Source organism: Clostridium ganghwense, assembly GCF_026735165.1.
Classification (GTDB): domain Bacteria; phylum Bacillota; class Clostridia; order Clostridiales; family Clostridiaceae; genus Clostridium_H; species Clostridium_H ganghwense.
Genome location: NZ_JAPQES010000001.1, coordinates 922740 through 1038082, shown reverse-complemented (window position 1 = coordinate 1038082; position 115343 = coordinate 922740). Strand labels below are relative to the sequence as shown.

The 115343-nt window shown below is 28.8% G+C and carries 110 protein-coding genes (2 of these 110 cut by a window edge); 95 read left to right on the top strand and 15 right to left on the bottom strand.

Going from position 1 to position 115343, the window contains the following annotated elements; genetic code table 11:
* The 25 genes from OXH55_RS04755 to OXH55_RS04640 all read left to right on the top strand — a co-directional run.
* On the top strand, window positions 1–33 hold the end of the coding sequence (locus tag OXH55_RS04755; RefSeq protein WP_268048364.1) for an MATE family efflux transporter. 1317 nt of this gene lie to the left of the window's left edge; only the last 33 of its 1350 coding nucleotides appear in the window; its start codon lies off the left edge, out of view; it ends in the stop codon at window positions 31–33.
* Window positions 30–686, top strand: a complete 657-nt coding sequence (locus OXH55_RS04750) for a pentapeptide repeat-containing protein (protein ID WP_268048362.1) — start codon at window positions 30–32, stop codon at window positions 684–686. The genes OXH55_RS04755 and OXH55_RS04750 overlap by 4 nt, the downstream gene beginning before the upstream one ends.
* A gap of 307 nt (window positions 687–993) precedes the next feature.
* Complete coding sequence (locus tag OXH55_RS04745) at window positions 994–1650, top strand: response regulator transcription factor (protein WP_268049023.1); 657 nt, start codon at window positions 994–996, stop codon at window positions 1648–1650.
* A complete protein-coding gene (locus tag OXH55_RS04740) occupies window positions 1651–3060 on the top strand; it encodes a sensor histidine kinase (RefSeq protein ID WP_268048360.1) in 1410 nt (469 codons plus the stop codon). It abuts the gene before it with no gap.
* 121 nt (window positions 3061–3181) lie between these two features.
* On the top strand, window positions 3182–3802 hold the full coding sequence (locus OXH55_RS04735; RefSeq protein WP_268048358.1) for a hypothetical protein: 621 nt from the start codon (window positions 3182–3184) through the stop codon (window positions 3800–3802).
* Window positions 3803–4092: 290 nt separating this feature from the next.
* A complete protein-coding gene (locus OXH55_RS04730) occupies window positions 4093–4713 on the top strand; it encodes a hypothetical protein (RefSeq protein WP_268048356.1) in 621 nt (206 codons plus the stop codon).
* 283 nt (window positions 4714–4996) lie between these two features.
* A complete protein-coding gene (locus tag OXH55_RS04725; RefSeq protein WP_268048354.1) occupies window positions 4997–6874 on the top strand; it encodes a serine/threonine-protein kinase in 1878 nt (625 codons plus the stop codon).
* A 151-nt stretch (window positions 6875–7025) separates the two neighbouring features.
* Window positions 7026–7637 carry a DUF4352 domain-containing protein gene (locus OXH55_RS04720; RefSeq protein WP_268048352.1) on the top strand — a complete coding sequence of 204 codons (612 nt, stop codon included), beginning with the start codon at window positions 7026–7028 and terminating at the stop codon, window positions 7635–7637.
* Between the two features lie 220 nt (window positions 7638–7857).
* Entirely contained in the window at window positions 7858–8550 is a 693-nt protein-coding gene (locus OXH55_RS04715) for a DUF7847 domain-containing protein (RefSeq protein ID WP_268048350.1), read from the top strand.
* Between the two features lie 347 nt (window positions 8551–8897).
* A complete protein-coding gene (locus OXH55_RS04710) occupies window positions 8898–9206 on the top strand; it encodes an STAS domain-containing protein (RefSeq protein WP_268048347.1) in 309 nt (102 codons plus the stop codon).
* 18 nt (window positions 9207–9224) lie between these two features.
* Window positions 9225–11801: a chemotaxis protein CheA gene (locus tag OXH55_RS04705; RefSeq protein ID WP_268048346.1), complete on the top strand. Its 2577-nt coding sequence runs from the start codon at window positions 9225–9227 to the stop codon at window positions 11799–11801.
* On the top strand, window positions 11798–12247 hold the full coding sequence (locus OXH55_RS04700) for a chemotaxis protein CheW (protein ID WP_268048344.1): 450 nt from the start codon (window positions 11798–11800) through the stop codon (window positions 12245–12247). The genes OXH55_RS04705 and OXH55_RS04700 overlap by 4 nt, the downstream gene beginning before the upstream one ends.
* Window positions 12244–14250 carry a methyl-accepting chemotaxis protein gene (locus OXH55_RS04695; RefSeq protein ID WP_268048343.1) on the top strand — a complete coding sequence of 669 codons (2007 nt, stop codon included), beginning with the start codon at window positions 12244–12246 and terminating at the stop codon, window positions 14248–14250. Before OXH55_RS04700 ends, OXH55_RS04695 begins: the two co-directional genes overlap by 4 nt.
* A gap of 14 nt (window positions 14251–14264) precedes the next feature.
* Window positions 14265–15344: a chemotaxis-specific protein-glutamate methyltransferase CheB gene (gene cheB / locus OXH55_RS04690; RefSeq protein ID WP_268048341.1), complete on the top strand. Its 1080-nt coding sequence runs from the start codon at window positions 14265–14267 to the stop codon at window positions 15342–15344.
* A 3-nt stretch (window positions 15345–15347) separates the two neighbouring features.
* Complete coding sequence (locus OXH55_RS04685) at window positions 15348–16205, top strand: CheR family methyltransferase (RefSeq protein WP_268048339.1); 858 nt, start codon at window positions 15348–15350, stop codon at window positions 16203–16205.
* A 4-nt stretch (window positions 16206–16209) separates the two neighbouring features.
* Window positions 16210–16584 carry a response regulator gene (locus tag OXH55_RS04680; RefSeq protein WP_268048337.1) on the top strand — a complete coding sequence of 125 codons (375 nt, stop codon included), beginning with the start codon at window positions 16210–16212 and terminating at the stop codon, window positions 16582–16584.
* Between the two features lie 2 nt (window positions 16585–16586).
* Window positions 16587–17054, top strand: coding sequence for a chemotaxis protein CheX (locus OXH55_RS04675; protein WP_268048335.1), 468 nt, complete (start codon window positions 16587–16589; stop codon window positions 17052–17054).
* Window positions 17055–17071: 17 nt separating this feature from the next.
* Complete coding sequence (locus OXH55_RS04670; protein WP_268048333.1) at window positions 17072–18829, top strand: diguanylate cyclase; 1758 nt, start codon at window positions 17072–17074, stop codon at window positions 18827–18829.
* A gap of 214 nt (window positions 18830–19043) precedes the next feature.
* Complete coding sequence (locus tag OXH55_RS04665; RefSeq protein WP_336296758.1) at window positions 19044–19424, top strand: ECF transporter S component; 381 nt, start codon at window positions 19044–19046, stop codon at window positions 19422–19424.
* A gap of 6 nt (window positions 19425–19430) precedes the next feature.
* A complete protein-coding gene (locus OXH55_RS20095; RefSeq protein ID WP_336296757.1) occupies window positions 19431–19598 on the top strand; it encodes a hypothetical protein in 168 nt (55 codons plus the stop codon).
* A 280-nt stretch (window positions 19599–19878) separates the two neighbouring features.
* On the top strand, window positions 19879–20979 hold the full coding sequence (locus OXH55_RS04660; protein WP_268048331.1) for a sensor domain-containing diguanylate cyclase: 1101 nt from the start codon (window positions 19879–19881) through the stop codon (window positions 20977–20979).
* Window positions 20980–21227: 248 nt separating this feature from the next.
* Window positions 21228–21779, top strand: a complete 552-nt coding sequence (locus OXH55_RS04655; protein WP_268048329.1) for an RNA polymerase sigma factor — start codon at window positions 21228–21230, stop codon at window positions 21777–21779.
* A complete protein-coding gene (locus OXH55_RS04650; RefSeq protein WP_268048327.1) occupies window positions 21776–22240 on the top strand; it encodes a hypothetical protein in 465 nt (154 codons plus the stop codon). Before OXH55_RS04655 ends, OXH55_RS04650 begins: the two co-directional genes overlap by 4 nt.
* Window positions 22241–22244: 4 nt before the next feature.
* Window positions 22245–23018, top strand: coding sequence for a hypothetical protein (locus OXH55_RS04645; protein ID WP_268048325.1), 774 nt, complete (start codon window positions 22245–22247; stop codon window positions 23016–23018).
* 14 nt (window positions 23019–23032) lie between these two features.
* Entirely contained in the window at window positions 23033–24136 is a 1104-nt protein-coding gene (locus OXH55_RS04640) for a DUF4097 family beta strand repeat-containing protein (protein WP_268048323.1), read from the top strand.
* A 60-nt stretch (window positions 24137–24196) separates the two neighbouring features.
* On the opposite strand, the gene OXH55_RS04635 is transcribed toward OXH55_RS04640, so the two are convergent.
* From OXH55_RS04635 to OXH55_RS04625, 3 genes are all read right to left on the bottom strand, one after another.
* A complete protein-coding gene (locus tag OXH55_RS04635; protein WP_268048321.1) occupies window positions 24197–24949 on the bottom strand; it encodes a polysaccharide deacetylase family protein in 753 nt (250 codons plus the stop codon).
* A gap of 107 nt (window positions 24950–25056) precedes the next feature.
* A complete protein-coding gene (locus OXH55_RS04630) occupies window positions 25057–25341 on the bottom strand; it encodes a PolC-type DNA polymerase III N-terminal domain-containing protein (RefSeq protein WP_268048319.1) in 285 nt (94 codons plus the stop codon).
* 126 nt (window positions 25342–25467) lie between these two features.
* Complete coding sequence (locus OXH55_RS04625) at window positions 25468–25626, bottom strand: YfgJ family double zinc ribbon protein (RefSeq protein WP_268048317.1); 159 nt, start codon at window positions 25624–25626, stop codon at window positions 25468–25470.
* Between the two features lie 407 nt (window positions 25627–26033).
* Between OXH55_RS04625 and OXH55_RS04620 the strand changes: the two genes are divergently transcribed.
* The 9 genes from OXH55_RS04620 to OXH55_RS04580 all read left to right on the top strand — a co-directional run bounded on the left by OXH55_RS04620 (window position 26034) and on the right by OXH55_RS04580 (window position 34703).
* Window positions 26034–26882 carry a 3-hydroxybutyryl-CoA dehydrogenase gene (locus tag OXH55_RS04620; RefSeq protein ID WP_268049022.1) on the top strand — a complete coding sequence of 283 codons (849 nt, stop codon included), beginning with the start codon at window positions 26034–26036 and terminating at the stop codon, window positions 26880–26882.
* A 227-nt stretch (window positions 26883–27109) separates the two neighbouring features.
* Window positions 27110–27889 carry a hypothetical protein gene (locus tag OXH55_RS04615; protein WP_268048315.1) on the top strand — a complete coding sequence of 260 codons (780 nt, stop codon included), beginning with the start codon at window positions 27110–27112 and terminating at the stop codon, window positions 27887–27889.
* Between the two features lie 174 nt (window positions 27890–28063).
* Window positions 28064–28207: an LDCC motif putative metal-binding protein gene (locus tag OXH55_RS04610; protein WP_268048313.1), complete on the top strand. Its 144-nt coding sequence runs from the start codon at window positions 28064–28066 to the stop codon at window positions 28205–28207.
* A 41-nt stretch (window positions 28208–28248) separates the two neighbouring features.
* A complete protein-coding gene (locus tag OXH55_RS04605) occupies window positions 28249–29328 on the top strand; it encodes a C40 family peptidase (protein ID WP_268048311.1) in 1080 nt (359 codons plus the stop codon).
* A gap of 178 nt (window positions 29329–29506) precedes the next feature.
* Window positions 29507–29785 (top strand): metal-sensing transcriptional repressor, encoded by a 279-nt coding sequence (locus OXH55_RS04600; protein WP_268049021.1) that lies wholly within the window; start codon window positions 29507–29509, stop codon window positions 29783–29785.
* A gap of 12 nt (window positions 29786–29797) precedes the next feature.
* Window positions 29798–32242 carry a heavy metal translocating P-type ATPase gene (locus tag OXH55_RS04595; protein ID WP_268048309.1) on the top strand — a complete coding sequence of 815 codons (2445 nt, stop codon included), beginning with the start codon at window positions 29798–29800 and terminating at the stop codon, window positions 32240–32242.
* 24 nt (window positions 32243–32266) lie between these two features.
* Entirely contained in the window at window positions 32267–32521 is a 255-nt protein-coding gene (locus tag OXH55_RS04590) for a heavy-metal-associated domain-containing protein (RefSeq protein ID WP_268048307.1), read from the top strand.
* Window positions 32522–32623: 102 nt separating this feature from the next.
* Window positions 32624–33316, top strand: coding sequence for a response regulator transcription factor (locus OXH55_RS04585; protein ID WP_268048305.1), 693 nt, complete (start codon window positions 32624–32626; stop codon window positions 33314–33316).
* 1 nt (window position 33317) lies between these two features.
* Window positions 33318–34703 (top strand): sensor histidine kinase, encoded by a 1386-nt coding sequence (locus OXH55_RS04580; protein ID WP_268048303.1) that lies wholly within the window; start codon window positions 33318–33320, stop codon window positions 34701–34703.
* Window positions 34704–34769: 66 nt separating this feature from the next.
* Here the strand turns inward: OXH55_RS04580 and OXH55_RS04575 are convergent, their stop codons facing one another.
* Window positions 34770–37538, bottom strand: coding sequence for a calcium-translocating P-type ATPase, PMCA-type (locus tag OXH55_RS04575; RefSeq protein ID WP_268048301.1), 2769 nt, complete (start codon window positions 37536–37538; stop codon window positions 34770–34772).
* A 338-nt stretch (window positions 37539–37876) separates the two neighbouring features.
* Here OXH55_RS04575 and OXH55_RS04570 point away from each other — a divergent pair, with 338 nt between their 5' ends.
* Complete coding sequence (locus OXH55_RS04570) at window positions 37877–39340, top strand: methyl-accepting chemotaxis protein (RefSeq protein ID WP_268048299.1); 1464 nt, start codon at window positions 37877–37879, stop codon at window positions 39338–39340.
* Window positions 39341–39456: 116 nt separating this feature from the next.
* Window positions 39457–41109, top strand: a complete 1653-nt coding sequence (gene hcp, locus OXH55_RS04565; protein WP_268048298.1) for a hydroxylamine reductase — start codon at window positions 39457–39459, stop codon at window positions 41107–41109.
* Between the two features lies 1 nt (window position 41110).
* On the opposite strand, the gene OXH55_RS04560 is transcribed toward hcp, so the two are convergent.
* Entirely contained in the window at window positions 41111–41788 is a 678-nt protein-coding gene (locus OXH55_RS04560) for a Crp/Fnr family transcriptional regulator (RefSeq protein ID WP_268048297.1), read from the bottom strand.
* A gap of 159 nt (window positions 41789–41947) precedes the next feature.
* Between OXH55_RS04560 and OXH55_RS04555 the strand changes: the two genes are divergently transcribed.
* Both OXH55_RS04555 and OXH55_RS04550 read left to right on the top strand, forming a co-directional pair.
* The gene (locus OXH55_RS04555) at window positions 41948–42697 is read left to right on the top strand and encodes an ATP-binding protein (RefSeq protein WP_268048296.1); all 750 of its coding nucleotides are present in this window, start codon (window positions 41948–41950) and stop codon (window positions 42695–42697) included.
* Window positions 42698–42969: 272 nt separating this feature from the next.
* Window positions 42970–44352 carry a radical SAM protein gene (locus OXH55_RS04550; RefSeq protein ID WP_268048295.1) on the top strand — a complete coding sequence of 461 codons (1383 nt, stop codon included), beginning with the start codon at window positions 42970–42972 and terminating at the stop codon, window positions 44350–44352.
* A gap of 74 nt (window positions 44353–44426) precedes the next feature.
* On the opposite strand, the gene OXH55_RS04545 is transcribed toward OXH55_RS04550, so the two are convergent.
* Window positions 44427–45536, bottom strand: a complete 1110-nt coding sequence (locus OXH55_RS04545; protein WP_268048294.1) for a glycosyltransferase family 4 protein — start codon at window positions 45534–45536, stop codon at window positions 44427–44429.
* A gap of 154 nt (window positions 45537–45690) precedes the next feature.
* On the opposite strand from OXH55_RS04545, the gene OXH55_RS04540 reads away from it, so the two are divergent.
* The 13 genes from OXH55_RS04540 to OXH55_RS04480 all read left to right on the top strand — a co-directional run bounded on the left by OXH55_RS04540 (window position 45691) and on the right by OXH55_RS04480 (window position 59134).
* Window positions 45691–46692: a CotS family spore coat protein gene (locus OXH55_RS04540; protein WP_268048292.1), complete on the top strand. Its 1002-nt coding sequence runs from the start codon at window positions 45691–45693 to the stop codon at window positions 46690–46692.
* A 1-nt stretch (window position 46693) separates the two neighbouring features.
* A complete protein-coding gene (locus tag OXH55_RS04535; RefSeq protein WP_268048290.1) occupies window positions 46694–46897 on the top strand; it encodes a hypothetical protein in 204 nt (67 codons plus the stop codon).
* Window positions 46898–46908: 11 nt separating this feature from the next.
* Window positions 46909–47667, top strand: a complete 759-nt coding sequence (locus tag OXH55_RS04530; protein ID WP_268048289.1) for a spore coat protein — start codon at window positions 46909–46911, stop codon at window positions 47665–47667.
* 13 nt (window positions 47668–47680) lie between these two features.
* Window positions 47681–48709, top strand: coding sequence for a CotS family spore coat protein (locus OXH55_RS04525; RefSeq protein ID WP_268048287.1), 1029 nt, complete (start codon window positions 47681–47683; stop codon window positions 48707–48709).
* A gap of 188 nt (window positions 48710–48897) precedes the next feature.
* Complete coding sequence (locus tag OXH55_RS04520) at window positions 48898–49878, top strand: type I phosphomannose isomerase catalytic subunit (RefSeq protein ID WP_268048285.1); 981 nt, start codon at window positions 48898–48900, stop codon at window positions 49876–49878.
* A gap of 213 nt (window positions 49879–50091) precedes the next feature.
* Window positions 50092–52131, top strand: coding sequence for a BglG family transcription antiterminator (locus OXH55_RS04515; protein WP_268048283.1), 2040 nt, complete (start codon window positions 50092–50094; stop codon window positions 52129–52131).
* Window positions 52124–52561 carry a PTS sugar transporter subunit IIA gene (locus OXH55_RS04510; RefSeq protein ID WP_268048281.1) on the top strand — a complete coding sequence of 146 codons (438 nt, stop codon included), beginning with the start codon at window positions 52124–52126 and terminating at the stop codon, window positions 52559–52561. The genes OXH55_RS04515 and OXH55_RS04510 overlap by 8 nt, the downstream gene beginning before the upstream one ends.
* Before the next feature lie 95 nt (window positions 52562–52656).
* Window positions 52657–53757: a PTS fructose transporter subunit EIIC gene (locus tag OXH55_RS04505; RefSeq protein WP_268048280.1), complete on the top strand. Its 1101-nt coding sequence runs from the start codon at window positions 52657–52659 to the stop codon at window positions 53755–53757.
* A 53-nt stretch (window positions 53758–53810) separates the two neighbouring features.
* The gene (locus tag OXH55_RS04500) at window positions 53811–54131 is read left to right on the top strand and encodes a PTS fructose-like transporter subunit IIB (protein WP_268048278.1); all 321 of its coding nucleotides are present in this window, start codon (window positions 53811–53813) and stop codon (window positions 54129–54131) included.
* A gap of 115 nt (window positions 54132–54246) precedes the next feature.
* Window positions 54247–55185, top strand: coding sequence for a 1-phosphofructokinase (gene pfkB, locus OXH55_RS04495; protein ID WP_268048276.1), 939 nt, complete (start codon window positions 54247–54249; stop codon window positions 55183–55185).
* Window positions 55186–55490: 305 nt separating this feature from the next.
* The gene (locus tag OXH55_RS04490; protein ID WP_268048274.1) at window positions 55491–56579 is read left to right on the top strand and encodes a GerAB/ArcD/ProY family transporter; all 1089 of its coding nucleotides are present in this window, start codon (window positions 55491–55493) and stop codon (window positions 56577–56579) included.
* Window positions 56560–57705 (top strand): Ger(x)C family spore germination protein, encoded by a 1146-nt coding sequence (locus tag OXH55_RS04485; RefSeq protein ID WP_268048272.1) that lies wholly within the window; start codon window positions 56560–56562, stop codon window positions 57703–57705. Before OXH55_RS04490 ends, OXH55_RS04485 begins: the two co-directional genes overlap by 20 nt.
* A complete protein-coding gene (locus tag OXH55_RS04480; protein WP_268048271.1) occupies window positions 57698–59134 on the top strand; it encodes a spore germination protein in 1437 nt (478 codons plus the stop codon). Before OXH55_RS04485 ends, OXH55_RS04480 begins: the two co-directional genes overlap by 8 nt.
* A gap of 47 nt (window positions 59135–59181) precedes the next feature.
* Here the strand turns inward: OXH55_RS04480 and fsa are convergent, their stop codons facing one another.
* From fsa to OXH55_RS04455, 5 genes are read right to left on the bottom strand one after another with little or no spacing between them, the layout of a single operon-like run.
* The gene (gene fsa, locus OXH55_RS04475; protein ID WP_268048270.1) at window positions 59182–59862 is read right to left on the bottom strand and encodes a fructose-6-phosphate aldolase; all 681 of its coding nucleotides are present in this window, start codon (window positions 59860–59862) and stop codon (window positions 59182–59184) included.
* Between the two features lie 45 nt (window positions 59863–59907).
* Complete coding sequence (locus tag OXH55_RS04470) at window positions 59908–60777, bottom strand: SDR family oxidoreductase (protein ID WP_268048269.1); 870 nt, start codon at window positions 60775–60777, stop codon at window positions 59908–59910.
* Between the two features lie 20 nt (window positions 60778–60797).
* Entirely contained in the window at window positions 60798–61820 is a 1023-nt protein-coding gene (locus OXH55_RS04465) for a Gfo/Idh/MocA family protein (RefSeq protein WP_268048268.1), read from the bottom strand.
* Between the two features lie 23 nt (window positions 61821–61843).
* On the bottom strand, window positions 61844–62668 hold the full coding sequence (locus OXH55_RS04460; RefSeq protein ID WP_268048267.1) for a [formate-C-acetyltransferase]-activating enzyme: 825 nt from the start codon (window positions 62666–62668) through the stop codon (window positions 61844–61846).
* Window positions 62669–62679: 11 nt separating this feature from the next.
* Window positions 62680–64980 carry a formate C-acetyltransferase gene (locus OXH55_RS04455; protein WP_268048266.1) on the bottom strand — a complete coding sequence of 767 codons (2301 nt, stop codon included), beginning with the start codon at window positions 64978–64980 and terminating at the stop codon, window positions 62680–62682.
* 221 nt (window positions 64981–65201) lie between these two features.
* On the opposite strand from OXH55_RS04455, the gene OXH55_RS04450 reads away from it, so the two are divergent.
* The 8 genes from OXH55_RS04450 (at window position 65202) to mnmA (ending at window position 73138) form a co-directional block, all read left to right on the top strand.
* Entirely contained in the window at window positions 65202–66110 is a 909-nt protein-coding gene (locus tag OXH55_RS04450) for a Cof-type HAD-IIB family hydrolase (RefSeq protein ID WP_268048265.1), read from the top strand.
* Between the two features lie 85 nt (window positions 66111–66195).
* Entirely contained in the window at window positions 66196–66954 is a 759-nt protein-coding gene (locus OXH55_RS04445) for a DeoR/GlpR family DNA-binding transcription regulator (protein ID WP_268048263.1), read from the top strand.
* A 78-nt stretch (window positions 66955–67032) separates the two neighbouring features.
* The gene (locus OXH55_RS04440; protein WP_268048261.1) at window positions 67033–67470 is read left to right on the top strand and encodes an RrF2 family transcriptional regulator; all 438 of its coding nucleotides are present in this window, start codon (window positions 67033–67035) and stop codon (window positions 67468–67470) included.
* A gap of 78 nt (window positions 67471–67548) precedes the next feature.
* Window positions 67549–68478: a cysteine synthase A gene (gene cysK / locus OXH55_RS04435; protein WP_268048259.1), complete on the top strand. Its 930-nt coding sequence runs from the start codon at window positions 67549–67551 to the stop codon at window positions 68476–68478.
* A 61-nt stretch (window positions 68479–68539) separates the two neighbouring features.
* Entirely contained in the window at window positions 68540–69664 is a 1125-nt protein-coding gene (locus tag OXH55_RS04430) for a cysteine desulfurase family protein (protein ID WP_268049020.1), read from the top strand.
* On the top strand, window positions 69661–70806 hold the full coding sequence (gene thiI, locus OXH55_RS04425) for a tRNA uracil 4-sulfurtransferase ThiI (protein ID WP_268048257.1): 1146 nt from the start codon (window positions 69661–69663) through the stop codon (window positions 70804–70806). Before OXH55_RS04430 ends, thiI begins: the two co-directional genes overlap by 4 nt.
* Before the next feature lie 70 nt (window positions 70807–70876).
* Window positions 70877–72025 (top strand): cysteine desulfurase NifS, encoded by a 1149-nt coding sequence (gene nifS, locus OXH55_RS04420; RefSeq protein ID WP_268048255.1) that lies wholly within the window; start codon window positions 70877–70879, stop codon window positions 72023–72025.
* 30 nt (window positions 72026–72055) lie between these two features.
* Window positions 72056–73138, top strand: coding sequence for a tRNA 2-thiouridine(34) synthase MnmA (gene mnmA / locus OXH55_RS04415; RefSeq protein ID WP_268048253.1), 1083 nt, complete (start codon window positions 72056–72058; stop codon window positions 73136–73138).
* Window positions 73139–73211: 73 nt separating this feature from the next.
* On the opposite strand, the gene OXH55_RS04410 is transcribed toward mnmA, so the two are convergent.
* Window positions 73212–74339: a glycosyltransferase family 4 protein gene (locus OXH55_RS04410; RefSeq protein WP_268048251.1), complete on the bottom strand. Its 1128-nt coding sequence runs from the start codon at window positions 74337–74339 to the stop codon at window positions 73212–73214.
* A 145-nt stretch (window positions 74340–74484) separates the two neighbouring features.
* On the opposite strand from OXH55_RS04410, the gene OXH55_RS04405 reads away from it, so the two are divergent.
* The 10 genes from OXH55_RS04405 (at window position 74485) to OXH55_RS04360 (ending at window position 84849) form a co-directional block, all read left to right on the top strand.
* Window positions 74485–75489 carry a CotS family spore coat protein gene (locus OXH55_RS04405; protein WP_268048250.1) on the top strand — a complete coding sequence of 335 codons (1005 nt, stop codon included), beginning with the start codon at window positions 74485–74487 and terminating at the stop codon, window positions 75487–75489.
* 175 nt (window positions 75490–75664) lie between these two features.
* On the top strand, window positions 75665–76564 hold the full coding sequence (locus tag OXH55_RS04400; RefSeq protein ID WP_268048248.1) for a DUF975 family protein: 900 nt from the start codon (window positions 75665–75667) through the stop codon (window positions 76562–76564).
* A 115-nt stretch (window positions 76565–76679) separates the two neighbouring features.
* Entirely contained in the window at window positions 76680–77570 is an 891-nt protein-coding gene (yabG, locus tag OXH55_RS04395; RefSeq protein WP_268048246.1) for a sporulation peptidase YabG, read from the top strand.
* Between the two features lie 307 nt (window positions 77571–77877).
* Complete coding sequence (locus tag OXH55_RS04390) at window positions 77878–78114, top strand: Veg family protein (RefSeq protein ID WP_268049019.1); 237 nt, start codon at window positions 77878–77880, stop codon at window positions 78112–78114.
* Between the two features lie 132 nt (window positions 78115–78246).
* Window positions 78247–79809, top strand: coding sequence for a DUF3794 and LysM peptidoglycan-binding domain-containing protein (locus OXH55_RS04385; protein WP_268048244.1), 1563 nt, complete (start codon window positions 78247–78249; stop codon window positions 79807–79809).
* An 86-nt stretch (window positions 79810–79895) separates the two neighbouring features.
* Window positions 79896–80738: a 4-(cytidine 5'-diphospho)-2-C-methyl-D-erythritol kinase gene (gene ispE / locus OXH55_RS04380; RefSeq protein ID WP_268048242.1), complete on the top strand. Its 843-nt coding sequence runs from the start codon at window positions 79896–79898 to the stop codon at window positions 80736–80738.
* A 131-nt stretch (window positions 80739–80869) separates the two neighbouring features.
* Complete coding sequence (locus OXH55_RS04375) at window positions 80870–81061, top strand: CLC_0170 family protein (protein ID WP_268048241.1); 192 nt, start codon at window positions 80870–80872, stop codon at window positions 81059–81061.
* A gap of 34 nt (window positions 81062–81095) precedes the next feature.
* Window positions 81096–82556: a spore germination protein gene (locus OXH55_RS04370; RefSeq protein ID WP_268048239.1), complete on the top strand. Its 1461-nt coding sequence runs from the start codon at window positions 81096–81098 to the stop codon at window positions 82554–82556.
* Between the two features lie 24 nt (window positions 82557–82580).
* Entirely contained in the window at window positions 82581–83681 is a 1101-nt protein-coding gene (locus OXH55_RS04365; RefSeq protein WP_268048237.1) for a GerAB/ArcD/ProY family transporter, read from the top strand.
* The gene (locus OXH55_RS04360) at window positions 83671–84849 is read left to right on the top strand and encodes a Ger(x)C family spore germination protein (protein ID WP_268048235.1); all 1179 of its coding nucleotides are present in this window, start codon (window positions 83671–83673) and stop codon (window positions 84847–84849) included. Before OXH55_RS04365 ends, OXH55_RS04360 begins: the two co-directional genes overlap by 11 nt.
* Window positions 84850–84905: 56 nt before the next feature.
* Here the strand turns inward: OXH55_RS04360 and OXH55_RS04355 are convergent, their stop codons facing one another.
* The gene (locus OXH55_RS04355) at window positions 84906–86087 is read right to left on the bottom strand and encodes a dicarboxylate/amino acid:cation symporter (RefSeq protein ID WP_268048233.1); all 1182 of its coding nucleotides are present in this window, start codon (window positions 86085–86087) and stop codon (window positions 84906–84908) included.
* Between the two features lie 627 nt (window positions 86088–86714).
* On the opposite strand from OXH55_RS04355, the gene ilvA (OXH55_RS04350) reads away from it, so the two are divergent.
* Complete coding sequence (gene ilvA / locus OXH55_RS04350; RefSeq protein ID WP_268048231.1) at window positions 86715–87932, top strand: threonine ammonia-lyase; 1218 nt, start codon at window positions 86715–86717, stop codon at window positions 87930–87932.
* A 693-nt stretch (window positions 87933–88625) separates the two neighbouring features.
* On the opposite strand, the gene sstT is transcribed toward ilvA (OXH55_RS04350), so the two are convergent.
* Entirely contained in the window at window positions 88626–89858 is a 1233-nt protein-coding gene (gene sstT, locus OXH55_RS04345) for a serine/threonine transporter SstT (protein WP_268048229.1), read from the bottom strand.
* 831 nt (window positions 89859–90689) lie between these two features.
* Between sstT and ilvA (OXH55_RS04340) the strand changes: the two genes are divergently transcribed.
* The 11 genes from ilvA (OXH55_RS04340) (at window position 90690) to rho (ending at window position 103182) form a co-directional block, all read left to right on the top strand.
* Window positions 90690–91907, top strand: coding sequence for a threonine ammonia-lyase (gene ilvA / locus OXH55_RS04340; RefSeq protein WP_268048227.1), 1218 nt, complete (start codon window positions 90690–90692; stop codon window positions 91905–91907).
* A gap of 76 nt (window positions 91908–91983) precedes the next feature.
* Window positions 91984–92643: a stage II sporulation protein R gene (gene spoIIR / locus OXH55_RS04335; RefSeq protein WP_268048225.1), complete on the top strand. Its 660-nt coding sequence runs from the start codon at window positions 91984–91986 to the stop codon at window positions 92641–92643.
* Between the two features lie 89 nt (window positions 92644–92732).
* Window positions 92733–94100 (top strand): germination protein YpeB, encoded by a 1368-nt coding sequence (gene ypeB, locus OXH55_RS04330; RefSeq protein ID WP_268048223.1) that lies wholly within the window; start codon window positions 92733–92735, stop codon window positions 94098–94100.
* 296 nt (window positions 94101–94396) lie between these two features.
* Window positions 94397–96037 (top strand): SulP family inorganic anion transporter, encoded by a 1641-nt coding sequence (locus OXH55_RS04325; RefSeq protein ID WP_268048221.1) that lies wholly within the window; start codon window positions 94397–94399, stop codon window positions 96035–96037.
* Between the two features lie 235 nt (window positions 96038–96272).
* Complete coding sequence (locus tag OXH55_RS04320; RefSeq protein ID WP_268048219.1) at window positions 96273–97304, top strand: D-alanine--D-alanine ligase family protein; 1032 nt, start codon at window positions 96273–96275, stop codon at window positions 97302–97304.
* Window positions 97305–97336: 32 nt separating this feature from the next.
* Window positions 97337–98320, top strand: a complete 984-nt coding sequence (locus OXH55_RS04315) for a tRNA 4-thiouridine(8) synthase ThiI (RefSeq protein WP_268048217.1) — start codon at window positions 97337–97339, stop codon at window positions 98318–98320.
* A 17-nt stretch (window positions 98321–98337) separates the two neighbouring features.
* On the top strand, window positions 98338–98760 hold the full coding sequence (locus tag OXH55_RS04310; RefSeq protein ID WP_268048215.1) for a YwiB family protein: 423 nt from the start codon (window positions 98338–98340) through the stop codon (window positions 98758–98760).
* 52 nt (window positions 98761–98812) lie between these two features.
* Window positions 98813–99106: a ribose-5-phosphate isomerase gene (locus OXH55_RS04305; RefSeq protein ID WP_268048214.1), complete on the top strand. Its 294-nt coding sequence runs from the start codon at window positions 98813–98815 to the stop codon at window positions 99104–99106.
* 174 nt (window positions 99107–99280) lie between these two features.
* Window positions 99281–100891, top strand: a complete 1611-nt coding sequence (locus OXH55_RS04300; RefSeq protein WP_268048212.1) for a CTP synthase — start codon at window positions 99281–99283, stop codon at window positions 100889–100891.
* A 320-nt stretch (window positions 100892–101211) separates the two neighbouring features.
* Window positions 101212–101550: a hypothetical protein gene (locus OXH55_RS04295; protein WP_268049018.1), complete on the top strand. Its 339-nt coding sequence runs from the start codon at window positions 101212–101214 to the stop codon at window positions 101548–101550.
* A gap of 213 nt (window positions 101551–101763) precedes the next feature.
* Window positions 101764–103182 carry a transcription termination factor Rho gene (rho, locus tag OXH55_RS04290; RefSeq protein ID WP_418921821.1) on the top strand — a complete coding sequence of 473 codons (1419 nt, stop codon included), beginning with the start codon at window positions 101764–101766 and terminating at the stop codon, window positions 103180–103182.
* A gap of 30 nt (window positions 103183–103212) precedes the next feature.
* On the opposite strand, the gene rpmE is transcribed toward rho, so the two are convergent.
* On the bottom strand, window positions 103213–103419 hold the full coding sequence (gene rpmE / locus OXH55_RS04285) for a 50S ribosomal protein L31 (protein ID WP_268048209.1): 207 nt from the start codon (window positions 103417–103419) through the stop codon (window positions 103213–103215).
* 277 nt (window positions 103420–103696) lie between these two features.
* On the opposite strand from rpmE, the gene OXH55_RS04280 reads away from it, so the two are divergent.
* The 14 genes from OXH55_RS04280 to OXH55_RS04215 all read left to right on the top strand — a co-directional run.
* Entirely contained in the window at window positions 103697–104305 is a 609-nt protein-coding gene (locus OXH55_RS04280; protein ID WP_268048207.1) for a thymidine kinase, read from the top strand.
* Window positions 104306–104417: 112 nt separating this feature from the next.
* The gene (locus OXH55_RS04275) at window positions 104418–105479 is read left to right on the top strand and encodes a DUF1385 domain-containing protein (protein WP_268048205.1); all 1062 of its coding nucleotides are present in this window, start codon (window positions 104418–104420) and stop codon (window positions 105477–105479) included.
* A 103-nt stretch (window positions 105480–105582) separates the two neighbouring features.
* Window positions 105583–106437: a peptide chain release factor N(5)-glutamine methyltransferase gene (prmC, locus tag OXH55_RS04270; RefSeq protein ID WP_268048203.1), complete on the top strand. Its 855-nt coding sequence runs from the start codon at window positions 105583–105585 to the stop codon at window positions 106435–106437.
* 86 nt (window positions 106438–106523) lie between these two features.
* Window positions 106524–107600, top strand: a complete 1077-nt coding sequence (prfA, locus tag OXH55_RS04265) for a peptide chain release factor 1 (protein ID WP_268048202.1) — start codon at window positions 106524–106526, stop codon at window positions 107598–107600.
* Between the two features lie 33 nt (window positions 107601–107633).
* A complete protein-coding gene (locus OXH55_RS04260) occupies window positions 107634–108206 on the top strand; it encodes a hypothetical protein (protein WP_268048201.1) in 573 nt (190 codons plus the stop codon).
* A gap of 114 nt (window positions 108207–108320) precedes the next feature.
* Window positions 108321–108989, top strand: coding sequence for a ZIP family metal transporter (locus OXH55_RS04255; RefSeq protein WP_418921827.1), 669 nt, complete (start codon window positions 108321–108323; stop codon window positions 108987–108989).
* 48 nt (window positions 108990–109037) lie between these two features.
* Window positions 109038–110087 (top strand): L-threonylcarbamoyladenylate synthase, encoded by a 1050-nt coding sequence (locus OXH55_RS04250; RefSeq protein ID WP_268048199.1) that lies wholly within the window; start codon window positions 109038–109040, stop codon window positions 110085–110087.
* Between the two features lie 47 nt (window positions 110088–110134).
* Window positions 110135–110587 (top strand): low molecular weight protein arginine phosphatase, encoded by a 453-nt coding sequence (locus OXH55_RS04245; protein ID WP_268048198.1) that lies wholly within the window; start codon window positions 110135–110137, stop codon window positions 110585–110587.
* Window positions 110588–110640: 53 nt separating this feature from the next.
* Window positions 110641–111090, top strand: a complete 450-nt coding sequence (gene rpiB / locus OXH55_RS04240; RefSeq protein ID WP_268048197.1) for a ribose 5-phosphate isomerase B — start codon at window positions 110641–110643, stop codon at window positions 111088–111090.
* A gap of 42 nt (window positions 111091–111132) precedes the next feature.
* Complete coding sequence (gene upp, locus OXH55_RS04235) at window positions 111133–111762, top strand: uracil phosphoribosyltransferase (protein ID WP_268048196.1); 630 nt, start codon at window positions 111133–111135, stop codon at window positions 111760–111762.
* Between the two features lie 377 nt (window positions 111763–112139).
* Complete coding sequence (locus OXH55_RS04230; RefSeq protein WP_268048195.1) at window positions 112140–112628, top strand: deoxycytidylate deaminase; 489 nt, start codon at window positions 112140–112142, stop codon at window positions 112626–112628.
* A gap of 30 nt (window positions 112629–112658) precedes the next feature.
* Entirely contained in the window at window positions 112659–113687 is a 1029-nt protein-coding gene (locus tag OXH55_RS04225) for an MraY family glycosyltransferase (RefSeq protein WP_268048194.1), read from the top strand.
* A 21-nt stretch (window positions 113688–113708) separates the two neighbouring features.
* A complete protein-coding gene (gene wecB, locus OXH55_RS04220) occupies window positions 113709–114827 on the top strand; it encodes a non-hydrolyzing UDP-N-acetylglucosamine 2-epimerase (protein WP_268048193.1) in 1119 nt (372 codons plus the stop codon).
* Between the two features lie 136 nt (window positions 114828–114963).
* On the top strand, window positions 114964–115343 hold the 5' end (the start) of the coding sequence (locus OXH55_RS04215) for an acetyl-CoA C-acetyltransferase (RefSeq protein WP_268048192.1). It continues 796 nt past the right edge of the window; 380 of the gene's 1176 nt are visible here — the first part of the coding sequence; it begins with the start codon at window positions 114964–114966; its stop codon lies beyond the right edge, outside the window.

Genomic DNA, 115343 nt, shown 5'->3' with positions numbered 1-115343 from the left:
GAAATTAAAAATTTGGAGGTTAATATTCAATGAAGGATATAAAATCAAACTATAAAATCTTAACACCTAGAATACCAAAGAAATTAGAGGAGTTTCAATCTTTAAATAATGATATCCAAAATTATGATTCTTTATGTACAAGAGTTATTTGCGATTGCTCTATTGAAAATCAAACCGCAGAACATGTGAATTTTGAGGAGATAATATTTAGAAATGTTACTTTCAAAAATGTATCCTTTAGATTTCTTGATTTAACAGATGTTAGGTTTGAAAACTGTGATTTATCTAATATAGACTTTTACGGAGCTATTATACATAGAGTAGAGATGATAAACTGCAAGATTCTAGGAGCTAATTTAAGTGAATCCACATTACAAAATGTAATATTTGAGAATTGTAATGGTCGTTATGCATCTTTTACATTTTCACAGTGTAAACAGGTGAATTTTAAAGATTGTTTACTAAATAACGCTATTTTTCAGGAAGTTAAATTTGATAAGGTCAGCTTTGGAAATTCTAATTTGCAGCAGGCTGAAATGGCAGGAACAAAACTAAAGGGGATTGATTTAAGTAATTGTGAAATAGAAGGAATAGAAGTACGAAAAGAGGATATATATGGTGCTATTGTGACTCCTGTACAAGCAGTTTCACTCTCAAAACTTCTAGGGCTTATCATTAAAATATAACTGAAAATTAATAATTTACAACTTTTTTACAACTTTAATATGAATATTATAAATTTAGAATATATACTGAAAGATAGGAATTTATTTTAAAGCAATATATACCACTATTTCATCAAAATGATGATGTAGTGGTTCTTTCATTATAAGCAAAATGATATCGAAGAAGATTATATAAGTAAAGTATAAGTTTTGTGTGGATATAACGATTATTAAAAGTAAAGAGTTTATTATATTGAGGAACTTCAATATAAATTGAGATAAAAAAAGTAAAGTTAAAAAATGAATAATACAAAGGGAGTGTGTAACTATTTTGAGTAAAATATTAATAGTAGAAGATGATGTATCTATTTCAGATTTAATAAAATTGAATTTGAAAATGGTTAATTATGAAATTGAACAAGCTTATAATGGGAAGAGGGCTTTAGAACTAATTGAACAAGAAAATTTTGATTTGATTCTTTTAGATGTTATGCTTCCGGAATTAGATGGATTTGGTGTAATGGAGAGAATAAAACACAAAGATATACCAGTAATTTTTTTAACAGCTAAAGACTCCATTTCAAATAAAGTAAAGGGTCTTAAGATGGGAGCGGATGATTATATAGTAAAACCTTTTGAATCGATAGAACTTTTGGCAAGAGTTGAGGTTGTTTTAAGACGTTATGGTAAAAAAAATGATGTTTTAAATTTTAAGAATTTAGAGATAAACTTACAAGAAAGAATTGTAAAAAAGAATGAAGAAATTATAGAATTGACTTTGAAAGAATTTGAATTATTAAGACTTTTAATTGAAAACAAAGGTATAGCTTTATCTAGAGAAAAGATTTTGGAGAAGGTTTGGGGATATGATTATTTGGGAGAAACTAGAACGGTAGATATGCATATTCAAAAACTTAGAAAAAAATTAAATCTAGATGAAAAAATAAAAACAGTATATAAAATAGGTTATAGATTGGAGGATTAAATGAAGTTTTGGCAGAAAATATTCATATATTCAATATTACTATTTTTAGTAATATTTAATTTAGGAGCTTGTTTTTTGATAGAACATACTCATAATTTAAGTTTGAAAAGAGAGATAGATAGAGGATTAAATGAACATTCTAGAATATATACAGCAATGAATTTTAACATAAAAATCATTGGCAATTATCATAAGAAGTCATTTGATTCTGATAGGGAAATTATTAAGACGTATTTAGAAAATTTTAAGAGTAATGATATGTATTTAGAGGTTTTAGATGAAAAGAATAATATAATTTTTAGTAATTTAGATTTTAAGATTTTAGAAGAAAGAGAGGAACTTAAAAAAGCTGTTGTAGATAAAAGAAGGTACATTATAAGGGAGGTAGGAAATAAAACATTTTTATTTATAACCAATTTATTAGATGTAGATGGTGAATATTTAAAATTTTCATGTATAAAGGATATAACATATATTTATCAAGATAGAAAAGAACAGTATAATTTTTTTATTAAATTATGTATTATAGTTTCTATTATTCTAGCTATTGGTATGTATATTTTAAGTAAATATATAACAAACCCTATAAATAAGCTGATAAATACTACTAAAATAATATCAAATGGTAACTATTCAGAAAGAGTAGAAATTGAGTCTAAAGATGAAATAGGTATTTTAGCAGAAAATTTTAATCAAATGACACTATCTATTGAAGAAAAAATAAATGAGTTAGAGAAAAAAACAGAGGAAAAACAAAGATTTATAGATAATTTAACCCATGAATTAAAAACGCCACTAACTTCAATAATAGGGTATGCAGATTTTTTACGTTCTACGGCTTATAATGAAGAGACTTTTTTTCAAGGATTAAATTATATATTTAAAGAGGGAAAAAGATTAGAAAAATTGTCGTGGAAAATGATGGATTTAATTCTATTGAAAAAAGAAAATTTTAAAATGAAAAATGAAAGTATAAAGGATATATTGGCTGAGATAAAAGAAACTTTAAAACCTAAATTACAAAATAAAAATATAGACTTAATAATTTCTGATAAAAAAGATTATGAAATTTTAGTAGAAAGAGATCTAATAAAAAATTTAATTACTAATTTTATAGATAATGCTATGAAAGCCTCCAAAGAAGGTTCAAATATATATTTAAATGTATATAAAAATGATGAATTAAAAACAGTACTTGAACTTAGAGATGAAGGTATAGGAATTGCAGAGAAAGATTTACCTAAAGTTTTTGAAGCTTTCTATATGGTAGATAAGTCAAGAACGAGAGCTAATAATGGGGCTGGACTTGGACTTGCTATTTGTGCTGAAATAGCAAAAATTCATGAAGCTAAACTAGAAATAGAAAGTGAAATAAATAAAGGAACATCAATAAAAATAATATTCAACTAGACTTTACAACTTTTTTACAACTCGTAGATAGTTATTATAAGTATTGATTATATAATTTAATTGTGACGAGGGAATGAGAAACAAATTAAATTAAGGTTGCAATTAGAGGAGGAAAAATATTATGAAATCAAAAAGAATAGCAGCATTAGCTTTACTTGCTACATTAACAATAGGAGGAGCTAAAGCTTTTGCACAAGCATCAAATAACACAATACAAAAAAATAAGCTAATGACTGAGAAAGTAGCTGTACAATTAAATGAGAAAAGCGTAAATACATCTGAAGAAAAAGCTGTTAATGCATTTGAAAAATATCTTGATGTTAAAGTAGAAAGTAAAGATTTAAAAGCTGAGTTAATAGAACAAGGTGGAGAAAAATATTTCTTAGTAAGAAATAAAAATCTTAATAGAGATAAAATAAGATATACAGCTTTAATAGATACTAAAACAGATAAAATACTTAACCTTGAATGTTATGATAAGACAGCAAAAGGAGATAATAAAGAATTTAATCTTGAAGAAGCTAAAGGAAAAGCAATTGATTTTATCAAGAAGAATAATTTATTAGATGTTAATAAAGCACAATTTGACGAAGTTAGCAGTAAAGAAGTTTCAAAGGAAGCAAATGCTTACTTCATGTATTTTAAATATGATAATAATAAAAAATTATTAGTTACATTAGATAAAGCTAGCGATAAAGTTCAATCATTTATATTCTTAGATGAAATAAATTCAGTAGGCTAAAAAATGTTAAATAATAAAAAATTTCTAGCGAAAAATATTTTCGCTAGAAATTTTTTTTGTTAATAAGAGTGTTAGCAGCAGAGAGTATATTTTATAGCTAATATATATGAGTAGACTTATATATATTAGCTGGGGGGATATAGCTAGTATTAATAAATAAAAAATGGTTAACTTTACAACTTTTTTACAACTCGTAGATAGTTATTATAAGTATTGATTATATAATTTAATTGTAACGAGTGAATGTGAAACAAATTAAATTAAAGTTACAATTAAAGGAGGAAAATATTATGAAATCAAAAAGAATAGCAGCATTAGCTTTACTTGCTACATTAACAATAGGAGGAGCTAAAGCATTTGCACAAGCATCAAATTCCACAATACCAAAAGATAAGTTAATGACTGAGAAAGTAGCTGCACAAAGAGTAAAAACATCTGAAGAAAAAGCTGTAGAAAAAGCTGTTAATGCATTTGAAAAATATCTTGATATTAAAGTAGAAAGTAAAGCTTTAAAAGCTGAGTTAATAGAACAAGGTGGACAGAAATCTTTATTAGTAAGAAATAAAAATCTTAATAAAGATAAAATAAGATATACTGCTTTAATAGATACTAAAACAGATAAAATACTTAACCTTGAATGTTATGATAAGACAGCAAAAGGAGATAATAAAGAATTTAATCTTGAAGAAGCTAAAGGAAGAGCAATTGATTTTATCAAGAAGAACAATTTATTAGATGTTAATAAAGCACAATTTGACGAAGCTAGCAGTAAAGAAGTTTCAAAGGAAGCAAATGCTTACTTCATGTATTTTAAATATGATAATAATAAAAAATTATTAGTTAGCATAGATAAAGCTAGTGATAAAGTTCAATCATTTATATTTTTAGATGAAATAAATTCAGTAGGCTAAAATAAAGAGAGTATATAAAACCTCATTTTACAATTTGTGAAATGAGGTTTACTTGATGTTTTTGAAAATATTTAAATAATTAAAAAGGCAAGTCTTAAATGGGGACTTGCTTTTTTAAGTACTTATAAACTTTGTTTTTAACATAATGTAAAATTTGATATAATCTTAATATAAGTTAAAACTAGAAAGACATTAGTAAATGATGGGAATTTTCAGCTGTGTTTGATTAAATAGAGGAAAATAACAGAAAGTATTATAGAAAACTTATATTAGGAGGAAATTCATGAGTGACAAAAGAAGAGGGCCGAATACTAGGTCAATTAAGGAACAATCGTTAAAAAAGTACAAAAGTAAAGATGAAGTTACAAAGAAGTGGGTTGTATTAAATAAAAAGTTAAATCCAAATAAAACTCATATGTACTATAATGGATTGATAATTGAAGCAGTAGGTGTTATTGAGTATGTTATAGAAAATACTCTAAAAGAAGATTTTATATTAAATAATTTTATTGGAAATGTCACTAAATTAATGGAAAAAGGTTTTCCAATTTCAGATAATGATATTTATAAATTAAAGAGAATTAAATGGTACAGAAATATAGGTGCGCACAATACAGGAACTTCTGTACAAGAAATTATAAATTACGAGGTTGCTAAAGATACTTTCTTAGCTTTAGGTACACTTTTAAATAAGCTTGATATGCTTGAAACGGATAATATTAATCCTCAAGGTGAAAAATTATGTGCAAATGTTGAAGAAGTTATTGGAGAAACATGTTTGCTTCAAGAGGTACTTGGAGAAGGGGGAAGCGGTAAAGTATTTAAGGCATATCATCAAAGACTTGACTTAACTGTAGCAGTAAAGGAAATAGATCATGATATTGTAGATATGATAAATGTAGCAAATGAGAAAAATATGCTGTTATCTTTAAGACACATTGGTATTCCAAGAATATATGATATTATTCAAGATAATCAAACTTATTATTTAGTTATGGATTATATACAAGGACAAACATTGAAAAACAATGTAGAGACTATGGGGAGTTTACCACTATCAGCAATTGCAAGGGTAGGAACACAACTTTGTGACATAATGAATTATTTACATAATTTTAAAGGTGGAATCATATTTAAAGATTTAAAGCCAAGTAATATTATGATAGATAAGGATAATAATATTCATCTTATAGATTTTGGTATTTCTGAAAGAGTAGAAAATAAAGATGGAAAACAAGGGATTTATTCAGGAACAAGATGTTATGCTTCACCGGAACAATTAAGAGGTGAGGTATGTGACATAAGAAGTGATATTTATTCTTTAGGAGCAACTCTATATTTTATAACAGAAGGAGAAAGTCCAGTTGAAGGTAGTGAACAAAGATTTAAAAGAACTACACCAGCAAAATTAATAAATATCATTGAAAAGGCAATGGCTGAGAATAAGGAAAACAGATATAAGTCGGTGGAAGAATTTAAAAGAGATTTAGAAGAATATCAAAGAAATCTAACTCATACTACAGAAACTATAGATAAAAATGTTATTAAGCCAAAAGCTAATAAAAATAAACTCATATTAACTATTGCAGCAGCTTCTGTAATTATATTATCGGTGTTTGGAGTTATTATGACATCTAACTCACGTGGAAGTAAAGATACTGCTAGTAGTGGCAATAAAACTCAACAGGTAGTTACTGCAAGTGATGCTGATGAAAAGAACAACAATAAAAGTAAGTCTGCAGATGCAGAAAAAACATCTACTGATGAAAACAAAGTAAATGATAAAAAGGAAGTAACAGAGGAAGTGAAGGAAACAACAGCAGAAGCATTTAATGGTAAAGCAAGTCTAAAAATTAAGTCTTATGAAGTAGATAGAAATAGACTTGTTGTAAAAGCTGTAGTTGAAAATAATTATGATAAAGAATTTAATTTTTCTCCATATGATATATATATGACAGGGGATAATGGTTCTAAATTCAGTTCAGATATTCATGCTGTTTTGGCTAAAGGAATAGATTATAAATTTGTTCCAGGAGAAAAAAAGGAAGTTGAATTTATATTTAAAGATTATAAGCAATCTGATCAATTAACATTAAAAGTTAGTAAGATATTTTGTTTTGGAAATTTTGACGAGGAAAGTTTCACTGTGAAGCTTAAATAAGGTTAATAATTATAGAGATTATAAAAAGTCTCCACTTTAGTTAAAGTGGAGACTTTTTATTTAGCTAATTTTACTACATTTTAGGTGAAAATTTTTGTCTTAATCCCTGTTTATAATTTAATTATAGAAAACATTGAGAGGGGATATTAAGATGAAAAAAGGAATGTTAAATAAAATATTATCTAATATAAATGAAAATATAGTTGCAATAACTTTAGCTGGAGTTTTAACCTTTGGAATATTTATAGCTGGAGAAATGTCAAAAAAATTAACTAAAAAAAGTAGCGAAAACAAAGCAATAGCTGTAGTTTCAACTAGTAATAGAGGTATTGATCTTGAGGAGGATACTAAGATAGAAAATGATAGTGAAAAAGATAATATACAACAAATCACATTACAAAGTAATACTCTACAAAATACCGCTACTGCATTTGAAGGTAAGTTAAAACTTACAAAGCTAAATATAAAAAGTAGTGGTGACAAGCTTATAGTTAAAACACTAATAGAAAATAATTTTGATAAGGAAATTACTATATCACCTTATGATATCTATGTCAGAGGGGAAAATGGAAGAGTATTTAAATTAGACGTATTCGATTATCTAGAAAAGGGAAAAGATTTTGAATTTGTTCCAGGGGAGAAAGTAGAAGCGGAACTTGTGTTTAATAACTATAAAGATAGCAGCACTTTAAATTTAAATGTAACCAATATATTTTGTTATGGACATTTCAATGAAGAAACATTAAGTTTGAAACTTAAATAGATAAGCAAAGCTTTAATGATCAGTTCCAACACGAGACTTTTGATACTATGAACAGTATGAATGATAACTTTGGCAATTTCGGAGGCTTCTAGGGTTAACCTAGAAGTTTTTCTTTTATATACAAGGGAAAGTAGAGATAATAATTGAAATTTTACAAAATGTAGTATAATATGGATATAGTTTACATTAAATTGATTTATATAAAACAGGGGGAGCAATTATGAAAAACATGATAGGAGAAAAAGAATTATCGATGGGAGAAATATTTGCTTATGCATTTAATATCTATAAAGCAAAAATCAAAATGATTTTGTTTATTATATTAATTATAAGTATTCCAAGTAACTTAATTATAGATTTATTATCACCTTATAGTAATAAATTAGGTTCAGAATTATTGAAAATAATTGGGGTTTATATTGACGTTTTTATAGAAGTTGGAGCTATTTATATAACTTATAAATATGTAAATGATGAATATGTGGAGTGTAATCAATTATGTAAAGCAATATTTTCAAGATGGAAAGGTATTATTTGGACAACAATAGTTGCTGGAATTATACTTTTAGGTTTTAGTTTATTACTAGTAATACCAGGAGTTATTTTTTGGATATATTATTCTTTTATTTTTCAAGCTGTAGTTATAAAAAATCTTAGTGGAACTGATGCGTTAAGTTATAGTAAAAACCTTGTAAAAGGTTATTGGTGGAATTTATTTATTATACAGATTTTGAGAATTATTACGGCAGTTATAGTTATTTTACCAATTAATTTCATATCAAAGAATGTTATATATGGTGTAATTTCTAATACGAGTGTACATTTTGTAATGATTTTCTTTGATGTAGCTATAACAATATGTTTTTTTAGCTTGGATTCTATGAAAAATAAGAGAGATGGTACTTATATTTAATTATAAGTAATCCTATTAATGCTAAAAATATACTAAAAACAATTAATTTTTTTCGTCTAGTTTGTGCTTTATGTCTGTATAGTCTTTTTTTATTTTTTCTCATCCATATCACCTCATACCCAATATTTCATATTGATTAAATACACCTCATATTATACACATTAATTTGTATTTATTCAAAAAAATTCTAAAATATTTTAGTAACAAATACCGTCTATAATAATATGACAAAATTTATAGTTTTCTGTAGAAATAGTATGGTATAGTAAGGATATATGAATAGTAAAACATACAGGAATTATTATATTATTTCATAATAATTATAAATAACTAAAGAGGTGTTAAGTTTGAAAGTAGTATTGGGTGAAAATACTATAAATATTAATGTGATGGGGGAATTAACTTCAAAGCAAATAAGAACTTCTATTGAATCAATAATAGAGGAGATATACAATAAAAATGAACAATATTCAAAATTAGTATTGAATTTAGATTCAATTAAAAAAATAGATGTTGAAGGTGTTTTATTCATCGAATCCCTACACAAAACAGCAATAGAAAAACACAAAGATTTTAAAATAATTGGAGTAAATAATGATATGGAAAATTTCTTTGAAATAATTAAACTAGATAATTTACTGGAACACTTCCAATAAAAAAGGTGGGAAATCCAAATGATGAATGAAGAATTTATAAATGATTTTATAGAAGAAGCTGCATTACATACCTCAAATGTTGAAAAATGGTTGTTACTATTGAATAGTGAAAGAGAAAATATTGATTATATCAACAAGATATTTAGAGCAGTTCATAGTATAAAAGGTACAGCAGGTTTTTTCAAATTAAATAAAATTGTAGAGTTAGCTCATTCTATGGAAAATTTATTTGGAAAAATAAGAAATAATAAATATAAATTAAAAGATACAGATATGGATGTAGTTCTTTGTGCGAACGATTGTTTGAAGACATTGAGTGAAAATGTATATGATAATGAAAATATTCATATAGACGAGCATATTAATCAAATAAATAATATTTTACAATCTGATATTAAAGAATCTTCTTTTGAAAAAGTAGATTATGAAGTCATAGAGAAAGCTAAAAAGAGAGGTCATATACTTTATGAAATAAGTATAAATTTAAGAGGCGATTTAAAAGAAAATAACATAGAAATTATGAAATTGATTCAATCTGTTAAATCTATAGGTGAAATAATTGATTCTAATATGGATACTAATAAAGTTAGAAATTTAGAACATTTTAATGAATCAGAAGCTACCTTGTATTTGATAATATCCTCTGTATTAGAAAAAAATTTAGTTGCACTAGCATTGGATTTAGATGAAACTAAAATACATGAATGCATATATGAAGAAGTTGTAGATAAAAAAGAAGATAGCAATAAAAATACTATAGTTATGGAAGAAATTAGTTGTGAAGAAGAAATGTCAGATAAATTAAAGATTGAGCAAAATGAAAAAAAGGTTATAAGACAAGAAAATAGTTTTAATAAGGAAGAAACTATTAGAGTTAAATTAGGGCTTTTAAATGAGCTTTTAAATTTAACAGGGGAATTGGTGTTGGGAAGAAATCAACTTATAAGAACTATGGAAAGTCATAAAAAGGATATTCAAGGCATTGATAATATTCTTCAAAATATAGATTATGTAACATCTAAGTTGCAAGGGAAAATAATGCAAACAAGAATGCAGCCTATGGCTAATGTTTTTGATAAATTTCCACGAATAATTAGAGATTTATCAAAAAGTTTGAATAAGGATATTAAATTAGAATTAGAAGGTGAAGAAGTTGAACTGGACAAGTCTATTATAGAAGCCTTGGCAGATCCATTAGTTCATTTAGTAAGAAATGCTGCAGATCATGGATTAGAAAGTAGTAAAGAAAGACAACAAAAAGGAAAAACTAGTACTGGCACAATAAAATTAAAGGCTTACTATAGAGCAGGATATGTAATAATAGATGTAATAGATGATGGCAAAGGAATAGATATAGAAGAAATAAAAAAGAAGGTTTTAGAAAAAGAATTAGTTTCTTCAAATGAACTTTCCAAGATGACAGAAAAAGAAATTATAGAACTTATTCTAACTCCAGGATTTTCTACAAATGATAGTGTAACGGCTATTTCAGGGCGTGGAGTAGGAATGGATGTAGTTAAAACTAATATAAAAAAATTAGGTGGAAATATTGAAATATATACAAAACAAGGAAAAGAAACTACAGTCAGACTTATAATTCCACTAACTCTTGCTATAATTTCAGCTCTTATAGTAGAGAGTAAAAATCAAAAATTTGTTCTTCCACAAATTAATCTTAAAGAAATAGTTAGAATTACTCCTAAAGATATAGATAAAAAAATAGAATATGTAAATGATACGAAGATTTTGAGGCTAAGAGATAAGTTTTTACCGATTATAAATTTAGCAGAAATATTAGAAGATAAAGATGAAAATCATTGTGAAGTTTATAGTAATAAAATAATAAGAGTATTAGTTTTAAAATTTGGATTTAAAGAGTTTGGGTTAATTGTAGATGAAATTCATGATGATGAAGAGATATTAGTAAAATCATTACCTAGATATTTGAAAGATTTAAAGTGTTATGCTGGTGTTACGATTTTAGGAGATGGAAAAGTAGCTATGATTTTAGATGTGAATGGTATTGTAGAAAAAGCTAAGTTGAAATTAAAAGATGAAAGTGAATTGATAAAGCTAAAAAGAAAGGAAGAAAAAGATAAAGACATAAAAGAACAAAGTAATTTAATGTTATTTAAGTGTTCACAACATGAAACCTTTGGAGTAGATTTATCTTTTATTCAAAGGGTAGAAGAAATCAAATTAAATGATATTGAATTAATAGGGGATAATGAATATGTAAAAATTAGAGGTAATTCTCTTAGAATTATAAGACCATCAAAGTATATACCTGTGAGTAGGCAACAAGAAAATAATAAAAAATATTATGTTATAATACTAAAGCATGTAAAGTATCCAGTAGGTATACTTATAGATAAAATATATGATACAGTAGAAACTTATATAAATTTAAATACTGATGATTTTGATTACAAAGGGATATTAGGAAGTACTATAATAGAAGATAAAATTATTCTAATATTAAATGTATATGAATTATTAGAATTAGCTGTACCAGAAAAATATACGACACAAACAGTTAAAGAAAGTTTAGAAGAAGATATTAAAAATTTATGTAATAAAGAGGGAGAAAAATGAAAAAAGTATTAACTTTTTATTTAGGACAAACTCTTTTTGGAATAGAACTTGATTTGGTTAAGGAAATTACAAGAAATATAGAGTATACATCTGTATTTGGTGCTAAAAATTATATTAAAGGATTGATGAATCTAAGAGGCAATATTATTACTATTTTTGATTTAAGTGCAATAGTAGGTGAAGAGTGTAATAAAGAAAATATAAGAACTAAATGTGTTGTGTTAAAATCAAATTTTGAAGATTCAGACAATATAGGGTTTTTAGTAGATAAAACTGGAGAAGTTATAGATGTAAAAGAAGAAGATTTTTGTGAATTACCACAAAATACAGGAGAATCTAAGGGGAAATATATATCTAGTGTAATAAATTTAGAAAAAGAATTTTTAAGAATGTTGAATTTAAGAAGAATATATAATATTGAAACCTTGGAGGGGATGAATAAATGAAAAAGTTTAAAGATTTAAAAATAGGACAGAAGCTAGGTATAGCTTTTACTATTACAATTTTAATTACATTTGTAATAGGATTCATAGGAATAAAAAATTTATCTGACTTATCTAAAATAAATAATGAAAATTATAACGATAATACCATAGCATTAAAGAAAACAGGAGAAATAGCAGAACAATTTCAAGGTATAAGGGTTTATTTAAGAGACATTATTTTAGGAAAAGATATGAACAATAGAAATACATATGTAAATGAGGTAACAAAAGGATTTGAAGTTATTGAGGATAATTTAAATCATATAAAATTTTCAGGAGAAAATTCTAAACAAATTGAAGAAACAAAAAAAGCAATTAAAATTTATAAGTCATATACTGAGCAACTAATAAAACTAGTTTATGATGGTAAAAATCAAGAAGCTCTTGAACTATTAATGAATACTCCAGAGTATGATCAAGCTTATAATGATATGAGAAGTTTTATAAATAAGACAATAGAAATTAAAACAAATGACTCTAAAAATAGTAATATATTAATCTCAAATAAAGAAAATAATACTATAAAGATTATTATTTTTTTAGTAGGTTTTGGAATTGTAGTAATGGCTTTAGTAGGAAAATATACTACAAGTTCAATTACTAAAGCAGTAATGCATATGGAATTGTTAATGAAAAAAGCTGAAGAAGGAGACTTAACTATTCAAGCAGAAATATTTTCACAGGATGAAATTGGAACATTATCTATGGCATTTAATAGTTTTGTAAATAAATTGAAACATTTCACACAAAATGTACAAGAAAAATCTTATAAATTAAATCAAAGTTCAAAAATACTTTTAACTACTGCTGAGGATTTATCGGAAAAGAGTAGAGAGACTAACGATAAGACTGTAAGTGTTATGGCTTCAATAGAAGAAATAGCTGCAAGTATAGACGGCAGTGCAAAGGCTTCTACTGAGACTAGCAATAATATAGAGATGATTGCTTCAGCTACTGAAGAATTTTCTTCTAATATTAGAAGTATAGCGTCTTCTTCAACACAAACTTCTTCAGAAATAGACAAGGTAGAAGATTTAGTGGAAGGTATGTCTGAGAGTACTAAAGGAGTTTTAGATTTATCAGAGGATATTTATAAATTTGTAGGCAGCATAGCAACGTCTACTAAAGAAATTAATATATCTATTAATGAAATAAGCAAAAATGGAGAAAGAGCTTTAAATATAACAGAAGATGCTCAAGGAAAAATTAAAGAAACAACTGAAAGTATAATTAAGCTAAATAATTTATCTAAAAGTATAGGAAAGATTATTGATATAATTAATGATATAGCAGATCAAACAAATATGTTAGCACTAAATGCGGCTATTGAGGCAGCAGGAGCGGGAGAAGCAGGAAAAGGATTTGCAGTAGTAGCTAATGAAGTTAAAGAATTAGCCAAACAAACTACTAGGGCTACTGAAGAAATAAGTGATCAAATAAAAGAAATACAATTAGATACAAATAATGCTGTAAAATCAATGGAAATTATAAATGATGTTATGGATGAAATAGTTACATCAACCAATATAGTATCTTCAGCAGTAACTGAACAATCTTCTAATACACAATTAATATCGAATTCTGCTTCTGAAGCTTCAGAAAAAATAGGGATGATTAATAATGAAATTAAGAATGTGAATGAAAAAGCAGAAAAAATATTAGTGAGTATATCAGAGGCTGGTAAAGGAGTTTCGGAAGTAGCACGATCTGTTTCTGAAATTTCAATAAGTTCAAATGAAATTGTAAAAAATACGGAAGAAGTATCTTTAAAAACTGCGGAAGTGGCAAGAAGTGCTAGAGAGATAACAATAGGAGCTAATGAAATTTCTATGAATATAGAAAAAATTAGTGCAGATACAAGACAAAATTTAGAAATTGCTACGGGTTCTAGTGAATTATCTAAAGAGCTTGATAAGATGGGAAAAGAATTAGAAGATTTAGTAAGTGTATATAAAATAAAATAGATGGAAGTGGTTACTTGAACAAGCTTAATGTATTAGTTGTAGATGACTCTATTTTACACAGGGACTTAATGAGAAATATTGTTAATGATACTGGAATAGCAAAAGTTGAATATACAGCATCAAATGGAATGATAGCTTTAGAAAGAATGAAATATTCTAAATTTGATGTAATTCTTTTGGACATAGTAATGCCAGAGTTAGATGGAGTAGAGACTCTTAAAATAATAAGAAAAAGATATCCACACATAAAGGTTATTATGATAAGCGAAGAAAATAATGATACTACAAAATTAACAATTGAAGCATTAAGTAATGGAGCTATAGAGTTTATAAAAAAGCCAACAATACAAAATAATAATAATATTGAGAAGACTACTAATAATTTAAAAATACTTTTAAATCAAATTTTTATTGAAAAAAATACGAAAAATACATTATCTGCTTTATATGAGAAAGATAAATATAAAAATACCTCTGTAGAACAAGTAACAAAATATAAACTTAAAAATTTTAATAATCCCGATATAATACTTATAGTGGCGTCTACTGGAGGACCTATGGCATTAGAAAAAGTGCTTAAAAAGTTAGATTCTAATATAAACAAGCCTATTTTGATAGTGCAGCATATGCCCTCTAATTTTACTAAATCTTTGGCAAAAGCATTAAATAAGGTTTGTAGTCTAGGTGTTAGTGAAGTAAGAAAAGAAGAAACAATAAAACCAGGAAAAGTATTGATTGCTCAAGGTGGATTGCATATGATAGTGGAAAGTAGAAGTGAGGAAAAGGTAGTAAAAACAGAAAAGTCGTCCTATATTAACGGAGTTAGACCTTCGGCAGATGTACTTTTTAAGTCTATTGCAAGAGAATATAGTAGAAAAAAAGTTTTAGCTATCATATTGACGGGAATGGGATTTGACGGTAGAGAAGGAATTAAAGCATTAAAAGAGCAGTGTGATTGTTGGTGTATAACACAAAGTGAAGATAGTTGTGTAGTTTATGGCATGCCTAAATGTGTAGATGAGAAAGGACTTTCAGATGAATCCTTGGACATAATCCACATAGGGAATAGAATAAATAAATTAACACAAGTTTAGGATGTGATAAAAGTGATTGTAAATTTATCATCAGAAGAGTTTTCTCTTATGAAGAGATATATTGAAGAAAAGTGCGGAATTTTGCTTTCAGAAGATAAAGCGTACTTGATTGAAAGTAGACTTTCAAAATTGCTTGTAGATTTTCGATGCAATACTTTTGAAGAATTTTATAAATTAATTTACAATAGCAAGGATGATAGTATTACTGAAAGAATGATTGATGCAATAACTACAAATGAAACACTATGGTTTAGAGATAGGAAGCCTTGGAAGATATTAGAAAATGTTTTAATGCCTCAATATATAGATATGTTGAGAAAAAATAAAAAAAATAAAATTAGAATATGGAGCGCAGGATGCTCTACAGGACAAGAGCCTTACACAGTGGCTATGATAATAGATAATTATTTAAGTAAGAATAATATTTCAGATGTAAGTATATCTCAGTTTGAAATAGTGGCAACGGATATTTCCAGCTCTATAATAGAGATTGCTAAATCGGCCAGATACGATGCTATATCTATCATGAGAGGTTTACCTGAATTTTACAAAAATAAATACTTTGAAAAAGAAGGTCGAATTTATATATTAAAAGATAATATAAAGAAAATGGTTAAGTTTTATAGATTCAATTTGCAAAAAAGTTTTGCTTTTTTTGGTAATTTTGATTTGATATATTGTAGATATGTTACAATATATTTTTCAGATACTTTAAAAAATGATATTCTAAGAAGAATGGCATTATCGCTGAAAGAGAATGGAAATTTCTTTTTAGGGAGTTCAGAAATATATTTTAATTATAATGATTATTATGATAAAAAGGAGTATATGGGGAGTGTATATTACGAGGTGAAGAGGTGAATATATGAAAATTTTATCTGTAGATGATTCAGCTATAATAAGAAAAATAATAAGAATGGCTGTAGAAGTAATAGAGTATGAATTTATGGAGGCTGCAGATGGAGAAGAAGCCTTAAAAGTTATAGAACAAGAATATAAAGAGATTGCTTTAATTTTATTGGATTGGAATATGCCTGGTATAGATGGATTTGAATTATTAAAGAAACTTAAAGAAGAAGATAGATTTAAACATATTCCCGTTATGATGGTAACTACAGAAAGTGAAAAGCTGAATATAATAAAAGCTATACAGGCTGGAGCGATACATTATGTCATTAAACCCTTTACCATGGAGGAAGTTACTAAAAAAATGTTAGAAGCATTGGGAAGGGGAGAGTAACTTTGGATAAAGAAAGGATTCAGTTAGAACAAAGTCTCAATATTGCAATTAAAGATGTCATTCAAACTATGACAGGATTGTATATTGAAGAAAATACATATAAAGAAAATAGTACGGTTAAAGGTGAAATATCTGGAGTTATGATTATTACAGGAGAAAAAAATGCTCTCATGTCTTTAACCATGTCAAAAGAAGTAGCTAGTTTAATTATAGGTTATATGACAGGAAATTTACCAAGTGATTTGAGTGATGAGGAAGTGTATGATGGAGCAGCGGAACTTATAAATATGATAGCAGGTAGAACTAAGGCGTTGCTAACAGGAAAAAAATATTATTTTAATCTTACTCCTCCTTTTGCAATAGTGGGAGACAAACATTTTATTCTACATAAAAATAAGATTTTAAAGATTATGAAAAGCTATTCTATAGAAGGTAAAGAACTTTTACTTCAGGTATATTATATAGACTAATTTGGGGGATGGAGTAAATGAAAGTAACAAAAGTATTAATTGTAGAAGATTCAAAAGTAACAGCAAAAACAATTAAAAAGAGTTTAATCGATCTTAAATATGAAGTAGTAGATATATGTGCTGCAGGTGAAGAAGCTATTAGATCTGCTCTTATTTATAATCCAGATATAATTCTTATGGATATACAATTAGAGGGAGAAATGAACGGCCTTGAGACAGCCACAAAAATAACAAATATATTGAATATACCTGTGATATACCTTACAGCTTTATCCGACAAGCAGATGTTAGAACAAGCAAAATTAAGTGAAGGTTATTCTTTTTTAGTAAAGCCTTTTGAAGAAGCTGAACTTTATTTTAATATTGAAATGACATTGTATAAGCATGAAATGAAGAATAAATTACAGGAAGAGAGAAAGTGGTTAAATACAATTCTTCAAAGTATAGAAGATGGTGTTATTGCTACAGATAAAGATGGTAATATTAAATTTATGAATGAAAGTGCTATGGCTCTTACTGGATATAGTGGTGGAGAGCTCAATGTTAAACTTAAAGATATTATTAGTTTGCTGGATTGTAAAACTAAAGAAAAGATAGATGTAATGAATTTACATGTAAAGGAAGAAAAAATATTATTAGGAGCTAATAATAAGGAGTATATTACGATTTGTCAATTGACAGAGATACCTAAAACAAATAAAGAGAAAATGGGATATGTTCTTACTTTTTCTGATGTATCAGAAGAAACAAAATTAAGAAATGATATAAATTATTTAACTTTCCATGATCAATTAACAGGAGTTTATAATAGAACGTATTTTGAAAAAGAATTTAGTAAATTTGATGTGCAAGAATATATGCCGGTTAGCATAATAATTACAGATTTAAATGGATTAAAATTAACTAATGATGTGTTTGGACATAAAGCAGGGGATGATTTAATAAAAAATGCAGCAAAAGCAATAACGGAAAGCTGTAGAGAAGGTGACTTAGTAGCACGATTAGGTGGAGATGAATTTATAATAGCTCTTCCGAATACGGATAGAGGGACGGCAGAAGAAGTAGCAAAAAAAATACACAAGCTTTGTAATATACAAGAAACAGTATTGGATAAGGTTAGTATGGCTATAGGAATAGCTACAAAAGAAAAAATGCGACAGGATATGTCTAGTGTTGTCAGTGAAGCAGATGATGATATGTATTCTAAGAAATTTATAGAGAGCAAAAGAATACGAGAAGAAATATTGGAATACTTAAAAAATAAATTAAGACAAAATCCTCATAACAAAGAACAAAAGCTTATTGAAATGGGACGAATATTAATTGAAATGGGCAAAAAAATGAATTTTTCACAAAAGCAACTAGAAGAGTTAATGTTATATAAAGAAGCTGGCGATATAGGGATGCTGACTATACCAGAGGAGATACTGCATAAAGGTTCTAAGCTAGATAGAAAAGAATGGGACATAGTTAAAAAACATCCAGAAATAGGGTACAGGATATCCATGGCTATTAAGAAATTTATTCCTATAGCAGAATATATTTTATATCACCATGAAAGATGGGATGGAAAAGGATATCCGCATAAACTAAAAGGAGAAGAAATACCTTTAATTTCTAGAATGATAGCTATTGTAGAGGCTTATGATTCTATGACTACAGATAGAGAGTATAGAAAAGCTATGAACAAAGAGGAAGCAATTTTAGAAATAACCAGATGTGCAGGAACTCAATTTGACCCTAAATTAATTGAGGTATTTAAAGAGGTAATTTAATAATTTATATAAGAAAAAACTTCTTAAGGATTAAACTTAAGAAGTTTTTTCTTATATAAAAAATAAGAATATATGCTTTGAAACTGAGATGTATCGATACAGTTGACCATTTGTCATTATTATGAAAAAATTCAATTATACCCATGGTAGGAAAAATATACAAAAACAAGTATCACAAAGTTAATTATTTGAATTATATAAGGGAGGAATTAAAATGAACAATAGTTATTCAAAAGATATAAATGTTAATAGTAAAGCAAAGAATATAGTGTTATTAGGATTATTAACTAGTTTAGTATTTGTAGCTACAATGTTTATGAGTTTTCGTCTTCCTATTTCAGTAAATGGAGGCTTAATACATTTAGGAAGTGCTATGGTGGTAATTATCACAATTATTTTTGGCGGAAAACGAGGAGCTATATCTGCAGCATTTGGTATGAGTTTATTTGATTTGTTAATAGGAGGGGCACAATGGGCTCCATTTACCTTTGTAATCAAAGGATTAATGGCATATATTATAGGAAATATAGCGTATGCTAAAGGAAGAAATGGTGATAATTTTCTATGGAATAGTATCGGTATTGTAATTGGATGAATTTGGATGATTGCTGGATATTATGTAGCTGAGGTAATTATTTATGGAAATTGGCTTGCACCAGTGACATCTATACCAGGAATGGCTATACAAATTGTTGCAGCAATGGTTTTTGGATTACCTCCAGCTGCTGCTTTGAAAAAAATTGGAATTCAAAAAAACAATATCTTTTAATTATAAATTATTAGGATATGGATTTATATTAGCAGCAATAGTATTAGCTTTAGCTTAGGAAAACTTTGTAAAATGGACTGTCTCAAAATGATTTTTAAAAATCATTTTGAGACAGTCCATTTTATTGTTTTGTGGAAAATTATCCGTAAATGTTATAAATTTTGAAAAATTCAATAAAAATAAAAAATGTCGATAATTGATACATAAACTAGTTTGAGTTAAAATAAAAGTATATATTTTAAAAGTATAATATAGTAAATACTCACTTGGAGGGGTAGCTATGGCAAAAAAAGGCGATGAATCATTTGAAAATTTAAATAACATTAATAATGTTGAAATAAAACTTAAGCTTGAAAATAAAATTTTAAAAAAAGAAAAATCAATTATAACAAAAGAACTTGAAGAAAGTAGAGGTATGAATTGGATTCTGAGCCAAGTTATCAAAGTCTCTGGTACTCTTGAGTTGTTTGAAAATTTAATGAAAAATATTACTGATATAATTATGGGGGTTATGGGAACAGACACATGTACTATATGGATAAAGAATGATAATGATTATACAACTTATTCAAGAAGTATTTATAATGGTAATAAATATGAAGTTAAAGAAAATGAAAAATTACCTGATTTTTTACTGAAAATTAAAGAAACAGGGGCCTTTAATGTTAGTAATAGAAAAATAGATTTTTTTAAGGGAACAAATGTAGAATCTATACTTATAGCTCCGTTAGAAGATTTTAGACTTAACAATAGATTAGGGGTTATTGTTGTAGAACATAGGAACAAAGATTTTTTTACTAAAAATATTATAGATTTTTTTAATATACTAGCTATTCAAGTAAGTATTGTTGCAGTTAATTCAAAGCTTTTTGAAAAAATTAATGAAGTAAGTAATAGAGATATTTTGACAAACTGTTATAATAGAAAGTATTTAGAAAAACTTATGTTAAATATGAATACTAATCAAGAGAATTATACCCTTGCAGTATTTGATTTAGATAATTTTAAAAAAGTAAATGATATGTGTGGACATGAAAAAGGCGATGAAGTTTTAGTCGAAGTTAGCAATTTAGCTATGGAGATTATAAAAAAACATAAGGGAGATGTTATAAGATTTGGAGGAGATGAATTCATAATAATATTATTTAAGCCTTTAAGTGAAGCTGTAGAAATATTAGATCACTTCAGAGAAAAAGTAACTCAACTTAAAGTTATTAAACAAATAGGAATTAACGTTACTATAACAATAGGAGTTGCCTCTTATCCTGAAACGGTATTACAGATGAAAGATGTATTTACTGTTGCCGATAAGATATTAGTCGAAGGTAAAACTAAGGGGTTAAAAAATAGAATTCATGTAGGAGAAAGTAAAAATATATAGTAAGAGACTGCTGTTTAGTTATAGTGATTAATTAAGAATAAGGTTCTCCATTTTGGTGGGGAACCTTTATTTAATCTATAGTAAATTAGACTTTCTTAGTGAAGTCAAACGTCTTTATAGCAATATATACCTTTGTTCTTTATTTAAGAATTTAAAGTAAATTTATAAGTATAAAAAATTTTTTTTATTTTTTTGAAGGGTTTTAAAAAAATAGTACGTCTATATTAGTGTGAAGAAAGGAGGGAGCTATGAAAGAAAATGATTTAATAATAAAAAAAGCGGCAAATGGAGATGATGAAGCTTTCAGAATAATAGTTGAACAATATAAAAATTTAGTATATGCCGTTTGTAAAAACATAGTAAAAGACCCCCATGAGGCGGAAAATTTGACTCAAGAGACTTTTTTGCAAGTGTATAAATCCCTCCATAAATATGAATATAAAGGATTTAAGAATTGGATAGGTAGAATTGCAGTTAACAAGTCTATTGATTATAAAAGAAGGCTTGCAAGTAAACAAGAAAATGAGATAAAGTATATTGATGAAATGGAATGTTTGCCTGATAATAAAGCCTTAATTCAAGATAGACTAATTCAAGAAGAGCGGAAAAGAGAAGTTATATGTTATTGCAATGAGTTACCACTTAAGTACAAGAGCGTAATAAAAAAATTTTATATTCAAAATAAGAGCTATAAAGAAATAGCAGCAGAAGAAAACATAAGTATAAAAACTGTTGAAACAAGACTTTATAGGGCAAAAAACCTTTTAAGAAAGAAGATTGAGGAGGTGGAAGAGACATGAAGCACCATGGGGAAGAAAAATGGGAATTATATTTGAAAGATAGCTTAGATGAAGAAGTAAAAATAGATATGGAAGAACATTTATTAAATAGTGACGAATGTCTTGAAAGCTACTTATCGGTTGTTGAAGCTTCTATTGAAAATGAGCAAGATAATGAACTATCACCAGATTTTGTGGATAATGTTATGAATATTATAGAAGATAATAAAAAGAATTCAAAGAAAAATAAAAAGACAAATAAAAAGACAAATATACTCATTTATTATACTTCAGTTGCAAGTATAACAATATTCTTTTTATTAACTGGAGTTTTTGATGGAATGTATAAAGGTGTTAGTAAGGGGATTACTGTCACAGGTGCTTATAAAGAAGAAACAAAAATTATACAATATGGTTGGAGTAATAAATTAGTGGATAAAACTTCAATATTTTTAGATAGTTTGATAAATAAGGAGGAGTGATTGAATGTATAAGAAAAGTAAATTTTTAACCTTTTTGCTATCCTTTTTTCCAGGGTTAGGACATATTTATTTGGGATTAAGCAAAAGAGGAGCATATTTTATTTCAGCAGTAGTTGGAGATATACTTTTAAGTATATTTATAACAGGGATTGATATAGTTAATGAACCGATTACATTAATATTTATTCCTATAATATGGTTAGCAGCAGTGGTGGATAGTATGGTACTTGCTGATAAAATTAATCATGGAATGTTGTATGAAAGTGGTCCAAATGAAAGTGCTGTTACTTTGAAAAAGGGAGAAGGATTAGGAGTTGATAACAAAAGGCTAATTACATTAATGCTTTCAATGATACCAGGAGCAGGTCATATGTATATTGGTCTTATGAAGATGGGGGTACAGATAATGGGGTTATTCTTCTTAGCGTTTTACTTAACAGATTTACTAAGAATTTCACTATTTATGCTATTTGTACCTGTAATATGGTTTTATAGCATTTTTGATGTTATGCATAAAACTTCTTCTAGTGAAAATCTAGAAGATGGAGATTTGATTATTGTAGATAAATTTAAAGATATGAGTATAAACAAAAATAGTGGAAGACTTTTAGGAATTGTACTAATAGTAATAGGTATTGCTATTATATTCCAAAATGTAGCTATGCCAATGATTGTAGAGGCTTTTGGATATAAAATTAGAGAATATTTCAATGTTGGTATAGTGTCACTATTATTTATATTAGGTGGAATAAAGTTGATGGTTGGAAGCAAAGAGTAAATAGGGGGATAATAATGAGAAAGTGGAGAGTTGGAACAATATCTATGGGTATTATGCTTATAGGCACAGGGATAATACTTCTTTTAAGTCAAATTACAGGGATAAATGGTGCAGAAAAAATTATAAAATGGTGGCCTATAATTTTAATAATTTTAGGTTTAGAGACTTTAGCTTATATTTATTTCTCGAAAGAGGAAAATCCTAAGGTTAAGATGGATGTTCTAAGTATTATTTCTATAATATTTATTCTTTTAGTATGTAGTGGTATATATGCAGTAAACAATCTTATGAATGGTGAATTATCTGATGTCTTTTTAAGTGAAATTGGACATTGTAAATATTCATCTGTTTTTAATAAAAAGTATAAGATAAACGCTAGTAACGTAAAGAACATAAATATTGATGTGTTTGGTGACTTGAAGGTAGAAAAATATGAAGGAAACAATATTGAAATAGAATCAATCATAACAATGGATAATAATGACGAGAAATACGCAAAAGAAATTTCTGATAAAATTATTGAAATAGATGAAGGAGAAACGCTTAGAATAAGTTCTAAGAAAGAGCAATATTTAAGAAGTAATCGTAGAATCAGAAATGTTAGAATAAGTTATTATATTAAAGTTCCCAAGAAATTAAATTATGATATAAACAATAAATCAGGAATGGTTGAGCTTAAAGAGTTAATTGGAGATATAGAAATAGATTCAAATAATAGTGATATAGAGATTAAAAAAGTTAGTGGAAATATTAGTATAGATAATAAGTTTGGAAAGATTGATATTAAAGATGTAAAAGGCTTAGTTAGTATAGAGAATTCAAAAGGAAATATTTCTTATGAAAGTAAGGAAATAAATAATAGTAATATTGAAATTGAAAATGAAGCTGGAGATGTAAATATTAAGCTTCCTGAAAAGCAGCAAGGAGCGTATAAATTCAATACTAAATATGGAAATATTGATGTAGATGGATTCAAACTTAAGATCAATAAAGAAGAAAATGATAAACAAACTAATGAAAAAAATCGTGAACAAAATGTGGATGAGATAGTTGGAAAAGATAGCCCAATTATTAGAGTTGAGGTGAATAACGGAGACATAAGACTTAGAGGTAGATAACAGCTTAATATAGTTTGATTTAAATAAAGCAGAAGTTTTATAAGAACTTCTGCTTTTATATTACTTCTTGAATCTATAATAATATTCATTAGTATCTTCTAAAATTGGTTTAAATTCATAACCTAAATTTTTATAATAGTCTATTATAAGCGGTAATGCTTTAACTGTATTTTTATTATTAGAATTACAGTGCATAAGCAGTATTATTCTTGAGTAGTTTTCGTTATATTTTTTTGCATTATTAACTAATTTATTTATAGAAAGATTTGGTTTTATTCCATCCTCTAAGTTTACATTCCAATCATATACTTTTAAATTATTTTTATGTAGATTTTCAAGCATATTTTGGTTTAAATGTCCTGAACTGCCTCCAGGAAATCTGATAATATTAGAAGTATATCCTGTAATCTCTTTAATTTTATTTTGAGTTCTTAGCATTTCATTTATAAAATTATCTTCGGATAAATAGATTTTTTTGAAATTATGAGTGTAAGTATGAAGCCCTATACCATGACCTTCTTTATAAATTCTATTTAAAATTTCTTCACGACCATCGATTTCTTTTCCAACTATAAAAAAAGTAGCTTTCACATTATACTCTTTTAAAACATCTAGCAGTTGGGTGGTAACAACAGGGATAGGACCATCATCAAAAGTTAAATAAACTGTTTTTTTATCAGCAATATTAGAAACACAAGGTAAGGTCATATCATTTTTGTAAAATGTTTTTTTTGCTAGATATATTGATGTAACTAATAAAAAAGAAACTGTTATACAAAAGATTATTTTAACTTTTCTTAATTTATCAAACATAAATATTCATCTACCTTCTAAATATATTTTTAGTTATTTACTAAGTTTTATAAAATAGTAGTTAAATGTAGTATTCCCCAATTGCTCAATTCTATTGTTCGAATAAATTAATTATAGTATTGGTACTCTGATAAAGTTTTGAAAAATGCTTCAGCTATAAGTTTTTCAAACTGATTTATAAGGTTTATATTAGTTATGTTTTCACTTTTTAAATCAACTTTTAATTCATTATGTTTAGAGTCAAAATATACCCTGTCAATTGTTATAGATTTATTTTCAATTAATTCAGTTAAAGAATCATCAAGTTCATCACTAATATCAGTAAATAGGTTTAGTTTAAATATATCATTTTCTAAATTTTCAATATCAGGTATTAATTCTATTGTAGACATGACAACACCTCCCTGTATATGAGTATTGACATAAAAGAGAAATATATTCAGATGATAGAAAAGCCTACAGGTGGGAATTCTGTAGACCTTTGATTATTTGTTTTGTGTAATTTAAATAGTTAGGGCTTATTTTTGTGCTGATATATCTTCTTTAGGTTGTTCTTTTAAAATTCTTTTACTTGATTTTAATTCTTTGCATTTTGGACAAAAGTAGTTTATAGCTGCACAAGCATTAAATTTTTCTAATTTTGATCCACAGTCAGGGCAATAATAAGTTTTATTCATAGAAAAACCTCCTCATTTGTTTTAATATAATTATACCAAAACAATATAATAGAATCTAAATTCATTTAAAATTGAGAAAGAATTAGTAGCATATATTGAAACATAATTTTCATAAATTAACATTGTCTAAAATTTATCATGAATGATATAAAAATAACAAAAAATATATATATAAAATTGAAAAAATTTCATATAAGTATTTGAAATTAAAATGAAACAGTGATATAATTATAGAAAAAGAAGTAATGATTTGTAATATATTCCTACTACAATTAAAATTAAATGGGTTATATAGGCTTAATTACAATAAAGTTACTTATATAAATATTCAATTCTTGTGCGCAATGCAATTTTTTTTCAGGGGATAGTTAAAAAATTAACGAAATATTAATCAAAAGGAGGAATTAATTATGAAAATATGTGTACTTGGAGCAGGTACAATGGGAGCTGGAATAGCTCAAGCTTTCGCTGTAAAAGGACATGAGGTAGTATTAAGGGATATAAAAGATGAGTTTGTTGAAAGAGGACTTGCTGGAATAAATAAAAATCTTTCTAAATTAGTATCAAAAGGAAGAATGGAAGAAAATGATAAAGAAGAAATATTATCAAGACTAACAGGAACAGTTGACCTAAATATGGCAGCTGATTGCGATTTAGTCGTTGAAGCAGCAATAGAAAATATGGAAATAAAGAAGCAGATTTTTGGTGACTTGGACAAGATGTGTAAACCAGAAACAATACTTGCTTCAAATACATCATCACTTTCAATTACAGAAATTGCTGCTTCAACAAATAGACCAGATAAGGTTATAGGAATGCATTTCTTTAATCCAGCACCTATTATGAAACTTGTAGAGATCATAAAAGGAATGGCAACTTCAGAAGAAACTTTTGCTGCTGTAAAAGAATTATCAGAAGCAATTGGAAAACAACCAGTAGAAGTTAAAGAAGCACCTGGATTTGTTGTAAATAAAATTTTAATTCCTATGATAAATGAAGCAGTAGGTATATTAGCAGAAAATATAGCTTCTGCAGAAGATATAGATAAGGCTATGATGTTAGGAGCTAATCACCCAATGGGACCTCTAGCTTTAGGAGATCTTATAGGATTAGATGTATGTCTTGCTATAATGGATGTATTATTCCATGAAACTGAGGATCCAAAATATAGAGCTCATCCATTACTAAGAAAATATGTAAGAGCTGGATGGCTAGGAAGAAAGACTAAAAAAGGATTCCATGACTATTCAAAATAATGTATATAATTATGGGGATAATTATATAGAGCTAGAAAATTAAATAAGGTTTATAATTATGGGGATAATTATATAGATGGAAAAAGTCTACAGGATTTAAATTCTGTAGGCTTTTAATTTTTTTAGAAAAAATTTAGGCGTTTTTACTTACTAGGAAATTATAAAATTTTAAATTTAAGGATAATAATAAATTTATAATAAAATTTTATAGTATAGGAGAAAAGAAAATGAAAAAATATAAAGATCAGATATCATTAGCAATAATTCTATTAATTTCCTCAATTTTACTTTATACCATAAATTACATGATGTTTCATGACATTCATCATATTCTTGTGTTTTTAACAGAAGATTTAGCATTCATACCTATAGAAATACTTATTGTAACACTAATTATAGATAAATTTATAGAACGCAGAGAAAAAAGAAAGCTTTTTCAAAAGCTTAATATGCTAATAGGAGTTTTTTTTAATGAAGTTGGAGAAGAAATGTTAAGATTATTTATAAATGCAGATCCTAATGTTGATAAAATTAGAAATAAACTTATTGTAACAAATGGATGGAAAGATGAAGATTATAAAAAAATCAAAGAGATAACTAAGTCATATGAGTACAAAATTATTTCTAAGAAAATTTATTTAGATAATATAGAAGCTTTGTTGTGTAATAATAAAGAATTTTTTATAAAACTTTTGGAAAATCCTATTTTATTAGAGCATGAAACTTTTACAGAACTATTGCAAGCATTATTCCATTTATATGGAGAAGTAATAACCAGAAGACGTACTCCACATTTGATTGAACAAGACATTCAGCATATAGGTGGTGACGTAGAAAGAGCTTATGCACTATTAGCATATGAATGGGTTATATATATGCAATATCTACAGAATGAATATCCATATTTATTCTATACTGCAATGATACATAATCCTTACGATAATAGAGATAGCGAAGAAATTGAAAAAACTATTATGAAACTTAAAAAGAAAAATATAAAAAAGTAAATCTAAATCCTATACCATGGTTAAAAGGTATAGGATTTTTCATATAAAGAAATTAGAGTTTAATTTTTTATAATTATCAAGATAAAGGAAATTTTAGTCAATATAAAAAACTACATAAAATCTCCATAAAAAATAAATATAATATAGTTAAAATAAGACAAAGGGGATGGAAATATGAAAAAATGGTTTAAGAATTTTATAAAGAAGATAGCGGAAGAAAACAATAAAAGTTTAGGAAATCAAAAATTAGATTGTTGTGGTTTAAATAGACCTAATAATATGAAAAATAATATAAAAAAAGTAAATAATACAAGATAAAATTATTTTTTTGAATACATACTAAAGAGGAGTAGTGAATGATGCATAAGAAGTTGACTTCGTTGTTAGTAATAGTATTAACAACTACAATGAATGCCACTATAGTTCAAGCTGCCCCAATATCTAATAATGCTAATCAGCAGGTGAAGCTACAGCAATATAAAGCTAATTTAGAAAAGGCAGAAAAGAAAGTAGAAGAATTGGAACAGAATATAGAGCATTTTGATTATGAAATAGAAAGTAAAATGATTGAATTAAATAATACTAAAAGTAAAATTGAAGAAGCAAAAAATCATATAAAGGTAGCAGAAAAAGATATTGAAAAAATAGATAAGGATATTGAAGAAGAAAAAAAGTTATATAACGATAGGATAAGGAATATGTATATGCAGGGTATGGGGGGGTACCTTGAGGTTATTTTAGGAGCTAAAGATTTAAGTGATTTATTTTTTAGACTTGAAGCATTAAAGAAGATTTGGGAACTTGATAGGAAAATATTAAATAGTTTAAATGAAAAGCAAGACAAGATTAAAAATAAAAAAGAACAACTTTTATTGGAAAATGATAAATTATTATCTTTGCAAGCGAAGCAAGAAAAAGAGATGGAAGATTTTAAGCAAAATAAAATTCAACAAGAGAAGTTAATTGCAGAAGCTGAGAAATTGACCAAATTATATGCTGATAAAGTGAAGAAAGAAGAGAAAAAAGTAAGCCAAAATACAACTAAGTATATCCCATCTAGAGGGTCATCAGCGTCTGTATCACAGGATGCTATGATTGCTTATGCAAAGAAATTTTTAGGTACACCTTATAAATGGGGAGCTAATGGACCTAATTATTTTGACTGTTCCGGATACACGAAATATATATTTGCTAAATTTGGGATTAATATTCCTAGAGTATCTAGAGATCAGGCAAAAGGAGGAAGATATGTACCAAAGAATCAACTTCAGCCAGGAGATTTAGTTTTTTATGCTTATAATAAGGGGAAAGGTGCTATACATCATGTAGGTATGTATATAGGTAATGGAAAGTATATTCATGCACCTAGAACAGGGGATGTAGTAAAAATATCTTCTGTGAATAGAAGTGATTATGCAACAGCAAGAAGATATAAGTAATAAAATGACTAATAGCACTAAAGCGCTATATTTGATGATATAGCGTTTTAGTGCTGAAAAATTAATTAGAATAATTTAAAAAGTTATTGAAAATAATTATTAATAAGTATATAATATATCCATAAGACACCCCCACGGGGTAGGGGAGGTATGGCGAATGAGTAATACGCATAATAAAATGAATGAGGAAAAGAAAAAAGCAGTACAGTCTTTAAAAACAGCAAAAGGACAAATAGAGGGAATAATAAAAATGATAGAAGATGGAAGGTATTGCATCGATATATCAAACCAAATTATTGCAGCACAATCACTTCTAAAAAAAGCTAATATGTTAATTTTAAAACAGCATTTGAATCACTGTGTAAAAGATGCTTTTGCAAAGGAAAACAATGAAAGAGATGCTGAAGATAAAATAGAAGAAATAATACAAATACTTTCAAAACTTACAGGGAAATAGGGTGGTATTATTATGAATAAAACATTAAAAATAGAAGGCATGACTTGTGCGGCATGCTCAAGAGCAGTAGAGAGAGTTTCTAAAAAGGTGGATGGAGTATCAGAAGCTAATGTGAATTTAGCTACAGAGAAACTTAATATAACTTTTGATGAATCAAAAGCTACTGTTGAAGATATCAAAAAAGCTATTGAAAAAGCTGGATATACTGCAAAAACAGAAGAAGTAAGTAAAACATTGAAAATAGAAGGCATGACTTGTGCAGCATGTTCAAGAGCAGTAGAGAGAGTTTCTAAAAAGGTAGATGGAGTACTAGAAGCTAATGTAAATTTAGCTTCAGAAAAATTAAATATAACTTATGAGTCTTCTAAGGTGAGGATTTCAGACATAAAGAAAGCTATAGAAAAAGCAGGTTATAAAGCTTTGGATGATGAAGTTACTGTAGATAAGGATAAAGAGAAAAAAGAACAGCATACAAAGGAAATGTGGAAAAGATTTATTGTATCAGCTATATTTACTGTTCCATTATTAATAATTACTATGGGACATATGGTTGGATTAAATTTACCAGAGATAATTAATCCTAAGGTAAATCCATTAAATTTTGCATTGATTCAATTAATTCTTGTTACACCTGTTATGCTGGTAGGTAATAAGTTTTTTACAGTAGGATTTAAAACTTTAATTAAAAGAAATCCTAATATGGATTCACTAATTGCTATAGGTTCTTCAGCATCATTTTTATATGGAATTTTTGCTATATATCAGATTTCTATAGGAAATGTTCATTATACAATGGATTTGTATTTTGAATCTGCAGCAACTATTTTGACATTAATAACTCTTGGAAAATATTTAGAAACAGTGACTAAAGGGAAAACTTCAGAAGCAATTAAAAAGCTTATGGGTTTAGCACCTAAAACTGCAACGATAATTAGAAATGGAAAAGAAGAGGTAATCTCTATAGATGAGGTTGAAGTAGGAGATATTGTTTTGGTTAAACCAGGTGAAAAAATTCCTGTAGACGGTGAAGTTATAGAAGGTATTACTTCTGTTGATGAATCAATGCTTACAGGAGAGAGCATACCTGTTGAGAAAGTAGAAGGCGATAATGTTATTGGTGCAAGTATAAATAAAAATGGTTCAATAAAATACAGAACTACGAAAGTTGGGAAAGATACAGCTTTAGCACAGATTATTAAATTAGTTGAAGAAGCTCAAGGTTCTAAGGCGCCAATTGCAAAAATGGCAGATATAATTTCGGGATATTTTGTACCAATAGTAATAACACTATCAATAGTATCAGCGTTGGCTTGGCGTATATCAGGTGAAAGCTGGGTATTTTCACTTACAATATTCATTTCTGTATTGGTAATAGCATGCCCATGCGCTTTAGGACTTGCTACTCCAACAGCTATTATGGTTGGTACTGGAAAGGGTGCGGAATATGGAGTGTTGATAAAAAGTGGAGCAGCCCTTGAAACGGCTCATAAAATTGAAACAATAGTCTTTGACAAAACAGGTACTATAACAGAAGGAAAGCCAAAGGTTACAGATATTGTTACTGCACAAGAAATTAATGAAGAAGAGTTATTACTGATTGCCGCAAGTGCTGAAAAAACATCTGAACATCCTCTTGGTGAAGCTATAGTAAAGGAAGCCGAAGATAAAAAGTTAGAATTAAAGAAGGTAGATTTCTTTAAGGCTATACCTGGTCATGGTATAGAAGTGGAAATAGATAATAAAAAAGTATTATTAGGAAATAAAAAATTAATGGAGGAAAGTAATATTTCATTAGAAAGCTTAGAGGAAAAATCAATTAAATTAGCTAATGAAGGAAAAACTCCAATGTATATATCTTCAGATAGAAAGATAATGGGAATAATAGCAGTAGCAGATACTGTTAAAGAAAGCAGTCAAAAAGCAATAGAAAAATTACATGATATGGGCATAGAAGTAGCTATGATAACTGGAGATAATGAGAAAACAGCAGAGGCTATTGCAAAACAAGTAGGTATAGATACTGTAATAGCTGATGTACTACCAGAAGATAAAGCATCAGAAGTTAAAAAACTTCAGGAGAAAGGCAAAAAAGTTGCTATGGTAGGTGATGGAATTAATGATGCACCAGCCTTAGTACAAGCGGATGTTGGAATGGCTATAGGTTCAGGAACAGATGTTGCCATTGAATCAGCAGATATAGTTCTTATTAGAAATGATCTTATGGATGTAGCTACAGCAATTCAATTGAGTAAAAAGACTATAAAGAATATTAAGGAAAATCTATTTTGGGCTTTTGGATATAATACTATAGGAATACCAGTAGCTATGGGAATATTGCATATTTTTGGTGGTCCACTTTTGAATCCAATGATTGCGGCTGCTGCAATGAGTTTCAGTTCAGTTTCAGTACTTCTTAATGCTTTAAGATTAAAAGGATTTAAACCTTATAATATATAAATAAATTTTAAAGGAGAGATTAAAATGAAAAAGAAATTATTAATTGAAGGAATGAGTTGTGGACACTGTGTTATGCATGTGAAAAATGCTTTAATGGAATTAGATGGAGTAGCTAATGTAGATGTTGATTTAGATGCAAAATCAGCTTTAGTAGAATTAAATAGTGAAGTAGAAGATAGTGCATTAAAAGAAGCTGTTGAAGATGCAGGATATGATGTAGTAAAAGTAGAAAATTCAGAAAATGGTGGTTGTTGCTGTGGAGGCGGCTGCTGTTGTTAAATAGTCTAGCTTAATGATTAAAAACTGGAAAATAAGAAATCATAATAGAAATCCTCTATGATGCAATAGTGCCATAGAGGATTTATTTTAAGGAGTGAGAATATGACAAATGAAAAAAATATTCTTGTTGTTGATGATGAAGAGAAAATTGTTGAAGTAGTAAAGTCATATTTGGAAAAAGAAGGATATAAGGTTTTTGAAGCTTATAATGGTAAGAATGCTATAAAAATCTTTGAAGAAAATGATATATCTTTAATAATCTTGGATTTGATGCTTCCAGATTTAACTGGAGAAGAAATATGTAAAACTTTAAGGAAAAAATCTAGAGTACCTATTATAATGTTAACGGCCAAAGTTAAAGAGGAAAATATTTTAGATGGATTTTATATTGGAGCAGATGATTATGTTACAAAGCCTTTTAGTCCTAAGCAGCTTATAGCAAGAGTTATGGCTTTATTAAGAAGAACAGATAATGAAGTGATATCAAATATAATGTCTTTTAATAATGATGACTTAGTTATTGATGATTTAAAATACGAAGTAAAGAAAAATTCACAAATAGTAAATTTAACTGCAACAGAATATAAGATACTTTTAACTATGGCAAAATATCCTCAAAAAGCATTTACAAGGGAAGAATTAGTTTGTATGGTTTTAGGAGAAGACTATGATGGGTTTGATAGGGTAATAGATACACATATTAAAAACCTTAGACAAAAGATAGAAGATAATACTAGAGAGCCCAAGTATATACTTACTATTCATGGTATAGGATATAAATTTGGTGGTGAGTAAAATGGAAAAAAGTTTAAGAAGAAAATTAACATTTTCTCATATGTTTGTGGCTATAGTTTGTGTGCTTTTGATAAGTATTGTAGCTAATAATTTTTTGGAAAGACAGTTTCAGAACTATATAATTCAAACAATAGAACGTAAGAGCAATGATATAGTTTCAGCTATAAGGCAACAGTATAATTTAGATGATGAATGGAATTCTATCAGGATTGAGAGTATAGGAGTAGATGCTCTAGAAAATGGTTTTATTATAAGTGTAGAGAATTTAGAGGGAAAAATAATATGGGATGCCAATATATATAACAATGGAAAATGTGAATCCATAATAGAGCATATGGCTCAAAATATGAGACAAAAATACTCAAATTGGCAAGGTGAATACAAAGAAAATCAATATGATATATTAAGTAATTCTCAAAAAGTAGGTAATGTGAAAATTGGTTACTACGGACCTTTCTATTATAATGACAATGATATGTTATTTTTAGATACTTTGAATAAAATTATTATTACTGTAGGTGTAGTTTCGTTGCTTATTGCGGTGATTTTAGGAGTCATAATAGCTTCAGGAGTAAGTAGACCTATTTCAAGAGTGATTGATACTGCAGAAAATATTTCTAACGGAAAGTATGATGAAAGAATTAAAGGAAAATCGGATATTAAAGAAATAAATAAACTTACTACATCAATAAATCATCTAGCAAAAACTTTACAAGAACATGAAATGCTGCAAAAAAGGCTTACAGCAGATGTATCGCATGAGTTAAGAACTCCCTTAACTACGCTCCAAAGTCATATGGAAGCTATTTTAGATGGAGTATGGGAGCCTACTATGGATAGGATTAAAAGCTGTCATGAAGAAATAATAAGAATAAATCGTTTAGTTAGTGATTTAGAAAAATTGTCTATATATGAAGATGAAAATTTTGTTTTACACAAATCTCAATTTGATATAAGTGAAGTTATAAAAAATATTATATTAAATTTTCAAAGCCAGTCTTTGGATAAAAATATAGAAATAGAGGCTAAGTGTGAAAAACAAATGATTTTTGCAGACAAAGATAAGATTAGCCAAGTATGTATAAATCTTATATCTAATGCTTTGAAATATACTCTACAAGGAGGAAAAATTGAAGTAAGGTTAGATAAAAAGAAAGAGTTTATAGAACTTAGTGTAAAGGACAATGGAATCGGCATAGCTGAAAGCGATATTCCATATATATTTGAAAGATTTTATAGAGCGGATAAATCAAGAAATAGGCTTACAGGGGGAGCGGGAATTGGGCTAACTATAACTAAAAGGATAGTTGAAGCTCATAAAGGAAAGATTAATGTTGAAAGTAAAGTAGGAAAAGGAACAGTGTTTAAGGTGATTTTATCAATATAGTCACATTTTTAATGAAAAAGAAGAGCGTAAGGCTCTTCTTCTTTTTTTACATTTTATATAGCAGATTTATGCTGCAATTTTTTTGTGTGAAGATACATTTTCATCCTTCTTAAACATTCTTACTACAAATTTTACTACTTCATTTACTACTATTACTAAAGATGAAGCAGCAATTACTTTAAGCCACATTATAGGACTTAGAGATACTGCATTGAAGAATCCTGAGAATACTTCTGTTATAAATATTTGAACAGCAGCAGTAATTCCTATTATCTTTAAAGCTATAGTATTATCTTTGAAGTGAGGGAAAATACTATCTGTACCAAATTCTCTACAGTTGAAAGCATTGAATAATGCATTAAATGCAAACAATGCAAATAATACTGTTTCCATTTCGTTTGCACCTTTAAACCCTTCTGGTGGAACTTTTGCTCCAAGTGGATTTAAGGTCATTTGTATCATAATTACCGCTGTTATATATACTGCATTTAATATCATAGATTTAAGCATTGTTTGGGTTATTATACTTGAATTTCTATTAGTTGGTTTTCTATTTAAGACTGCATTACGAACTGGTTCAAGACCAAGAGATAATGCTGGAGGTCCATCCATTATAATATTTACCCATAATAGCTGAATAGTAGTAAAAGGCATTTCAAAGTCGAATATTACTGATAAAATAGCTGTTAAGAAAGCTACAATATTAACGGTAATTTGGAATTGAATAAATCTTTGGAAGTTTTCATAAATTCCACGTCCCCATTTGATACCTTTAACTATAGTACCAAAACTGTCATCAGTTAATATTATATCTGCTGCATTTTTACTAACTTCTGTTCCTGCAATACCCATTGCAATACCTACATCTGCTTTAGTTAGTGCTGGAGCATCATTTATTCCATCACCAGTAACTGCAATTACTTCACCATTTGTTTGTAAAGCTTGTACGATTCTCATTTTTGTATCAGGCTTTGAACGTGCAACTATGGCAATAGTTTTTATTTCTTTTTGCAATTCTTCATCTGATAAAGTATCTATATAAGTAGCTTCAACAGCTCTAAATCCATTTTGAAATAGACCAAGATCTTCACCAATTGCAATAGCAGTGTTTATATTATCACCAGTAAGCATTTTTGTAGCAACTCCAGCAGTACGTGCAACTTCTACTGCTTCTTTAACTTCTGGTCTTAATGGGTCTTTTATTCCAACAAATCCAGTGAACACTAAGTCGTCTTCGATAATGCCAGCTTCTGTTGACATGGCAACTTCTTCACTAACGCTTCTGTATGAGAAACCAAGTACACGCATGGATTTCTTTTGAAGTCCTTCAATTTCTATAAGTATTTCTTGTCTTCTTTCTTCAGTTAATTTAACTGTAGTATTATTTATATGTTCATATCTACATAAATCTAAAATAACTTCAGGTGCACCTTTTGTTAGAACTGTACAGCCGTCATTTTCATTAATAACGGTACTCATTCTTTTACGTTTTGAAGTAAAAGGAATTTGATGTACTATATTTGCTTGTTCTCTTTCTTTTACATAGTCATATGAATCGTTATATAGAAGAAGAGCACCTTCTGTAGCACTACCTAAATATTTTATTTCTCCTTCAGCTTTTTCTAAATCAGCAGTAGAGTTGATTAAACAGTTATCAATAAAATAGTTGCTTCTATCACTTAATTCTTCTCTTTTTCTGAACTTACCATTTATATAAACTTTTTCAACAGACATTCTGTTTTGAGTTAGTGTACCTGTTTTATCTGAACAAATGACACTTACAGATCCGATAGTTTCACAAGCTTCTTTTTTAGTAACAAGAGCATTTATCTTAGCCATCTTTTGCATTGTTATTGCAAGGGTCATGTTTATCATAGTAGGAAGTCCTTCAGGTACTGCTGCAACTATTAAAGCAACGCATACTACAAAGGCAGTTTTAACTGGTTCAATAGAATTTAAGAATGGCATAATACCAGAAGTATCAACAGCTAAAGTATGAGCTAAAATCATTTTTACAAGCATAACTATAAAAAGAATAGCTGCAATAGCACTAGATACCTTTGAAATTTTCCCACCTAAGTCTCCAAGTTTTACTTGAAGTGGAGTTTCAACATCGCTTTCTTCAAGATTACTAGCGATTTTACCCATTTCAGAGTTGTCACCAGTAGCTATAACTACAAGTTTTCCTCTACCATATGCAACAAGAGTACCACCAAACACCATATTTATTTGTTTAGCTGGAATCGGATCTTGTACAATAACATTGCCCTTAGATTCGATTTTTTCCATTTCGATGATTGCATCTGCATTCTTACTAACGTCTTCAGATTCTCCTGTTAGCATATCTTCTCTAAGTTTTAAATCAATACTTTCGATTAGTCTTCCATCTGCAGGAATCATATCTCCCATTTCAACAAATACAACATCTCCAGGTACTAAGTCATTTTTACTTATTTGCATAACTTTGCCATTACGGAGAACTTTAACTTCAATATTTTCTGTCATTTTTGAAAGGGCTTCTGCAGCTTTTTGTGATTTACCTTCTGTGATAATTCCTATAGTTATACCTATTGCTACAGCACAAACAATTCCTATGGCATCATGGAATTCTCCAATTAATGCACTAATTAATGCTGCAGCCAAGAGAATTATCATCATAGGTTCTGTTAAAGCATCTTTGATGTCATCCCATATAGAACCTTTTTCTACTTTTGTAAACTCATTAGGACCGTATTTTTCTAGTCTGTTTTTTGCTTCTGAGGTTGATAATCCTGTACTCGAGTTTACCTGTAATTCTTCAAGTACTTTAGAACTTTTTTCATTAAAGTATTTCATACCATCCACCTTTTTTCTAGATTTTTAAGTTTTGTGAAATTTTATTTATGTAAGAATAAAATCACTTAGATTATATCATATCATAAATATGAGATGAAAAGTATATTAAGCTATCCAGTTGATTAAATATTATTAAAAAATTAACAAACTGTATTATTAACATTAGGTTATAATTATATATATTAATATTAGAATATATGGATAAATGGATATAAATGATGTATTTTTTAGTAGATATTAGTATATTATGTTAAAAATTATTGACAAATACTATTATTTAATATAAATTATTAGATGACAATTGTACTTAAAATGCCAAACTATATAGGAGTGATAAGATGTTTAAAAAGAATAAAATAAAAGCAGAATTAAACAAAATTTTTGAGAGTTTTAATAACAAGGATATTGATGCATTAAATCATGTACAGAATTCTGAGTGTGGTATATTGATTAATAGCACAGCTTTTATGGCTAAGACAATACTAAAAATTTCTCCAGTAGTAAATAAAATGATAAAGAATACTTTACATATTATAACAAAAATCAGTAATTTTAATGTTAGATTAGCTCATTATTCGGAGCAATTAAGACAAACATCAGAAACATTAAAAGGATCTAGTGAAAATTTGTTAGCCGCTATGGAAGAAACTAGTGCAAGTATGGAAGAAGCTTCAAAGACTATTGCTATAAATACATCTTCTATAGATATGATAGCCTCTAATACAGAGGCAGTTTCTAAGAATTTTGATACAAATGATAAAATTCTATTGAAGATGAATTCTATAAATGATGAGATTTCAACAAACTCAAAGATTATGGCAGAAAATATAACGAATCTTTCATCGATTATAGAAAATATACAGGAAATTGTTGAAGGAATTGGTAAAACTGCTTCAGATACTAATTTACTTGCCCTAAATGCTAGTATTGAAGCTGCTAGAGCAGGTGAACATGGTAAAGGATTCGCAGTTGTTGCAAATGAAATAAAAAAGCTATCTGAAAATACAACAAAGCAGTTAGATTTTATACAAAATTTTATGACTAAAATAGAAGAAGCCTCTGCAAAAAGTAATAGTAGTATTAATAATACATTAGATTCTATTGAAAATATGAATAAATTCTCTGAGGAAATGGCAGAGCATTTTGAAGAAAGTAAGGAATCTGTAAAAAGTGTAATTGAAGGAATTCAAACTATATCCTCAAATATGGAAGAGCTTAATGCAGTTAGTGAAGAGATAAGCGCTTCAACAGTTGAAATAAGTAAAGATACAGAAAGAATTACTTATATATCCGAAGATATTTATAAAAATGCAGAAGAAATTGGTACAATGGGCATAGAAATGGGTGGATTCCAAAATGATATATCAAATTTAGCTAAATTAACTGGAGAATTAAATAAAGAAAAATACTTTAAGTTATCAAATAAAGACTTAATACAAGTTATGGATAAAGTAATTATAGCGCATAAGAATTGGGTAAAAACTTTAGAAGAAATGGCTGAAAATATGCTAGCAAAACCACTACAATTAAATCCACATCAATGTAATTTTGGACTTTTTTATTATTCTGTTGAGCCAGCAAATGAAGAAGTACTTCATGTATGGAATATGGTAGAAGAGATTCATGATAAATTACATAATAAAGGACACGAAGTTATAACGGATATTAAAGAAAATAATAAACAATCAGCATTGCAACACTATAAAGAAGCAAAAGATTTATCAAAAGACGTTATAGAGAAATTTAGCAAAATAAAAAATATTGCGGAAAAACTTGAAAAGGAAAATAAATCAGTTTTTTAAAATAAAAGAAGGATTTGTAACGAATGTTACAGATTCTTTTTTTATTGTTATCTATAATTAAATCATAAGATATAACTTGAAAAAATTACTATAAAAATAAATGGAGGTATTTAATTATGAGTATGTTCTGTTATCAATGTCAAGAAGCAGCTGGGTGCAAAGGCTGTACTAATAGAGGAGTTTGTGGTAAAACAGATGATGTAGCAAATTTACAGGATTTATTAATATACACTATTAAGGGTATTTCTTTATATGCAATAAATTATGAACATATAGATGATATTACAGAAAGAGTAAATAAATTTATAATAGATGGACTTTTTTCAACTATAACTAATGCTAATTTTGATAAAGTTATTTTTGTAGAAAAAATCAAAAAAGGTTTAGCGATAAGAGAAGAAGTAAAAGAAGCTTTATTAAAAGAAGGAAAAAATATAGAAAACATAAAACATGATTCTGCATTGTGGATGGAAAGTACTTTAGAAGAATTTGAGGAAAAAGCTAAGAGTGTAGGTATACTTTCAACAGAAAACGAGGACGTGAGATCTTTAAGAGAGCTTCTAATTTACGGAGTTAAAGGGATGGCAGCTTATGCAGAACATGCATATAACTTAGGATATACAAATAATGAAATTGTTACTTTTATGAAAAAAGCTTTAGCATCAACAACAGACGATACATTAACTGTGGATGAAATGGTAGGTATTGTATTGGAATGTGGAAAATATGGTGTAGATGTTATGGCGCTGTTGGATAAAGCTAATACAGAAACTTATGGAAATCCAGAAATAACAAAAGTTAATATTGGAGTTGGCAGCAATCCAGGAATTTTAATAAGTGGTCATGACTTAAAGGACATGGAAGAACTTCTTAAACAAACAGAGGGGACTGGGGTAGATGTATATACTCATAGTGAAATGCTTCCAGCAAACTATTATCCGGCTTTTAAGAAATATGAACATTTTGTAGGAAACTATGGAAACGCATGGTGGAAACAAAATGAGGAATTTGAAAGTTTCAATGGACCTATTTTAATGACAACAAACTGTATAGTTCCACCAAAGGAGTCATATAAAGATAGAATATACACTACAGGTTCAGCAGGATTTGAAGGAGTAAAACATATATCAGATAGAGTAGATGGAAAAGCTAAGAACTTCTCTGAAATAATAGAACATGCAAAGAAGTGTAAATCTCCTGTAGAGATAGAAAAAGGAGAAATAGTAGGAGGATTTGCTCACAATCAAGTATTAGCTCTAGCAGATAAAGTAGTAGACGCGGTAAAATCAGGAGCAATAAAGAGATTTTTTGTAATGGCAGGTTGTGATGGAAGAATGAAGAGTAGAAATTACTACACAGACTTTGCAAAAGCATTACCAAAAGATACTGTAATACTTACAGCAGGCTGTGCAAAATATAAATATAATAAATTAGATTTAGGTGATATAGGTGGAATACCAAGAGTTTTAGATGCAGGTCAATGCAACGATTCGTATTCACTTGCAGTAATAGCTCTTAAATTAAAAGAAGTATTTGGATTAAATGACATAAATGAACTTCCTATTTCATATAATATTGCATGGTATGAGCAAAAGGCAGTAATAGTATTGCTTGCATTATTACACTTAGGTGTTAAAAATATTCACCTTGGACCAACACTACCAGCATTCTTATCACCAAATGTTGCAAAAGTTTTAGTAGATAACTTTGGTATAGCAGGCATTGGCAGTGTGGAAGATGATATTAAATTATTTATGGGTGAAGAGTAAACTAGAACAAACAATCTTCTAACTTCTCTAAATCTATAATAGTTATAGTATTACGAGTAAATTCAATTAAATTATCCTCTCTCATATTGATTAATTCTCTAGATAAGGATGGACGAGTTGTACCAAATTGGTCAGCAAGTTCCTGTCTAGAGAATTTTATATTTATAGTTAAACTTTTTTGCTTCTTGTATTCATCAAGAAGAAAGCTTGCTAATTTCTCTCTTATAGTTCCATAGGAGAGATTTTTTAGTTTTTTATTTAACATAAGTATTTTATTAGACAATAATCCCATAAATTTATTTAGAAAAACTGAATTTGAACTACAAAGATTTATTATGTCAGTTTTTGATATAAATATTATCTTTGATTTATCTGTAGACATTATTGCTGAAGGATATTCTTTCATATTTGAAAATATAATAACTTCTCCAAAGATACCACCTTGTTTAATTTTGCTTATAGTAACAGTTTTACCAGAAGGATAATTTTTTTGTACTTCTACAGTTCCTTCGAGTACAATTCCTATACTGGATAGAGGATCACCCTCTAGTGCTATTGTTTGATCTTTATCAAAAGCGCCTATCTTGTAGTTGATATTATTTAATATTTGATAGAGTTGATCTTCTGCAAAACTACTAAATAACTTACAGGATTTTAAATCTTTAATTATAGAATTCATATTTTCCTCCTTAAATTTATATAATAAACTACTTTTGTAACATAGGTTACATATTTATTATATAAAATTTATTATAATTAAATCAAGAAATAGATAGAAAGTATTTTGAACACTAGTAGAATACTAATTGATATATATATATGAATGGAGGAATTTAAAATGAAAAGAAAAATAATTTCAATAGATGAAAAGAAATGTAACGGATGTGAACTTTGTGTTAATGCTTGTCATGAAGGAGCTATAGAACTTATAAATGGTAAAGCCAGACTTGTATCAGATGAATATTGCGATGGATTAGGAGATTGCTTACCAGCATGCCCTACAGATGCAATAAAAATTATAGAAAGAGAAGCAGAAGAATATAATGAAGAAGCTGTTGAAAAGAGAATGGTAGAAATGAAAGAAAATAAAGAAGTAGCAAAAGCAATGCCTTGTGGCTGTCCAGGAACTATGGCAAAGATGATTAAAAGAGAGAATAGTAAAGCTGATGATAAGAAAATTTCAGTTAAAGAGGACAATAGAGGAGCTGAAACAAAAAATGTATCAGAATTAAGACAATGGCCTGTTCAGATAAAATTAATAAATCCTAAATCTTCATTCTTAGAAAATGCAGATTTGTTAATTGCAGCTGATTGTACGGCTTATGCTTATGCAGATTTTCATAAGGACTTCATAAAGAATCATATTACAATGATAGGTTGCCCAAAACTTGATGATAATGAATATTATAAAGAAAAGCTAACAGAAATATTAAGAAACAACAATATAAGAAGCATAAAGGTTGTAAGAATGTCAGTTCCATGCTGTACTGGTATTGTAAATTCAGTTAAAAGAGCAATGCTTGAATCTAATGTAATAGTTCCATATAGTGAAGTAATAATAGATACTGATGGAAGCATACTAGAATAAAAGAAAGAGCAAGAACATAGAGAATCTCTATATTCTTGCTCTTTTTTTATGTTTATTTTTACTGAATTTAAATTCTTTAATTTTCTTTTTTTCTTTCTGGCTACTGAAAAGTGCTTTGCACTTTTCTTATAGAGTTTATTTATTAACAGTTTGTAAATATACCTTTAAGATCGTTGATTTTGAATCGACATGGAATATAATGTAAAACAAAAAGCATATCCTAATACTGTACTTAACTTATAATAATTTAAAAGTAGTAGGGGGAAGTATAAATGAGTGTAAAGGATAGCTTAGAGAAGAGTCTAAAACGAAAAATTATTAATACAGTTGTAGACATTATGGAGAAGAATCCAGAAAAAAATGTTGATAAGATTTTTGAAGCACTTAAAATGGTTACAAAAGACAAACATCAAATAGAACAAATAGAAACTGTTCATAAGTATTATAAAACTCAACCTGCTACATACCAGTTAGTGCAAAATATTTTAGGTAAAACAGATAAAAAATGTTTAAAGAAATTTTTTACTAATTTTTTTGCAAATGCTAACTGGTATGCAGGTTCTAAAAGATCAAAATATTTAGATGAAGAGGATACAAAGATACCATTTACTATGCTTATAAGTCCAACTATGCAGTGTAATTTAAGATGTAAAGGATGCTATGCAGCAGACTTACTAGATCAGCCTAAAATACCAATAGAAGAAGTAGACAGAATAATAGGAGAGGCTAGAGATTTAGGTATATATTGGATTATAGTTTTAGGAGGAGAACCGTTCTTCTATAAAGAGCTGCTTGATTTGTATGAAAAATATGATGATGTAATGTTTTCTCCATTTACCAATGGAACAATGATAGATGAAAAGCTCGCAGATAGAATTAAGAAATTAGGAAATGTATTTCCAATGTTATCGGTAGAAGGTGAAGAAAAAGAAACAGATGAAAGAAGAGGAAAAGGGACATATCAAAAAGTTATGCATGCAATGGACTTACTTAATGAAAGAGGAATATTGTTTGGTGTATCTACAGCAGTTACAAGATTAAATATAGATTCGGTTTTATCAGATAGATTTGTTGATAAATTAGTTGATAAAGGTTCTAAATTAAACTGGTATTTCTTATTTATGCCTTGTGGAACAAAAAATCCAGATTATGATTTAATGCTAACACCAGAGCAAAGAGTATATCTTGGAAAGAGAACACATGAAATTAGAAAGACAAAACCTTATTTTACAATGGACTTTTTTAATGATGCACCATTTGTTGGTGGATGTATTGCAGGAAAATTCTTCTTCCATGTGAATGTTCATGAAGATTGTGAACCATGTATATTTGCGCATTTTGCAACACAAAACTTAAAAGATAAGCGGTTAATAGATGTATTTAGGGATCCATTCTTCAAAGAACTAAGACATAGACAGCCGTATAATAAAAATATGCTAAGACCTTGCATGATGATTGACAATCCACATGTTGTTAGAGAAGTGTGTGAAAAGACAGGAGCAAAACCAACTGACGACGGTGGGAAAACTATGCTTTATAATCAAAAATTCAAGGAAACTATTCAACAAATAGCAGATGAATGGACACCATATTCAGATAAAATGTGGAAAGAAGTTTATAATGAAAAAGGAAATGATGCATTCTCTAAAGGATGATAAATTAAAATAAAGAATGAAAAATAAAGGTAACAATTGTATGTTTTATATGTAATTGTTACCTTTATTTTTCTTTACAATGTACATATTTTTTTATATGCTTCAAGCGTTGCTTGTGATGTTTTAATCCAAGAAAACATAGAAGAACGATTAAGACCTTTTTCACTTAACGTTTTTCTAAGTACCGTATCATTTAAAACTTTCTCTATAGACTTGGTTAGTTCGTTTTCATCATAAGGATTAATAAGTATACCGCTGTCTTCAACAACTTCTGGAATGGATGTGAGATTAGATGTTATAACAGGAGTACCACAGCTCATTGCTTCTAGAGGAGGTAATCCAAAACCTTCATAAAGCGATGGGTAAACAAAGACTTCACACCCATTATAGAAAAGGGGTAGTATATCTTGAGGAACAAATCCAGTAAAAACTATTTTAGAAGAGTTAAGATATTTATTATTTAGGTAGTCTCCTAAATCTTTTTTTGCACCAACAATAACTAAAGAGTAGTCTTTATCAAAGTGTGGACTTAGTTTAGTAAAGGATTTTATAAGCGAAGTTACGTTTTTCCTAGGACTAAAGCCACCTATATATAATATAAAAGGTGTTTTTATGTTATAGGTTTCTTTTAAAGAAGTTAGACACAGTTCTTTATTTAAAGGTTTATAAATATTATCAGCTGCTAGAGGAGTTACAAAGATTTTACTCTCATCTATTGGGAAAAACTTCAATATATCTTTTTTAGAGTATTCTGAAACAGTTATAATTCCATCGGCATTTTGTATAATATAGGGAACTTCTTTTAAAAATTTAAGCAGATAGCCTTTACCTACAGTTTCAGGCATTAGATAAGGAATTAAATCATGAATAGTTATTACTTTTTTACATTTTATTTCTTCATTGAGACCTATTCCATTTTGGGGTACATGATAAATATCTATGTTTTCTCTTATTAAATCATAGGGAAAATAGTGCTGTTGAAAAAATCTTTGATGCTTACGTGAGGTCATAATGATATTGCTATTTTCTCTATTAAGATCTTCAAAATTTTTACCTGACCAATAAAGGTGAAAATAGTCCTTCTTATCTATATCTATTAAATTTTTAACAATATTTTCTGTATAAGTACCAATTCCGGTGCCCCTATACCAATTGATACCTCTAGCATCAATTGCAATTTTCATTTAATTCACTCCTTAAATATCCCTATATATATTAATAATAGTATTAAATACAGAGTGAAAGTGTGATACAAAGTTTGTAAATACCTACAATTATTCACAGACTAAAAATATATTCATATACTAAAATGAGAAAAAGATTTTGGAGGAGTAGCATTTGTGTACAAATGAGGTGAAAAAAATAGTTGAAAATAAGTATATGCTTCAAGTTAATGCAGTAGAAAAAATAAAAAATGTATATAAAATCAATGCATCTAGCAAAGAATATTGCCTCAAAGTTATCAAGTATGAATTGGGACATTTTCTCTTTATTATAAGTGCTATAAAACATCTCCAAGAAAAAGAATTTAAAAAGATTCCAGACATCATAAAGACTAAGGATAATGGTGACTATGTAAAACTTGGAGAGAATTATGCCTATTTAACACCATGGATTAATGCAAGACTTTGTAATTATGATAATCCTTTAGATATAAGGAGTGCTACTTTAAAACTAGCAGAACTTCATAAAAAAAGTATGGAGTTTAATGTAAGAAGAGAAATGAATCCAAGAATAGGGTGGCTTAAATGGATACAGACCTATAAAACACGCAAAAATGAGATTTTAGATTTTAGATATAGAATAAATCAAAAAGATAAGAAGTCAAAATTTGATGAAGTATATTTAAACATAATGAATGAAGAGTTAGAAAGAGCTGACAGGTCAATTGAACATTTAATAAAAAGTGATTACATTTTAGAAATGAAAAAGGAAATTAAAAACAAAGGGTTTTGTCATCATGATTATGCTTACCATAATGTTCTAATTGATAACGAAAATGATGTTAATATAATTGATTTTGATTATTGTATTTTAGATACTCACCTACATGATTTAGCTAGTCTTTTAATAAGAAGAATGAAATATGGAAAGTGGGATAGCGAAAATGCAAGAGAGATAATAGAAATTTATAATTCCATAAATGAAGTAAATAGCAATCATATTGAAATCATTAAAGCTTTTATAGAATTTCCACAAGATTATTGGCAAAGGGGAATTCAGTATTATTGGGAGAAAAAAGACTGGGGAGAAGAATTCTTTTTAAAGAAAATACAGAAATACATTGAAGATAGAGATCAAAGACAAGAATTTATAAATGAATTTGAGTGGAGGTGTTGATGTGAGTAAGAAGGAAAAAGACAATTATGAAAACATAAAAAAGGAAGTTGAAGATGTAGATATAGATGAATATGATAAGGAGCTTGATGATTTAAGGGATTATATAAAAAGGTTGAAGAAAATAAAAAAAAGACAAAAGAAACTTAAAAAACTGGAAAGAGAAAAGGAATATATAATAAAGAAAATTAATAAAAAAGATAAGTAGAGGTGAATATTATGAGAAACTCACCTAGAGAATCTTTTTTTGAGTATGTAAGTAAAAAGGGAGTAAAAGTCATAGAATCTCAAAAAAAAATTAGTGTAAAAAATAAAATTATAGATGAAGGTATAATAAATCAGCTTAAGTTAATTAGCGAATTTCATAGTAAAGCTATGGGATATGACAATTATATAGGACATAAATTGCAAGATAAAAGAGGGCGGATTGTAGAACAATATAAGATTTATATAAAAAAGATTAGAAGGGAACTTGAAGAGGTCAAGAAGAAATCAGAATTAAATAGTTTAGAAAAATTATTTCTTCAGTGTGGGGATGAATACTTAGATAAAGCTCAAAAATGTATAGATAAGATATATGAAAATAATTACTTAGAACTTATAAAAAGGAGTATGGATAGAATAGAAGTATGTTTAGGCAATACTTATTTTACAAATTTAAATAAAGAAGAACAAATAGAGGTATTGACTATTGAAGAGTGTTGTTATGATTTGGTAGAAATGGATGGTGTTTATTTTTTTAATAAAATAAAGAAGAAAGGGAGAAGTTTAAATTATAAAGAATTAATTCATAAATTTTGTGAGTTTGAAAATTTGAATCAAGATAGTGAAAAATTTATAGAAGCTTTAATTTCATATCCCTATGATTTCATGAAATGCTTAATGAGATATAAGAAAGATAAGTATGAGCTTAATGAAGAAAAATACAGAATGAAATTAGAAAAAATAATAATTGATGATAATAAGAAATTAATATGAAGGGGGGAGATTAATGCTAAAGAATTCAAGATTTAAAGATAAACAATATTTAATGCAGTATGATCTAAATGTGGATATTTTCGAAAATTATGATTTTAAGGTAGAAGATATAATTCCAGTTAGAAAAGTCTTTATAATTATTACGGATAAGGGTAATAAAATTTTGAAGAAAATAGACTATGATATCGATGATTTACAATTTATTAATTCAGGAATAGAGTATATAAGAAAAAATGGTTTTACAAGAATTTTTAATTTTGAAAAAACAAAGGACGATAGAATATATGTAAATTACAATAAAAAAATTTATTATGTAATGGACTTAATAGAAGGAAGAGAAAGTGAATACAGTAATCCAATAGATGTAATTACAGCTTCTAAAGGGTTAGGAGAACTTCACAAAGCTTGCGAAGGATTTAGTTCTAGAAATAAGGAAAGATATTTTTGTGGTAATACCCTTGACAGTTTCGAAAGAAAATTACAAGAAATGGATTTGTTTAAGAATATAGCTTCTTTAAGTGAAGAAAAAAATGAATTTGATGAAATATTTTTGAATAATATAGAGTATTATAAGAAACAAATGGAAACAAGTATTAAGGTTTTAGAAAAATCATATTTTTATAAATTATGTAGTGAAGAAGATAAAAAAGTATTGTGCCATCATGATTTAGCTCATCATAATATCTTAATAAGAGATAATAAAGCTTATTTTGTAGATTTTGATTATTCTATTATTGATTTAAAAGTACATGATTTATGTAATTTTATAAGTAAAGTAGAAAAAAAAGTTGGTTTTGATATAGAAAAAGCAAATTTGATTATTAACAATTATTGTTTATTTAATGAACTTGATAAAAAAGAATTAGAAGTTTTATATGGAATGTTGAGTTTCCCACAAGATTTTTATACTTTGATTAAAGAATATTATACTAGAACGAAGAATTGGGAATATGGAACTTTTTTAACAAAGCTTATAAAAAAGACAGAATTTAAAGAAGATAAGAAAGAATTCTTGGAAAAATTCAAAAAACTCATAGGTTAAACAAAAAAGCGTTTAAAAAGAAATTTCTTTTAAACGCTTTTTTATTTTGAAAATATAAATTTTCCTTATTAATATGGTAATAAATTTGAATATTTATATATAGTTATTGTTAAACAAAGATGTTATGATAAAATGTGAAAAATTATCATTTAATAATAAATATATTAATATAAAATGGAGGGATAAAAATGTATCCATTAAAATTTGAGAATTTATATTATGAAAAAATATGGGGAGGTAGAGATTTAGAATTATTTAGAGAAAATTTACCTGAAGGAAATATAGGTGAAAGTTGGGATATTGCTTGCCATTCTCATGGAACAAGTGTAGTTGCAAATGGAGAATTTAAAGGAACTAAGTTAGACGAGTTGATTCAGTTAAAAGCGGAAGAATTTATAGGGACTGAAATTTCTAAAGAATGGTTTCCACTACTTATTAAGCTTATAAATGCTAAAGATAAATTATCAGTTCAAGTTCATCCAGATGATAAATATGGAAAAGAAGTAGAAGGTGAAATGGGCAAGACTGAAGTTTGGTATGTAGTTGAGGCTTTTGAAGGGGCTAATTTAATTGTAGGAACTAAAGAAGGATGTACTAAAGAACAATTTAAGAAATCCATTGAAGAGGGAAAATTAGACGAATATATGAATAAAATTCCTGTGAAAAAAGGTGAAGTGTATTTTGTGAAAAGTGGATTGATTCATGCTATTGGTGAAGGGGTTATAATAGCTGAAATACAGCAAAATAGTGATACTACTTATAGAGTATATGATTATAATAGAGGAAGAGAACTTCATATAAATAAGGCTTTAGATGTTGTGGATCTTAGATTAGGTGGAAATAAAAGTACTGGTGTTAAGATAGAAAGAGAAGGTTATGATAAAACTTATTTATGCTTATGTAAGGATTTCTCATTAGAACTATATGATGTGCAAAAATCTTTTACTGAAATTAGTGATAGAGAAAGATTTTATGCATTTACTTGTGTAGATGGAGAAGGAGAAATTGTTTATAAAGAAGGAATTGAAACAATAAGAAAAGGCGATAGTGTATTAATTCCAGCTGCTTTAGGAGAATATACATTTAAGGGTGACATGAAAGTTTTAAAGAGTTATGTACCTAATGTTGAAAGAGTTGAAGAAGATATTTTGAAAGAAGTTAGAAAATAGCAAAAGCATTATGAGTAGAGGGAGGTAGAGAATACCTCCTTTTATTGAATTGTGAAAAAATTACGTTAATTATGACAAAAGTTCCGCATTAATGTGGAATCAAAAGTGAATATTCACATCTAGAAATAGTAAAAGGGGAATGATATCATAAAAGCATAACAAGAGAAAACAAAAAATGATTCTAGAATTAAACCAATATTGGAAGTGATAATAATGCCTAACAAAGAAAGGATTAAGAATCAAATTGAATTGATTTTGTTAGAGAGTAAAGAACCAATTACTGTATCAAAAATAGCACAATATGTTTCAGTGTCAACAAAAACTATTAGAAATTATTTAAAAGAAATGGAAAAAAAGTGGGTTGAAAATGGAATTCAATTTATCAAAAAGCCCAATGTAGGTGTATATTTAAAAATCACGGAACAAGAACGGGCTGAATTAAAAAGAAAATTAAATAATGATAAAGATAAAAAAATAGATTATTCACCACGATATAGGCGTGAATATATTTTAAAAACACTATTTAAAAATAGGTACACTTATACCATTCAACTTTTAGCAGAAGATTTATATTGTAGTAAAAGTACTATAGTAAATGATTTAGTATATGTTCAAAAATGGATAGAAAATCATGGACTTAGTTTAAAACGTAAGCAGAATCAAGGGCTTTGGATTGAAGGTAATGAGAAGACTTATAGAAGAGCTATGATGGATTTATTTTATGAAATAAAGGAAGAACAGAATTCTAAGTCTATAGGAGAAGATGAAGTTGAAAAATTAGATTACCGTATTGATTTTGTTAATTATAAAAAGCTTAAGCATCTATTTCCTAGAACTAATTTATATAAAATACAATACATTGTACAGCAAGCAGAAGATAAATTGGGATATTATTTTACAGATCAAGCTTTTATAAATTTAATTACTCATATAGCAATTACCATAGAAAGAGTAAAGAATAAAAATGAAATAACTATGGGAAAAGAAATGTTTGATACATTAATAAAAGAATATGAATTTAAAGTAGCTGAATGGGTAATTGAAAAGATTAGTGAAGAGTTTGGTATGAAATTTCCAGAAAGTGAAGTAGGATATATTTCACTTCATATGCTGGGAGCTAGGATTCAAGAAGATATACCAATCAAGGATTATGATGCATTGCTTGAGTCACAGAATGAAAATTACATGAAAATAGCAGAGGAAATAATAAGGCTTGTAAGTGAAATATTAAGAGTTGATTTATCTAATGATAAATTATTGTTTACAGGTTTAGTTCTTCATTTAAGACCTACTATGGCTAGACTTAAATATGGACTTAAATTAAGAAATCCTATGTTAGAAAGAATCAAAAGAGAGTATACCAGTATTTTTGGAGCTGCATGGGCATGTAGTAGTATATTTGAAAAAAAGATGGGAGTTTCCATAACTGAAGATGAAGTAGGGTATATTGCTCTTCATATAGCAGTAGCTGTTGAAAGAGTAAGTAATAAAATAAAAACAGTAATTGTATGTTCAAGTGGAATAGGTACTTCTCAACTAGTTGCTGGAAGACTTAGGAAGAAAATAAATGAACTTGAAATAGTTACAATAATCCCCTTGAGTCGCTTGAGTGAAGAGTTAATAAATGAAGCTGACTTAATTGTAAGTACAATACCTATTGCAAAAAATAATCCTAAAATTGCGTATATAAGTACTTTAGTTGATGAGGTTGATATTTTAAAGATAAGAAGCAGTATAAAAAATATACAAATCTCAGCTTGTGAAAAAAAGATAAAAGAAAATGAAGAAGTAAATGATAAAGAGTTAAATACTAAAAAAATAATTAATCAAGAATTATGTTTTATAGAGAATGAAAAGAGAGAGTTTGATGAAATTATCCAATATTATGGACAATTAATGATGGATAAAGGATATGTAAAAGAAGGATTTTGCAGAAATGTTTTGGAAAGAGAGAAAAAAGCATCAACTGTTATAGGAAAAGGTATTGCTATACCTCACTCTAAACCAGAATATGTAGAAGAATCTAAGGTTTGCATTATAAAACTTGAAAATCCTATTATAAGAAATAATCAAGAAATAAATATAATTATAATTTTAGCTATTAAATTTAAAGATATATCTACTACTAGAGCGTTTTTTAAGAATTTATACTCTGTTTTAGATAATGAACTGTTAATAGATAAGATAAAGAAAACTAATGACAAATTAGAAATAATAAATATTTTTCTAAATGGAGGTAATGACAATGAATAATTTAATTAATAAGGAAATGATAGTGCTTGATTTAGAGGCCAAAACAAAAGATGATGTAATTGAAAAGCTTTCAAGAGTAATTGAAAAACAAGAAAGACTTATAGATTTTGAAGGATATGTAGCACAAGTAAAGAGAAGAGAAGAACAGTTTCCAACTTCTGTAGGATTTGAAGTATCTATCCCACATGGAAAATGTGACTCAGTTAAAACGGCAGCGTTAGCTTTTGCCAGATTGAAAGATGAAGTTCAATGGAGTGAAGAGGAAAAAGCAAAATATGTATTTTTAATTGCAGTACCTGAGGCAGAAGCAGGTAATACTCATCTTCAAATTCTTGCTCAATTATCAAGAAAGATTATGAGAGAAGAATTTAGAAACAATCTTAAGGAAGCTCAGCAGGTTGAAGAAATCTTAGAGCTGTTAGAAGTATAATATTACAACCGATGTAATCGTTTTTTTAAAATGGTTTCAAAGTTTCATTTTTAATATAAGCATTCATACTAAAAATAATTAAAGGAGGAATTTTAATGGGAGAATTATTAAAAGACACTCGTAAACATCTAATGACGGGCGTTTCTTACATGATACCGTTTGTCGTTGCAGGTGGGGTATTATTAGCTTTATCAGTATTATTATCAGGTTCAGCAGCGGTACCAGCAGAAGGAACAAAATTATTAGATTTATTTAATATTGGAGCAGCAGGTTTAGGATTAATGGTTCCAATACTTGCTGGATTTATTGCATTTTCAATGGCAGATAGACCTGGTATAGCACCAGGAGCAATAGGTGGATATTTAGCAAATCAAATAGGAGCTGGATTCCTTGGTGGAATAGTTGCAGGATTATTAGCAGGTATAGTTGTTTATTACTTAAAGAAAATAAAAGTTCCATCAATAATGCGTTCTGTTATGCCTATATTTGTTATTCCACTAGTTGGTACTTTTATAGTTGGTGGATTAGTAGTTTGGGTAGTTGGAGCACCGATTGCTGGAATAATGGCAGGAATGAAAGCTTGGTTAGAAGGATTAGGAACTGGTAACTTAATAGTATTAGGAATAGTATTAGGTGGTATGATAGCATTTGATATGGGTGGTCCAATAAATAAGGTTGCTTATGGATTTGGAGCTGCTATGGTAGGTACAATAGATCCTGCTACAGGTATGGCAAGTCCAATGGCTCTTAAAATAATGGCGGCTATAGGTGTTGCTATATGTACACCTCCAATTGGAATGGGAGTTGCAACATTACTTGCACCAAAGAAATATACAGAAGAAGAAAAAGAAGCAGGAAAAGCTGGTATATTAATGGGAATGATAGGTATTACAGAAGGAGCTATACCATTTGCAGCAGCTGACCCAATAAGAGTTATACCTTCAATAATAGTTGGTTCAGCAGCAGGAGCTGTTACAGCAATGATAATGGGAGCTGGAAATCCTGCACCTTGGGGTGGATGGATAGTATTACCAGTTGCTACAGGCAAAATTGGTTATATGGTTGCCACTTTAGTAGGTGTTGCGGTTACAGCAATTATGGTAAATGTTCTTAAAAAACCAGTATCAGAACAACAAAATACAGGTAGTGAAAGTACTGACGATGATAGTGATGAATTGGATATAAGCTTTGAATAGAGTATAATTTATAGGGAAGATATTAACTATTCTAATTTGAGGAGGAAGTAGACATGAAATTTTTAGCAGTTACAGCATGCCCATCAGGCGTAGCACACACTTATATGGCAGCAGAAGCAATAGAAAATGCTGCAAAAGCAAGAGGAATAGAAATCAAAGTAGAAACTCAAGGTTCAATTGGAATTGAAAATGAAATTACAATGAATGATGTAAAAGATGCTGATGCAGTAATTTTAACAAAAGATATAGGAATAAAGGGTAAAGAAAGATTTAAAGGAAAACTTATTGTAAATGTAGGAATTAGTGATGTGGTAAAGAACTCAGACAAGCTTATAGATAAAATAGTAGCACATCTTGAAAGCAAACAAAAATAAAGTCTAATATAAAAAATAATAGCTGTTGGCATTATGTCAGCAGCTATTATTTTATATAGTTAGTAACACGCAGAAAGGAGGAATCTGCAGAAGTATTTTGCTGCAGAAAAAAAATATGATAATTACTGTGACGTTAAATCCAGCTATGGATAAGACTTTAGCTATAGATAATTTTACGTTAGGAATAGTAAATAGAGTATCTAATTTAAGATATGATATAGGTGGAAAAGGAATAAATGTATCAAAAGTATTAAAGAACTTTAATGTGAATTCAACTTGTACAGGATTTTTAGGAGGAATTTTGGAGAAAACTTTTATAGAGGAGTTAAATTCTAGAGGAATAGATACAAGATTTATTCATATAAAAGAAAATAGTAGAACAAATACAAAAATTGTTGATACTACAAAGAAAGTTTATACAGATATAAATGAAGCTGGACCTGAAATAAGTGAAAATGAGTTAAAGATGTTCTTGGATGAATTTGGGAATATGTGTAATAAGGATGATATAGTGGTTTTAGCAGGAGGGGTAAGCCCATCGGTACCTAAGGACATATATGCACAGCTTACAAAAATAGCTAAAGAAAAAGGAGCTTTTGTTATTTTAGATGCTGATGGAGAGTTATTAAAAGAAGGAATCAAAGAAAAACCAGACGTAATAAAACCTAATAATCATGAACTTGTTAGACTTTTAAATTTAGAATCTGACTCAGAGAAGGAATTAATAAAAGCTGCAAAACTACTGCAAAGTAAAGGGATAGCAAATATACTAATTTCACTTGGAGAAAAAGGAGCATTATTTATAACGGGTGAAAATATTTATCATTCAAAAGGAGTAAAGGTAGATGTGAAAAGTACAGTAGGTGCTGGAGATTCTATGGTAGCAGGTTTGGTTTATAGTAAATTAAATAACTATGAACCTAGTGAAGCTTTAAAATTTGCTGCCTCATGTGGTACTGCTGCAGTTACCTTAGAAGGTACAAAGGCCTGTACTTTAGAACAGGTTCAAGAAATGTTTAGGAAAATAGAGGTGGAAATTAAAGAGGAAGACTAGAATAATGTTGCGACGCAACATTATTCTAGTAACCAGTAGCTAGATACCAGTAACCAGTGAAGGAAGTTTTGCTAACGCAAAACCTAAATTAAAATAAAAGAAGAGTAAGAACATAGAGATTTTCTATATTCTTGCTCTTTTTTATACTTCTTTTTTACTTAATTTAACTTCTCTAATAATCTTTTTATTTTTCATTTTGGCTGGTTATAGGTCACTGAATGTTGCTTCGCAATATTCTGAAAAGTTGAATAAAGCATTAAGTTTTAACAAACCATAAAATTAAAATAAATAGGAGCAGAGTATATATGAAAGAGTATCTGACTAATATACAAATATTTTTTATATTAGTAATAAGTATAACTGTACATGACTCTATGGAATTAGCAAAAGAGGTAGCAGAAGTTGTTGGCACTGGTGGGTGGATTACAATATTATTAGGTATAGGCATATCTATTTTTTTTACCTATATAATTACCTATCTTGGCTGGAGTTTTAGGGGGAAGACACTGGATCAATATAGTAATGAAATTGTTGGAAAGAGTTTTACAAATATTTTTGTGATTATATATATAGTATATTTTTTTCTCATTGGTGCAATGCTCCCACAAATGGGTTGTGAATTTTTGAGATTAGAAATATTAGCTAAAACGCCTGTATGGGCAATGGTAATCACGTTGTTTATAGTAGTTTACTATACTACTTCTAAAGGGTTAAGAATAATTGGAAGATTATTTGAATTTTATGGTTTTATTATTGTTATATCCATGTTCTTTATGTATATAATTATGCTTAATGAAGGTAAAATGATTAATCTTCAGCCTTTAATGGGAAGTGAAGAGAGTATTGCATATATAAAGGGATTAGAAAAAGTTGTACCATATATAGGCATTCAATTATTAACGATTATTCCTTTTGAGAAGAATAATTCACAAATATTCAAATATACAATCAGTGGGATATTAATGGGTGGACTTTTATTTATATTGGCTTTTGAAGCTTGCATAGCAATATTAGGGGTAGATGATATTGTATACTACAAGGATGCATTATTTGTGGCGGTCAGGAGAGTAAATGTCCCATATCTTGAATTTTTTGAGAGGATTGACGGTATTTTTATAAGCATATGGTTTATGGCTTTGATTGCAAAAACTTGCATATATATTTATGGGGCAGTATATCTTTTAAGTAAAATATTTAAGAAAGTAGAATTTAAACGTCTTTGTTTTATTGTAATTATATTAGCAGATATTTTAGCATTAATACCAACAACTTTTGAGAGTAAACAGAAATTTTTTATGTATAGTGGATATATGTCAATATTTACAGGAGTAATTATACCGTTAATATTATTTATTACAGCAAAGGTGAAAAAATATGATAAAAAAGTTATTTAGTATAATTGGAATATTTATTTTGCTTGTAAACTTTACAGGATGTTGGGATTATCGTGATATTAATAAAAAAAATATTCTTTTAGCAGTGGGATTAGATTATACAGATAAAAAGTATCGTTTTGTTATCGAAACTGCACAAATTAGAGTACTTCAAAAGGAGGCTGTAGGTCAAAAAGAACTAACAAAGTTAACTTTGGCAGAAGGTAAAACTTATGCAGAGGCAAGAAGAGAGCTTGAACATAGAAATGCTTTTCCTGTTTTTTTAGGGACAGTAAGAGTAATAATTTTTGATAAGGATGCTGCAGAAAAAGGTATAGAAGATTATATAAACAGAATAAAAAAAATACAAGGCTATAGAAAAACAACTCTTGTTGTAGTAAGTAAACAAAAAACAGATAAGATATTAAGTGTAAAACCTAATAATGATGTAACAGCAGCTTTTATGGTAAATAATATAGTAGAGAATGTAGATAAAGTTGGATATGATATATCTAAAAGTACAGGAGATATTCTTTCAGATATAGCAATGAAAAAAATAGGATATGTTTTGCCCTATATTGAGGTGAAAGAGGGAGTTCTACATTATGCTGGAGCTGCGGTTATGAAAGATTCAAAAATGATTGGAATGCTAGATGCGGATGATAAGGCTTTTAGAGGGTTATCTTATATTTTAGCAGAACATCCTAAGGCTATAAATGTAGTTTCTCATCCAGAGGATGAGAAAGATTTACTTTATTTTGATACAAAGGCGAAGAAATCCATAAAGACAGATTATAAAGATGGAAAAATAATTATAGATGTTAATTTGAAGGCTAGTTCAAAGATAAAGTTTCAATACTATGTAAAGCCACCAATTACTGATAAAGTGAAATTTGAATTAGAACAAGCGATAAGTGATGATATTAAGAATGAGATAGAAATTGCAATAAAGAGATCTCAAGATGAATTTAAGATTGATATAATGAATTTTGCAAAATATTTCCGAGCTCAAAATCCTAAAATTTACAAGAAAATAGATTGGATTAAGGAATATCCATTAGCTCAGATTAATGTCAAGGTAGATACTAAAATAAATAACTTAGGAACTACTGATTCAAAGGCTAAGGGGGTATTTGAAGGTGAATAGCAGCAAAGAAAGCAAATTCTTAAATAAAATATTGGAAATACAGCAAGGCAATATGGGAATAACTATAAGAAAATTGAGTGTTTGTAATACAGAGGTATATATACTTTATATTGGGCAGATTAGTGATAGGCAAATGATATCTGAAAGTATTATTAAACCTATATTACAGTATAGAGATGAGCAAAAACTCAGTATTGATAAAATAGTTGATTCTATAATTTATATAGATGATTTATCCATAGATTATGATGAAAATAAGATAATAGAATATATTTTAGAGGGAAAATCTATTATATTAATAAACAGTGATGAAAAATACATTGTAGCTAATACAGTTAAGATTCAAAAAAGAAATCCAGAAAAACCTGAAATAGCATTTACTTTAAAAGGACCAATGGATTCTTTTACAGAAAACTTAGATACTAATATTTCATTAATACGGTATAGAATAAAAGATCCTAATCTTAGGATAGATAGCTTAACAGTTGGAAAAAGAACTAGAACCAAAGTAGCAGTAATTTATATAAAGGATATAGCAAATCCAAGATATGTTTCTGAAACTAAAGAGAGAATAAATAATATAAGCATAGATGGAATTTTTGAATCAGGATATATTCAGAAATATTTATTAAACAATGATTTTGATTTATTTCCTCAAGCTGGAATTGTTGAAAGATCTGATATGGCTTGTGCGGATATATTGGAGGGAAAAATAATTTTAATAGTTGAGGGTGGAAATCTTGCTTTATCTGTACCTAAATTAATTGTAGATTTTTTAGATTCTGGTGATGATCATTATGATGATTTGCATAGTGCAATATTGGCAAAAATTATTAGAGCTGTATCACTTGCTATAAGTCTAACACTATCTTCTTTATATGTTGTTGTTGTTGGATTCCATAGTGATATTCTTCCAACAGGATATACTATTGCATTAGCATCAGCTAGATCAGCTGTACCTATAAATTCAGTGTTAGAAGCAGTTTCTATGGAATTTACATCGGAAATATTAAGAGAAGCAAGCATAAGACTTCCAACCCATATAGGACCTGCTTTTGGTATTGTAGGAACTTTAGTAATAGGTCAAGCAGCAGTAGCGGCAGGAATTGTAAGTCCTCTTATGGTAATAATAGTTGGTTTATCCACTATATGTTCCTTTGGAGTTTCTGATCACACTATAATGAATCCAATAAGAATTTTAAAATTTATGATGATTTGTTTAACTGGAATTTTTGGACTTTTCGGTTTTGTTATAGGGTATACTCTTATTGTAGTGAATGTGATTTCTACGACAAGCTTGGGGGATGCTTATGGTGCTCCTGTTGCTCCATTCAATTTCAAAGATTTAAAAAATTTTATGTTAAGTTCTATAAATATATCTAAAGAAAGACCACATTCTTTAAATCCAAAAGATAAAAAAAGGAAATAAATAAGAAAAGGCGACATAAATTATAGGAAATTTATGTCGCACTTTTTCTATTCTACATCAAGAGTTATTTTACCTTCTCCATATACATTTTCCCAATCTTTAATAAATTGGTCTACACTCCAATCAGTTAAAGGATGTTCAAGCATTTTATCCATTATTTCAGGATTTACAGTTACTGATTCAGCTCCTGTAAGTGAAACTTCATGTACTTGTTGAACATTTTTGAAGGAAGCTGCTAATACTTTAGCATCTATATTATGCAGTTCAAATAATTGAACAATTTCTTCTACTACTCTAATACCATTACCACTTATGTTATCTATTCTGTTAACATAAGGTGCTACAAAATCTGCTCCTGCAACTGCTGCCATAAGAGCTTGTTGTGCTGTGAAAATTGCTGTAGCTGTTATTTTTATTCCTTTCTTCTTAAGAATTTTCATTGCTTTTATTCCTTCAGGTATAACAGGAATTTTGATATATAAGTTACCACCAATAGTTTCAGTTAAGTATTCTGCTTCTTTTACCATACCTTCGGCAGTTGTGCTTACTGCTTGAACGTGAAGCATAGAATCTTCGCCAACTATTTCTCTAATGTTTTTTAGAATAGATAGAAAACTTCTGTTTTCTTTTGATATGATTGTTGGATTTGTAGTAACTCCACTCATTGGGTATAAATCATAAGCCTTTTTAATAGCGTCTAAGTTTGCAGTATCTAATATATATAACATATTTATCATCCTTTCTTTGTTTTATTTAGATTAATATTATAATTTTTATTGAAAGTTGAGATTATAATCTCTTATACATTTTTTTATAGCATCTTCTGTATTAGAAAATTTTAATCCAGCTTTTGTAGCTTTTTCAGTATTAAGACGAATATCTCTTGGATGTTCTTTATATTTTTCAGTATCTTTTTGAAGAAGTTTATCTAATCTATGCTCTTGTCCCATTTTAGTTAAAATAAGTTTTACTATATCGTAACGGCTTAAATTATTTTTACTCCCAATGTGATAAGTTCCATAAGGCATAGAGAATACGTTCTCAAAGTTTTCTAGAACTTCTTGAACATAGGTCATTCCTCTGTATTCGTTGACAGGAGCTTTTACTTTTTCATCCTTTAGCATAGAAGATATTGTATTCCACAGTATATTAGAATTTATGTTGAGGTTTCTTTCAGGAAAACCAAATAACCAAGTGAATCTTAATATCCATAATTCATCTAATATTTCTTTTAGTAATCCTTCAGCTTCAAGTTTATTCTGTCCATATACAGTGTCAGGAATGGGAGTATCTTCTTCGGTATAAGGACCACTTTCGCTGTTTCCGTTAAATACTTGTTCTGAACTTATAAATACTAGTTTAGCACCAACTTCTTTACAAGCTTTTGCTACATAAACGGAACCTTTTACATTTATATCATGAGCTAATTTAGGATGTTCGTTGCAAAAGTCTGTTACTGCAATAGCAGCTGCATGAATAACATAATCAGGATTGAATTCTTTTATAGTTGACATTACTTTCAACTCATTTGTTACATCTAACTGTTGTTTATCTAAAGAAAGAATTTCATACTTATCTTTATATTCTTTTACAAATCTTGAACAGAAAAATCCGTTTCCACCTGTTAATAGTATTTTTTTCATACTTATTACCTTCTTTTAATTTATTTTATCCATTTTTCACTATTTATTGAATCTATAAATTCAGCTCCAATACTATCAGTGTTTTTATCATACACTTTGTTTGTAAAATCAATTAATGAGGCTGTATGACAATCTTGGAAAAATCCAAGAGAATCTCTTTCATTGGGATAATACTTTAGTATGTCACTACCTAGTGTTGCTGATTTTATTTGTGTGCAATTAGTAGTATAGTTATATATTTCTATAGTATAAGGAGAAGCAGAACTCATTTTAATGCTGCCGTTAGTTCCATAAATAATATAAGTTGTTAGATCTTCTCTTTCGGCAAATATTCTTGATACCTCAAGACTACCATTTATACCATTTTCAAGAGAAAGTCTAACATCAGCTATTTCATCAACTTCTGTTCTTTCTTTAAAGAAAATACTTTTGTGAATATCAGCTTTTTCAATATTACCTAAAGTAAAATTTATTATATCTAAAAGATGTACACCTAAATCTAGTAAAGCTCCGCCACCAGCCTCTTTCCTAGTTCGCCATGTTTTACTTTTATTTGGATTTAAATAGCTTTTATGATATAGCTTAATTTTAAAATCGATAATATCTCCTATAGTCTTATTTTCTATTTCATTTTTTATCATTCTTATGGCTGGCATGAATCTGTATATAAGAGCTACAGAATTAATAAGATTTTTCTCACTAACAAGTCTAGTCATTTCTAGAGAATTTTCGTATTTAGATGAAAGGGGTTTTTCACAATATACTGGTTTATTGTATTCTACAACCTTATTTAATATTTTAAAATGTGAAGAATTCGGAGTACATATATCTACAAAAGATATATCTGGATTCTTTAAAACTTCTTCTACATTTTGTACATTTTCTACGCCTAGTAAATTAAGATTAATAGGTCTTCTAGTAACTATATGAGTTAAATTCAAGCTGTATGGTAAATTGAATTTTAAGTTAGCAATATTTGCTGCAAGAGCATGAGTTTTAGCGATTCCACCAAATCCTATTATGGCAAAATTAATTTTTTTCATATAATCACCTCTGGTTAGTATTTTTATAACCCACCAATTATAACTTTAAGTCCTTGTTGTTCCATGAGTGTTTTTATTTTTTCTACTTCTTCATTGGAAGCGGGCGATACATCCTTAAGAAGATATTGTTTATCTAAAAATTCATATTTATTACTTCCATATTGATGAAAGGGTAAGATATGAATTTCGTCTAAACCTAATTCATTAACAAAATTAATAATTTGATTTATATTATTATTGTCAAGGGTATAGTTTGGTATTAAGGGAACTCTTGGTATAACTTTTTTTCCCATAGAAACTAAAGTCTTTAAATTATTTTTTATAAGATGCATATGTGCACCTAATATTTCTTCACTTTTAGTTTCATCCATTATTTTCAGGTCAAATAAAATTAAATCTAAGTAATTAGCTAATGCTTTTATACCTTTCGTATTACCTTGCCCGCAAGTTTCTAAGGCTGTATTAATGCCTAATTCTTTTAAAGATTTTAATAGTTCAAGAGCAAAAGAGGGTTGAGATAAAACTTCACCACCAGATAGAGTAACACCACCACCAGATGTGGTATAAAATATAGAATCCTTTACTACTTCTTTAATGATTTCTTCTACACTCATAAATCTTCCAAATTCAGTAATAGCACCAGAAGGACATTCTTCAATACTATTAGAACATTCGCTGCAGTGAATACATTTATTTTTAATTTTTACTTTTTCTATTTCAAAACTTTGAGATTCGGGATTACTGCACCAAGGGCAATGGAGAGGACAGCCTTTGAAAAATACAATTGTTCTAATACCTCCACCATCATGTATAGAATATCTTTGTATATTAAAAATTAAGCCATTCATTTTATCACATCCTATAAATTGTGTTCTGTTCTTGCTATTATGTCATCTTGAATTTCTTTACTTAATTCAACAAAGAAAGCACTATATCCAGCTACTCTGACTACTAATCCTTTATAATTTTCAGGATGCTTTTGAGCATCTCTTAAGGTTTCAACAGAAACTACATTAAATTGAATATGCTGTATTTTAAGTTTCATAAAGGCTAAAAGATAGTTAGCCATTTTATTTATTCCTTCAATACCTTCAAGGGCTTTAGGACTAAATTTTACATTTAGTAAGCTGCCGTTAGTAGTTAAGTAATTATCAAGTTTACTAACACTTTTCAAAACAGCAGTAGGACCTAACATATCTTTACCAACCATAGGTGATAAGCCGCCATCGGCTAATTGATCACCATTTTTTCTACCATCAGCAGTAGCACCTACAGCTTCACCAAGAGGTATATGAGCAGAAACAGTATAAGCTCCAGGGGTAAAAATTCCATGTCTAGCATTTATATATTTTTCAACAGCTTTTGCGTAATATCTAAGAATATCAGAGCCTATATTATCTACTTCATCATTATCATTACCATATTTATCATATTTGTTTATCAATCTTACTCTTAATTTTTCGTATTCTTTTCCTTCAAAATTATTATCTAAGGCATTTATAAGTTCAGAAAAAGTTATTCTTTTTTCTTCAAAAACTATTTTTTTTAGGGCATATAGTGAATCACTCAAGTTAGCAATTCCAATGCCTTGTACTCCTGAAAAGTTATATCTAGCTCCACCGCTTGTTATACCTTTACCATTTTCTAAGCAGTCATCAATAAAGCAAGAAAGGAATGGTACAGGTGCAAACTCTTTATGCCCAATATCAACAATGTTAGAACCATCTATCATTAGTGATACATATTTATCTATATTTTCTTTTATTTTTTCTATTATTAAACTAAAATTAATATTTTCATGGTGTTGATTTTCTTTTAAGGTTATTTCCATGAGTTTTAATAAATTGAATAAAGCTATGTCATGAAGACCATATGTTTTACCAGGAAGTGAAAGTTCAACACATCCAACAACAGAATAATCTCTAGCATCTTCAAGAGAAACTCCTCTATTTAAAAATCCAGGGACTACTACTTCATCATTAAATATTTGAGGAACTCCAGTACCAAGTCTTATTGTTTCTACAGTTTTATTTAAGAACGGGCGTTCTATTAGTTCATTAAGTCTAACCCCTATATTAGGTTGAGGAAGGCGAATATCTTGATAGGTATCAAGTACAAGATAAGATAATTCATTAACTGAAGAACGACCATTATCTGTAAAACCTCCTAATGTTATAGTATACCCAGTAGGGAAGCCAGCAAAATATTTAGCGCTATTTGCACTTCTAATTAATACTACGTCATTTGCTTTTAGCCATAAGCATTCTAAAACTTCTCTAAGTTTTTCATGAGATACACCATTGTCTATATCATGTTTGTAGAACGGATACATATACTTATCAAAACGTCCTAGGGATAAAGAACTAGCATTTGATTCATACTGAGCTATAACACTTATATACCAAAGCAATTGGCAAGCTTCATGAAAACTATCAGGTTTTTCGCTTGAAATCTTTTTTGATATTCTTGATATTTCTAAAAGTTCATTTTTTCTTACTTTATCTTGTTCTTTATCAGCCATTTCTTTAGCTAGATGAGCATATCTAAGAATGTGTTTTTGTGAGGCTTTAAGTACAAGGAATGAAGCTTTATAGAAATTATTAGTAATATCTTTCTGGGATAAGTTTTCTACTTCAGCAATTATTTTTGAAAGACCTTTTTTTAGTATTCTATCAAATTGCATTATAATATGGCCTTGCCCTTTATCTGTTTGGTTTAATTTAAAAATTTTTGATGAAATTGGCTCTTTTACTTCATCTGTTAACTTGCTATTTATAAAATCCTTAAGAGATTTTCCTTTCCAATAAGGATAAAGTTCTTCTCGGTATAATTTTTTATCTTCTTCAGATATATAAAATGGGTCTTGTGGTCTAGTTTCAATGGTATCTAGTTCATTATATATCCAATATGGATCCATTTCAGGCGAAATAATACCACTTCTTGGTTTTATAGTTCTATTTCCAGCAATAAGTTCACCAGTTCTTATAGATATTTTTACATTTTGCAATATATATGCAGTAGCTCTAGCTCGTCTTATAATATTTGGTTCACCATCAGTAGTTTTATAACTTTCTGTATATAATAAAGCTCTTTCAAGGGAAACTTCTCGTTTGTTTTCAAAAAGTTGATTTTTTAGTTTTCTTATTCTGTCAGTAATCATTTATATCCCTCCTTTATTGTTTTGTATTATTTTATATTATTGTTTATTACTTATTCTTATTGTATAATTAAAATAAGAATAATTCAATATGTAAATGTACTAATTTTTAAAAAACTTAAAATTTTCACGACAATGAGATACAATAAGAAATAGTATTATTAGAATTAATATGATACATTAAAGTAATAAAAGTAAGTTCTTTACCATAGGAGGAAATTATTATGTATAAATTATTAGCATTAGATATGGATGGTACACTTTTAGATAACAATCAAAAAATTTCTAAGGAGAATATTGAAGCGATTCAAAAAGCTAAGGAACTTGGAGTTAAGGTAGTATTAACTACAGGGCGTGCAATAGGAGGAATTGAAGAATATTTAAAAGAATTAGATTTGATAAGTGAGGATAATTATTCTGTTACATGCAGTGGTGCATTGATACTAAATAACACTAAGAAAGAAATAATTGAGTGTAATAATATAAGCCATGATGAATTTAAGTTCACATTTAATTTGGCAGAAGAGCTTAATATAACTTTAAACATATATTCTAATGATGGTATATTAGTACCGTCCCACAGTATTTTTAGTCATTTTGATTCTGTAGCAAATAATCTTCCTTTAAAAATTGCTGATTTTAATTCATTAGATGAAGAAACTGTAATAAATAAAATTACTTTAATTAATGAAGATTTAAGTATAGCTGAACAATTGAGCACATTCTTCCCAAGTATTTGTTTGAAGGATATTCACATAAACGCTAATCAAAAATTTGATAAAGATTTATTTGAAGATGTATCCAATTTACCTATAGAACTTTTGGAGAATTTCACAATACTTAAAACATCACCTTATACATTGGAAGTATTAAACAAGAATTGTAATAAGGGAACAGGTGTAAAAAGAATGGCTGAGGAGCTTGGTATAAAACAAGAGGAAATAATCTGTATTGGTGATTCTGGAAATGATAAACATATGATTGAATATGCTGGTTTAGGAGTTGCCATGGGTAATGCATTTACTGAAATTAAAGAAATTGCTGATTATGTTACTTATACCAATGAAGAAAATGGAGTTGCTCATATTATTCAAAAATTTATCTTAAATGAACAATTAGGAATGGCAGATTAAGTTATTAATTTTATGATATATTATATATGTTGAATTTTAAAAATTAAAATTTAACATATAATTTTGAGATGAGGTGGAGATATTTTTGTTTGCACATGAAAGAATAGAGCAGATTATAAATTTTTTAAATAAAGAAGGTAAGGTAGTTGTAAAAGAGTTAAGTAGTAAGTTTAATGTTTCAGAGGATTGTATTAGAAAGGATTTAAAGAGTTTAGAAAAGCAGGGGATATTAAAGAGAACTTATGGAGGAGCAGTACTCACAAGAAAGACAGCTCACTATAATGATATAGCTAATAGAAAGAATGTACACATAGAAGCTAAGAAAAAAATAGCACAGAAGGCTTTTGATCTTATAGAAGACAGGGAAACTATTTTTCTTGATATATCAACTACAAATATATTATTAGCAGAACTAATTTCAAAGAGCAATAAAAATATTACTATTGTGACAAATATGATAGATATTATTAAATGTTTTTCAAATAATAATGTAAAGGTAATAGGGATTGGAGGAATATTTAGTAAAGAGTTAGAAGGATTTGTAGGTTCTGCGGCTATAGAAAGTATAGCTAAGTATAAAGTGGATAAAGCTTTTGTTGGAAGTTGTGGAGTGAATATTTTTGATAGAAGTATTACAACTTTTGACGTAGAAGATGGTAATACTAAAAAAGCAATTATTAATTCTGGTAAAAAGGTATATTTAGTTATGGAAAGTAAAAAATTCTATTTCGATGGTACATATAAATTTGCTGATATATATGATATAAATGCTGTAATTTCAGATGAGCAACCTAATGATGATATCTGCAATATATTAAAAGAAGCTGATGTGGATATAATATAGATATACAGTTGACAAAAGAGAGTTATAGAATTATAATCATAGTAAATCAGTAGGAATTGTAGGATAAGGAGGCTTAGTATGAAGATTTCCACTAAAGGAAGATATGGATTAAGGGCCATGATAGACCTTGCTGTACATGCTAGTGGGGAAGAACCTATTACTTTAAAGAGTATAGCGGAAAGACAAAATCTATCTGAAAGATACCTTGAGCAAATATTTTCGGCTTTAAAGAAAAATGCATTAGTAAATAGCATAAAAGGGCCTCAAGGAGGATATGTAATTTCAAAAGGTATGCACCAAATATCAGTAGGAAATATATTAAGAGCGCTTGAAGGAAATTTGCATATAGTAACTTCAGAAGATATGGTAAATGATAAAATAGAAGAATGTATAAAAAATAATGTATGGAATAGAATAAATGAAAGTATTGATAAAATAGTAGATTGTATTACTTTAGAGGATTTAGTTTTTGAGTATAATAAATCTATTTCAGAAGGATATATGTATTACATATAATTCTTATAATTTTTTTAACTATAATTCCTATTAAAACGATAGGAATTATATAAATATAATTTTAAGGGGGAATTAAAAATGAGAATAGCAAAAAATTTAACTGAATTAATAGGAAATACTCCTTTAGTGGAGTTGGGTAATTATAAGAAGAATAATGGATTAAATGCAAATTTAATTGCAAAAGTAGAATACTTTAATCCAGCAGGTAGTGTTAAAGATAGAGTAGGATTTGCAATGTTAGAAGAAGCTGAAAAAAAGGGAATAATAAACAAAGATACTGTAATCATAGAGCCTACAAGTGGTAATACTGGAGTTGGCTTAGCTTTAGCAGCTGCAGTAAAAGGATATAAATTATTAATAACAATGCCAGAATCCATGAGTGTAGAGAGAAGAAAGATGTTAAAAGTATATGGTGCAGAACTAGTTTTGACACCTGCTGCTGAAGGTATGAAAGGAGCAATTGAAAAGGCTGAAGAATTAAATAAAGAAATAGAAAATTCATTTATCCCTCAGCAATTTGAAAATTCTGCAAATGCAGATGCTCATGAGAAGACAACTGCAGAAGAAATTTGGAGAGATACAGATGGGAAAGTAGATATTTTTGTTGCAGGAGTAGGGACTGGTGGAACTATAACAGGGGTTGGAAGAGGATTAAAAAAGAAGAACCCAAATATAAAAATTGTAGCTATTGAGCCAGAAACGTCAGCTGTATTATCTGGAGAAAAAGCAGGTCCGCATAAAATTCAAGGAATAGGTGCAGGATTTATACCCGGTGTTTTAGATACTAATATAATAGATGAAATAGTTAAAGTGAGTAATGATGATTCTTATGAAGTAGCTAGAGAAATAGCTAAAGTAGAAGGTCTTTTAGTTGGAATTTCTTCTGGTGCAGCACTTTATGCAGCAAAGGAAATTGCAAAGAAAGAAGAAAATAAAGATAAGAATATAGTTGTATTGTTGCCTGATACAGGATCAAGATATTTATCAACTGATTTATTTGAAGAATAAAAGGGAATAATAAATGTGGTAGGAAGGAGTGGTTTAAGTGAAAGATAAACTTGAAGTATATATGGATAATAGTGCTACTACAAAACCTTATGATGAAGTTATAGATATTATGGCGGAGACTATGAGAAATTATTACGGAAATCCTTCTTCCTCCCATATTCAAGGTTTGAAAGGTGAAAAAAAGATAAATGAATGCAGGGAAATAGTAGCTAATACGTTGAACTGCAGTAAAGAGGAAATAATTTTTACTTCAGGAGGAAGTGAAAGTAATAATTTTTTAATTAGAGGATTTGTAAAGTCAGGAGTTCATATAATAACTTCTAAAATAGAGCATCCAAGTGTTTTAAATACATTTACTCAACTTGAAAAAGAAGGAGTTAAGGTAACTTATTTAGATACAAATGATAAAGGTAAAATAAATTTAGAAGAATTAGCTAATAATATAAATAAAGATACTGTATTAGTAAGTATTATGTGTGTAAATAATGAGATTGGAACTATACAAGATATAGAGACTATTGAAAAAATAATAAAAGAAAAAAGTACTAGAGCAAAATTTCATGTGGATGCAGTACAAAGTTATGGAAAGCTAAAAATAGATGTTAAAAGAGCTAATATAGATTTATTATCTGCTAGTGGTCATAAAATACATGGTCCTAATGGAGTTGGGATTGCCTACGTAAAAAAAGGGCTTAATCCTAAGCCTTTAATATATGGTGGCTCTCAAGAAAGAAATTTAAGGGCAGGTACAGAGAATTTAGCGGCTATTGCTGGATTTTCTTATGCAGCAGAAAGAATTAATAAAGGATTAGAAGAACATTTTAATAAAGTAAAAGAGATAAAAGATTATTTTATTAGTAAACTTAAGGAATTGGATAAAATAAAAATAAATAGTGAAGGTGATGATTTTTCACCTTATATTTTAAGTGTATCATTTAAAGGTATTAGAGGAGAAGTGTTACTTCATATGCTTGAAGATAAAGGCATATATGTATCAACAGGGTCTGCCTGTTCATCAAGACAGTATAAAGAAAGTACTACATTAAAAAGTATAGGGTTAAGTTCAGAAGAAATTGAAGGAACGATAAGGTTCAGTTTTAATTATGAAAATTCTAAAGAAGAAGTGGATTATGTAATAGAAAACTTGAAGCAAGCATTAAATTTTTTAAGGAGAATAAAAAAATGAGAAAATTGATTCTTATAAAATATGCTTCAGAAATATTTTTAAAAGGATTAAATAAAAATAAATTTGAAAAAAAGTTGCAAGATAATATAAAAAGTGCACTTTCAGATATAGATTATGAATTTGTTAAGGATCAAGGTAGATGGTTTTTATATTCAAATAAAGTTGAAGAGATTATAGAAAGAGTAAAAAAAGTTTTTGGAATATCAGAAATATGTTTAGTAACAGAAGTAGAAGCAGATTTAGATAAAATAAAAGAGCAAGCGTTAATTGAAATGAAAGAAAGTAATGTAAGAACTTTTAAGGTTGAAACTAAGAGAGCTAATAAATCTTTTGATATGAAGTCTATGGAGATAAGTAGAGACGTAGGAGCTTATATTTTAAAGAATATTGAAGGTATAACAGTAGATGTTAAAAATCCTCAATGTGTTATAAATGTTGAAATAAGAGGAAAAGCATATATTTATTCGAAAAAAGTAAAAGCAGTAGGTGGAATGCCTTATAAAACTAATGGAAAGACTTTACTCATGTTATCAGGAGGGATAGATTCTCCTGTAGCTGGATATATGATGGCTAGAAGAGGAGTAGAGTTAAATTGTGTTTATTATCACAGTCATCCTTATACAAGTGAAAGAGCAAAAGATAAAGTAAAAGATCTTGCTAAGATACTAAAAGGGTATATTGGAACTATAGATTTATATATAGTTCCTTTTACCGATATCCAAATGGAGATAATAAATAAATGTAGAGAAGATGAATTAACTATCATAATGAGAAGATTTATGATGAGAGTAGCGTGTCAGATAGCCGGGAATAAAGAGATACATTCTGTAGCTACTGGAGAAAGTATAGGGCAGGTTGCTAGTCAAACTATGGAAGGGTTAGTTGTAAGTGATGATGTGTCAGATAGACCAGTATTTAGACCATTAATCAGTATGGATAAAGAAGACATAATGGATATAGCAAGGAAAATAGGAACTTATGAGACTTCAATTCTACCCTATGAGGATTGCTGTACTATTTTTGTTCCAAAACATCCTAAAACCAAACCTAGACTGGATAGCATAAGAAAATCAGAAAGTGTTTTGGAAATTGACAAACTAGTACAAGAAGCTATAGATAATACTGAACTTATTAAGCTTTAGTATAGAAAGTTACCAATTAAAGAAAGGAGAGAAAAAAAGGCTGCAGTAAAATGCAGCCTTTATAAATAAGATGAAAAAGAAGATATATGTAGATTATGCTGCTACAACTTATATAAAACATGAAGTCTTAGAGGAAATGCTTCCTTATTTAAAAGAGGAGTTTGCAAATCCTTCATCTATATATGGAATGGCAAGAAAAGCTCAAAAAGCTATAAGTGATGCTAAATTAAAAACTGCTGTTGCCATAAATTCATTAGAGGATGAAATATTTTTTACATCAGGAGGTTCAGAAGCAGATAATTGGGCGATAAAAGGAATAGCTTTTGCCAATAGAGATAAAGGAAATCATATTATTACTACTAAAATAGAGCATGATGCCGTATTGAATACTTGTGAATATTTAGAGAGTCAGGGATTTGAAATTACTTATTTACAGGTAGATAAAGAAGGTATGGTAAGTTTAGAAGAGTTAAAAAAAGCCATTAATGATAAAACTATTTTAGTTTCTATAATGTTTGCTAATAATGAGATTGGAACTATACAGCCTATAAAAGAAATAGGAAAAATATGTAGAGAAAGAGGAGTGTTATTTCATACCGATGCAGTGCAGGCAGCAGGACATATTCCTGTAGATGTGCAGGTTATGAATATAGATTTATTATCTATGTCAGCACACAAATTTTATGGTCCCAAGGGAGTAGGGGTTCTTTACATAAAAAAAGGCACAAAAATACACAATTTAATTCATGGTGGAAGCCAGCAAAGAGCTAAAAGAAGTGGTACAGAGAATGTAGCAGGAATCGTAGGACTTGGAAAGGCCATAGAATTATCAATAAAGAAATTAAATACTGAAGTTGATAGATTAAATAATTTAAGAGATAAACTTATAGACCAATTGTTAAAAATACCTGATACAAAATTGAATGGTCCTATTGGTGATGAACGGTTGCCAAGTAATGTGAATGTAAGTTTTAAAAATGTAGATGGAGAAGCTTTATTTATAACTTTAGACAGTATGGGGATATATGCATCTAGTGGAAGTGCATGTTCAGCAGGAGCAGTGGAACCATCTCATGTTTTAACTGCTATAGAAGTACCAGAAGAAATGTTAAAAAGTTCTGTAAGATTTTCTATGGGAGAAAGAACCACAGAGGAAGAGGTAGAGTATCTAATTAAAGTTTTAACTGAAGCAGTAGAGAGAATAAGAAATTTTAGTTGATAAATAAAGTATGTTTTTGAGGTGAAAGATATGAAGAAAAAAGTAGTTTTAGGAATGAGTGGAGGCGTAGATAGTTCTGTTGCTGCTTATCTTTTAAAAAAACAAGGTTATGATGTTATAGGTGTTACTATGCAAATATGGCAAAGTGATGAAGAGGCAGAGATAAGGAAAGGTGGATGCTGTTCTTTAAGTGCAGTAGATGATGCAAGAAGAGTAGCAGATAAACTTGATATTCCTTTCTATGTTATGAATTTTAAAGAAGCTTTTAAAAGAGATGTTATAGATTATTTTATTGATGAGTATATGGAAGGAAGAACTCCTAATCCATGCATTGCCTGCAATAAATTTATAAAATTTGATGCTTTTTTGAAGAAAGCTCAAGCTATAGGAGCAGATTATGTAGCTACTGGACACTATGCTAAAATTGAAAACAATGGAGATAGATATTTAATTAAAAGAGCAGAAGATGATACGAAGGATCAAACTTATGCTTTATATAATTTAACTCAATATCAATTAGCACACACTTTGATGCCTTGTGGAGAATATCGTAAAAGTAAAATTAGAGAAATTGCAAAAGAAATTGGGCTCAATGTTCATAACAAAAAAGATAGCCAAGAGATTTGTTTCGTATATGACAATAATCATGGTAAATATATAAAAAGTCAAGTTGGAGATAAAGTAAAAGAGGGAAATTTTGTTGATAAAGAAGGAAATATATTGGGAAGACATAAGGGGATTGTTTACTATACTATAGGTCAACGCAAAGGGTTGGGTATAGCTTTAGGAAAACCTATGTTTGTAATAGATATAATACCATGGAGAAATGAAGTTGTCCTTGGAAATGAAGAAAATATTTTTAATACTAAGCTTATAGCAAAAGATATAAACTTCATTCCTTTTGATGTTTTAGAAGAACCATTAGAGATAGAAGCTAAAATAAGATATTCCGCAAAACCCTGTAAGGCAGTCATATATCCAATGGAAAAAGATATGGTAAAAGTTGTTTTTGAGGAAAAGCAAAGAGCAATAACCAAAGGACAGTCTATTGTGTTTTATAATAAAGATTATATGGTTGGTGGAGGAATAATTGATAAGATAGTTTCATATTAATTTTATAAAATAAAAAATAAGTACTCAAATTTTAAAATTTGGTACTTATTTTTTATTTAATAATATTATATATTTAATGCAACATAATATTTTCATAAGCTTGTAAAGTTTTTTCAGCTGTTTTTACCCAACTGAACTGTGAACTTCTAAATAAAGATTTCTTTATTAATTGATTCTCTAAATCTTTATTTGATATTATATGGTACATTGCTTCACTTAATTGAAAAATATCATGAGGATTTATAAGCATAGCTGCATCGCCTACTACTTCTGGGATAGATGCAAGTTTTGAAGCTACTATTGGTACTCCGCAAGCCATAGCTTCAATTGGAGGCAAGCCAAAGCCTTCGTACAGAGAAGGGTAGACAAAAATCTTTGAGGCATTATAAAGAATCGGCATATGTTCTAGAGGAATAAATCCAGGAAAGATAACGCTATTTTCAATACCTAAAGTTTCTGTTCTTTTTTTATATATACTATAAGATTTACCTTGTGAACCTGCTATAACTAGTTTAAGATTACTGTTTTTTAATTTAGAAAGAAGATTACTAAAGGCTTCAAGTAAACCTACAATATTTTTGCGGGGACTAAAACCACCCACATATAAAATATAATCATCTTCTATATGATAAGTTTTTTTGATGAATTCTTTACATTTAGTTTTATCTAATGGTTTATAAATATCTTCGTTAGCTAGATGAGTTACAAATATCTTTTCTGGTGGAAAATTAAAGTAGTTTACAATATCTTGCTTTGAGTAGTGAGAAACAGTAATAATGCCATCACACATAGGAATTATTCTTGGGATTTCTTTAGTGAATATTTTAAGATAGTTTTCTCCAACTGTTTCTGGCATTTTATAAGGGATAATATCATGTAGAGTAATTATAAAACGGCATGTTTTAGTTTTAGGTAGACCAATACCATTTTGAGGAACGTGATACAAGTCAATATCTTTAGTTTTAAGAATGTTTGGGATATTAACTTCATTCCAAAAGTTTCCACTCATATTTTGACTAATGTTTTTAATAGTATAATTTTTGTTGAATTTTATAGAGCAGACGTTGCTTTCGGGCATAAAAAGTAAATATTTATTCTGACAATCTATTTTATTTAGTGAATTAATTAGTTGGTATGAGTAAGTTCCAATGCCTGTTCCTCTATACCATTTTGCGGCTCTAGAATCTATTCCTATTTTCATATTGCATCCCTTCAAAAAGTGATAGTTTATTATAATTTTATTATATTGTTACTTGATTAAAAGTGTTAACTAGTAATGTGTTAAAAAATATATTCTAAATATATTGATATTTTCATATAAATTTATAAGGGGAGGCGGTAAAAAAATGATGAGGGAGTTTGAAATTGAGAGACAATTTGATATTAGAATTGAAAGTATAAAGCCCAACAAAGGAGTATATTTTTTAAAAACTAACAAAGGAATGAAATGCCTAAAAAGAATTAATTATGGAATCCAAAAATTATATTTTGTATATGCAGCTAAAGAACATTTAATAAACAATGGATTTAAATATGTAGATAAGTATAATTTGAATATGGAAGGAGAACCATATGCGCTTGTAAATGAAGACATATATACTCTATCAGAGTGGCTCGAAGGTAGGGAATGTAATTTTCATGATGACAATGATATTATAATGGCTTCTAAAGCACTTGCATGTATGCATATATCTTCTAAAGGATATGATCCACCTGAAAATAGTAAATTAAAAACAGATTTAGGAAGATGGCCACATTTAATGGAAAAGAGAGTTAAAGCATTAGATAAAATGAGAGATATGTCTAGAAAAAGAAATAGAAAGGGAGACTTTGACTTTAACTATGTAAAAAATGTTGAATTTTACAAAAAATTAGGCAGAAGAGCATTTAATGTTTTAAAGGATTCAGATTATATGGATATGTGTAGAACTACAGAGGAAGAAAAGAGCTTTTGTCATCATGATTATACTTATCACAATATAATTATTGATAAAAACAATGATGTGAACATATTGGATTTTGATTATTGTAAAAGAGAAGTAAGAGTATATGACATATCTAATTTTATGATAAAAGTTTTAAAGAGAAGAGACTGGAATATAGAATGTGCAAATTTAATTATTGATGCTTATAATGAAGTTAATCCTTTGAGTAGAGAAGAGTATAGAGTATTATATGCATTTTTGCTTTTCCCTCAACGATTCTGGAGATTAGGAAATAGATATTATTATAATGAAGTAAATTGGGCTACAAATACTTTCAATAAGAAAATTCTGTCTTTAGTATCTGAACAAGAACAGTATATGAAATTTATAGATGAATTTAAGACAGTTTATGACCAAAAAGAATAGTTTATAATAGGACCATGTAAGTTAAAAAATACTTACATGGTCCTATTATAATTAATAACATATTGTTTATAGTAAGAAAATATATTAGTATATAGTTTATAGTAAAATTTTATATTTTATTTATATATAGTAAAAATGTTAGGGGGGAAGCTCTGAACTAAAGGTAAAGTTTTTAATGAGCGATATAGTGTTAGTAAAGAAGAGTATAAATGAACTAAAAAAACATGCAATACAAAATCTTAAAGGAAAGTGGGGTATATCAGTTCTAGTATGCTTTATTGCCACATTATTTACAGGGATTTTTACATTTGCAGCAAATGTAAGTAATTTATTATATTTTATTTCACAAAGAGCTTATAGTTCGGTGAATATTTGGCAAACGATAGCAGAAAGGACCGCTATTGCAGGTATATTGTCTAGAATAGGATTTCTTGTTAATCTTTTAATTGGTGGATGCATTGCCTATGGAATTTACAGGTTTTTTCTAAATTTAATTACAAATAATAATCCTAAAATTGAAAATTTATTTTTGGGTTTTAAATTTTTTGGAAAGAACTTTTTGATTCAGCTAATTATAATAATATTCACTTTCTTGTGGACGATTGTTGTTTATATTCCAGCAGCTATACTTATAGCTATTGTGATAATTATAAGCGGTTTAAATCCTATGCATTATTCTTATACATCACCAATAAGTTTTTCTATAGTAACTGGTTTACTTGTAGCTGTTATACTAATAACTAGTTTTATAATTATATACATTATTACAGCACGTTATGCTATGTCATTTTTTATCTTTAATGATAATCCAGAGTTTGATGTTATGCAGTGCATAAAACTTAGTAAAAAAATGATGGATGGATATAAGATAAGATATTTTTTATTAAATCTAAGCTTTGTAGGATGGGATATTTTAGCTACTATACCTTTAGGAATAGGACATTTGTGGTTGAAGCCATATAAATATGCAACTAGAGCTAGTTTTTATATAGATTTAAAAGGAGAAGAAGAGATAAAAAATGTAAATATAGGAGAAATCATTTATTCTGAAAATAATGAACTTCACGAAAAATAAATAAAAACGAGTGAAAAGAATGGAGAAATTTTCTTCTTTTCACTCGTTTATTTTTCACTTCTTTAATATGTTTTTCATACAATAAAATAGGATTTAGAAAAATGGGGTTGATAATTTGGAGATAGGTGATATGGTAGTAAGGAAATCGTATGGAAAAGATATTACTTTTAAGATTATAGATATAAAAGAAGATGGAAATAACGTTATCTATGTTCTTAAGGGAATTAATTTGAGAATAATTGCAGATTCACTAGAAAGTGATTTGGAGATTGCAACTAAAGAATGTATGGGTAAAAAAGATGATAAGTTTAATAAAAAAGTAAATGAAAACATTAAAAGAATATTGGTTAACAGAATACAGGGAAAAAAGTATAGAACAGCTAAAGAAGGAAAAAGTATTAAAGTGCAAAAAGATACTAAAAAAAATAATCAAGGTATGTTATTTGGACGACCAGGAAGAATTTTACATGTGGATGGAGATGCAGAATATCTTGATGTATGTATGAAAACATATAAGCAGTTAGCTATGGAGGCAGTTGGTTATGTAATATCTGAGAAGGATCAGCCAGGTAGAATACTCGAACTTGTTAAACAATTAAAACCAGATATAGTTGTTTTAACTGGGCATGATGCCATTATTAAGGGAGCAAAAGATTATATAGATTTAAACAACTATAAAAATTCTAAATATTTTGTTGAATGTGTGACGAAGCTTAGAAATTATGAACCTAATTACGATGATTTAGTTATATTTGCTGGGGCATGTCAATCTTGCTATGAAGCAATACTAGATGCAGGGGCAAATTTTGCAAGTTCACCTAATAGAGTTTTAATTCACTGTTTAGATCCAGTTTTTATTTCGGAAAAAGTAGCATATACCAATATTGAAAAGATAGTATCTATTCATGAGGTTATTGAAAGTACTATTACGGGAATGGCTGGAGTTGGTGGACTTCAAACTAGAGGCAAATATAGAGAGGGATTTCCTAAATCCAAATACTCATAAAAGATTAGTTTTTTTATTTTTTGCTTTTATATAATATAAATAAAGTGTAAAATAAGCCTTTAAATTTCAAGTTTTTTATAAGTAAGTCTAAAATTAGTGTATATTCATGGTAAAAATGAGAATACTAATAATATAATAGCTAAAGATAGTCTAATTAGCTTCAAGCTAGGAATATTGCTTGAAGCTTGATTTGTTTACAGAAAATTTACATTGACAAATCTAATGAAATAGTGATACAATAATTGGTTAATTTGACAAATGTGCAATTTGGTAGTATAATATATAATGTAGAAAGAGGGTGCTTGCTATGGAAAAAATTAATGTTTTAGCGGCTATTAAAAATGAGATTGATGATCATATAGGAGAAAAAGTAACGCTAAGAGCTAATAACGGAAGAAGAAAGATAATTGTAAGCAATGGAGTTCTTGAAAAAACATATACTAGCATTTTCGTTGTTAGATTAGAAGACGACACCCAAAGGAAAGTCACATATAGTTATTCAGATGTTTTGACTAAAACAGTTCAGATAGACTTCGCAGGCTAAAAGTGATACTGTATTTTTCAGTGTCTCTTTTTTTTACGCAAAAATAAAAAATATTTAATAAATAATAACATATTTTTACCATAGCTTATATATACATTAGTTAGTAGGTATTTTATGGGAGGTACGATGTGTATGGCTATGGAATTGCTTAAAGAGAATATAGAGTATGAACAGCTACTTGGTGAAAGGACTGTAGATAGTGTAATAAAAGAAGAATATGTTATACCTGATATTCAACCTGACGTAAAAAAAATACTAATGCTAGATGCTAAACCGAACATAACAAATAAACAAGTAATGCAAAATAAGGTTTATGTAGAAGGACAGATAAAATGTAATGTACTGTATTTAGCAAATGCTGATGACACAAGTGAAGTTTATAATGTAGTTTATACAAAAGATTTTTCTAATTACATTGAAATTAGTGGAACTGAAACTGACATGAATTGCACAGCGGAAGGTTTTATTGAACATATGGAATGTGTTATAGTCAATGAGAGAAAGATTGCTATTGAAGGTATAATACAAATAGAGGCTTCTGTATATAAAAAATATGAGTTTGAAGTTATAAAGGATATAGAGGATTTAGAAGATGTTCAACTTCTTAAAAATCCTTCTTCTGTTGATAAAGTAGTTGGGGTAGTACAAGGTGAACTAATAAGTAAGGCTCATATGCAGGTCCCTATGGATAAACCACAAATAGGCAAGGTATTAAAATGTGAGGTTACTGTTCACAAAAAAGATGTGAAATTATCAGAAGGAAAAGTTGAAATTGAAGCATTTACTCATATATCACTTTTATATAAAGCTGCAGCAAGCAGAGAACTTTGTTGTTTAGAAGATGATATGTTTATTAGTGATGAATTTGATTTAGATGGTGTAGAATATTTTATGGATAATTGTACAGAATTTAGGGTTGATGATATTGAATATGAGATCAAAGAAGATGATTTAGGAGAAAATCGTATTGTTGATATTGAAGCTTTAGTAAAAGCTGAAACAAAAGTTATGTATAAATCTGATATAGATATGATAGAGGATGCTTATTCACCTACAAGAATGCTTAAGATGGAAAAAAAGAACTATGAGTTAAATGTAATGCTTGGACAAAATATGAATGAAATAATAATTAAAGAAAATATAGAACCAGAAGATAAACTTGCAAAACCAACTGAGGTTATTATGTCAAGTGGTGAAATTTGCATAACAGATAAGAAGATAGTTGAAGATAAAGTAGTAATTGAAGGATTATTAAATGCAGATGTTATGTATAAAACTGATAATGAGGAAAAATATGTTTCTATGGTAAGTGAAGAGATTCCGTTTACTTGTTCTGTAGAAATACCAGGTGCTAAGATTGATATGATGTGTGATGCTAAGGTATATATAGAAAATGTTGAAGGATTTGTAGAAGCTAATACTATAGCTGTAAAAGCTGTGGCAAGTGTTCATGCTAGAGTTAATTATGTAACACATAAAGAATTTCTAGTAGATGTGATTCCGGTAGAAGATGGGGTTATAAAGAAAAAAGCTAGTATTGTTATTTATGTTGCTCAAGATGGGGATACTCTTTGGAAAATAGCTAAAAAATATTGTACAACAGTGGATGACTTAGTTAAAATAAATGAGGTGGAAAACCTAGAGAATATTATGGTAGGGCAAAAATTAATTATACCTGGAAGAGCTATTATATAAAATTTATCAATTAAAAACGGCTTTGCCGTTTTTTTTATGTTATAATAAATGAGTTGATTTTTAAACTATCTATATGGGGTGAAAGTATGTTGGTTAAAGCCTATGCTAAGATAAATATATCTTTAGATGTAGTTGGTAAACGAGAAGATGGATATCATTTACTCGAAATGATAATGCAAAATATAGAATTATATGATTCTTTAATATTTGATAACAATAAGAATGGTATTAAAATAGAATGTAATAAACATTATGTTCCTACAGATGAACGCAATTTAGCATATAAAGCGGCAAAGCTTTTTATAGATACATATAATATAAAAGGCGGAATTGATATAAATATAAATAAGAATATTCCTGTAGCAGCAGGACTTGCAGGTGGAAGTGCAGATGCTGCGGCTACTTTAATTGCTATGAATAATATGTATAATACAAATATTTCCAATCAAGAACTTTGTAAGTTAGGATTGCAGATAGGGGCTGATGTACCGTATTGTATTATAGGTGGAACGGCTTTGTGTAAAGGAATTGGAGAAAAGGTTACTTCTTTAAATCCTTTTAAGGGGCATGTTTTAGTTTTGGTAAAACCTAACTTTGGAGTTTCTACTAAGGAGGTTTATAAGAGTTTAGATATAGATAAAATATTTAAGCATCCAGATAATGAATCATTAATTCGAGCTATGAAACAAAATGACATTAAATATGTAAGCGAAAATATGAAAAATGTACTTGAAAATGTTACCTTAAGAAAGCACACGATATTAAGAGAGATAAAAGAAAAGATGGTTAGAATGGGAGCAATGGGTTCTATGATGAGTGGAAGTGGTCCATCCATATTTGGTTTTTTTGATGATATGTTAAGAGCTCAAAAGTGTTATGAATATTTTAAAGATAAGTATAAAGATGTTTTTATAACAAGAACTATTTAAAAGAGTTAAAAAATAAAACAGAGTATAGATGTTTTTTATCTATATTCTGTTTTATTTTTTTTATGTATATTTTTATGTATATTTTTAGGGATGAAAGCAAAAAATATTTTGAGTAAAGTAGGGGTGAAGTTATGAAAGTTTTAGATTTATTTGGAAAATATTTTTTGCTGTTAATTTTAATACAAGGTTGTATACTGGCTTTTTTTGATGCTAAGAGCTTTGAAATTTCAAATTTAAATGAAGTAGCTCGAAAAGCAAAAATAGTGGGAATAGGATCTATTATTGCAGCAGTCATATTATTTATTTTAAGAGCAGTTATTTGAGAAAAGTATAAACAGCTAAAGGGGTGTGAATTGGTTGAAGGAATGGGTAAAAAAAAGTATTTCGCTCAATGTAGAAGATGACATTAATTATATGAAAGATTTGCTCAAAGATAATTCAGATATAGTTTTTAGACAGTTTGATGTTTATCAATGGAAGGCAGCTTTCGTATATATAGATGGAATGGCAGATAAAATTTTATTAGATAACTTTGTATTAGAACCTCTTATGGAAAGAAATGTAGAGATTGAAAAAGTAGAAGATATTAAGGAGAAAATTTTAGCAGTTTCAGATATAAGAGAGGTTGAAGATCTTTCTAAAGGTATAGATGCTATGTTGTCTGGTGATACACTGATGTTGATAGATGGATTGGAAACAGCTTATGTTGTAGCTACCCGTTTTTGGCCAGCAAGAAGTGTTAGTGAACCATCCGGAGAAACTGTTATAAGAGGAGCAAGAGAAGGATTTACAGAAACTATAAGATTTAACACAGTTCTTGTTAGAAGAAGGATAAGAGATACAAGGTTTAAAGTAGTACCTAAAGAATTGGGAACACGCTCAAAAACAGATGTTGCCATAATGTATATAGATGATATAGTGAATCAGGAGGTTTTAGATGAACTAAATAAGAGAATAGGTGAAATTGATATAGATGCTGTGTTAGATAGTGGTTATGTAGAGCAAATGATAGAGGATGATAATTTTTCACCTTTCCCTCAAATTCAAAGTACAGAAAGACCAGATGTTGTAGCGGCTGCTTTATATGAAGGTAGAGTAGCGGTGCTCGTAGATAATTCCCCTTTTGCTATTATAGCACCAGCAACATTACCCAATTTACTACAATCGCCAGATGATTATTATCAAAGATGGATGCATTCATCTTTGGTGCGTTTAATAAGAACTTTAGCAATTATATTATCAATTACACTACCAGCTTTATATGTGGCTGTTACATCGTTCCACACAGCTATTATTCCAACAGAACTTGCATACTCTATAGCAGGTTCTAGAGAAGGAGTTCCTTTTCCAGCTTTCATTGAGGCTTTGATTATGGATGTAAGTTTAGCATTATTACTAGAAGCTATTGCTCGTCTTCCCAAACCCATAGCAGCGACAATAGGTATTGTAGGTGGACTTATTATAGGGCAGGCAGCGGTAAGTGCAGGGATAGTTAGTCCTATCATGATAATAATAGTTGGAGTAACCGCTATTACAGAATTTATTACTCCAAACTATGGAGTATCTTCGGCCTTGAGACTTATAAGATTTATTATTATCATTGCATCAGCAGTTATTGGGCTTTATGGAATAATGTTAGTATTATTGGTTGTACTTATACATCTTATTAGATTAAAAAGTTTTGGAATACCATACTTAGCTCCAATTGTTAATCCGGATATAAAAGATTTTAAAGATATGTATGTAAGATTACCATTTAAATTCTTTAAAGAAAGGCCTAAATACATGAAAACAAAGGATAAAATTAGACAAAAATAGGTTTGAAAAGGTGGTGAGGTGTTTATGGATAATAGAAATATCATAAGTAAGTATGATTTATTTGTTAGCCTAATTGTAACTGTTATAGGAACGGGAAGTTTTTCATATTCAAGAGAATTAAGTGAGAGAGTTGGAAGTGAAGGATGGATTGTTATTTTATTTACAGGAGTTATTGTAGCTATTCTTCTTTACTTAGTACATAAAGCTATACAATTGAATAATTATGATAGACTTTTAGATATACTACATAATAATTTTGGGAATATTTTCGGGAATTTTATAGCAGTTTTAATTGCTATATCAGGAATCTTTGTAGTTGCGCTTCAAATGAGAATATTTATAGAAGTTACAAAAATGTATCTGTTAGAAAAGACACCAACAGAATTTATGATTTTCACAATGATTTTAACAGGAACTTTTTTTATACGTGGAGAATTTGAGAGTATTATTAGATTTAATGAAATAGCTTTTTGGTTAACGTTTATACCAATTTTGTTAACCATACCTTTTATATTAAAAGGGGGGGATTTTACCAATATATTGCCTGTATTTACTTATGAGCCTATAGAATATTTAAAAGCTAGTAAAACAAGTTTTTTTAGTTTTTTAGGTTTTGGGATAATATATATGTTATTTCCTTATGTTAAAGAAAAAAATAAAATTTCTAAAACTGTTTCGAGAAGTTTAGGTTTTATTGTGGGGTTTTATTTAATAATAACAGCGACTTCATTAGTTGTTTTTTCAAAAAAATATAACTCTCAATTACTGTGGCCTGCTATATCTATGTTTTTTACTGTTGATATACCAGGAGCTTTTGTGGAAAGATGGGAAGGTATAGCGATGGTATTTTGGATATTATTTTATTTTACAACGTATATAAATATTTATTATTTTGATGCTGAAATAATAAGAGATGTTTTTCATTTAGAAGATACAAAGATATCTTTAATGCTTATAATTCCTTTTATTTATGCTATGGCTTTATATCCAGGAAATGTAGCAGAAGTTTATGACATTCAAAGTAAAATTATACCATATATAGATACAACAATTATTGGGATTTTACCTATAGTATTGCTTATTATTGCTTTTTTTAAGACGAGGAGAGTTAAAAATGAAGTGTAAAAAGATTATACCTTTAATTTTAATTTGCTGTTTAATGAGTGGATGTTGGGATAAGGTTGAAATAGATAGAAAAAGCTTTATATCTACTATTGCCATAGATGAAGGAAAAGATATTGATAAAGAAAAGGAGCTTAAAGAAATAAAACCAGGTGAGACATTTGAAGAGGAGAATTTTAAAAAAATAACTATAACTTATGGTTTTCCGGATATAAGTGAACTTGGACCTGAAAAAGGAGGCACTGGAAAAGAAAAATTTATTAAAACTGATGCTTATTCGATGCAGGATGCATTTACTCAAATGGCTTCTAAAACTAGTAGAAGTATTCATTTTGGGCATGTTAAACTTTTGATATTAAGTGAAAAATTAATGGAGTATCCAGAAACATTAAAAGAAATTTTTGATTATCTTGAAAGGAAACCTTGTCTTAATAAGATGATGGAAGTAGTAGTTGCAAAAGGACGGGCAGAAGATTATGTTAAGTATCAGCCTGTTATGGAGAAAAATATTGAAAGTTATATAACGGGACTTATGGAGAATAGTACAAGGAATTCGAGCATTTTGCCTATGTCATTAAATGAATTGTTAATTTTATTATATCAAAATGGTAATGCTATAATTCCTAGTATTTATTTTGATAAGCTAAAAGATGAGATAGATCTATCAGGAGTAGCAGTTATAAAGGATTATAAGTTAGAAGGATATTTAGAGGAAAAAGAAACTTCTGCTTTAGAAATATTGAGAGGAAAAATTCAAGGTGGGAAACAAACTATAATTAAAAATGGTCATCCTGTAGATTATGAAATAAGTGGCACGGACAGGAGAATAGAATTGGTGGATGACGATATAGATAAATTGAAAGTTAGAATTGATATAAAGTTAGAAGGAGTATTAAGGGGATATATTTTAGAAGGTGAAGTTTTTTCAAAAAATGATATAAGTGAATTTCAAAATAATTTTAATGATTCTATAGAAAAACAGTGTGAAAAAGTAGTTAGAATAACACAAGATAAGTTCTCGGTAGATCCCATAGGGATTAGGGAATATCTTGAAAGGTTTCATCCTTCGGTATATAAAAAGGTAAAAGATAATTGGGATGAAGCATATAAAAATGCTGATATAGATGTAAATGTACAAACAAGAATAAGAAGAATTGGAGTAACTAAATAAATGTTATAAAATAACCCCCCTATTAAGTATAGGGGGGTTATTAACTTTAAAGTTTCTTAAGCAGCTGATTTTTGAGGTTTCCTATTCCATTTCTTTTGAATAGAATCAACTACCATTGCAATAGCTTGGTCACCTGATACGTTACAAGCAGTTCCAAAACTATCTTGTGCTATATATAAAGCTATCATTAATCCAGTCATTGCTTCACTAAATCCTAAGATGGATTGTAATATTCCAAGAGCAGCCATTATTGCACCACCGGGAACTCCAGGAGCAGCAACCATTGTTACACCCAACATTGCTACAAATCCAAGAATAGTTGTTGGTTCTATAGGCATACCATTTAACATCATAACTGAAATTGCGCAAGTTGTTATAGTCATTGTACTTCCTGATAAGTGACAAGTTGCACAAAGAGGAATAACAAATTCTCTTATACCTTTAGTAGTTCCTACTTCTTCTGCACACTGTAAGTTAACTGGTATAGTTGCAGCAGAAGATTGTGTTCCTAAAGCAGTTAAATAACCTTTAACTTGAGTTTTAAGTGCTTTAAATACATTTTGATTATTTAAAGAACATCCAATTGAGAATTGGAATATAAGCATAGTAAGGTGAAGACAAAGTATTATTAGGAATACTTTCCAGAATACTGCGAATACTGTTGTAGCTTCACCGCTATAAGACATATTAGCAAATATTCCAAGAATATGTAGTGGAAGTAGTGGAATAACTAAGCCTTCAATAACATTTGCTATTATTTGTTGGAATCCTATAGCAGCATCTTTTAAAGTTTTATTTTGAGTTTTAGCTATACCTAATCCTAAAAGGAAAGCAAATACAAGTGCACTCATAACTGCCATTATTGGCGGCATTTTAATTTCAAAGAACGGTTTTAATGCGTCTTTTGCATCAGCTAAATGAGATGCAGCATCACTAGTAATGATTTTGGGTAATATAGTTTTTCCCACAAGTAGAGCATAAGAACCTGATAATAATGTAAATAAATAAGCTAGTCCAACTGTAACTCCTAAAAGTTTACCAGCTCCTGTACCTAATTCAGCAATACCGGCAACAATGAATCCTAAAATGATTAGTGGAATTGCAAATCCAAGGAATTCTCCAAAAATAGAAGTAAATGTTACAAAAATACGTGTAAGACGTACTGGAGCGTATTGTCCAATGAAAAATCCTAAAATAATTGCAATAATGATTTTTGGTATTAAACCTAATTTTTTCATTTATAAAACCTCCTTAAATATATAAATACAAATTTAAATAATTAAAATTTAAATTATATTAACTAAAATTAATGTGTGCGGTTAAAGTGTATTTCATACAAACATGAATGTATACGAGTGAAAAATTTCATATACCGATAAATTACGAAAAGTGTAATCGTTATCAGAGTGATAAGAAATACTTTATAAAATTTCTAAAATATGCTATTTTTCTTTTCGTAAAAAAGTATATCACATGGATAATTATAATGCAATCTACTTTCAAAAAAATTATTAGATTTTTCTGGAAGTTTGTCAGGGGGATACAAACGTATGCTGGTGAAGGGTGATGAAATAAGGTTGTTTAGGTGACGAAGGCGAAATGTTCTTGAGAAGTACACATATGTTTCTGTCAAGAAAAAAAGCTATGTTTATACATTTTTTTTCAGAAAAAGGTAGTGACAATTTAGAAAAATAATTTATAATAAAAGCATAAGGATGATTTTGAAACGAAAATATTTCGTGAAAGATTAATCGCAAAACAATGCAAAATAAAGAAAATTCTTAAAACTTTTTTAAGGATTAAAGTGAAAACGATTTAAAAAAAGTTTGGATACATAATAATAAATTAATTAAGGGGGAAATAATATGAATCTTGATTTAAACAAAATAAAGAAAGCACAAGAAAATATTAAAGGAGTGGCAAGAAGAACTCCGTTATTTTATTCAAGTACATTTTCAAAACGAAGTGGATATGAAATTTATTTGAAATGTGAAAACAAGCAAAAAACTGGAGCATTTAAACTAAGAGGAGCTTATAATAAGATAGCTAACTTAACGCAAGAAGAAAAAGAAAAAGGAGTAATTGCATCATCAGCAGGGAATCATGCACAGGGAGTAGCTTATGCAGCAACAGCTTTTGGAATAAAATCTACAATAGTTATGCCATCTACTGCACCACAAGCTAAGGTACAAGCAACAAAAGGGTATGGGGCTGAAGTGGTTCAATTTGGAGAAGTTTATGATGAATGTTACGGCAAAGCTGTAGAACTTCAAAAGGAAACAGAGGCAACTTTCGTTCATCCTTTTAATGATGAAGATGTTATGGCTGGTCAAGGAACTATTGGTCTTGAGATTTTAGAAGATTTACCAGATGTTGATGCTATACTTGTACCAATTGGCGGCGGTGGATTAATATCTGGGATAGCTGTAGCTGCAAAAACTATAAAACCTGATATTAAAATAATAGGTGTACAAGCAGAAATAATTGCTTCAAGTAAGGCATCACTAGAAGCTGGGAAAGTAGTAACGGTAGAGGGGACTAAATCATTAGCTGATGGTATATCTGTTAAAACTCCTGGCGAACTTAGCTTTAAGTATATAAAAGAATATGTTGATGAAATAGTAACAGTTTCTGAAGATGAAATAGCATATGCTAATTTTGCGCTTATGGAAAGAAGTAAATTGATAGCAGAAGGAGCAGGGGCTACGCCATTAGCAGCAGTATTAGCTAATAAAATAAAAATAGATGGTAAAAAGATTGCTGTGTTAATTAGTGGAGGAAATGTTGATATAGCGATGGTATCAAAGATAATAAATAGAGAATTAATAATGCAAAAAAGAAGAATATGTTTTTCGGTGGAATTACAGGACAAAGTTGGGCAATTAGGAGGATTAATTACTATTATAGGTAAATTAGGAGCTAACATTGTAAAAGTAAGACAGGAAAAGAATTGGGAAGAAAAAGGTCTTGAATTTGCAAATGTAACTTTTGAAATTGAATCTCAATCAAGAGAACATTCAGTAGAAATAATTAATTCATTAAAAGAAAAGGGATATGAATTAGATGGTATAAATTTATTTTAGATTGAAGATGTAAAATAAACAAATAATGGCAATAATCTATAACAAGAAAGAAAAAATCATTGTCATTATGTTATTTTCAATTATTTCTGAATATTTATAGATTTAAATTTCATAATCTGATTACAAAAGATTATGAAATTTAAATCTTTTTTTTGGATAATTTTATATGATTTTTATTCTCATGTTTTGAAATTTATGTATCTTATAATTTTGTATTTCATAAAAGGGTATACTACCCCGAGAAGACATAATTGATATTAAAAGATAATCTTCTAAAATAATTATTAATAATTCAATGACATCTATGACTTTTATTCCAACTGGATGATTTATATTCAAATTTACCATAAACCACTTGATGTTCATATATATTTTCTTTTATATTTTCTTTGTATTTTCTAATAATTTGCGGGTGAGATCTGAAACTAATTTATGTAAGTAGTATTAGTTTTTAATCTGATAGCATATAGTGTTTGGGATTGTTCTGCGATTTTATATATGAAATCGCAGAGTAAGTTAAAATTCTATTTCACCAAAATTGCTGAAGAAACGGTTGGATTTTAACACTAACCATTTTGGAATTATGGTTTACCTCTCTGGCCTTATTCAAAAGAACAAGCCCCTCTATTGTAGTATTATAAACTACGAATAGGGGGGCTTTAGTAGGTGTGAAACAACACCGAAATTTAATTGTTATTTATTTATAATAATTTTTTTTCCTTTTTTACGCCATTGCGCAAATTCAGCTGTTGCTGTAAGAAGTACGTCTGTTGATGAGTTAAGTCCTGTTTCGCAAGAGTCTTGTAAAACACCTATGATAAAGCCTACACCTACTACCTTCATAGCGATATCATTTGGGATACCGAATAAGCTACATGCTAAAGGAATAAGTAGCAATGAACCACCAGCTACTCCTGAAGCACCACAAGCACTTACAGCTGACAGTATGCTTAAAATTAATGCTGTAATAAAATCTACTTGAATTCCAAGTGTGTGAGCTGCTGCAAGCGTTAAGATGGAAATTGTGATAGCTGCACCAGACATATTGATAGTGGCTCCTAATGGAATTGATACTGAATACGTATCGTTATCTAAACCAAGTTTTTCGCACAAGCTCATATTTACAGGAATATTTGCTGCTGAGCTACGTGTAAAGAATGCTGTAATACCACTTTCTTTTATGCACTTAAACACAAGTGGATATGGGTTTTGACGAATATTCCAAAACACGATGATTGGATTTACTACAAGAGCCATAAAGGCCATAGAACCAATCAAAAGAGCAAGTAATTGTCCATAGCTGAGTAATGATTTGATACCGTTTGTAGCAATAGTATCAAATACCAGACCCATGATTCCTAATGGAGCAAAACTAATAACCCATCTTACCATTTGAGATACTGCATCTGAAAAATTAGTAATCATTGTTTTTGTAGAATCAGGAGCACTTCTTAAAGCAAGACCAAGAAGTGTCGCCCAAGATAATATGCCAATATAGTTAGCGTTATAGAGCGCTTTTACTGGGTTATCAACAATATTCATTAGTAATGCTTTTAGAACTTCTGCGACACCTCCAGGTGGTGTAACATTTTCAGCTCCCCCTGCAAGTGTTATGGTTACTGGGAATATAAAACTTGCAACAACAGCAACCAATCCAGCTAAGAATGTTCCTAAAAGATAAAGTATAATAATTGATTTCATATTGGTTTTATGACCACTCTTGTGTTGAGAGATTGCCGACATAACCAAGAAGAATACCAATACAGGTGCAATAGCCTTTAAAGCACCTACAAACAGAGAACCAAAAAGTGCGATTGGCTTTGCAACATCAGGAATCGTTACAGCTAAAATAATACCAATAATTAGACCTACAATAATTCTTTTTACTAAACTTAATTGATTCCATTTGTTAATTAGATTTCTCAAAGTCTTTTCCTCCTCTTTAATAGTAAATATAGTTGCTTGAAGAATTCCACAAGCAATGATTTGCCTAACGTTTTAGTTGTTAGACTTTTATATTTTCCTCCGCTGCTGCATAGCAGAATTACATTGTATAAATCCAAAATACTACAGGGAGGTTTTTAACATGTTTTGTATTAATAACCTGAAAACATTTACACAAAAACAAAATGTAAACCAATTTAAAGATGAAAGAAATTTAATAAGATAACATTTTTCAGTAATTGTGTTTTGGTAGAAAGATGAATGAACACTGAATGAAAAATTCATAATGTAATTAATTATTAATGTTGTAATCGTTGTCGAAAATAAGAGAATACTTAAAGAAGTTTGTAATATTATGTCGTATATTGCTTTCGAAAAGAGTATACCACATGAACAATTTTATTGCAATCAACTTTCTGAAAATTTATTAAATTTTTGCAAATTTGCGTATGGCGCACAAATGAACGCTGGTGAAATTCGAAAAAACAGAGGAGAATATCGGTTTGGATTCATAATGTATTTGAGAAAAAAACAAGTGTTTCTGTAAGGAAAAAAACTTAGTTTTATTCAAAATTTTTTGAAAAATACTAGTGACAATAGAGAAAATTAATTTATAATAAATTTAGAGAGAAGATTTATTAAAATACATATAGATTCAGTATTATGAAAAAAAATAACGACAAATTGCAAAAATAAGAAAATTCAGAAAAAAATAGAGCTGAATATGTATATGTATATATTAGTATTATCTACAATGAAAACGTTATAAAAAACATTAAGTTAACATAATATATATTATAGAGGAGGAATACGATGAATCTTGATTTAAACAAAATAAAGAAGGCACAAGAAAATATTAAAGGAGTGGCAAGAAGAACTCCTTTATTTTATTCAAGTACATTTTCAAAACAAAGTGGATATGAAATTTATTTAAAATGTGAAAACAAGCAAAAAACAGGAGCTTTTAAACTAAGAGGAGCTTATAATAAGATAGCTAACTTAACACAAGAAGAAAAAGAAAAAGGAGTAATTGCATCATCAGCAGGGAATCATGCGCAGGGAGTAGCTTATGCGGCAACAGCTTTTGGAATAAAATCTACAATAGTTATGCCATCTACTGCACCACAAGCTAAGGTACAAGCCACAAAAGGGTATGGTGCTGAAGTGGTTCAATTTGGAGAAGTTTATGATGAGTGTTACGGCAAAGCTGTAGAACTTCAAAAAGAAACAGGGGCAACTTTCGTTCATCCTTTTAATGATGAAGATGTTATGGCTGGTCAAGGAACTATTGGTCTTGAGATTTTAGAAGATTTACCAGATGTTGATGCTATACTTGTACCAATTGGCGGTGGTGGATTAATATCTGGGATAGCTGTAGCTGCCAAAACTATAAAACCTGATATTAAAATAATAGGTGTACAGGCAGAAATAATTGCTTCAAGTAAAGCATCACTAGAAGCTGGAAAAGTAGTAACAGTAGAGGGAACTAAATCATTAGCTGATGGTATATCTGTTAAAACTCCTGGCAAACTTAACTTTAAGTATATAAAAGAATATGTTGACGAAATAGTAACGGTTTCCGAAGATGAAATAGCATATGCTAATTTTACACTTATGGAAAGAAGTAAACTGATAGCAGAAGGAGCGGGGGCTACACCATTAGCCGCAGTATTAGCTAATAAAATAAAAATACATGGTAAAAAGGTTGCTGTATTAATTAGTGGAGGAAATATTGATATAGCAATGGTATCAAAGATAATAAATAGAGAATTGATAATGCAAAAAAGAAGAATAGGTTTTTCAGTAGAATTGCAGGACAAAGTTGGACAATTAGGAGGATTAATTACTATTATAGGTAAATTAGGAGCTAACATTGTAAAAGTAAGACAGGAAAAGAATTGGGAAGAAAAAGGTCTTGAATTTGCAAATGTAACTTTTGAAATTGAATCTCAATCAAGAGAACATTCAATAGAAATAATTAATTCATTAAAAGAAAAGGGATATAAATTAGAAGGTATAAATTTATTTTAGAATGAAGGTATAAAATAAACAAATAATGGCAATGATCTCTAATAAGCAAAGATAAATAATTAGGGGGACAAGTAGTATGAAAAATAAAATTATTGCCATTATGTTATTTTTAATTATTGTATTAGGAAGTATTTTAGGGATTTCATATATGAAATTTGGAGCAAGTCAAAATTCTATTTCAGAAAAACTTATAAGGTTTCATGTTATAGCAAATAGTGATACTACAGAAGATCAGGCGTTGAAATTAAAGGTTAGAGACGAAGTTTTTAAATATATATCTCCTAAACTTAAAGATTCTAAAAGTATAAATGAGTCAAGAAAAATAATAGAAGAAAATGATAAGATGATAAATAGAATAGCAAAGCGGGTTGTTGAAGAAAAGGGATATCCTTATAAAGTAGTAACTATGATATCTCATGAAAATTTCCCAGTTAAAAGCTATGGTAATATAACTTTACCAGAGGGAAATTATGAAGCTTATAGAATAATCATAGGAAGTGGAGAAGGACATAATTGGTGGTGTGTTATGTTTCCACCATTATGTTTTACGGATATAACAAAAGGGGAAGTTGCATACAAAAAAACAGAAAAAGAAATGAGGCAGGTTCTAACCCCTCAAGAATATAAACTTGTGAATAACTTAGATACTAATTCAATAGATAATGAAAAAATAGTTGTAAAATTTAAAATTGTTGAAATAGCTAAAGATTTGTATAAGAAAATCCAAGGGGAATAATTCTCCTTGGATTTTTACGTATAACAAAAATTAATACAACAAATACTAACATTAAATGGAACAGGACTAATGAATGGAGGAACAGTTAAATGAAAATGAGCAAAAAAAGAATTATTTATACTATTGCTGTAGCGTTTATTGTAGTGTTTTCGAGTACTTTTGCTATTTTAATGACTCTTGAGAGGATGGATTATAGAAATTATTTACAGGGAGAATATAGTAAAAATATGCATCAATTAATTGATGCAGTGAGAAATATAAAAGTTGATTTAACTAAGTCAGCTATAGTAGGTTCTAGAGAGCAGAGTATAGTTGTATTTGGAAATATATTCAGATATTCAAGTATAGCAAATGATAAGATACACTCTTTGCCGATATCACAAGAAGCTATTGAGGGAACGAGTAGGTTTTTATCGCAAGTAGGAGATTTTAGTTACAGTCTTGCTAAAGTATCATCACAAGGAAAAGAATTGTCAGAGGATGATTATAAGAACATAGAAACATTGAAAAATGAAGCAGATTATTTATTAATACAATTAAATGAAGTTCAAGCAGAAATAAATAAAGGAAAGGTTAAGTGGGGAGAAATACGAAAAAAGGCAGGTAGTAAACTGAAAGAAAGTGATAAAAAGTTAGTTACGGATAAATTTGCAGCAATACAAAAACAAGTTGTTCAATATCCAGCACTTATATATGATGGACCTTTTTCAGATAATATTTTAGAAATAAGTCCTAGAATAACTTCACAAAAAGAGATTACCGAAAAAGAAGCGATTGATATTGTTAAAAATCTTTTAGGAAAAGATAAAGTTCAGAACATACAAAAAAAGAAGGGAGAAGGTAAAACGAGAATACCTGCCTACAGTTTTGATGTTACTCTTAAGGGGAGAGAAAAAGGCGAAGGGATTGTTTTAGAAGTAAGTAAAAATGGCGGGGAAATAATTTATTTATTGGATAATAAAAATATTGGTGAACCTAAAATGGATGTGAAAAAAGCCGTAAATATAGGAAATAAATATTTAAAGGATATTGGATATGCAAATATGGAATCTACATATACGTTAAAGAGTGAGAATTCAGTTGTAATAAGTTATGTGTATACTCAGGGTGATATTCCTATTTATCCTGATCAAATAAAATTAAAAGTAGCTTTGGATAATGGAAGTGTAATAGGGATAGAAGCTGAAAAATATTTAGTATCTCATATAGCTAATAGAGATATAGCAGAAGCTAGTCTGGAACAAAGTAAAGCTCAGCAAAAGGTTGGTAAAAAACTGAATATATCTTCAGTGCGTCTTTCTGTAATACCAACCGAGGACAATAAGGAAGTACTGTGCTATGAGTTTAGTGGAACTTATAATGATGATAGTTTTATAGTATATATCAATGCAAATACAGGGTTTGAACAAAGAATAATTCAAATTATTAATACGCCTAATGGAGAACTTACAATATAGGGAAAGGTAAAATAATTTTCAGCAGATAGTTACCAGTAATCAGTTGTTAGTAATGCTAAAAGCTAGTTAAAAAATAATTTTTTAACTAGCTTTTTATTTAATTGAACATTTTCTTATAGATTAAAGAAAATCTTCTTTTACTAGTTAATGGCTATAGGTCACTGGTTGTTATGATGAGTATTAATTTTCAAATACAACCAAATTATTGTTGATAAATCTAAAAATGGGTCTATAATTATATAGGGTTTGTTTTAAAACCAAAAATGCAAAAGAAAAAATGTTTGGAGGTCTTGTTAGTGTTAGTACCAAAATTATTTACGTGTTTAAAAGATTATACTAAGGAACAGTTTATGAAAGATGTGATTGCAGGTATTATAGTTGCAATTATAGCTCTTCCTTTATCTATAGCTTTAGCTATAGCATCAGGTGTTTCACCGGAAAAAGGACTATATACAGCTATAGTTGGGGGACTTATAATATCTTTATTAGGTGGGAGTAGGGTTCAGATAGGAGGTCCGACAGGAGCTTTTGTAATTATTGTTTATGGAATTGTAGAAAAATATGGACTAGAAGGGTTAACTGTAGCAACGATAATTGCAGGTGTTTTTCTAACTATAATGGGGTTATTTAGATTTGGATCTATGATAAAGTATATACCATATCCTATAACTACAGGATTTACAAGTGGTATTGCTGTAACTATATTTTCAACTCAAATAAAAGATTTTTTGGGTTTATCAATGGACAAAGTTCCAAGGGAATTTATTTCTAAATGGACAGCATATTTTCAAAATATTAATTCTATAGATTTTACAAATCTATTTATAGGTATACTATCGCTTTTGATAATAATATTTTGGCCTAAAATAAATAAGAAAGTTCCAGGAACGCTTATAGCTGTCGTTGTAAGTACAGGATTGGTTATGGTTTTAGGAATGGATATTGATACAATAGGTAGTCGATTTGGAGATATATCAGGAAGCTTTCCAGCTCCTACAATTCCTAAAGTTAATATTAATATGGTGAAAGAACTTATTATTCCAGGAATAACTATTGCTATTTTAGGTGGAGTGGAGTCTCTGTTATCGGCGGTGGTTGCGGATGGAATGATTGGAGGGAATCATCGTTCTAATATGGAACTTATAGGACAAGGTGTTGCTAATGTGTTTTCAGGTGTTTTGGGTGGAATACCAGCTACGGGTGCTATAGCGAGAACGGCCGCTAATATTAAAAATGGAGGAAGAACACCTATTGCTGGAATTGTACATGCTATAAGCCTTTTGATTATAATGTTAGTTCTTATGCCTTATGTTAAATTAATACCTATGGCGTCTTTGGCTGCTATATTGATTATGGTATCTTATAATATGGGAGAATGGGAAGCTTTTAAAAAAATAAATAGAGCACCTAAAAGTGATGCTTTAGTGTTTTTTAGTACTTTTTTATTAACTGTTTTTGTAGATTTGGTGGTAGCTATAGGAATTGGAGTTGTTCTTTCTTCTTTCCTATTCATGAGAAGAATGGCAGAGGTTACCAATATTACATATAATTTGGATGCGAGAGAAAATAATGAATGCGCAAAAATTTTAGATGATAAATCTATTTTGAAGCAAATTTCTTTTTATGAAATTAGTGGGCCGTTTTTCTTTGGTGCTGCAGATAAATTTGTTAATACGATTAGAGGTATAGGAGTATCATCTAAGATTTTAATAATAAAAATGGGAAGTGTGCCAGCTATGGATTCTACAGCTTTTCATGCCATAGAAATGTTATATGACGTTTGTAAGAAAAATAAGACTAAGCTTATTATTTCAGAACTTCAAGAACAACCTATGCAAATGCTTAATAAATATGGCTTTATAGAAAAAATAGGAGAAAAAAATTTTTGCGAAGATATTAAGGATGCTGTACAAAGAGCACATGAATTATTAATATAATTTCATATAAAAATCAAATTTAAGAAAAGTTTTAAATATAATAGAAAAGATGTAGTATAAACTTCATATTGCTGCTTTAGAGAGTAAAATAGATTTGGTAGTTCACATATTTGGTATGTTGGTATATAATTTGAAGTGTTCGTGATTTGTATTAAGGTAAAAAATATAAACATATATTATGGTAGAAATTAAATCAAAGGTATTCGATGAATAAGTTGCGTAAGGGGAGAATAGTATGAAAAAGAAAGTGGCTATATTGTTCGGAGGACAATCTACAGAGCATGAAGTATCACGTGTTTCAGCAGCATCTGTGTTGAAAAATATTGATTTAAGCAAATTTGACGTATATCCAATAGGTATTACTAAGGATGGAAAATGGTTTCAATATACAGGTTCAATAGATAAAATAGAAAATGGAGAATGGGAAGAAGATCAGTCTTATAAAGTTGCTAATGGGCAAGAGTTCCTTTTTGATAGACGAGCAGATGTAGTTTTCCCGGTATTACATGGTTTGTATGGTGAAGATGGTACAATTCAAGGATTGTGTAAGCTTCAAAACTTGCCATGTGTAGGACCTGGAGTTATGTCTTCTGCTGTATGTATGGACAAAGTATATACAAAATATGTTTTAGAAAATTTCGGAGTAAAACAAGCTCAATATGTAGTTGTAAATGCTCATGAATATTTAAAAAATAAAGAAGAGATAATAAATAGTATTGAAGATAAACTAGGGTATTCTGTTTTCATAAAACCAGCAAATAGTGGTTCTTCTGTAGGGATAAGTAAAGCTCATAATAGAGAAGAACTAGAAAAAGGGCTTGAATTTGGGTTGAAATTTGATAGAAAAGTTTTAGTTGAGGAAACTATTAATGCAAGAGAAGTTGAAGTAGCTGTCCTTGGAAACGATGAGCCTATAGCAGCAACACCAGGAGAAGTTATTCCAGCTAATGAATTTTATGACTATGAAGCAAAATATTCAAATGCAGAATCTAAGCTTTTAATACCTGCTGCTTTAAGTGAAGAAAAACTTGAAAAGATAAAAGAAGAAGCTATTAAGATATATAAGAATTTGGATTGTGCAGGTATGTCTAGAGTTGACTTCTTGGTAGAAAAGGAAACGGAAGAAATATACTTAAATGAAATAAATACTTTGCCAGGATTTACTCAAATAAGTATGTATCCAAAAATGTGGCAAGCTTCAGGAAAAAGTTATACAGATTTAATAACTGAACTTATAGAACTTGCTGTAGAGAGAAACAATAGATAATATATAAGTTTAAGATTTGAAAGGAGAAATTTATGACAAGAGCATTAGCGCTTATATCAGGGGGATTAGACAGTATACTAGCTGCAAAGCTTGTGAAAGAACAGGGCATAGAGGTTATTGGTATATGCTTTAAGTCGTATTTTTTTGGACCAGAAAATGCAAAAAGAATGACTAAACAAATAGATATACCTTTGGAGGTTGTGGATTTTTCGCAAGAACATTTGGAAACTGTTAAAAATCCTAAACATGGACATGGAAAAAATATGAATCCTTGTATTGATTGTCATGCTATGATGATGAGAGATGCGGGAAATCTTTTAGAAAAATTTGATGCGGATTTTATTATAACTGGGGAGGTTTTAAATCAAAGACCTATGTCTCAGAATAAATCTTCTTTAAATGTTGTAAAAAAAGAATCAGGTATTGGAGAAAAGATATTAAGACCTCTTTGTGCCAAGGTTTTACCAGAGACTGAAATGGAATTAAAAGGATTAGTTGATAGAGAGAAATTACTTGGAATATCAGGAAGAGGAAGAAAAGTTCAAATGGAACTTGCTGAAAAATGGGGAATAAAGGATTATCCATCACCAGCTGGTGGATGTAAATTAACAGAACCTAATTATTCAGTAAGACTTAGAGAATTGCTGAAGTATGTGAAAACTCCAACTGAAAGAGAATTGGAACTTTTGAGATTTGGAAGACACTTTAGAGTTACTGAAAAATGTAAAATAATATCATCAAGAACAGGTGCGGAAGCTAATGAAATTAAAAAACTTCTTACGCCTGAAGATACTGGATTTTTGGTTAAAGAATTCAGAGGGTCTATGGTAATAATAACAGGGGAGCCTACAGAAAAAGATATAGAATTTGCAGCGAAGGTTTCAGGCAGGTATTCTAAAGGTAAGGATGAAGATAGGATAAAGGTTATGTATGGCGAATATACTAAACCATATGATAAGTTTATTGATGTAAAACCAGCTACTGAAGAAGAAATAGCTCAATTTATGATAGGATAGAGGAAGAGAGGTAGTGTATGGGTAAAAAAGCTATTATATCTGTTGGGAGTAAACAAATAGGAAATGAAGATGAAGCTATAGAAGTTGTTACTCAAGGAGAGTTTTATGAAAAGGGAAACTGTTACTATGCAGTTTACCAAGAAACGGCTCTATCTGGTATGGATGGAACTACTACTACACTAAAAATTAAGCCAGATGAGTTCAGTTTAATTAGAATGGGAACAACTAACGCTAAAATGGAATTTAAAAATAAAAAAAAGAATATATCTATGTATGATACTCCTTATGGAACTTTGGAGTTGCTTATAGAAACTAATAAACTTGATATAAATATAAATAAAGATGGTGGGAAAGTTTCTATAGATTACAATATGAGTTTAGGAGGACAAAAACCTTTAAAAACTATTTTGAGTATAGATATTAAGGCGAAGGAAATTTAAAATGTGTTTAATTAAGCCTCATTTGGATAATAATTCAAATGAGGTGATTTTTATGTACCAAAAAGATAAATATGAAAAGATAATTGATATTATGTGTTCTATGAAAGGAATAGAAAAAGAAGAATTATATAAAATATTAAAAGATAGAGAATGTAAGTATCTTTTGTTTTTACTTTTGAAAAAATATAAGTGTGATGATTTAAATAAGATAAATCAAGATTTTTCGATAAATAATAAAAGAGTTATTAAATACAATGAAAAAAAAGGTGAAGAAAAATTTCTTATTAATAAGGAGTTTAGAGAAACTTATTTTGAAGTTCAAGAAAAAGTTGATAAAGTGAATTAAAATACAAAAAATAAAAATATGTCAAAAAAAAGACTGGCATAACAAAAAGAAATGTGATATTATAGTTAATATGTTTTAGGGCATAATTAAACTATTTTATAGGGTAATTTCTATTATAATGGTTATCGCATGACTTGTCAAGAGTCTTTTACATAATTCAAAGGAGGAATTTTTTTGAGCACTAATACTAAATACATTTTTGTAACAGGCGGAGTTGTTTCTTCTCTAGGAAAAGGAATAACAGCAGCTTCCCTTGGAAGATTATTAAAAAATAGAGGGCTTAAGGTTTCTATACAAAAATTTGATCCATATCTAAATGTTGATCCTGGTACTATGAGTCCATATCAACATGGAGAAGTTTTTGTTACAGATGATGGTGCGGAAACAGATTTAGATTTAGGTCACTATGAAAGATTTATAGATGAAAATTTAAGTAAAAACAGTAACGTAACAACTGGTAAGGTATATTGGTCGGTTTTATCTAAAGAAAGACGTGGAGATTACTTAGGAGGAACAGTTCAAGTAATACCTCATATAACAAATGAACTTAAAGAAAGAGTTTATAGAGTTGCAAAAGAAAAAGATATAGATGTAGTTATAACTGAAATTGGTGGAACTGTTGGTGATATAGAATCATTACCTTTCTTAGAAGCAATAAGACAAATAAAATATGAAGTTGGTCGTGAAAATGTTTGTTTTATTCACCTTACTTTAATTCCTTACTTAGGAAAAGCGGGAGAGCTTAAGACAAAACCAACTCAGCATTCAGTAAAAGAATTAAGAGGAATAGGAATTCAGCCAGATGTATTAGTATGTCGTTCTGTAAAACCTCTACCACACGAAGTTAAGGAAAAAATAGGATTATTCTGTAATGTAGATGCAAATGCAGTAATACAAAATTTAGATGCAGAAAATCTTTACGAAGTTCCAATGATGTTACATGAAGAAGGATTAGATACTTTAGTTTGTAATAAATTAAACTTAAATTGCAATGAAATAGATAATTCAGAATGGTTAGAATTAGTTAATAAAGTTAAAAATTTAAAAGAAAATGTAACTATAGGACTTGTTGGTAAGTATGTTGAACTTCATGATGCTTATCTTTCAGTTGTAGAAGCTTTAAATCATGGTGGTTTTGCAAATAACTCAAATGTAGATATTAAGTGGATAAACTCAGAAGATGTAACTTCTGAAAATGTTGTCGATTACCTAAAAGATGTAGATGGAATATTAGTTCCTGGCGGTTTTGGTGATAGAGGAGTAGAAGGAAAGATAGAGGCTATAAAATATGCAAGAACAAATGCAGTACCTTTCCTTGGAATATGTCTTGGAATGCAGTGCTCAGTAATAGAATATGCTAGAAATATGTTAGCTTATACTGATGCACATAGTTCAGAAATAGATGAAAAGACAACTCATCCAGTAATAGATTTAATGCCAGAACAAAAGGATATTGATGAAAAAGGCGGTACAATGAGACTTGGATTATATCCTTGTAAATTAGAAGAAGATTCTAATGCTTTCAGAGCTTACGGACAGCAAGTTATATATGAAAGACATAGACATAGATATGAATTTAACAATGAATATAGAAAAGAATTAACAGAAGCTGGTCTTAAAATAACAGGCGTAAGTCCTGATGAAAGATTGGTTGAAATAGTAGAAGTTAAGGAACATCCTTGGTTTGTAGCTACTCAATTCCATCCAGAACTTAAATCAAGACCAAATAGACCACATCCTTTATTTAGAGAATTCATAAAAGCTTCACTAAATAACGATAAATAAGAATGTTGCGAAGCAACATTCAGTAACTAGTGACTACTAACCAGTAGCTACAAAGAAAAATGAAAAGAAAATTAAAAAAATTAAATTAAGTAAAAATAAACATAAAAAAAGAGTAAGAATATAGAGAATATCTATGTTCTTGCTCTTTTTTTATTTAAGTTTAGGTTTTGCTTTAGCAAAACTTTCTTTAATGGTTACTGATATCTGACTACTGGTTAATAGAATAGTTTACAAAAAATTATTATATAATTTGAAGGAAATATAAATTTCAAATAGAATTATTAAAATAAGATTGGTATATGGAGGTGTAATCAGTGGTAATGGATACTATTGTTAGTGTAGCTTTTAAAAATTGTGTTGGACAGTATGATTTAAAGAGAGTATCTATTTTTGAGATAACAAATATATCTAAATATTTTGAATTAGTTAATATAAAGTGCACTAATAATAAGGAAATTGAATTTCAGGTTAAATGTCCTATATGTGGAGAATATCATTATTATACCTATAGAATAGGAGATTTTATAAAGACTACGATGGTAATCGGAGGATGTGAAAAAGTTGGGTTGCCTATATTTTTTATAGGTAAAACTGAAAAGGTTGAGGAAAAAATTAATAAATATAATGAAGTAAACAAAGAAATATATGCAATGTTTTAGTAAAAGGAGTTAGTATAAAAAGAAGTGAAAAAATAAAAAAATTAACTATGAAATATTATTAGGTAATCTGAAGGGGAATTTATGTTCAGATTACTTTTTTGTGAAAAAAGTAGATAAAAAATAAAAAATAGGTTATAATCTAAAAGGTAATACCTTTCAAATATTTCTCTGTCAATTATTTCCCAAAGGTTAAATATAAATAATAAATTGAATATGGAGGTGCTATTTTTGACAAACAAAGAGTTAGAAAGTATGACGGTTGTCGAACTAAAAAAAATAGCTAAAGAATTAGGGATTAAAGGAAGTTCTAAGCTGAAAAAGGCAGAACTAATTAAGTGTATAGGTGAGAATTCTCCTGCATCCATAAATAAAGATGGAACGATATTAAGAGAAAAAATTAGTCCTAAAGTTGTACATAGAGATGTAGAAGAAACTAAACAAAATGCAAATCAAACTGAAACAGAAAATAATGAAGGAAAAGAGAAAAATCTTAAAGAAATGATACATGAATCTAATACTGCAAAAGGGGTTTTAGAAATCATAGAAAATAATAATTATGGATTTCTAAGAGGAGAAAATTATTTAACAGGCCCTAAGGATATCTATGTTTCACCTTCACAAATAAGAAGATTTAACTTAAAAACAGGTGATGAAGTAGAAGGAAAGGTTAGAACAGCAAAAGAAGGAGAAAAATTTCAAGCTCTTTTATATGTTCAAAAGATAAATGGAGAAAATCCAGAAAAAGCTGTGGGAAGAAAGAAATTTGAAACTTTAACGCCTATCTATCCAACAGAAAGATTAAGACTAGAAACTAGTCAAGTAGATTTATCTTCAAGATTAATGGACATAATTTCTCCGATAGGTAAGGGGCAAAGAGGTATAATAGTTGCACCGCCTAAGGCAGGTAAAACTACACTTCTTAAGAAAGTAGCCCATAGCATATCTAAAAATCATCCAGAATCTAAATTGATAGTTCTTTTAATAGATGAAAGACCAGAAGAGGTAACTGATATGCAGAGATCTATTAATGGTGAAGTTATATACTCAACTTTTGATGAAGAACCAGAACATCATACAAAGGTTGCATACATGGTTCTTGAAAGAGCGAAACGAATGGTTGAACAAGGACAGGATGTTATAGTTCTTTTAGATAGTTTAACAAGACTAGCAAGAGCATATAATTTGACTATTAATCCAACAGGAAGAACTTTATCAGGTGGACTAGATCCAGGAGCTTTGATAATGCCTAAAAAATTCTTTGGAGCAGCAAGAAACATTGAAGAAGGTGGAAGCCTTACAATTCTTGCAACTGCTTTGGTTGATACAGGAAGCAGAATGGATGATATGATTTTTGAAGAGTTTAAGGGAACAGGAAATATGGAAGTTCATCTAAATAGAAAACTTGAAGAAAGAAGAATTTTCCCAGCTATAGATATTTATAAATCAGGAACAAGAAGAGAAGATTTATTGCTTTCAAAAGAAGAATTAGATGCTTCATTTAGAATAAGAAAAGTTATGTACAATGAAGGAAATATAGGAAATATAACTGAAAAATTAATTGGTTTAATGAGTAAAACAAAGAGTAATAGAGAATTTTTAGATATGTTTAGCAAAGAAAAATGGGAAAGATAAAATCTTTCCCATTTTTTAAAGAAAACTTTTTTATTTCTTTAAGTTGTATTTCTTCATGAACTTTTCTACTCTTCCGCCTGTGTCTAAAATCTTTTGCTTTCCAGTGTAGAAAGGATGACATTGAGAACATACATCAACTTTAAGTTCTTTTTTAGTAGAACCTGTAGTGAAAGTATTTCCACATGCGCATTTAACTACTGCGTCATGATTATATTCAGGATGTAAACCTTCTTTCATTTTGTTTCACCTCGCTTATAAAGATTATTCTTTATTAGAATAATTCAAACCGCATTGTCAACTCTTAAAATTATAACACAAGGGTTATAAAATAGCAACAATTTGAAAGAGTTTTTTCAAGGGATAAATTATAAAAAATCGCATGTGAAATTTAAATTATTACATTGTTAAATTTTAATTAGATATCCAATTTTAAATATTGAAATTAGATATCTATAAATGTAAAATAAATTAGTAAATTAATATAGTAGAACGAAATAATGGAGGCATAAATAATATGAGTAAACTTTATTTTAGATATGGAGCAATGAATAGCGGAAAATCAACTAACTTATTGCAGGTAGCGCATAACTATGAAGAAAGAGGAATGAAAGTTATAATTATTAAACCAGAAACTGACACAAAAGGTGGAAACAAAGTAGTATCAAGGCTTGGTGTTAAAAGAAATGTGGACATGATTTTATCTAAAGATGAAAATATATGTAATGAGGTGGAAAAGTGGACTGAGGAGAAAGGAAAAATTGATTGCATATTAGCAGATGAAGTGCAATTTTTCACAAAAAATCAAATCGATCAATTATTTGAAATTGCTGTAACAATGGATATACCAACAATTTGTTATGGACTTCGTACTGACTTTCAAATGAATGGGTTTGAAGGAAGTTCAAGACTGCTTTTATTAGCACATAGTATAGAAGAACTAAAAACAATTTGTACTTGTGGTAAAAAAGCTGTGTTAAATGGAAGAAAAATAAATGATGAATTTGTATTTGAAGGCAAGCAAATAGCTATAGATCATCAGGATAATATTGAGTATCAATCACTTTGTGCAAGCTGCTATTTTGAATATAAACAAAAGTATAGTGAAAAAAAGAGTGATTTGTAAAATTTACATTTATGTAACAATATTAAGAATGAATTTCTTTGAAAAATAAGAAGAAGTATTGTATCATTAAAGCTACGGAAGCCTATAGTTGTATGTGAAAAGAGGTGTTTATATGAAAAAGAAGTGTTCTGTTGGAGGGCAAGCGGTAATTGAAGGTGTAATGATGAGAGGATGCAAAGGAGTTGCTACTGCTGTAAGAAAAACTAATGGGGAAATAGAAGTTGATTTTGAAGAAAGTACACCACTTTCTAAAAGAAATAAATTTTTTTCACTTCCAATAATAAGAGGATTTATTACTCTTATTGATTCTTTAATTCTAGGAATTAAAACATTAAATTATTCGGCTTCATTTTTTGAAGAAGAAGATGGCGAAGAAAAACCATCAAAGCTTGATAAATGGGTAGAAAGTGTATTTAAGGATAAAACTAATGATGTAATAATGGGTTTTTCACTTATACTTTCACTTATGTTTTCAGTTTTATTATTTTTTATACTTCCAACCTTTGCAGCTAGTGCATTCAAAAAAATAAATATACAAAATAATTTAGTCTTAAATATTTTTGAGGGGCTTATAAGAGTTAGTATATTTTTAATATATATATACATTATAGGAAAAATGGAAGATATAAAGAGGGTTTTTCAATATCACGGAGCAGAACATAAAACTATATTTTGTTATGAAAAAGATGTAGAATTAATACCGAAAAATGCTCAGAAACAGGAAAGATTACATCCAAGATGTGGTACTAATTTTTTATTTTTAGTAATGACAGTAAGCATAATTTTATTTTCTTTAACACCTTGGAATTCAATTGGAGAGAGAATTATTTATAGAATAGTTCTACTACCAGTAGTTTCAGGGATAACTTATGAACTTATAAGATGGATGGGAAAAAGTGAGGGTGCACTTTCAAACATATTGGCATATCCAGGGCTTATGCTTCAAAAACTTACAACTAGAGAACCGGATTTAAGTCAATTAGAGGTTGCTATAGTATCTCTGAAGGTAGCAGAAGGGATAGAAACAGTAGAAAGCATAAAGGAAAAAGCCAGCGATATAGAAAATATTGAATTAGAAGAGAATGAAAAAGTTATTCTTAATGAAGAAATAAATAATGAAGATATAAATTTTGAAAAACAAAATGACTCAATACTAGAAAGTAAAATACTATAAAAGTATAAGAATGGAATATATGATTAAAAATCACTTGCTTTTGCAAGTGATTTTTAATCATATAAATTTGTGTTTAGGTGTTTATTTAGAAAGGAGTGTTATTTTGAAAATAGGTGATTTGCTAATAAAAGCATATGATATTTTAAAAGTTGAAAATATAGAAACGTATATGCTGGATGCTCAACTTTTACTTCAGAAGGTTTTAAAGAGGGATAAAATGTTTATAATGTTAAACAGGGATTTAGAAATTCATGAAGAAACTTCAAAAGAATATTTTGATTTAATAGAACTTCGAAAAAATAAAATGCCTGTAAAGTATATATTAGGTGAATGTGAATTTATGGGTATAAATTTTAATGTAAGACAGGGAATTCTTATTCCTAGAAGTGATACTGAAATTTTAGTAGAAGAAGCATTGGAGAAAATAAAAGAAAATAATTATACAGAAATTTGTGATGTGTGTTGTGGGAGTGGTGCTATTGGAATTTCAGTAGGAAAAATTTTGGACGATACTAAGATTTGTTGCTATGACATATCAGAAATAGCTTATGAAGTTACTTTGGAAAATATAAATAAATTTATGCTTCAAGATAGAATAAAATGTTATAAAAGTGATTTATTAGAAGAAGCTATACATAACAAAAGAAAGTTTGATGTGGTTTTGTCTAATCCTCCATATATTAGGAAAGAAGTTATTCCTACTCTTATGGAAGATGTTAAAGATTATGAACCATACATCGCTCTTTGTGGTGGAGAAGATGGATTAGAGTTTTATAGAAGGATAACAGAACAAAGTTTAAGGGTTCTAAATCAAGATGGAATGATAGGATTTGAAATAGGTCATGACCAAAAAGAAGATGTACAAAATATTTTGATTGAGAATGGATTTAAAGAAGTAAAATGCATTAAAGATTTGGCTGGATTAGATAGAGTAGTTATAGGAAGGTTGAAAAACTAAAGTGTTAGAAGCTGTCAATTGTCAACTGCTATATAATTGTGATATAATATTAAAATGTGAAAATATGAATACGGAGTGATAAATCAATGTTAGATAAACTAGAGTTTATAGAAAATAAGTATGAGGAATTATCTATAAAAATTAGTGACCCATCAGTTATGGCTAATCAAAATGAGTGGAGAAAGTTATGCAAAGAGCATGCTGAATTAGAAGTAATAGTTAATAAGTATAAGGAATACAAAAAGGCTTTAGAAGATTTAGATGCTGATAAAGAAATGCTTCAAGAAGAGAATGATAGAGAACTTAAAGAAATGCTTCAAGAAGAGATAAAAGAACTTGAAGAAGCTAAAACTCAATACGAAGAAGAATTGAAAATATTACTACTTCCTAAGGATCCTAATGATGATAAAAATGTATTTATTGAAATAAGAGGTGGAGCAGGTGGAGATGAAGCTGCATTATTTGCTGCTAATCTTTTCAGAATGTATACTAGATATGCTGAACGTCATGGATGGAAAAGTGAGTTTATCAGTGCTAATGAAACGGATATTGGTGGATTTAAAGAAGTTGTATTCATGCTAAGAGGGGATGCAGCTTATAGTAAAATGAAATTTGAAAGTGGAGTTCATAGAGTTCAAAGAGTACCTGATACTGAATCAAGTGGAAGAATACACACATCTACAGCAACTGTAGCTGTATTACCAGAAGTTGATGATGTTGATATACACATAGATCCTAACGATATAAAAGTAGATGTGTTTAGAGCATCTGGAAATGGTGGACAGTGCGTAAATACTACAGACTCTGCAGTTAGAATGACTCACTTGCCAACAGGAATTGTAGTATCATGTCAAGATGAAAAGTCACAGCTTAAAAATAAAGAAAAAGCGTTAAAGGTATTAAAAGCTAGACTTTTTGAAAAAGCAGAAGCAGAAAGAAATGCAGGAATAGCAGCTGATAGAAAGAGTCAAGTTGGTTCAGGAGATAGAAGTGAAAGAATAAGAACTTACAATTATCCTCAAGGAAGAATAACAGATCATAGAATAGGACTTACTTTATACAAATTAGATTCTTATCTTGATGGAGATATGGATGAAGTAATAGATGCGTTGATAACTGTTGAACAAGCTGAAAAAATGAAATCAATGGGAAATAATGAATAAACCTAAAAATAAAGTTTTTATTGAGGTGTAATTATGAATATAAATAAAGCAATTAGAAAGCAGAAAAAGTCTTTTAAAAGATTTTGGCTATCTATGAGCTTTATTTTTTTATTTCTTCCAATTACGGTAGTTTTGACCAAAAGATTCTCCTTTTTCTTCATAGCATATCTATTAATTATAGAATTTTTAATAATCATTACTATATTAACACGTACGCATAAAGAAATATTAAAATTTGAATATAGAAACAATATGAAAATTAAAAATGGTCTTTGGAGAGGCAAGTATACTATAATATGTGACAAGGTTATGTTTGTCCATACTATTAACCAAGGAAAAGATATGAAAATAATAATGATTTTAAAATCTAGAATGAGAAATGATAAGATTAAGGTGATGGATAGTAAATTTTTAAAAAAATATACTTTAGCTCAAGGATTCAATATTAATTTTAAAGTGGAAAATTTACAAAAACAATATTATTACTTAATAGTAAATAAAGGTGGATATTATAAATATGAGCTTTTAGATATGATATATAGATATTGTGTTAAAGCTCATTTTACAGATGATGCAATAGAAAAAATAAAAGAGTATAGAAATTAGAGAATAAACTCCCATTTACTAAAATATTTATAAAATAGAAATGGGGGTATTAATTTGTTGAATGAATTTATTGTTATAGTAACGTTAGCAAGTTTATTTTCTTTAACTGGTACTATGATTGGAGCATCTGTGGGTATAATTATAAAAAATCCATCTAAGAAACTAATAGGAAATATAAATGCTTTTGCAGCAGGTCTTATGTTATCTATTGTAATGTTTGATTTAATACCAGAGGCTGTAACAAATATAAATTTTTTAAGTTCCATTCTTTTATCTTTTATAGGAGTTTTAATTATTGTTATTATAGATATAATAAGTGGTAATAAGGAAATGTTTAATACCAGCCACGGTAAGGTGGCTTTTATGGCTGCTGTAGGTCTTATGATTCATAATTTTCCAGAAGGTATTATAATGGGAGCAGGATTTTTAGCTAGCGGAAGCTTGGGGATTAAGATGAGTTTACTTATAGCAATTCATGATATTCCTGAGGGAATAGCTGTATCTGCGCCTTTAATGGCAGCTAAAATTAGGTCTTATAAGATAATGATTTATGCATTTATAACTGCTTTACCTACTGTAATAGGGGGATGGATCGGAGCATATATAGGAAATATATCATCGAATTTATTGGGTGCATGTTTAAGTATTACTTCGGGTATAATGCTTTATGTAATTTTTGGAGAAATGCTTCCAGAGGCACTAGAGCTTTGGAAAGGTAGGAGTATAACCTTTAATATTTTCTTTGGAATAATATTGGGGCTTGTAATTACTAATTTATTGTAATAAAATACAAAGTAATGAATAATTCTATATGTAAAGAAGTGAATAAGAATGAATACAAAAGTTGAATTGTTAAATAAAGAAAAACCAAATATGAAAGTGTTAGAAAAGGCTGGCAAAATCATACGTAATGGAGGCCTCGTGGCATTTCCTACAGAAACAGTTTATGGACTTGGAGCTAATGCTTTAGATGATGAAGCTGTACAAAAAATATTTATAGCTAAAGGAAGACCACAAGATAATCCACTTATTATTCATGTAGCGGATTTTAATATTGAACAGTTTGTTAAAGAAGTACCACTAATAGCAAAAAAAATGATGGAAGAATTTTGGCCGGGACCTTTAACTTTAATAATGAAGAAATCAGATGAAATTCCTAGTGTGACAAGTGCAGGACTTGAAAGTGTAGGAATAAGAATGCCTGCAAATAACGTGGCGAAAGGCCTTATAAAAGAAGCGGGAGTTCCAATAGCAGCACCTTCAGCTAATATATCAGGTAGACCTAGTCCTACAGAAATAGAAAGATGTATTCAAGATTTGGATGGGAAAGTTGACTATATAATTGGAGGAGAAAAGTGTAATGTAGGTCTTGAATCTACAATTGTTGATTGTACAGTAGATCCTCCATGTATTTTAAGACCTGGTGGTATTACTGTTGAAATGTTGAGGGAAATTGATGATAGGGTATATATAGATCCTGCTATTATGAAAAAACCTGAGGAAAATTTTAAGCCTAAAGCACCTGGAATGAAATACAGACATTATGCACCAAAAGCACCGGTAAAAATTATTACTGGAGATTTGAAAAAAAGTATTGCAAAAATACAAGAAATAGTGCAAAATTATATAGATGCAAATATGAAGGTTGGAATTATGGCAACTGATGAAACTATTGAGGAGTATTCTAATGCTATAATTAAATCTTTAGGTAGCAGAGAAGATTTATATAGTATAGGCAAAAATCTATTTCAAGTTTTAAGAGAATTTGATGATGAAAAAGTGGATATAATATTATCTGAGGCTTTTGATGAAAAAGGAATGGGAATCGCTATTATGAATAGACTAAAGAAAGCAGCTGGATTTGATATTATAAAAGCTTAGAAAAAGTTATATACATAGTTTAGTAATTTATAAAAAGGAGGTATAGTATGAGGGTTCTATTTGTTTGCACAGGTAATACATGTAGAAGTTGTATGGCAGAAGCAATATTCAATCAAATATCAACTTTAGATGGTGTAGAAGCTATTTCTGCTGGTATTGCAGTTATTCCTGGAAGCAAAACCTCTAAAAATACTGTTACCTTAATAAAAGATAATTTTTTAATTGATTTGAGTGATAGAAAAGCTGTTCAATTAGAAGAAGAAATGTTAAAAGAATGTGATTTAATATTGACTATGACAGGATATATTAGAGATGCTTTAATAGGCAGATTTCCTCAGTATAGTGATAAATTATTTACTTTAAATGAATATGTTGAACTAAAAGAGGATATAGTAGATCCTTATGGTGGAGAGTTAAAGGTTTATAAAAAAACTTTTGATATACTTAAAAAGAGTATAGATTTGTTGTTAAATAAAATAAAGGAAGATAATGGTATTTAATAATGCTGATATCTTCTTTTTTTGCAATAAAATACAGTTTAGGAGGAATTTACATGAAAATAGCAATGGGATCTGACCATGGTGGTTTCCAATTAAAAAATGCTGTTATAAAGTATTTAGAAAAAAAAGGTATAGAAGTTAAAGATTTTGGAACACTTAATGAAGAATCTTGTGATTACCCAGATTATAGTTTGCAAGTTGCAGAAGAAGTTGCAGCTAAAAACTTTGATTTTGGAATATTAATATGCGGTACAGGAATAGGAATAAGTATTGCTGCAAATAAAGTTCCAGGAATAAGAGCTGCATTATGTCATGATACATTTAGTGCACATGCTACTAGACAACATAACAATGCAAATATACTTGCTATGGGTCAGAGAGTTGTTGGAGAAGGTCTTGCTCTTGATATTGTTGATACGTTTTTAAATTGTGAATTTGAAGGTGGAAGACATGCAAATAGAGTGAATAAAATAACTGAAATTGAAAAAAAATATTCAAAATAAAAATATAAAATAAAAATAAAAATAGCATAGGAGGAATTTAAAATGAGTAAAGTAACACAAATAGCACATCCGCTAATTTTACATAAATTAGCTTTTATAAGAAATAAGGACACAGGTTCAAAAGATTTTAGAGAACTAGTAGAAGAAGTTGCTATGCTTATGGCTTATGAGGTTACTCGTGATTTACCATTAGAAGAAGTAGAGATAGAAACACCAATATGTAAAACAAAATGTAAAATGCTTGCAGGAAAGAAAGTTGCTATAGTTCCTATTTTAAGAGCTGGTCTTGGAATGGTTGATGGAATGCTTAGACTTATACCAGCTGCTAAGGTTGGACATATAGGTATGTATAGAAATGAAGAAACTTTAAAACCAGTAGAATATTTCTGTAAAATGCCTCAAGATATACAAGAAAGAGAGATAATAGTTACAGATCCAATGCTTGCTACAGGTGGTTCTGCAATAGATGCTATTGAAGCACTTAAAAAGAGAGGTGCGCAAAGCATAAGATTAATGTGCCTTATCTCATCACCAGAAGGAGTAAGAGCAGTTATGGATGCACATCCAGATGTAGATATCTATGTTGCTGCAATTGATGAAAAATTAAATGAACTTGGATATATAGTACCAGGACTTGGAGATGCTGGAGATAGACTTTTTGGAACAAAATAAGAAAATCACAACGCGTTTTCAGTTGATAATTTAAAAGTGAAAGTTGAAATAGAAGCAAGTTTTCCTTATAGAAAACTTAAATAAAATAAGAAAATTAAAGAACCTAAATATAGAATTTATCTGTATTTAGGTTCTTTTCTATTTTAAAATTCAAGTTTTGTATTATTAAAACATAAATAACCATTCATTGCCATATGTTGATTGTATACTTGTTTTTTTATTTTCTGTTGTCAATTTTCAACTTTCCATAGAATAATGTTTCAACGTAACATTATTCTATTTATTATAACTCTTTCAATTATACCGTTTATAGTATAAAATATAAATGATTGTATAAATGTAGAGACATTTTTAAGAAAGGTTAGAGTGATATATATATGGAGAGAATAGATAAACATAATTATTATTTAGATATTTGCCAAACAATACTTGAGAGAGGAACATGTCTTAGACGTAACTTTGGAGCTATAATTGTTAAGCATGATGAGATAATGGCTTCTGGTTATTCAGGAGCACCTAGAGGAAGAAAAAATTGTTGTGATTTAGGATACTGTAGAAGAGAAGAACTAAAGGTTGAAAGAGGTACAAGGTATGAACTTTGTAGATCAGTTCATGCTGAACAAAACGCAATAATATCCTCAAGGCGACAAGACATGATAGGGGCAACTATGTATCTTGTTGGTAAAGAAATGAGTACAGGTGAATTAGTGGAAAAAGCTGCACCATGTTTACTTTGTAAAAGATTTATAATAAATGCAGGAATAGCTAGAGTAATTGTAAGGGATACAGAAATAGAGTTTAGAATTATTGATGTACAGGAATGGATAGATAAAGATGATTCATTAACAGGAGAAGATTCTTATTAAAGTTAACAAAAGGAAGGTTAGAATTTAATTATGGATAGTATAAAGATTTTAACAATAATTTCTACAATAATATCATTTATATTAACGCCTTTTATTAAGAAATTTGCAGTTCGAGTTAATGCTATTGATGTACCAAAGGATACAAGAAAAATACATAAAAAGCCTATCCCTCTTCTTGGCGGAATGGCAATATATGTTTCTTTTTTAATTACTATGCTTTTAAAAGATGGAAAGTTAGCAAAATCTGAAATAGGTATACTTATAGGCGCAACGATTATTGTAATTGGTGGGTTAATTGATGATTTAAGAGATATTAGACCATGGCAAAAACTTTTATTCCAAGTATCAGCAGCGGTAACGCTTATTTTATTTGGAATTGAAATAAGCGTTATTACAAATCCTTTTCCATCAGATAGCTTATTTTTAAAGTTAGGGTGGTTATCTATACCAATAACAATATTTTGGGTTGTAGGAATTACTAATGCTATTAATTTAATAGATGGTGTAGATGGATTAGCAGCTGGAGTAGCATTTATTTGTTCAGTTACGATTTTTATTATTGCAGTACTAAATGGTAGAAGGGAAGCAGCGTTATTAACTGCTATTTTAAGTGGAGCAATTTTCGGATTTTTACCTTATAATTATAATCCTGCGTCTATTTTTATGGGGGATACGGGAGCACAATTATTAGGATTTTTACTTTCAGCCATATCCTTAATGGGAACAATTAAATCAGCTACAGCTTTTGCAATAGCAGTTCCTATTTTAGCTTTTGGACTTCCAATATATGATACACTTTTTGCCATGATAAGAAGAAAAATTAATGGTAAGCCTATTATGCAGGCAGATAGAGGACACTTACATCATAGATTACTTGATATGGGACTTAGTCAAAGGCAGGTAGTTTTAATTATGTACCTTACAAGTGCTGTATTAGGGGGAATTTCAATAATAGCAATGCAAATAAGTACAATAAGATCATACTTTCTACTGACTATTGTTGTATTAGTAATAGTTTTGGCAGCATGGAAATGTGGATTTTTTGAACATAGAGAATGAAAAAAGTTAGGAGTTGAAGTTATGAAGAATATAAAGGTTATGAGTATTTTTGGCACTAGACCTGAAGCAATTAAAATGGCTCCACTTATCAAAGAATTAGAAATTACAGAGGGAATAGAATCAAGAGTGTGTGTAACAGCACAACATAGGGAAATGTTAGATCAAGTTTTAGAACTTTTCCAAATAAAGCCTGATTATGATTTAGACATAATGAAAGAAAAGCAAAGTTTAAATGGGATTACTACAAGAGTTCTTAATAATCTAGAAAAAGTTTTTGATAAGGAAAATCCAGATATAGTTTTAGTACATGGAGATACTACAACTACTTTTGCAGCAGCACTAGCTGCTTTTTATAAGAAAATAAAGGTAGGACATGTGGAAGCGGGATTAAGAACTAATAATAAATATTTCCCTTATCCTGAAGAAATGAATAGGAAGCTTACAGGAAGTTTGGCTGATTTACATTTTGCTCCAACAATTAGAGCTAAGAATAATTTATTAAAAGAGGGGATAAAGGAAGAAAATATATTTATTACAGGAAATACAGTAATAGATGCGATGAAATATACAATAGAAGACGAATATGCATTTGAAAATGAGGAATTAAATAAAATAGATTATAATAAACAAGTGATAATGGTTACTGCTCATAGAAGAGAAAACTGGGGAGAAGGTATTAAAAATATATGTAAATCGTTGACTGAAATTATAGATAAAAATCAAAATGTGGAGATGATTTATCTTGTACATCCCAATCCAATTGTTAAAAAAACTACACACGAATACTTAGAAGGAATAGAAAGAATTCATTTATTACCCCCTTTAAATACTAAAGAAACACATAATCTTATGAAAAAATGCTATATGGTTATGACTGATTCAGGTGGAATACAAGAAGAAGCACCTCATCTCGGCAAACCTGTTTTGGTATTAAGAGATGTAACTGAAAGAATAGAGGCTAAAGAGGCTGGAACGGTAAAGCTTGTGGGATATAGTAAAGAAAATATAATAAAAGAAGCAAATATTTTATTAAATAATGAGAATGAATATAATAAAATGAGCAAGGCAATAAATCCTTATGGAGATGGTAATGCATCAAATAGAATAGTTGAGATTATATTAGATAACTTACGTAAATAAAATAAAAAGGTGGAAAATCCATGAAAAATTGATAAATTTTAAACAAAGTTTTATTGAAAAAATGGAAAATAAAGTGTATAATCAAGGTAACGACGCAGAAGTGTCTAATTAAATTTCAAATTCGGAGGGGATTATAATGAAAAACGTAGTTATCGCAAGTGCTGTAAGAACACCTGTTGGAAAATATGGGGGAAGTTTAAAGGATGTTCCAGCAACTGAATTAGGAACTATTGTTATAAAAGAAGCATTAAATAGAGCAGGAGTTAAACCAGAACAAGTTGAAGAAGTTATAATGGGTCATGTTTTACAAGCTGGACAAGGACAAAATACAACTAGACAGGCGTTAGTAAAAGCAGGTCTTCCAGTTGAAACTCCAGGATTTACTATAAATAAAGTTTGTGGTTCAGGACTAAGAGCAGTATCACTTGCAGCTCAAATGATAAAAGCTGGAGATGTAGATATTGTTGTAGCAGGTGGAATGGAAAATATGTCAGCTACTCCTTACACTATGAATGG

Coding starts and splice junctions, on each gene's coding strand:
- OXH55_RS04505 (WP_268048280.1), top strand. CDS start 52,657: ATGGGAGAATTATTAAAAGACACTCGTAAACATCTAATGACGGGCGTT.
- OXH55_RS04630 (WP_268048319.1), bottom strand. CDS start 25,341: ATGTCTACAATAGAATTAATACCTGATATTGAAAATTTAGAAAATGAT.
- OXH55_RS04310 (WP_268048215.1), top strand. CDS start 98,338: ATGGGTAAAAAAGCTATTATATCTGTTGGGAGTAAACAAATAGGAAAT.
- nifS (WP_268048255.1), top strand. CDS start 70,877: ATGAAAAAGAAGATATATGTAGATTATGCTGCTACAACTTATATAAAA.
- OXH55_RS04260 (WP_268048201.1), top strand. CDS start 107,634: ATGAATATAAATAAAGCAATTAGAAAGCAGAAAAAGTCTTTTAAAAGA.
- OXH55_RS04550 (WP_268048295.1), top strand. CDS start 42,970: ATGAGTGTAAAGGATAGCTTAGAGAAGAGTCTAAAACGAAAAATTATT.
- OXH55_RS04610 (WP_268048313.1), top strand. CDS start 28,064: ATGAAAAAATGGTTTAAGAATTTTATAAAGAAGATAGCGGAAGAAAAC.
- OXH55_RS04460 (WP_268048267.1), bottom strand. CDS start 62,668: ATGAATGGCTTAATTTTTAATATACAAAGATATTCTATACATGATGGT.
- OXH55_RS04410 (WP_268048251.1), bottom strand. CDS start 74,339: ATGAAAATAGGAATAGATTCTAGAGCCGCAAAATGGTATAGAGGAACA.
- OXH55_RS04735 (WP_268048358.1), top strand. CDS start 3,182: ATGAAATCAAAAAGAATAGCAGCATTAGCTTTACTTGCTACATTAACA.
- OXH55_RS04585 (WP_268048305.1), top strand. CDS start 32,624: ATGACAAATGAAAAAAATATTCTTGTTGTTGATGATGAAGAGAAAATT.
- OXH55_RS04245 (WP_268048198.1), top strand. CDS start 110,135: ATGAGGGTTCTATTTGTTTGCACAGGTAATACATGTAGAAGTTGTATG.
- OXH55_RS04320 (WP_268048219.1), top strand. CDS start 96,273: ATGAAAAAGAAAGTGGCTATATTGTTCGGAGGACAATCTACAGAGCAT.
- mnmA (WP_268048253.1), top strand. CDS start 72,056: ATGAAGAAAAAAGTAGTTTTAGGAATGAGTGGAGGCGTAGATAGTTCT.
- OXH55_RS04385 (WP_268048244.1), top strand. CDS start 78,247: ATGGCTATGGAATTGCTTAAAGAGAATATAGAGTATGAACAGCTACTT.
- OXH55_RS04615 (WP_268048315.1), top strand. CDS start 27,110: ATGAAAAAATATAAAGATCAGATATCATTAGCAATAATTCTATTAATT.
- pfkB (WP_268048276.1), top strand. CDS start 54,247: ATGATAATTACTGTGACGTTAAATCCAGCTATGGATAAGACTTTAGCT.
- OXH55_RS04555 (WP_268048296.1), top strand. CDS start 41,948: ATGAAAAGAAAAATAATTTCAATAGATGAAAAGAAATGTAACGGATGT.
- wecB (WP_268048193.1), top strand. CDS start 113,709: ATGAAGAATATAAAGGTTATGAGTATTTTTGGCACTAGACCTGAAGCA.
- OXH55_RS04575 (WP_268048301.1), bottom strand. CDS start 37,538: ATGAAATACTTTAATGAAAAAAGTTCTAAAGTACTTGAAGAATTACAG.
- OXH55_RS04680 (WP_268048337.1), top strand. CDS start 16,210: ATGAAAATTTTATCTGTAGATGATTCAGCTATAATAAGAAAAATAATA.
- OXH55_RS04510 (WP_268048281.1), top strand. CDS start 52,124: ATGAATAATTTAATTAATAAGGAAATGATAGTGCTTGATTTAGAGGCC.
- OXH55_RS04625 (WP_268048317.1), bottom strand. CDS start 25,626: ATGAATAAAACTTATTATTGCCCTGACTGTGGATCAAAATTAGAAAAA.
- OXH55_RS04490 (WP_268048274.1), top strand. CDS start 55,491: ATGAAAGAGTATCTGACTAATATACAAATATTTTTTATATTAGTAATA.
- OXH55_RS04640 (WP_268048323.1), top strand. CDS start 23,033: ATGAGAAAGTGGAGAGTTGGAACAATATCTATGGGTATTATGCTTATA.
- OXH55_RS04455 (WP_268048266.1), bottom strand. CDS start 64,980: ATGATTACTGACAGAATAAGAAAACTAAAAAATCAACTTTTTGAAAAC.
- OXH55_RS04430 (WP_268049020.1), top strand. CDS start 68,540: ATGGATAATAGTGCTACTACAAAACCTTATGATGAAGTTATAGATATT.
- OXH55_RS04450 (WP_268048265.1), top strand. CDS start 65,202: ATGTATAAATTATTAGCATTAGATATGGATGGTACACTTTTAGATAAC.
- OXH55_RS04605 (WP_268048311.1), top strand. CDS start 28,249: ATGCATAAGAAGTTGACTTCGTTGTTAGTAATAGTATTAACAACTACA.
- ispE (WP_268048242.1), top strand. CDS start 79,896: ATGTTGGTTAAAGCCTATGCTAAGATAAATATATCTTTAGATGTAGTT.
- upp (WP_268048196.1), top strand. CDS start 111,133: ATGAGTAAAGTAACACAAATAGCACATCCGCTAATTTTACATAAATTA.
- thiI (WP_268048257.1), top strand. CDS start 69,661: ATGAGAAAATTGATTCTTATAAAATATGCTTCAGAAATATTTTTAAAA.
- prfA (WP_268048202.1), top strand. CDS start 106,524: ATGTTAGATAAACTAGAGTTTATAGAAAATAAGTATGAGGAATTATCT.
- OXH55_RS04705 (WP_268048346.1), top strand. CDS start 9,225: ATGATGAATGAAGAATTTATAAATGATTTTATAGAAGAAGCTGCATTA.
- OXH55_RS04695 (WP_268048343.1), top strand. CDS start 12,244: ATGAAAAAGTTTAAAGATTTAAAAATAGGACAGAAGCTAGGTATAGCT.
- ilvA (WP_268048231.1), top strand. CDS start 86,715: ATGAATCTTGATTTAAACAAAATAAAGAAAGCACAAGAAAATATTAAA.
- OXH55_RS04375 (WP_268048241.1), top strand. CDS start 80,870: ATGAAAGTTTTAGATTTATTTGGAAAATATTTTTTGCTGTTAATTTTA.
- OXH55_RS04500 (WP_268048278.1), top strand. CDS start 53,811: ATGAAATTTTTAGCAGTTACAGCATGCCCATCAGGCGTAGCACACACT.
- rpmE (WP_268048209.1), bottom strand. CDS start 103,419: ATGAAAGAAGGTTTACATCCTGAATATAATCATGACGCAGTAGTTAAA.
- OXH55_RS04560 (WP_268048297.1), bottom strand. CDS start 41,788: ATGAATTCTATAATTAAAGATTTAAAATCCTGTAAGTTATTTAGTAGT.
- OXH55_RS04305 (WP_268048214.1), top strand. CDS start 98,813: ATGTACCAAAAAGATAAATATGAAAAGATAATTGATATTATGTGTTCT.
- OXH55_RS04670 (WP_268048333.1), top strand. CDS start 17,072: ATGAAAGTAACAAAAGTATTAATTGTAGAAGATTCAAAAGTAACAGCA.
- OXH55_RS04525 (WP_268048287.1), top strand. CDS start 47,681: ATGCTAAAGAATTCAAGATTTAAAGATAAACAATATTTAATGCAGTAT.
- OXH55_RS04660 (WP_268048331.1), top strand. CDS start 19,879: ATGGCAAAAAAAGGCGATGAATCATTTGAAAATTTAAATAACATTAAT.
- OXH55_RS04725 (WP_268048354.1), top strand. CDS start 4,997: ATGAGTGACAAAAGAAGAGGGCCGAATACTAGGTCAATTAAGGAACAA.
- OXH55_RS04365 (WP_268048237.1), top strand. CDS start 82,581: ATGGATAATAGAAATATCATAAGTAAGTATGATTTATTTGTTAGCCTA.
- OXH55_RS04750 (WP_268048362.1), top strand. CDS start 30: ATGAAGGATATAAAATCAAACTATAAAATCTTAACACCTAGAATACCA.
- OXH55_RS04635 (WP_268048321.1), bottom strand. CDS start 24,949: ATGTTTGATAAATTAAGAAAAGTTAAAATAATCTTTTGTATAACAGTT.
- OXH55_RS04720 (WP_268048352.1), top strand. CDS start 7,026: ATGAAAAAAGGAATGTTAAATAAAATATTATCTAATATAAATGAAAAT.
- OXH55_RS04520 (WP_268048285.1), top strand. CDS start 48,898: ATGTATCCATTAAAATTTGAGAATTTATATTATGAAAAAATATGGGGA.
- OXH55_RS04355 (WP_268048233.1), bottom strand. CDS start 86,087: ATGAAAAAATTAGGTTTAATACCAAAAATCATTATTGCAATTATTTTA.
- OXH55_RS04250 (WP_268048199.1), top strand. CDS start 109,038: ATGAATACAAAAGTTGAATTGTTAAATAAAGAAAAACCAAATATGAAA.
- ypeB (WP_268048223.1), top strand. CDS start 92,733: ATGAAAATGAGCAAAAAAAGAATTATTTATACTATTGCTGTAGCGTTT.
- OXH55_RS04700 (WP_268048344.1), top strand. CDS start 11,798: ATGAAAAAAGTATTAACTTTTTATTTAGGACAAACTCTTTTTGGAATA.
- rho (WP_418921821.1), top strand. CDS start 101,764: ATGGAGGTGCTATTTTTGACAAACAAAGAGTTAGAAAGTATGACGGTT.
- OXH55_RS04595 (WP_268048309.1), top strand. CDS start 29,798: ATGAATAAAACATTAAAAATAGAAGGCATGACTTGTGCGGCATGCTCA.
- OXH55_RS04485 (WP_268048272.1), top strand. CDS start 56,560: ATGATAAAAAAGTTATTTAGTATAATTGGAATATTTATTTTGCTTGTA.
- spoIIR (WP_268048225.1), top strand. CDS start 91,984: ATGAAAAATAAAATTATTGCCATTATGTTATTTTTAATTATTGTATTA.
- OXH55_RS04545 (WP_268048294.1), bottom strand. CDS start 45,536: ATGAAAATTGCAATTGATGCTAGAGGTATCAATTGGTATAGGGGCACC.
- OXH55_RS04405 (WP_268048250.1), top strand. CDS start 74,485: ATGATGAGGGAGTTTGAAATTGAGAGACAATTTGATATTAGAATTGAA.
- OXH55_RS04295 (WP_268049018.1), top strand. CDS start 101,212: ATGGATACTATTGTTAGTGTAGCTTTTAAAAATTGTGTTGGACAGTAT.
- OXH55_RS04440 (WP_268048261.1), top strand. CDS start 67,033: ATGAAGATTTCCACTAAAGGAAGATATGGATTAAGGGCCATGATAGAC.
- OXH55_RS04225 (WP_268048194.1), top strand. CDS start 112,659: ATGGATAGTATAAAGATTTTAACAATAATTTCTACAATAATATCATTT.
- OXH55_RS04470 (WP_268048269.1), bottom strand. CDS start 60,777: ATGAAAAAAATACTATTAACAGGTGGAAACGGATTTTTCTGTTCAAGA.
- rpiB (WP_268048197.1), top strand. CDS start 110,641: ATGAAAATAGCAATGGGATCTGACCATGGTGGTTTCCAATTAAAAAAT.
- OXH55_RS04650 (WP_268048327.1), top strand. CDS start 21,776: ATGAAGCACCATGGGGAAGAAAAATGGGAATTATATTTGAAAGATAGC.
- OXH55_RS04400 (WP_268048248.1), top strand. CDS start 75,665: ATGAGCGATATAGTGTTAGTAAAGAAGAGTATAAATGAACTAAAAAAA.
- OXH55_RS04280 (WP_268048207.1), top strand. CDS start 103,697: ATGAGTAAACTTTATTTTAGATATGGAGCAATGAATAGCGGAAAATCA.
- OXH55_RS04645 (WP_268048325.1), top strand. CDS start 22,245: ATGTATAAGAAAAGTAAATTTTTAACCTTTTTGCTATCCTTTTTTCCA.
- OXH55_RS04740 (WP_268048360.1), top strand. CDS start 1,651: ATGAAGTTTTGGCAGAAAATATTCATATATTCAATATTACTATTTTTA.
- OXH55_RS04465 (WP_268048268.1), bottom strand. CDS start 61,820: ATGAAAAAAATTAATTTTGCCATAATAGGATTTGGTGGAATCGCTAAA.
- OXH55_RS04655 (WP_268048329.1), top strand. CDS start 21,228: ATGAAAGAAAATGATTTAATAATAAAAAAAGCGGCAAATGGAGATGAT.
- fsa (WP_268048270.1), bottom strand. CDS start 59,862: ATGTTATATATATTAGATACTGCAAACTTAGACGCTATTAAAAAGGCT.
- ilvA (WP_268048227.1), top strand. CDS start 90,690: ATGAATCTTGATTTAAACAAAATAAAGAAGGCACAAGAAAATATTAAA.
- OXH55_RS04530 (WP_268048289.1), top strand. CDS start 46,909: ATGAGAAACTCACCTAGAGAATCTTTTTTTGAGTATGTAAGTAAAAAG.
- OXH55_RS04230 (WP_268048195.1), top strand. CDS start 112,140: ATGGAGAGAATAGATAAACATAATTATTATTTAGATATTTGCCAAACA.
- OXH55_RS04275 (WP_268048205.1), top strand. CDS start 104,418: ATGAAAAAGAAGTGTTCTGTTGGAGGGCAAGCGGTAATTGAAGGTGTA.
- OXH55_RS04600 (WP_268049021.1), top strand. CDS start 29,507: ATGAATGAGGAAAAGAAAAAAGCAGTACAGTCTTTAAAAACAGCAAAA.
- OXH55_RS04315 (WP_268048217.1), top strand. CDS start 97,337: ATGACAAGAGCATTAGCGCTTATATCAGGGGGATTAGACAGTATACTA.
- OXH55_RS04360 (WP_268048235.1), top strand. CDS start 83,671: ATGAAGTGTAAAAAGATTATACCTTTAATTTTAATTTGCTGTTTAATG.
- OXH55_RS04665 (WP_336296758.1), top strand. CDS start 19,044: ATGAACAATAGTTATTCAAAAGATATAAATGTTAATAGTAAAGCAAAG.
- OXH55_RS04570 (WP_268048299.1), top strand. CDS start 37,877: ATGTTTAAAAAGAATAAAATAAAAGCAGAATTAAACAAAATTTTTGAG.
- OXH55_RS04390 (WP_268049019.1), top strand. CDS start 77,878: ATGGAAAAAATTAATGTTTTAGCGGCTATTAAAAATGAGATTGATGAT.
- OXH55_RS20095 (WP_336296757.1), top strand. CDS start 19,431: ATGATTGCTGGATATTATGTAGCTGAGGTAATTATTTATGGAAATTGG.
- OXH55_RS04715 (WP_268048350.1), top strand. CDS start 7,858: ATGAAAAACATGATAGGAGAAAAAGAATTATCGATGGGAGAAATATTT.
- hcp (WP_268048298.1), top strand. CDS start 39,457: ATGAGTATGTTCTGTTATCAATGTCAAGAAGCAGCTGGGTGCAAAGGC.
- OXH55_RS04730 (WP_268048356.1), top strand. CDS start 4,093: ATGAAATCAAAAAGAATAGCAGCATTAGCTTTACTTGCTACATTAACA.
- OXH55_RS04590 (WP_268048307.1), top strand. CDS start 32,267: ATGAAAAAGAAATTATTAATTGAAGGAATGAGTTGTGGACACTGTGTT.
- cysK (WP_268048259.1), top strand. CDS start 67,549: ATGAGAATAGCAAAAAATTTAACTGAATTAATAGGAAATACTCCTTTA.
- OXH55_RS04515 (WP_268048283.1), top strand. CDS start 50,092: ATGCCTAACAAAGAAAGGATTAAGAATCAAATTGAATTGATTTTGTTA.
- OXH55_RS04255 (WP_418921827.1), top strand. CDS start 108,321: ATGATTGGAGCATCTGTGGGTATAATTATAAAAAATCCATCTAAGAAA.
- OXH55_RS04580 (WP_268048303.1), top strand. CDS start 33,318: ATGGAAAAAAGTTTAAGAAGAAAATTAACATTTTCTCATATGTTTGTG.